This is a genomic window from Streptomyces noursei (genome assembly GCF_001646665.1).
In the GTDB taxonomy this organism is placed as follows: Bacteria; Actinomycetota; Actinomycetes; order Streptomycetales; family Streptomycetaceae; genus Streptomyces; species Streptomyces lavendulocolor.
The window spans coordinates 64,430-174,186 of record NZ_LWBU01000179.1; the positions used below are offsets into that span (position 1 = coordinate 64,430).

General features: G+C 71.1%; 119 protein-coding genes and 4 tRNA genes (2 of these 123 running past the window's edge). 28 read left to right on the plus strand and 95 right to left on the minus strand.

From position 1 onward, the window contains the following. On the minus strand, positions 1-302 hold the 5' portion of the coding sequence (locus A4V12_RS15335; RefSeq protein WP_064069910.1) for a sigma-70 family RNA polymerase sigma factor. 286 nt of this gene lie to the left of the window's left edge; the window shows 302 of its 588 coding nt (coding positions 1-302); it begins with the start codon at positions 300-302; its stop codon lies beyond the left edge, outside the window. Positions 303-535: 233 nt separating this feature from the next. Beyond that, the gene (locus A4V12_RS15340; protein ID WP_003948568.1) at positions 536-1,147 is read right to left on the minus strand and encodes a response regulator transcription factor; all 612 of its coding nucleotides are present in this window, start codon (positions 1,145-1,147) and stop codon (positions 536-538) included. 390 nt (positions 1,148-1,537) lie between these two features. On the opposite strand from A4V12_RS15340, the gene A4V12_RS15345 reads away from it, so the two are divergent. After that, positions 1,538-1,858, plus strand: a complete 321-nt coding sequence (locus A4V12_RS15345) for a WhiB family transcriptional regulator (protein ID WP_064069911.1) — start codon at positions 1,538-1,540, stop codon at positions 1,856-1,858. A gap of 235 nt (positions 1,859-2,093) precedes the next feature. Here A4V12_RS15345 and A4V12_RS15350 read toward each other — a convergent pair whose 3' ends face one another. Beyond that, a complete protein-coding gene (locus A4V12_RS15350) occupies positions 2,094-2,987 on the minus strand; it encodes a LysR family transcriptional regulator (protein ID WP_064069912.1) in 894 nt (297 codons plus the stop codon). Positions 2,988-3,068: 81 nt separating this feature from the next. Between A4V12_RS15350 and A4V12_RS15355 the strand changes: the two genes are divergently transcribed. The 3 genes from A4V12_RS15355 to A4V12_RS15365 all read left to right on the plus strand — a co-directional run bounded on the left by A4V12_RS15355 (position 3,069) and on the right by A4V12_RS15365 (position 6,074). Beyond that, positions 3,069-3,737, plus strand: coding sequence for an MOSC domain-containing protein (locus A4V12_RS15355; RefSeq protein WP_199831297.1), 669 nt, complete (start codon positions 3,069-3,071; stop codon positions 3,735-3,737). 178 nt (positions 3,738-3,915) lie between these two features. Further along, positions 3,916-4,689 carry an SDR family NAD(P)-dependent oxidoreductase gene (locus tag A4V12_RS15360; protein WP_064069913.1) on the plus strand — a complete coding sequence of 258 codons (774 nt, stop codon included), beginning with the start codon at positions 3,916-3,918 and terminating at the stop codon, positions 4,687-4,689. Between the two features lie 398 nt (positions 4,690-5,087). Continuing rightward, positions 5,088-6,074, plus strand: coding sequence for a hydroxyacid dehydrogenase (locus tag A4V12_RS15365; RefSeq protein WP_064070108.1), 987 nt, complete (start codon positions 5,088-5,090; stop codon positions 6,072-6,074). Between the two features lie 118 nt (positions 6,075-6,192). On the opposite strand, the gene groL is transcribed toward A4V12_RS15365, so the two are convergent. The 3 genes from groL to A4V12_RS15380 form a co-directional block, all read right to left on the minus strand. Further along, entirely contained in the window at positions 6,193-7,815 is a 1,623-nt protein-coding gene (gene groL / locus A4V12_RS15370; RefSeq protein WP_064069914.1) for a chaperonin GroEL, read from the minus strand. Positions 7,816-7,932: 117 nt separating this feature from the next. After that, positions 7,933-8,241 carry a co-chaperone GroES gene (groES, locus tag A4V12_RS15375; protein ID WP_010471835.1) on the minus strand — a complete coding sequence of 103 codons (309 nt, stop codon included), beginning with the start codon at positions 8,239-8,241 and terminating at the stop codon, positions 7,933-7,935. Between the two features lie 273 nt (positions 8,242-8,514). Further along, entirely contained in the window at positions 8,515-9,426 is a 912-nt protein-coding gene (locus tag A4V12_RS15380) for a polysaccharide deacetylase family protein (RefSeq protein ID WP_064069915.1), read from the minus strand. 109 nt (positions 9,427-9,535) lie between these two features. Here A4V12_RS15380 and A4V12_RS15385 point away from each other — a divergent pair, with 109 nt between their 5' ends. Beyond that, positions 9,536-10,720 (plus strand): class I SAM-dependent methyltransferase, encoded by a 1,185-nt coding sequence (locus A4V12_RS15385; RefSeq protein ID WP_064069916.1) that lies wholly within the window; start codon positions 9,536-9,538, stop codon positions 10,718-10,720. A gap of 99 nt (positions 10,721-10,819) precedes the next feature. On the opposite strand, the gene A4V12_RS15390 is transcribed toward A4V12_RS15385, so the two are convergent. The 7 genes from A4V12_RS15390 to tsaB all read right to left on the minus strand — a co-directional run bounded on the left by A4V12_RS15390 (position 10,820) and on the right by tsaB (position 16,038). Next, positions 10,820-11,467: a hypothetical protein gene (locus A4V12_RS15390; protein ID WP_064069917.1), complete on the minus strand. Its 648-nt coding sequence runs from the start codon at positions 11,465-11,467 to the stop codon at positions 10,820-10,822. A gap of 190 nt (positions 11,468-11,657) precedes the next feature. Further along, entirely contained in the window at positions 11,658-12,896 is a 1,239-nt protein-coding gene (locus A4V12_RS15395) for an RNA polymerase sigma factor (protein WP_064069918.1), read from the minus strand. A 68-nt stretch (positions 12,897-12,964) separates the two neighbouring features. Further along, positions 12,965-13,321 carry a YciI family protein gene (locus A4V12_RS15400; RefSeq protein WP_064069919.1) on the minus strand — a complete coding sequence of 119 codons (357 nt, stop codon included), beginning with the start codon at positions 13,319-13,321 and terminating at the stop codon, positions 12,965-12,967. Positions 13,322-13,447: 126 nt separating this feature from the next. Then, positions 13,448-13,705 carry a hypothetical protein gene (locus A4V12_RS15405; protein WP_064069920.1) on the minus strand — a complete coding sequence of 86 codons (258 nt, stop codon included), beginning with the start codon at positions 13,703-13,705 and terminating at the stop codon, positions 13,448-13,450. Next, positions 13,702-14,814 carry a tRNA (adenosine(37)-N6)-threonylcarbamoyltransferase complex transferase subunit TsaD gene (tsaD, locus tag A4V12_RS15410; RefSeq protein WP_064069921.1) on the minus strand — a complete coding sequence of 371 codons (1,113 nt, stop codon included), beginning with the start codon at positions 14,812-14,814 and terminating at the stop codon, positions 13,702-13,704. Before tsaD ends, A4V12_RS15405 begins: the two co-directional genes overlap by 4 nt. After that, on the minus strand, positions 14,807-15,355 hold the full coding sequence (gene rimI / locus A4V12_RS15415; protein WP_064070109.1) for a ribosomal protein S18-alanine N-acetyltransferase: 549 nt from the start codon (positions 15,353-15,355) through the stop codon (positions 14,807-14,809). The genes tsaD and rimI overlap by 8 nt, the downstream gene beginning before the upstream one ends. Before the next feature lie 26 nt (positions 15,356-15,381). Next, on the minus strand, positions 15,382-16,038 hold the full coding sequence (tsaB, locus tag A4V12_RS15420) for a tRNA (adenosine(37)-N6)-threonylcarbamoyltransferase complex dimerization subunit type 1 TsaB (RefSeq protein WP_064069922.1): 657 nt from the start codon (positions 16,036-16,038) through the stop codon (positions 15,382-15,384). A gap of 105 nt (positions 16,039-16,143) precedes the next feature. On the opposite strand from tsaB, the gene A4V12_RS15425 reads away from it, so the two are divergent. Then, positions 16,144-16,710, plus strand: a complete 567-nt coding sequence (locus A4V12_RS15425) for a hypothetical protein (protein ID WP_079137080.1) — start codon at positions 16,144-16,146, stop codon at positions 16,708-16,710. Positions 16,711-16,903: 193 nt separating this feature from the next. On the opposite strand, the gene A4V12_RS15430 is transcribed toward A4V12_RS15425, so the two are convergent. The 9 genes from A4V12_RS15430 to A4V12_RS15470 form a co-directional block, all read right to left on the minus strand. Beyond that, positions 16,904-17,137, minus strand: coding sequence for a hypothetical protein (locus tag A4V12_RS15430; protein ID WP_064069924.1), 234 nt, complete (start codon positions 17,135-17,137; stop codon positions 16,904-16,906). Between the two features lie 232 nt (positions 17,138-17,369). Beyond that, complete coding sequence (gene tsaE, locus A4V12_RS15435) at positions 17,370-17,885, minus strand: tRNA (adenosine(37)-N6)-threonylcarbamoyltransferase complex ATPase subunit type 1 TsaE (RefSeq protein WP_064069925.1); 516 nt, start codon at positions 17,883-17,885, stop codon at positions 17,370-17,372. Then, positions 17,857-19,080: an alpha/beta fold hydrolase gene (locus tag A4V12_RS15440; RefSeq protein WP_064069926.1), complete on the minus strand. Its 1,224-nt coding sequence runs from the start codon at positions 19,078-19,080 to the stop codon at positions 17,857-17,859. Before A4V12_RS15440 ends, tsaE begins: the two co-directional genes overlap by 29 nt. 23 nt (positions 19,081-19,103) lie before the next feature. Next, on the minus strand, positions 19,104-20,249 hold the full coding sequence (alr, locus tag A4V12_RS15445) for an alanine racemase (RefSeq protein WP_064069927.1): 1,146 nt from the start codon (positions 20,247-20,249) through the stop codon (positions 19,104-19,106). An 89-nt stretch (positions 20,250-20,338) separates the two neighbouring features. Next, entirely contained in the window at positions 20,339-21,763 is a 1,425-nt protein-coding gene (locus A4V12_RS15450; RefSeq protein WP_064069928.1) for a bifunctional ADP-dependent NAD(P)H-hydrate dehydratase/NAD(P)H-hydrate epimerase, read from the minus strand. A gap of 3 nt (positions 21,764-21,766) precedes the next feature. Further along, on the minus strand, positions 21,767-22,135 hold the full coding sequence (locus tag A4V12_RS15455) for a holo-ACP synthase (RefSeq protein ID WP_064069929.1): 369 nt from the start codon (positions 22,133-22,135) through the stop codon (positions 21,767-21,769). Next, complete coding sequence (glmS, locus tag A4V12_RS15460; protein WP_064069930.1) at positions 22,132-23,979, minus strand: glutamine--fructose-6-phosphate transaminase (isomerizing); 1,848 nt, start codon at positions 23,977-23,979, stop codon at positions 22,132-22,134. Before glmS ends, A4V12_RS15455 begins: the two co-directional genes overlap by 4 nt. A 50-nt stretch (positions 23,980-24,029) precedes the next feature. Continuing rightward, a complete protein-coding gene (locus tag A4V12_RS15465; RefSeq protein ID WP_064069931.1) occupies positions 24,030-24,842 on the minus strand; it encodes an ABC transporter permease in 813 nt (270 codons plus the stop codon). After that, entirely contained in the window at positions 24,839-25,855 is a 1,017-nt protein-coding gene (locus A4V12_RS15470; protein ID WP_064070110.1) for an ATP-binding cassette domain-containing protein, read from the minus strand. Before A4V12_RS15470 ends, A4V12_RS15465 begins: the two co-directional genes overlap by 4 nt. 156 nt (positions 25,856-26,011) lie before the next feature. On the opposite strand from A4V12_RS15470, the gene coaA reads away from it, so the two are divergent. Then, positions 26,012-26,989, plus strand: coding sequence for a type I pantothenate kinase (gene coaA, locus A4V12_RS15475; RefSeq protein WP_064069932.1), 978 nt, complete (start codon positions 26,012-26,014; stop codon positions 26,987-26,989). A gap of 46 nt (positions 26,990-27,035) precedes the next feature. Beyond that, positions 27,036-27,974 carry a DUF389 domain-containing protein gene (locus A4V12_RS15480; RefSeq protein ID WP_064069933.1) on the plus strand — a complete coding sequence of 313 codons (939 nt, stop codon included), beginning with the start codon at positions 27,036-27,038 and terminating at the stop codon, positions 27,972-27,974. Positions 27,975-28,060: 86 nt separating this feature from the next. On the opposite strand, the gene glmM is transcribed toward A4V12_RS15480, so the two are convergent. The 5 genes from glmM to A4V12_RS15505 form a co-directional block, all read right to left on the minus strand. Further along, positions 28,061-29,419, minus strand: coding sequence for a phosphoglucosamine mutase (gene glmM / locus A4V12_RS15485; protein ID WP_064069934.1), 1,359 nt, complete (start codon positions 29,417-29,419; stop codon positions 28,061-28,063). A 109-nt stretch (positions 29,420-29,528) separates the two neighbouring features. Continuing rightward, on the minus strand, positions 29,529-30,047 hold the full coding sequence (gene rpsI, locus A4V12_RS15490) for a 30S ribosomal protein S9 (protein ID WP_031076704.1): 519 nt from the start codon (positions 30,045-30,047) through the stop codon (positions 29,529-29,531). A 42-nt stretch (positions 30,048-30,089) separates the two neighbouring features. After that, positions 30,090-30,533, minus strand: coding sequence for a 50S ribosomal protein L13 (rplM, locus tag A4V12_RS15495; RefSeq protein ID WP_064069935.1), 444 nt, complete (start codon positions 30,531-30,533; stop codon positions 30,090-30,092). Between the two features lie 248 nt (positions 30,534-30,781). Then, positions 30,782-32,341 (minus strand): serine/threonine-protein kinase, encoded by a 1,560-nt coding sequence (locus A4V12_RS38695; protein WP_079137061.1) that lies wholly within the window; start codon positions 32,339-32,341, stop codon positions 30,782-30,784. A 52-nt stretch (positions 32,342-32,393) separates the two neighbouring features. Further along, complete coding sequence (locus A4V12_RS15505) at positions 32,394-34,013, minus strand: ABC-F family ATP-binding cassette domain-containing protein (protein WP_064069937.1); 1,620 nt, start codon at positions 34,011-34,013, stop codon at positions 32,394-32,396. Positions 34,014-34,067: 54 nt separating this feature from the next. Here A4V12_RS15505 and A4V12_RS15510 point away from each other — a divergent pair, with 54 nt between their 5' ends. Then, positions 34,068-34,985: a hypothetical protein gene (locus A4V12_RS15510; RefSeq protein WP_064069938.1), complete on the plus strand. Its 918-nt coding sequence runs from the start codon at positions 34,068-34,070 to the stop codon at positions 34,983-34,985. Here A4V12_RS15510 and truA read toward each other — a convergent pair. From truA to A4V12_RS15675, 33 genes are all read right to left on the minus strand, one after another. Beyond that, positions 34,950-35,813 (minus strand): tRNA pseudouridine(38-40) synthase TruA, encoded by an 864-nt coding sequence (gene truA / locus A4V12_RS15515; protein WP_064069939.1) that lies wholly within the window; start codon positions 35,811-35,813, stop codon positions 34,950-34,952. The two genes, A4V12_RS15510 and truA, sit on opposite strands and share 36 nt — an antisense overlap. A gap of 91 nt (positions 35,814-35,904) precedes the next feature. Further along, complete coding sequence (rplQ, locus tag A4V12_RS15520) at positions 35,905-36,393, minus strand: 50S ribosomal protein L17 (protein ID WP_064069940.1); 489 nt, start codon at positions 36,391-36,393, stop codon at positions 35,905-35,907. Positions 36,394-36,473: 80 nt separating this feature from the next. Beyond that, positions 36,474-37,496: a DNA-directed RNA polymerase subunit alpha gene (locus A4V12_RS15525; RefSeq protein ID WP_003956430.1), complete on the minus strand. Its 1,023-nt coding sequence runs from the start codon at positions 37,494-37,496 to the stop codon at positions 36,474-36,476. A gap of 121 nt (positions 37,497-37,617) precedes the next feature. Beyond that, entirely contained in the window at positions 37,618-38,022 is a 405-nt protein-coding gene (gene rpsK, locus A4V12_RS15530) for a 30S ribosomal protein S11 (RefSeq protein WP_003956432.1), read from the minus strand. Positions 38,023-38,087: 65 nt separating this feature from the next. Beyond that, the gene (gene rpsM, locus A4V12_RS15535; RefSeq protein ID WP_064069941.1) at positions 38,088-38,468 is read right to left on the minus strand and encodes a 30S ribosomal protein S13; all 381 of its coding nucleotides are present in this window, start codon (positions 38,466-38,468) and stop codon (positions 38,088-38,090) included. A 202-nt stretch (positions 38,469-38,670) separates the two neighbouring features. Beyond that, positions 38,671-38,784 carry a 50S ribosomal protein L36 gene (gene rpmJ / locus A4V12_RS15540; RefSeq protein WP_003956441.1) on the minus strand — a complete coding sequence of 38 codons (114 nt, stop codon included), beginning with the start codon at positions 38,782-38,784 and terminating at the stop codon, positions 38,671-38,673. Between the two features lie 57 nt (positions 38,785-38,841). Further along, positions 38,842-39,063 carry a translation initiation factor IF-1 gene (gene infA, locus A4V12_RS15545; RefSeq protein ID WP_003956442.1) on the minus strand — a complete coding sequence of 74 codons (222 nt, stop codon included), beginning with the start codon at positions 39,061-39,063 and terminating at the stop codon, positions 38,842-38,844. A 176-nt stretch (positions 39,064-39,239) separates the two neighbouring features. Then, a complete protein-coding gene (gene map, locus A4V12_RS15550) occupies positions 39,240-40,091 on the minus strand; it encodes a type I methionyl aminopeptidase (RefSeq protein ID WP_064069942.1) in 852 nt (283 codons plus the stop codon). Between the two features lie 118 nt (positions 40,092-40,209). Then, on the minus strand, positions 40,210-40,869 hold the full coding sequence (locus A4V12_RS15555) for an adenylate kinase (protein WP_064069943.1): 660 nt from the start codon (positions 40,867-40,869) through the stop codon (positions 40,210-40,212). Continuing rightward, positions 40,869-42,188, minus strand: a complete 1,320-nt coding sequence (gene secY, locus A4V12_RS15560) for a preprotein translocase subunit SecY (RefSeq protein ID WP_064069944.1) — start codon at positions 42,186-42,188, stop codon at positions 40,869-40,871. Before secY ends, A4V12_RS15555 begins: the two co-directional genes overlap by 1 nt. 399 nt (positions 42,189-42,587) lie before the next feature. Then, positions 42,588-43,043 (minus strand): 50S ribosomal protein L15, encoded by a 456-nt coding sequence (rplO, locus tag A4V12_RS15565; protein ID WP_064069945.1) that lies wholly within the window; start codon positions 43,041-43,043, stop codon positions 42,588-42,590. Position 43,044: 1 nt separating this feature from the next. Further along, entirely contained in the window at positions 43,045-43,227 is a 183-nt protein-coding gene (gene rpmD / locus A4V12_RS15570; RefSeq protein WP_041130781.1) for a 50S ribosomal protein L30, read from the minus strand. Beyond that, positions 43,227-43,832 (minus strand): 30S ribosomal protein S5, encoded by a 606-nt coding sequence (gene rpsE, locus A4V12_RS15575; protein ID WP_006376045.1) that lies wholly within the window; start codon positions 43,830-43,832, stop codon positions 43,227-43,229. Before rpsE ends, rpmD begins: the two co-directional genes overlap by 1 nt. Before the next feature lie 43 nt (positions 43,833-43,875). Next, the gene (gene rplR / locus A4V12_RS15580; RefSeq protein ID WP_031076680.1) at positions 43,876-44,259 is read right to left on the minus strand and encodes a 50S ribosomal protein L18; all 384 of its coding nucleotides are present in this window, start codon (positions 44,257-44,259) and stop codon (positions 43,876-43,878) included. Between the two features lie 3 nt (positions 44,260-44,262). Further along, positions 44,263-44,802 (minus strand): 50S ribosomal protein L6, encoded by a 540-nt coding sequence (gene rplF / locus A4V12_RS15585; RefSeq protein ID WP_064069946.1) that lies wholly within the window; start codon positions 44,800-44,802, stop codon positions 44,263-44,265. A gap of 21 nt (positions 44,803-44,823) precedes the next feature. Further along, positions 44,824-45,222 (minus strand): 30S ribosomal protein S8, encoded by a 399-nt coding sequence (gene rpsH, locus A4V12_RS15590; RefSeq protein ID WP_006347222.1) that lies wholly within the window; start codon positions 45,220-45,222, stop codon positions 44,824-44,826. A 208-nt stretch (positions 45,223-45,430) separates the two neighbouring features. Continuing rightward, positions 45,431-45,616, minus strand: coding sequence for a type Z 30S ribosomal protein S14 (locus tag A4V12_RS15595; protein WP_003956452.1), 186 nt, complete (start codon positions 45,614-45,616; stop codon positions 45,431-45,433). 5 nt (positions 45,617-45,621) lie between these two features. Next, positions 45,622-46,179 (minus strand): 50S ribosomal protein L5, encoded by a 558-nt coding sequence (rplE, locus tag A4V12_RS15600; protein ID WP_064069947.1) that lies wholly within the window; start codon positions 46,177-46,179, stop codon positions 45,622-45,624. Continuing rightward, a complete protein-coding gene (rplX, locus tag A4V12_RS15605) occupies positions 46,179-46,502 on the minus strand; it encodes a 50S ribosomal protein L24 (protein WP_019888758.1) in 324 nt (107 codons plus the stop codon). The genes rplE and rplX overlap by 1 nt, the downstream gene beginning before the upstream one ends. 2 nt (positions 46,503-46,504) lie before the next feature. Continuing rightward, positions 46,505-46,873: a 50S ribosomal protein L14 gene (rplN, locus tag A4V12_RS15610; RefSeq protein WP_003956455.1), complete on the minus strand. Its 369-nt coding sequence runs from the start codon at positions 46,871-46,873 to the stop codon at positions 46,505-46,507. A gap of 140 nt (positions 46,874-47,013) precedes the next feature. Beyond that, positions 47,014-47,301, minus strand: coding sequence for a 30S ribosomal protein S17 (rpsQ, locus tag A4V12_RS15615; protein WP_064069948.1), 288 nt, complete (start codon positions 47,299-47,301; stop codon positions 47,014-47,016). Then, positions 47,301-47,525 carry a 50S ribosomal protein L29 gene (rpmC, locus tag A4V12_RS15620; protein ID WP_031076670.1) on the minus strand — a complete coding sequence of 75 codons (225 nt, stop codon included), beginning with the start codon at positions 47,523-47,525 and terminating at the stop codon, positions 47,301-47,303. The genes rpsQ and rpmC overlap by 1 nt, the downstream gene beginning before the upstream one ends. Further along, a complete protein-coding gene (gene rplP / locus A4V12_RS15625; RefSeq protein ID WP_005313579.1) occupies positions 47,525-47,944 on the minus strand; it encodes a 50S ribosomal protein L16 in 420 nt (139 codons plus the stop codon). The genes rpmC and rplP overlap by 1 nt, the downstream gene beginning before the upstream one ends. A gap of 5 nt (positions 47,945-47,949) precedes the next feature. After that, a complete protein-coding gene (rpsC, locus tag A4V12_RS15630) occupies positions 47,950-48,780 on the minus strand; it encodes a 30S ribosomal protein S3 (protein WP_031076668.1) in 831 nt (276 codons plus the stop codon). Next, entirely contained in the window at positions 48,780-49,127 is a 348-nt protein-coding gene (rplV, locus tag A4V12_RS15635; protein WP_030685471.1) for a 50S ribosomal protein L22, read from the minus strand. Before rplV ends, rpsC begins: the two co-directional genes overlap by 1 nt. Before the next feature lie 49 nt (positions 49,128-49,176). Next, positions 49,177-49,458: a 30S ribosomal protein S19 gene (gene rpsS / locus A4V12_RS15640; RefSeq protein WP_003974263.1), complete on the minus strand. Its 282-nt coding sequence runs from the start codon at positions 49,456-49,458 to the stop codon at positions 49,177-49,179. Positions 49,459-49,470: 12 nt separating this feature from the next. Then, positions 49,471-50,307 carry a 50S ribosomal protein L2 gene (gene rplB / locus A4V12_RS15645; protein ID WP_064069949.1) on the minus strand — a complete coding sequence of 279 codons (837 nt, stop codon included), beginning with the start codon at positions 50,305-50,307 and terminating at the stop codon, positions 49,471-49,473. Between the two features lie 41 nt (positions 50,308-50,348). Further along, entirely contained in the window at positions 50,349-50,666 is a 318-nt protein-coding gene (gene rplW, locus A4V12_RS15650) for a 50S ribosomal protein L23 (protein ID WP_064069950.1), read from the minus strand. Then, the gene (gene rplD, locus A4V12_RS15655; protein WP_064069951.1) at positions 50,666-51,316 is read right to left on the minus strand and encodes a 50S ribosomal protein L4; all 651 of its coding nucleotides are present in this window, start codon (positions 51,314-51,316) and stop codon (positions 50,666-50,668) included. The genes rplW and rplD overlap by 1 nt, the downstream gene beginning before the upstream one ends. An 8-nt stretch (positions 51,317-51,324) precedes the next feature. Further along, entirely contained in the window at positions 51,325-51,969 is a 645-nt protein-coding gene (gene rplC / locus A4V12_RS15660) for a 50S ribosomal protein L3 (RefSeq protein ID WP_064070111.1), read from the minus strand. A 13-nt stretch (positions 51,970-51,982) separates the two neighbouring features. Further along, a complete protein-coding gene (gene rpsJ / locus A4V12_RS15665; RefSeq protein WP_003948644.1) occupies positions 51,983-52,291 on the minus strand; it encodes a 30S ribosomal protein S10 in 309 nt (102 codons plus the stop codon). A 578-nt stretch (positions 52,292-52,869) separates the two neighbouring features. After that, positions 52,870-54,000, minus strand: coding sequence for a hypothetical protein (locus tag A4V12_RS15670; protein WP_199831298.1), 1,131 nt, complete (start codon positions 53,998-54,000; stop codon positions 52,870-52,872). Between the two features lie 37 nt (positions 54,001-54,037). Continuing rightward, complete coding sequence (locus A4V12_RS15675; RefSeq protein ID WP_064069953.1) at positions 54,038-55,039, minus strand: TetR/AcrR family transcriptional regulator C-terminal domain-containing protein; 1,002 nt, start codon at positions 55,037-55,039, stop codon at positions 54,038-54,040. 201 nt (positions 55,040-55,240) lie between these two features. Between A4V12_RS15675 and A4V12_RS15680 the strand changes: the two genes are divergently transcribed. The 5 genes from A4V12_RS15680 to A4V12_RS15700 all read left to right on the plus strand — a co-directional run bounded on the left by A4V12_RS15680 (position 55,241) and on the right by A4V12_RS15700 (position 60,688). Next, the gene (locus A4V12_RS15680) at positions 55,241-56,344 is read left to right on the plus strand and encodes an FAD-dependent monooxygenase (protein ID WP_064069954.1); all 1,104 of its coding nucleotides are present in this window, start codon (positions 55,241-55,243) and stop codon (positions 56,342-56,344) included. 33 nt (positions 56,345-56,377) lie between these two features. Continuing rightward, a complete protein-coding gene (locus A4V12_RS15685; RefSeq protein ID WP_064069955.1) occupies positions 56,378-57,091 on the plus strand; it encodes a bleomycin resistance protein in 714 nt (237 codons plus the stop codon). A gap of 151 nt (positions 57,092-57,242) precedes the next feature. Continuing rightward, a complete protein-coding gene (locus A4V12_RS15690; protein ID WP_064069956.1) occupies positions 57,243-58,064 on the plus strand; it encodes a hypothetical protein in 822 nt (273 codons plus the stop codon). A gap of 163 nt (positions 58,065-58,227) precedes the next feature. Then, positions 58,228-58,473, plus strand: coding sequence for a hypothetical protein (locus A4V12_RS15695; protein WP_064069957.1), 246 nt, complete (start codon positions 58,228-58,230; stop codon positions 58,471-58,473). Between the two features lie 316 nt (positions 58,474-58,789). Beyond that, positions 58,790-60,688 carry a PIG-L family deacetylase gene (locus tag A4V12_RS15700; protein WP_234372193.1) on the plus strand — a complete coding sequence of 633 codons (1,899 nt, stop codon included), beginning with the start codon at positions 58,790-58,792 and terminating at the stop codon, positions 60,686-60,688. A gap of 98 nt (positions 60,689-60,786) precedes the next feature. On the opposite strand, the gene tuf is transcribed toward A4V12_RS15700, so the two are convergent. The 14 genes from tuf to A4V12_RS15770 all read right to left on the minus strand — a co-directional run bounded on the left by tuf (position 60,787) and on the right by A4V12_RS15770 (position 79,256). Continuing rightward, positions 60,787-61,980, minus strand: coding sequence for an elongation factor Tu (gene tuf / locus A4V12_RS15705; RefSeq protein WP_064069958.1), 1,194 nt, complete (start codon positions 61,978-61,980; stop codon positions 60,787-60,789). Positions 61,981-62,130: 150 nt separating this feature from the next. Beyond that, positions 62,131-64,257 carry an elongation factor G gene (fusA, locus tag A4V12_RS15710; protein WP_064069959.1) on the minus strand — a complete coding sequence of 709 codons (2,127 nt, stop codon included), beginning with the start codon at positions 64,255-64,257 and terminating at the stop codon, positions 62,131-62,133. Positions 64,258-64,295: 38 nt separating this feature from the next. Beyond that, positions 64,296-64,766, minus strand: a complete 471-nt coding sequence (gene rpsG, locus A4V12_RS15715) for a 30S ribosomal protein S7 (RefSeq protein WP_031076642.1) — start codon at positions 64,764-64,766, stop codon at positions 64,296-64,298. A gap of 2 nt (positions 64,767-64,768) precedes the next feature. Continuing rightward, complete coding sequence (gene rpsL, locus A4V12_RS15720; protein WP_003948652.1) at positions 64,769-65,140, minus strand: 30S ribosomal protein S12; 372 nt, start codon at positions 65,138-65,140, stop codon at positions 64,769-64,771. 609 nt (positions 65,141-65,749) lie between these two features. After that, on the minus strand, positions 65,750-69,649 hold the full coding sequence (locus A4V12_RS15725; RefSeq protein WP_064069960.1) for a DNA-directed RNA polymerase subunit beta': 3,900 nt from the start codon (positions 69,647-69,649) through the stop codon (positions 65,750-65,752). Between the two features lie 96 nt (positions 69,650-69,745). After that, complete coding sequence (rpoB, locus tag A4V12_RS15730) at positions 69,746-73,231, minus strand: DNA-directed RNA polymerase subunit beta (RefSeq protein WP_064069961.1); 3,486 nt, start codon at positions 73,229-73,231, stop codon at positions 69,746-69,748. Positions 73,232-73,768: 537 nt separating this feature from the next. After that, entirely contained in the window at positions 73,769-74,155 is a 387-nt protein-coding gene (gene rplL, locus A4V12_RS15735; RefSeq protein ID WP_064069962.1) for a 50S ribosomal protein L7/L12, read from the minus strand. A 114-nt stretch (positions 74,156-74,269) separates the two neighbouring features. Further along, a complete protein-coding gene (gene rplJ, locus A4V12_RS15740) occupies positions 74,270-74,800 on the minus strand; it encodes a 50S ribosomal protein L10 (RefSeq protein ID WP_064069963.1) in 531 nt (176 codons plus the stop codon). A gap of 512 nt (positions 74,801-75,312) precedes the next feature. Beyond that, positions 75,313-76,266: a hypothetical protein gene (locus A4V12_RS15745; protein WP_350498011.1), complete on the minus strand. Its 954-nt coding sequence runs from the start codon at positions 76,264-76,266 to the stop codon at positions 75,313-75,315. Positions 76,267-76,427: 161 nt separating this feature from the next. Continuing rightward, entirely contained in the window at positions 76,428-77,156 is a 729-nt protein-coding gene (rplA, locus tag A4V12_RS15750) for a 50S ribosomal protein L1 (protein WP_064069965.1), read from the minus strand. An 80-nt stretch (positions 77,157-77,236) separates the two neighbouring features. After that, the gene (rplK, locus tag A4V12_RS15755; RefSeq protein ID WP_064069966.1) at positions 77,237-77,671 is read right to left on the minus strand and encodes a 50S ribosomal protein L11; all 435 of its coding nucleotides are present in this window, start codon (positions 77,669-77,671) and stop codon (positions 77,237-77,239) included. Positions 77,672-77,831: 160 nt separating this feature from the next. Beyond that, positions 77,832-78,716: a transcription termination/antitermination protein NusG gene (gene nusG, locus A4V12_RS15760; protein ID WP_064069967.1), complete on the minus strand. Its 885-nt coding sequence runs from the start codon at positions 78,714-78,716 to the stop codon at positions 77,832-77,834. A gap of 77 nt (positions 78,717-78,793) precedes the next feature. After that, on the minus strand, positions 78,794-79,081 hold the full coding sequence (gene secE, locus A4V12_RS15765) for a preprotein translocase subunit SecE (protein ID WP_064069968.1): 288 nt from the start codon (positions 79,079-79,081) through the stop codon (positions 78,794-78,796). A 102-nt stretch (positions 79,082-79,183) separates the two neighbouring features. Further along, a tRNA-Trp gene (locus A4V12_RS15770) sits at positions 79,184-79,256 on the minus strand. 194 nt (positions 79,257-79,450) lie between these two features. Between A4V12_RS15770 and A4V12_RS15775 the strand changes: the two genes are divergently transcribed. After that, the gene (locus tag A4V12_RS15775) at positions 79,451-80,677 is read left to right on the plus strand and encodes a pyridoxal phosphate-dependent aminotransferase (RefSeq protein WP_064069969.1); all 1,227 of its coding nucleotides are present in this window, start codon (positions 79,451-79,453) and stop codon (positions 80,675-80,677) included. Positions 80,678-80,790: 113 nt separating this feature from the next. Next, a complete protein-coding gene (locus tag A4V12_RS15780) occupies positions 80,791-81,822 on the plus strand; it encodes an adenosine deaminase (RefSeq protein ID WP_079137065.1) in 1,032 nt (343 codons plus the stop codon). Positions 81,823-81,876: 54 nt separating this feature from the next. On the opposite strand, the gene A4V12_RS15785 is transcribed toward A4V12_RS15780, so the two are convergent. The 6 genes from A4V12_RS15785 to A4V12_RS15810 all read right to left on the minus strand — a co-directional run bounded on the left by A4V12_RS15785 (position 81,877) and on the right by A4V12_RS15810 (position 84,587). Next, positions 81,877-82,932 (minus strand): UDP-N-acetylmuramate dehydrogenase, encoded by a 1,056-nt coding sequence (locus A4V12_RS15785; protein ID WP_064069971.1) that lies wholly within the window; start codon positions 82,930-82,932, stop codon positions 81,877-81,879. Positions 82,933-83,172: 240 nt separating this feature from the next. Next, on the minus strand, positions 83,173-83,601 hold the full coding sequence (locus A4V12_RS15790; protein WP_064069972.1) for a MaoC family dehydratase: 429 nt from the start codon (positions 83,599-83,601) through the stop codon (positions 83,173-83,175). A 4-nt stretch (positions 83,602-83,605) separates the two neighbouring features. After that, the gene (locus A4V12_RS15795) at positions 83,606-84,061 is read right to left on the minus strand and encodes a MaoC family dehydratase N-terminal domain-containing protein (protein ID WP_064069973.1); all 456 of its coding nucleotides are present in this window, start codon (positions 84,059-84,061) and stop codon (positions 83,606-83,608) included. A gap of 83 nt (positions 84,062-84,144) precedes the next feature. Next, positions 84,145-84,309 (minus strand): 50S ribosomal protein L33, encoded by a 165-nt coding sequence (rpmG, locus tag A4V12_RS15800; protein ID WP_003948671.1) that lies wholly within the window; start codon positions 84,307-84,309, stop codon positions 84,145-84,147. Positions 84,310-84,397: 88 nt separating this feature from the next. Continuing rightward, positions 84,398-84,470, minus strand: a tRNA-Met gene (locus A4V12_RS15805). A gap of 44 nt (positions 84,471-84,514) precedes the next feature. After that, positions 84,515-84,587 (minus strand) — tRNA-Thr (locus A4V12_RS15810). A 405-nt stretch (positions 84,588-84,992) separates the two neighbouring features. Here A4V12_RS15810 and A4V12_RS15815 point away from each other — a divergent pair. From A4V12_RS15815 to A4V12_RS15830, 4 genes are all read left to right on the plus strand, one after another. Then, positions 84,993-86,225: an amidohydrolase family protein gene (locus A4V12_RS15815; protein WP_064069974.1), complete on the plus strand. Its 1,233-nt coding sequence runs from the start codon at positions 84,993-84,995 to the stop codon at positions 86,223-86,225. 34 nt (positions 86,226-86,259) lie between these two features. Then, complete coding sequence (locus A4V12_RS15820; RefSeq protein ID WP_064069975.1) at positions 86,260-86,916, plus strand: SDR family oxidoreductase; 657 nt, start codon at positions 86,260-86,262, stop codon at positions 86,914-86,916. After that, positions 86,913-87,419 carry a GyrI-like domain-containing protein gene (locus A4V12_RS15825; RefSeq protein WP_064069976.1) on the plus strand — a complete coding sequence of 169 codons (507 nt, stop codon included), beginning with the start codon at positions 86,913-86,915 and terminating at the stop codon, positions 87,417-87,419. The genes A4V12_RS15820 and A4V12_RS15825 overlap by 4 nt, the downstream gene beginning before the upstream one ends. 444 nt (positions 87,420-87,863) lie before the next feature. Continuing rightward, the gene (locus A4V12_RS15830; RefSeq protein WP_064069977.1) at positions 87,864-89,078 is read left to right on the plus strand and encodes a PP2C family protein-serine/threonine phosphatase; all 1,215 of its coding nucleotides are present in this window, start codon (positions 87,864-87,866) and stop codon (positions 89,076-89,078) included. A gap of 302 nt (positions 89,079-89,380) precedes the next feature. Here A4V12_RS15830 and A4V12_RS15835 read toward each other — a convergent pair. Next, positions 89,381-89,462: transfer RNA gene (locus tag A4V12_RS15835), tRNA-Tyr, on the minus strand. Between the two features lie 203 nt (positions 89,463-89,665). Between A4V12_RS15835 and A4V12_RS15840 the strand changes: the two genes are divergently transcribed. The 3 genes from A4V12_RS15840 to A4V12_RS15850 all read left to right on the plus strand — a co-directional run bounded on the left by A4V12_RS15840 (position 89,666) and on the right by A4V12_RS15850 (position 91,536). Next, positions 89,666-90,154: a YajQ family cyclic di-GMP-binding protein gene (locus A4V12_RS15840; RefSeq protein ID WP_064069978.1), complete on the plus strand. Its 489-nt coding sequence runs from the start codon at positions 89,666-89,668 to the stop codon at positions 90,152-90,154. Positions 90,155-90,370: 216 nt separating this feature from the next. Continuing rightward, a complete protein-coding gene (locus tag A4V12_RS15845; RefSeq protein WP_064069979.1) occupies positions 90,371-90,868 on the plus strand; it encodes a methylated-DNA--[protein]-cysteine S-methyltransferase in 498 nt (165 codons plus the stop codon). Further along, positions 90,865-91,536, plus strand: coding sequence for an alpha-ketoglutarate-dependent dioxygenase AlkB family protein (locus A4V12_RS15850; RefSeq protein ID WP_064069980.1), 672 nt, complete (start codon positions 90,865-90,867; stop codon positions 91,534-91,536). Before A4V12_RS15845 ends, A4V12_RS15850 begins: the two co-directional genes overlap by 4 nt. 51 nt (positions 91,537-91,587) lie before the next feature. Here the strand turns inward: A4V12_RS15850 and A4V12_RS15855 are convergent, their stop codons facing one another. Further along, positions 91,588-91,857 (minus strand): GlsB/YeaQ/YmgE family stress response membrane protein, encoded by a 270-nt coding sequence (locus tag A4V12_RS15855; protein WP_064069981.1) that lies wholly within the window; start codon positions 91,855-91,857, stop codon positions 91,588-91,590. A gap of 86 nt (positions 91,858-91,943) precedes the next feature. On the opposite strand from A4V12_RS15855, the gene A4V12_RS15860 reads away from it, so the two are divergent. After that, positions 91,944-93,158: an APC family permease gene (locus A4V12_RS15860; protein ID WP_064069982.1), complete on the plus strand. Its 1,215-nt coding sequence runs from the start codon at positions 91,944-91,946 to the stop codon at positions 93,156-93,158. A gap of 131 nt (positions 93,159-93,289) precedes the next feature. On the opposite strand, the gene A4V12_RS15865 is transcribed toward A4V12_RS15860, so the two are convergent. From A4V12_RS15865 to A4V12_RS15925, 13 genes are all read right to left on the minus strand, one after another. After that, complete coding sequence (locus A4V12_RS15865) at positions 93,290-93,682, minus strand: YccF domain-containing protein (protein WP_064069983.1); 393 nt, start codon at positions 93,680-93,682, stop codon at positions 93,290-93,292. Next, a complete protein-coding gene (htpX, locus tag A4V12_RS15870) occupies positions 93,679-94,542 on the minus strand; it encodes a zinc metalloprotease HtpX (protein ID WP_064069984.1) in 864 nt (287 codons plus the stop codon). Before htpX ends, A4V12_RS15865 begins: the two co-directional genes overlap by 4 nt. Positions 94,543-94,688: 146 nt before the next feature. Further along, positions 94,689-95,144 (minus strand): large conductance mechanosensitive channel protein MscL, encoded by a 456-nt coding sequence (mscL, locus tag A4V12_RS15875; RefSeq protein WP_064069985.1) that lies wholly within the window; start codon positions 95,142-95,144, stop codon positions 94,689-94,691. A 35-nt stretch (positions 95,145-95,179) separates the two neighbouring features. Then, entirely contained in the window at positions 95,180-96,727 is a 1,548-nt protein-coding gene (locus tag A4V12_RS15880; RefSeq protein WP_064069986.1) for an NADH-quinone oxidoreductase subunit N, read from the minus strand. Continuing rightward, a complete protein-coding gene (locus tag A4V12_RS15885) occupies positions 96,724-98,301 on the minus strand; it encodes an NADH-quinone oxidoreductase subunit M (RefSeq protein ID WP_079137066.1) in 1,578 nt (525 codons plus the stop codon). The genes A4V12_RS15880 and A4V12_RS15885 overlap by 4 nt, the downstream gene beginning before the upstream one ends. A gap of 3 nt (positions 98,302-98,304) precedes the next feature. Further along, a complete protein-coding gene (locus tag A4V12_RS15890) occupies positions 98,305-100,296 on the minus strand; it encodes an NADH-quinone oxidoreductase subunit 5 family protein (protein WP_064069988.1) in 1,992 nt (663 codons plus the stop codon). Further along, the gene (nuoK, locus tag A4V12_RS15895) at positions 100,293-100,688 is read right to left on the minus strand and encodes an NADH-quinone oxidoreductase subunit NuoK (RefSeq protein ID WP_064069989.1); all 396 of its coding nucleotides are present in this window, start codon (positions 100,686-100,688) and stop codon (positions 100,293-100,295) included. Before nuoK ends, A4V12_RS15890 begins: the two co-directional genes overlap by 4 nt. Continuing rightward, positions 100,688-101,239, minus strand: coding sequence for an NADH-quinone oxidoreductase subunit J family protein (locus A4V12_RS15900; RefSeq protein ID WP_064069990.1), 552 nt, complete (start codon positions 101,237-101,239; stop codon positions 100,688-100,690). Before A4V12_RS15900 ends, nuoK begins: the two co-directional genes overlap by 1 nt. Then, the gene (locus A4V12_RS15905) at positions 101,236-101,889 is read right to left on the minus strand and encodes a NuoI/complex I 23 kDa subunit family protein (protein WP_064069991.1); all 654 of its coding nucleotides are present in this window, start codon (positions 101,887-101,889) and stop codon (positions 101,236-101,238) included. Before A4V12_RS15905 ends, A4V12_RS15900 begins: the two co-directional genes overlap by 4 nt. Beyond that, entirely contained in the window at positions 101,889-102,857 is a 969-nt protein-coding gene (locus tag A4V12_RS15910) for a complex I subunit 1/NuoH family protein (RefSeq protein ID WP_064069992.1), read from the minus strand. Before A4V12_RS15910 ends, A4V12_RS15905 begins: the two co-directional genes overlap by 1 nt. Further along, entirely contained in the window at positions 102,854-104,218 is a 1,365-nt protein-coding gene (locus A4V12_RS15915; protein ID WP_079137067.1) for an NADH-quinone oxidoreductase subunit C, read from the minus strand. The genes A4V12_RS15910 and A4V12_RS15915 overlap by 4 nt, the downstream gene beginning before the upstream one ends. After that, the gene (locus A4V12_RS15920; RefSeq protein ID WP_064069993.1) at positions 104,215-104,796 is read right to left on the minus strand and encodes an NADH-quinone oxidoreductase subunit B; all 582 of its coding nucleotides are present in this window, start codon (positions 104,794-104,796) and stop codon (positions 104,215-104,217) included. The genes A4V12_RS15915 and A4V12_RS15920 overlap by 4 nt, the downstream gene beginning before the upstream one ends. Further along, complete coding sequence (locus A4V12_RS15925) at positions 104,787-105,197, minus strand: NADH-quinone oxidoreductase subunit A (protein WP_064069994.1); 411 nt, start codon at positions 105,195-105,197, stop codon at positions 104,787-104,789. Before A4V12_RS15925 ends, A4V12_RS15920 begins: the two co-directional genes overlap by 10 nt. Before the next feature lie 181 nt (positions 105,198-105,378). Between A4V12_RS15925 and A4V12_RS15930 the strand changes: the two genes are divergently transcribed. The 4 genes from A4V12_RS15930 to A4V12_RS15945 form a co-directional block, all read left to right on the plus strand. Next, the gene (locus tag A4V12_RS15930) at positions 105,379-106,500 is read left to right on the plus strand and encodes a sensor histidine kinase (protein ID WP_079137068.1); all 1,122 of its coding nucleotides are present in this window, start codon (positions 105,379-105,381) and stop codon (positions 106,498-106,500) included. A gap of 215 nt (positions 106,501-106,715) precedes the next feature. After that, on the plus strand, positions 106,716-107,399 hold the full coding sequence (locus A4V12_RS15935) for a response regulator transcription factor (protein WP_344426437.1): 684 nt from the start codon (positions 106,716-106,718) through the stop codon (positions 107,397-107,399). Between the two features lie 287 nt (positions 107,400-107,686). Further along, complete coding sequence (locus tag A4V12_RS15940) at positions 107,687-109,657, plus strand: 2-oxoacid:acceptor oxidoreductase subunit alpha (RefSeq protein WP_064069995.1); 1,971 nt, start codon at positions 107,687-107,689, stop codon at positions 109,655-109,657. After that, a protein-coding gene (locus A4V12_RS15945; protein WP_064069996.1) for a 2-oxoacid:ferredoxin oxidoreductase subunit beta crosses the window boundary here: on the plus strand, positions 109,650-109,757 show its beginning. It continues 942 nt past the right edge of the window; 108 of the gene's 1,050 nt are visible here — the first part of the coding sequence; its start codon is at positions 109,650-109,652; its stop codon lies off the right edge, out of view. Before A4V12_RS15940 ends, A4V12_RS15945 begins: the two co-directional genes overlap by 8 nt.

The window sequence follows — 109,757 nt, forward strand, 5'->3', positions numbered from 1 at the left end:
GCCCGCTGGAGGTCGGCGACCTTGTGGCCGGCGATGGCGAAGACGAACGCCTCGAAGGGCCGTCCGGTGTCCTTGTAGCGGGGCAGCGCCATGAGGACGGCGACGCAGACCTCCTGGGCGAGGTCCTCGACGAAGTGGCGCGCGTCGCCGGGCAGGCGGTTCAGGCGCGTACGGCAGTAGCGCAGCGCCAGTGGGTGGACGTGGGCCAGGAGGTCGTGCGTGGCCTGCTCGTCGCCATCCACCGCACGGTGTACGAGTGCACCGATGGCCCCGTGGGCATGGGCCGCCTCGTCGTCGCGCATCGGTCCATGGTGCCTTGGCGGTCGCTCGTCCGCGGCACCGCGTCCACTGTTGTGCACCGAAGCGTTATGAGCAGGTGCGCCGGACGTCATCTCCTGCGCCCTCCCCTCCCGCTCGATCGACTCGTCCCCGAGGAACTCCACGCCTTCAAGGATGCGGCATCGGGCCGGAAACGGATATCGGGCCTGCGCCGCCCCGTCCGCCGGGGGGCGGACGGGGATCGGTACGTCACGCGCTAGCGCACCAGGCCCCAGCGGAAACCGAGCGCGACCGCGTGCGCCCGGTCCGACGCGCCCAGCTTCTTGAAGAGCCTCCTGGCGTGCGTCTTGACCGTGTCCTCGGAGAGGAAGAGCTCACGGCCGATCTCCGCGTTGGAGCGGCCGTGGCTCATGCCCTCCAGCACCTGGATCTCGCGCGCGGTGAGGGTGGGGGCGGCGCCCATCTCGGCCGAGCGGAGCCGGCGCGGGGCGAGCCGCCAGGTCGGGTCGGCGAGGGCCTGGGTGACCGTGGCCCGCAGTTCGGCGCGCGAGGCGTCCTTGTGCAGGTAGCCACGGGCACCGGCGGCGACGGCGAGCGCCACGCCGTCCAGGTCCTCGGCGACGGTGAGCATGATGATGCGGGCGCCGGGGTCCGCGGAGAGCAGCCGGCGGACGGTCTCCACGCCGCCCAGTCCGGGCATGCGTACGTCCATCAGAATCAGGTCCGAGCGGTCCGCGCCCCAGCGGCGGAGGACTTCCTCGCCGTTGGCCGCGGTCGTCACACGCTCGACGCCGGGCACCGTCGCGACGGCGCGGCGGAGCGCTTCTCGGGCAAGCGGGGAGTCGTCGCAGACGAGGACGGATGTCATGGCCGTCCTCCGCAGCTGATGCGCGTCACCTTGAGCCTCCAGGCTGGTTACGAATCGTCACCTGTGCGGTTGACGCCCCCGGACATCTGCCCGAGCGCTTCTTCTTTCAACCGCCTCCGCACTCTCAACGACGGTCACTCGAAAGAGTTACGGGTACGCCCCACCCCTTCGGCACTCTACGTGAGGGAGCGCGTACGGAGCAGAGCGACGCAGGTCACCGTTGCTTCACTCAGAGCTATGCCCCATTTAGCGGCTTTTCCTTCACTTTGTCGGTGTCTGTAGCTAGATTCGCAATGAGTCATATTTACATCTACTTAGACAGTAGTTGTACGGTCGTGGCTGTATCAGCCCACTCACCCGCTCAGTACCGGAACCAAGGGGACATGCGCTATGGCAGATTTCTCCCGCCTTCCCGGACCTAACGCCGACCTGTGGGACTGGCAGCTGCTCGCGGCCTGCCGGGGGGTCGACAGTTCGCTCTTCTTCCACCCGGAGGGGGAGCGCGGCGCGGCGCGGAGTGCGCGCGAGAACTCGGCGAAAGAGGTCTGCATGAGGTGCCCGGTCCGCGCGGAGTGCGCGGCCCACGCACTGGCCGTGCGGGAGCCCTACGGCGTATGGGGCGGCCTCACCGAGGACGAGCGCGAAGAACTCATGGGACGAGCCCGCAACCGTCTCGTCACCGCATCGTCCGGAACTCCGGCCCGCGCCTGAAGGAACGTTTCTGCACCGGCCCTCGGCGGGACGGCTCCCGCACAGCCGTCGGGAAGGCCGTGGAGGGGCGGCCCTGCCCCGGCCGCCCCTCCGACACGGGTGAGGGGTAGTACCGGGCTGGGCGGGCGGCTGCGCGGTACGGGGCCGGGCGGGCGCGGTACGGGGCCGGGCGGGGTGTGGGCACGGGGCTCGGTGGGGTGTGCGGGTGCGCTCGGTGTGCCCGGCCGGGTTGCGCCTAGGTGAGGACCGCCGCGCGGGTCAGGTGGTCGAGGGTGGCGGCGACCGCGGGGACCTTGGCCAGGTCCGGGAGGGTGAGGGCGACGATCTCCCGCTCGACGGCCGGTTCCACCACCACCGTCCTGGCGCCCCGGGGCCGTACCGAGCGCAGGGCCAGTTCGGGCAGCACCGCGACCCCGAGACCGGCGCCGACGAGGCCGATCACCGCCGGGTAGTCGTCCGTCGCGAAGTCGATGCGCGGGGTGAAGCCGGCCCCCTCGCACACGTCCACGAGCTGGCGGCGGCAGCGCGGGCAGCCCGCGATCCAGGACTCCTCCGCCAGGTCGCCGATGGCCACCGCCTCGGCGTCCGCGAGGCGGTGGCCCTCCGGGACGAGGCCGACCAGGCGGTCGGCGAGGAGCGGGCGGACGACGAGGTCGTCCCACTCCGCGGCGGCCGGGCGGTAGCGGAAGGCGACCGCCACGTCGCAGTCGCCGTCGCGGAGCATCTCGACGGAGCGGGGCGGCTCGGCCTCGACGAGCGAGACCCGGGTGCCGGGGTGGGCGGCGCGCAGCGCGGCGAGGGCGGTGGGCACGAGGGTGGAGCTGCCGCTGGGGAACGACACCAGCCGGACGCGCCCGGCCCGCAGACCCGCGATGGCGGCGATCTCCTCCTCGGCGGCGGTGAGGCCCGCGAGGATGCCGGAGGCGTGGCGCACGAGCGCCTCCCCGGCCTGCGTCAGGCGCATCTCCCGGCCCGTGCGCACCAGCAGGGGTGTGCCCGTGGAGGATTCGAGCGCCTTCATCTGCTGGCTGACGGCGGGCTGCGTGCAGCCCAGTTCACGGGCGGCGGCGGAGAAGGAGCCGGTGGAGGCGACGGCGCGCAGGACGCGCAGATGGCGGGCTTCGATCACCCTTTGAATATAAGCCTCGCTTGGAGGTGAGCGCGAAATATCCGCTGGCCGCTTTGAGGAGGTGGCCGTTAGCGTGGCGCCATGCGAGTTCTCACCGTCAATCTGGGGCGGCCCAAGGCCGTGGACTACACCGACGCGCCGAGCGGCACGACGGGCATCGACAAGCGGCCGGCCGACGGGCCGGTGCGGGTGGCCGATCCGGGGCCCAAGGGCGAGGGGGCGAGCGGCGTCGCCGGGGACACCGTGTGCGACCTGCGCCACCACGGCGGTACGCACCAGGCGGTGTACGCGTTCGCCCGCGAGGACCTGGACCACTGGGAGGCCGAGCTGGGGCGGCCCCTGGCCAACGGGGCCTTCGGGGAGAACCTCACCACCCAGGGGCTGGACGTCAACGCCGCGCTGATCGGGGAGCGCTGGCGGATCGGCGGGTCGCTGGTGCTGGAGGTGGCGTCCGGGCGCGTGCCGTGCCGGACGTTCGCGAGCTGGCTGGGCGAGCGGGGATGGGTGAAACGTTTCACCCAGCGGGCCGCGCCGGGCCCGTACCTCCGGGTCGTGGAGCCGGGGGAGATCCGCGCGGGCGACCCGATCGAGATCGTGCACCGCCCCGACCACGACGTGACGGTCGAGCTGGCCTTCCGGGCGTACATGGGCGGGCGCGAGCTGCTGCCGCGCCTCCTGGCGGCGGGTGAGGCACTGGACCCGGAGCTGCGCGAGGCGGCGCTGGCCCACCTGGCGGCGCAGCGCTCCTAGCGCGCGGGGCGACGCGGGCCGGGCGGTCCCTCGCGGACCCGCCCCGGGGCGCCCACCGGTGGAAAGGGCCGCCCGCGCGGGCGGCGGATCCGCATACTCCGTACATGTACGGCGGTGTGCCGGCCGCCCCGCGGGACCGCGCGTCCCGCCGGTCGTGCGGGGCACTAACGTGCCGCTCATGACGACTGCACTGATTACGGGCGCGACGGCGGGAATCGGGGCCGCCTTCGCGCGGCGGCTGGCGGCGGACGGCCGGGACGTGGTGCTGGTGGCCCGGGACGGCAAGCGGCTCCGGGAACAGGCGACCGAGCTGCACGACCGGCACGGGATCGAGGCCGAGGTCCTGGTGGCCGACCTCGCCGAGGAGGACGGGATCGCGGCCGTGGAGGCCCGGCTGTCGGACCGGAAGCGGCCGGTGGATTTGCTGGTCAACAACGCCGGGTTCGGCAACAAGGGGCGCTTCCTGGAGGTGTCCATGGCCGACGAGCTGAGGATGCTGAAGGTGCACTGCGAGGCGGTGCTGCGGCTGACCTCGGCGGCGACGGCGTCGATGCGGGACCGGGGCCGGGGCGGCGTGGTGAACGTCGCGTCGGTGGCGGCCTTCGTGCCGCGAGGGACGTACGGGGCGTCGAAGGCCTGGGTCGTGCAGTTCACCCAGGGCGCCGCGCGCGACCTGGCGGGCAGCGGGGTGCGGCTGATGGCGCTGTGCCCGGGGTTCGTGCGGACGGAGTTCCACGAGCGGGCCGGGATGGGCACGGACAACATCCCCGGCTGGATGTGGCTCGACGCCGACAAGCTGGTGGCCTCGGCGCTGGCGGACCTGGCGCGGGGCAGGACGCTGTCCGTCCCCGACCCCCGCTACAAGGCGCTGATGGGCGTCGTGAAGCTGGCGCCGCGCAACCTGCTCGGGGGCGTCAGCTCCCGGGCCGGCCGCAAGTACGGGCCACAGTAGGGCCCGTCCCCGGCCGCTGACCCTGCCGCTGCCGCTGCCGCCGCGAGGGCACGCGGCGTTCCGGGAGCACCGGTTGCGGGAAGGATCGGGCGTCGACACTCCGCCGGGCTCCGACGACCGGGCCCAATGTCGAGGGGATCTCCGCCGTGCGCGACAGTGCCGCCGAACGCCACGACCGACCGCCGGAGCGGGTCCATGTGCATGTCTCGTGCGCCGCGGGCGGGGACGGCGGCACCCGGCGCCCGGCCGGCGGGGCGCCGGGCGGCACGCCGGGCAGCGGGGCCGCGCCGGGCGGCACGCCGGAGCCCGCCGGCGCCCCGGTGAGCGCCGGCGCTCCGGAACCCGGCCCGCTCGCGCCCTCCGCGCCCTCCGCCGAGCGTCCCGCCCTTCTCCTCGCCATGGGGCCGGGCATCGCCGACCGGCTGCTCACCGACGCCCACCGCGCCCGCCTCACCGCGCTGACCCACACCGATCCGCACCTGGTCGCCCACGACCTGGCCGCGCCCACGCCCATCGTGGCGTCCGCGCTCGCGCGGGCCGAGGTGCTCCTCACCTGCTGGGGGGCGACACCGCTCACCGCGGCCGTGCTGGACCGGGCCCCGCACCTGCGGGCCGTCGTCCACGCCGCCGGATCGGTGAAGCACCACGTCACCGGTGCCTGCTGGGAGCGCGGCATCACCGTGACCTCGGCGGCCGCGGCGAACGCGCTGCCCGTGGCCGAGTTCACGCTCGCCGCCGTCCTGATGGCGGGCAAGCGCGTGCTGCGTGCCGCGCGGCGGTACGCCGAGGTGCGCGCCGAGCACGACTGGCTGCGGGAGCTGGCCGACAGCGGCAACCACGGCCGCACGGTCGGCATCGTGGGCGCGTCCCGCATCGGCCGCCGGGTGATCGGGCTGCTGCGCCCCTTCGACGTACACGTGCTGCTGTACGACCCGTACGTCACGCCGGAGGAGGCCGCCGCGCTCGGTGCCGTCGCGGTTCCCCTGGACGAGCTGTGCGCCCGCGCGGACATCGTCTCGGTGCACGCACCGGAGGTGCCGGCCACCCGTCACATGATCGGCGCCGCGCAGCTCGCCCTGATGCCGGACGGCGCCACGCTCATCAACACCTCGCGAGGCTCCCTGGTCGATGGGGCCGCCCTGCTCCCGCACCTCACCGCCGGCCGCCTGAGCGCGGTGCTCGACGTCACCGACCCCGAGCCCCCGCCCCCCGACTCCCCGCTGTGGACCCTCCCCAACGTGCTGCTCACCCCGCACGTGGCGGGCTCGCTCGGCAACGAGCTGCACCGCATGGCCGACCGGGCCCTGGACGAGCTGGAACGGTACGTACGGGGGATGCCGTTCGAGGACCCGGTGCTGCCCTCGGGGCTGGACCACTCGGCCTGACCCCGCCCGGCGCGGCGGCCCGGGGCACCGGCGGCCGAAGGACCGCCCGGCGGTGGAAAGGCCGAGGCCCGGTGCCCCCGCGACGGGGGCACCGGGCCTCGGAACGCTCGAACAGGCGTCAGTGGGAGTGGCCGTGGCCGTGGCCCGCGTCCGCCGGCTCCTCTTCCTTCTTCTCGACGACCAGGGTCTCGGTCGTGAGCAGCAGGGAGGCGATGGAGGCGGCGTTCTCCAGGGCCGAGCGGGTGACCTTGACCGGGTCGATGACGCCGGCCTTGATCAGGTCGCCGTACTCGCCGGTGGCCGCGTTGAAGCCCTGGCCCTTGTCGAGCTCGGAGACCTTCGAGGTGATGACGTAGCCCTCGAGGCCCGCGTTCTCGGCGATCCAGCGCAGCGGCTCGACCGCGGCGCGGCGGACGACCGCGACACCGGTGGCCTCGTCGCCGTCCTTGCCCAGGTTGCCGTCCAGCACCTTGACGGCGTGGACCAGCGCGGAGCCACCACCGGAGACGATGCCCTCCTCGACCGCGGCGCGGGTCGCGGAGATGGCGTCCTCCAGACGGTGCTTCTTCTCCTTCAGCTCCACCTCGGTGGCGGCGCCGACCTTGATCACGCACACGCCGCCGGCGAGCTTCGCGAGGCGCTCCTGGAGCTTCTCGCGGTCCCAGTCGGAGTCCGTGGTCTCGATCTCGGCCTTGATCTGGTTGACCCGGCCGAGCACGTCGTCGCTGTTGCCACCGCCGTCGACGATCGTGGTGTCGTCCTTGGTGACGGTGACGCGGCGGGCGGTGCCCAGCACGTCCAGACCGGCCTGGTCGAGCTTGAGGCCGACCTCCTCGGCGATGACGGTGGCGCCGGTGAGGGCGGCCATGTCGCCGAGCATCGCCTTGCGGCGGTCGCCGAAGCCGGGGGCCTTGACCGCGACGGCGTTGAACGTGCCGCGGATCTTGTTGACGACCAGGGTCGAAAGGGCCTCGCCCTCGACGTCCTCGGCGATGATCAGGAGCGGCTTGGAGGAGCCGGCCTGGATGACCTTCTCCAGCAGCGGGAGCAGGTCGGTGATCGCGGAGATCTTGCCCTGGTGGATCAGGATGTACGGGTCGTCGAGGACGGCCTCCATACGCTCCTGGTCGGTGACCATGTACGGGGACAGGTAGCCCTTGTCGAAGGCCATGCCCTCGGTGAAGTCCAGCTCCAGGCCGAAGGTGTTGGACTCCTCGACGGTGATGACACCGTCCTTGCCGACCTTGTCCATCGCCTCGGCGATGAGCTCGCCGACCTGCTGGTCCTGCGCGGAGAGCGCGGCGACGGCGGCGATGTCGGCCTTGTCGTCGATCGGGCGGGCCGACGCGAGCAGCTCGTCGGAGACGGCCTTGACCGCGGCGTCGATGCCCTTCTTGAGGGCGGCCGGGGAGGCGCCCGCGGCGACGTTGCGCAGACCCTCGCGGACCAGGGCCTGGGCCAGGACGGTGGCGGTGGTGGTGCCGTCACCCGCGATGTCGTTGGTCTTGGTCGCCACCTCCTTCACCAGCTGGGCGCCGAGGTTCTCGTACGGGTCCTCGATCTCGACCTCGCGGGCGATCGTGACACCGTCGTTGGTGATGGTCGGCGCGCCGAACTTCTTGTCGATGACGACGTTGCGACCCTTGGGGCCGATCGTCACCTTGACCGTGTCGGCAAGCTTGTTGACGCCGCGCTCAAGGGCGCGACGGGCGTCCTCGTCGAACTTCAGGATCTTCGCCATGGGAGCGATTCAGCCCTCTCGAAAACTCTGGTTGACGAACCGCGCCCCTCGCCGCCCGGCAATGTGTCATCAGCGGGGGCCAGGGGCGCAGCTCAAAAGCAATCTTGCTCGGGTGACTTACTTCTCGACGATCGCGAGCACGTCGCGAGCCGAGAGGACGAGGTACTCCTCGCCGCTGTACTTCACCTCGGTGCCGCCGTACTTGCTGTACAGCACGATGTCGCCGGTCTTGACGTCGAGCGGCAGGCGCTCGCCGTTCTCGAAGCGGCCCGGGCCAACGGCCAGGACGACGCCCTCCTGGGGCTTCTCCTTGGCGGTGTCCGGGATGACCAGGCCAGAGGCGGTGGTCTGCTCGGCGTCGAGCGGCTGGACCACGATGCGGTCCTCGAGCGGCTTGATGGCAACCTTGGAGCTGGTGGTCGTCACGATCCGACCTCCCCCTTCGGAGATCTCACGGGGTTAACTGTCTGAGGTGGCGACCAGGTGGATCCGTCGTCGCGGGTGCCGGACCTGCCCGTCGCTGTGTTGGCACTCTCCAGTGGGGAGTGCCAGGGCCGAGACTATGACCGCGATTAGCACTCGGTCAAGCGGAGTGCCAATTCACCGCCCGGTCGTGGCGTCCCGGGCCCCTGCGGACCCCTCGCGGACGCGCCCCGCGCACAACCCTCGAACGCGCCCGCGGGCACCTCTCGGCGCGGCTCAGACGTAGTCCTCCAGCCTCGCCACGGCGTAGCCCTTGGCCGTGACGACGTCCATCACCTGCCTGATCATGTCCGGCATGGTGCCGTTCCAGTCCTCCCGGCCGCGGAAGTGCGTCAGGATGATGTCGCCGGGGTGCAGGTCCCGGTCCCACTCCCGCCACTCCATGTGGTCGGGGAACGCCTCGGCCGCCCACAGGGGTACGGCCCGGACGCCGCAGGACCGGGCGGCGCGCAGGGTGTCGGCGTTGTAGTTGCCGTAGGGCGGACGGAAGAGCGGGGGCCGCTTGCCGTACCGCTTCTCGATGACGTCCTGCTGCCCGCAGATCTCCCGCTTCTGCTCCGCGTAGGAGAGGGCGGGCATGTAGCGGTGGTTGAGGGTGTGGTTGTGCAGGGCGACGCCCCGGTCCCGCATCCGCGCGAAGTAGCCGTAGTCCTCCTTGACCAGGTAGTCGCTGAGGAAGGCGCTGTAGGGGACGTCCAGCTCGTCCATCATCTCCAGCAGGCGCGGGTCCTTCTCGGCGCCGTCGTCGATCGTCAGGAAGACGATCCGCTCCTTGGTCGGGACGGTGGTGAAGACGGGCGGGAGGGCCGGGTCGCCGACGCCGAAGCCCTTGCGGAAGGTGATGTGCGGCTTCTCGGCCGCCGCCGGGGGCGGTGGCGCGGCCAGGGGCGTGGCCCGCAGGCCCCACTTGCGGGCGGCGAGGGCGCGGGCGGCCTGGGCCTTCTGGACCCGCTCCACGTACGCGGTGAGGGCGTCGGCCGCGCCGGGGGGCCGCTGGGGCTGCCGGCCCGCCGCGGGTCCGGCCCGACCGGCGGCCGCCCCGCCGGCCCCGGTCTCCGCCGCGCAGGCGGATCCGAGCGCCGCGACCAGCAGCGCGGCGAGCAGGGCCCGCGACCGCTTACTTACCATTCGACCTTTTTGTCGTACTAGCTGCATGGCGCCGCATCCTGTCAGCGCGCCGCCCGGGCCACCGGCCGACACCGCCGCCCGGCGCGCACCATCCCCCGCCTGGCCCACAATGGGCCGGGTGACCGATCTCGCCGCCTTCTCCGCGCTCCTCACCGATGAGGGCCAGACCCTGCTCGCCGCCCTGCGCGACTACAGCCCCGCCCAGGAGCTGGCGGTCGCCTCCCGGCTGCGCCGCGAGCACCCGGCCGAGCTGGTCACGGCGGCGCTCGGGCAGGCGCGGCTGCGGCAGCGGGCGGTGGCCAAGTTCGGGGAGCAGGACGCGCACCGCATGTACTTCACGCCCGGCGGCGTCGAGCAGTCCACGCGCAGGACGGTCGCCGAGCACCGCGCCGCCGTATTCGCCCGGCTCGGCGTGCGCAGCGTCGCGGACCTGTGCAGCGGCGTCGGCGGCGACGCGATCGCGCTGGCCCGCGCCGGCATCCGGGTCCTCGCGGTCGACCGCGACCCGCTGACCGCCGAGGCCGCCCGTGCCAACGCCGCCGCGCTGGGGCTCGCCGACCTGATCGAGGTGCGCTGCGCGGACGTGACCGGGGTGGACACCTCCGGGTACGACGCCGTCTTCGTCGACCCGGCACGGCGCGGCGGCCGGGGCCGGATCTTCGACCCGGAGGCGTACTCCCCGCCCCTGTCCTGGGCCGTCGACGCGGCCCGCCGGGCGCCGCACGCGGCACTGAAGATCGCCCCGGGAATCCCGCACGAGACGGTGCCGCCGGAGGCCGCGGCCGAGTGGGTCTCGGACGGCGGCGACGTGAAGGAGGCCGTGCTGTGGTTCGGCACCCGCCCCGGGACGGTCACCGCGACCCTCCTGCCCGGCGGGCACGCCCTCACCGGCCGGGGGCTGCCGGACCCGGAGGTCCGCCCCGTCGGGCGCTGGCTGTACGAGCCGGACGGCGCCGTGATCCGCGCGCACCTGGTCGCGGAGGTCGCCGAGGACCTGGGCGGCGGCCTGATCGACGGGACGATCGCGTACATCACGGCGGACGAGCTGCGCCCCACCCCGTACGCCACCGCCTACGAGATCACCGACGTGCTGCCCTTCAACCTCAAGAAGCTGAAGGCCCTGCTGCGCGAGCGCGAGGTGGGCACCCTGACGGTGAAGAAGCGCGGCTCGGCGGTAGAGCCGGAGGAGCTGCGCCGCAAGCTCAAGCCGAAGGGCCCGCACGCGGCCACGGTGTTCCTGACCCGCGTGGCGGGCGCCCCGGTCATGCTGCTCGGCCGGCCCGCCGCCGCCTGACCGCCGGTCGCCTCACGACCGCCTGCCCCGGCACGGGCCCGGTCCCGGGCACGGGCCCGTCGGCGCCGGGAGCCGGCGTACGGCCCCGTGGGCGGCCGGTCAGCCCCGTGGCGGGGCCGCCAGGCGCAGGACCAGGCGGCGGTGGCCGAACGCCTTGGCCGCGGCGATCAGGCCGTGCACCCACAGGAGCAGGCCGGCGCCCATGGCGAGAGCGACCTCCGCGTAGGTGGTGGCACCGGGGCGCGCCGAGGCGGGGACCACCAGCGAGAGCCCCAGCCCGGCCGCGCACAGCGCGAACGACAGCAGCAGCCACGTCACGCTCGCCCCCGGCATCCGCACGTCCGCGCCCCGGACGGGGGCGGGGTCGAGGGCCGCCCACGCGAGCAGCCGCGCCCGCAGCGCGCGGTCCCGGCGGAGCCCCGCGACGACCAGGACGGCGAGGGGCACGACGACGGCCAGGCCCAGGCAGGCCGCGAGGGCGGCCAGCAGGCCCGTCAACGGGTCCGACGGCCCGCCGAGCGAGACGATCGCCGCGCCGGTGAAGCCCCAGCCGCACTCCAGCCCCAGCAGCGTCAGGAGGAAGAGCGCGAGCCGCCTGCCGCCCAGCAGCCGCCGGTTCAGCCCGCCGATCGCCGCCGCGCGGTCGGCGAGCAGCGCGGCGCGGTCGGGCCAGGTGCGCAGATGCGCGGGCGGCGGAGGCGGCGGCACGTCCGCCGCCCCGGGCGCCGCGGCCGGGAACGGGGTCACGGGCGGAGCGAACGCGGCCGACGGGAAGGCCGGTGACGGGACGTCTGGTGACGGGGACGCCGGTGACGGGAAGTCCGGTGACGGGAAGCCGGGTGACGGGGAGTCCGGTGACGGGGACGCCTGTGACGGAGACGCCTGTGACGGGAAGTCCGATGACGGGAAATCTGGTGACGGGGACGCGGGCAGTGGTTCAGGACCGGGCACCGTCCGAGGCTAGCTCCCCCGCCCTGGCGAGCAGCAGGGCCCTCTCCCGGGCGTTGCGCGCCAGCGAGGCGGCCCGCTCCAGCTCCGCCCGTGCCTCGTCGTCACGCCCCAGCCGGGCCAGCAGGTCACCCCGTACGCTCGGCAGCAAGTGGTAGTCCTTCAGGGCCGGTTCAGCGGCCAGGGCGTCCACGATCACCAGCCCCGCCGCCGGACCGTCGGCCATCGAGACGGCCACCGCGCGGTTGAGCTCCACCACCGGGGAGGGGGCGACGGCGGCCAGCCGCCCGTACAGGACGGCGATGGTCGCCCAGTCGGTCTCCTCGTACCGCGGTGCCCGGGCGTGGCAGGCCGCGATCGCCGCCTGGAGGGCGTACGGTCCCGTCCCCGCCCGCTCCAGCGACGCGAAGCCCCGCCGGATCAGCCGCCGGTCCCAGCGCCTCCGGTTCTGGTCGGCCAGCAGCACCGGCTCGCCGTCCGGCCCGGTGCGCGCCGCCGTCCGCGAGGCCTGGAGCTCCAACAGCGCGGCGAGCCCGTGCACCTCCGGTTCGCCGGGCATCAGTCCGGCCAGCACGCGGGCCAGCCGCAGCGCGTCCTCGCACAGGCCCGGGCGCAGCCAGTGGTCGCCGGCGGTCGCCGCGTACCCCTCGTTGAAGATCAGGTAGATGACCTCCAGCACGGAGGCCAGGCGCGCCGCCCGGTCCCGGCCGCCGGGCACCTCGAAGGGCACGCCCGCCCGGGCGAGGGACCGTTTCGCCCGGACGATCCGCTGCGCGACCGTCGCCTCGGGCACCAGGAAGGCCCGGGCGATCTCCTCCGTGGTCAGGCCGCCCAGCAGCCGCAGCGTGAGCGCCACGCGCCCGTCGGCGGAGAGCACCGGGTGGCAGGCGGTGAAGACCAGCCTCAGCAGGTCGTCGTCGATGTCGTCCGGCTCGGCCGGCTCCGGTTCGTACGCGGTCTCCAGGTCGCGCCCGACCTCGGCGAGCTTGCGCGCGTATGTCTCCCGGCGGCGTACGAGGTCGACGGCGCGGTTCCTGGCCGTGGCCATGAGCCAGGCTCCCGGCCTGTCCGGGACGCCCGACTCCGGCCACTGCTCCAGGGCGGCGACCAGGGCGTCCTGCGCCAGCTCCTCCGCGATGCCCACGTCGCGGACGATCCTGGCGACGGCCGCGATGATCCGCGCCGACTCGATCCTGAACACCGTCTCCACGGCGTGGGGTGCGCTCACGCCTCCCCATGGTGCCGTACCGGCCGGTGCCCCACCGGCCGGTCCGCGCCGGTGCCCGCGCGCGTGCGTCAGCCCTCGGCGATCTCCCGCACCTCGGCGGTGATGGTCCAGTGGTCCTCGTGGGTCGCGAGGAACCGCCTGGCCCACTCGACGGCCTCGGCCTTGTCCTTGCACTGGGAGATCGAGTAGCCGCCGACGACCTCCTTCGTCTCGGTGAAGGGCCCGTCGGTGACCGACATCCGCCCGCCGGACCAGGTGACGCGGGTGCCTTCGGAGCTGGGCAGCAGCCCGGCGGTCTCCAGCATGACCCCGGCCTTGGTGATCTCCTCCAGGAGCTTGCCCATCCGCTCCTGGAGCTCGGGGCTCGGGCCCTCGGCGGGGGCGTTGTTCTCGTCGATGCGGATCATGGTCAGGAAGCGCGGCACGGCCGTCTCCTCGGGTGCGTGGGGCGGGGCCGTTCCCCGCCTCTCACCCTTACGTCGAACGGGCGGCGGCCGGATCGACACCCGGCGCGAAAAAGATTCCGGGACTTCTCCGCGGGGCCGGCCGGCTCACGTCCCGTGCGACTCGAAGCGCCAGCGGTGCACCGGGCGGGTCACCAGGTCGGCTGCCGGTTCCGGGAGTTCGGGGAGGTCCGCGTCGAGGGCGGCGTCCCACCAGGTGAGGACGAGCACCCGGTCGCCGGGGGCCGTGAAGGTCTCGCGGCGCACCGGGTGACCGGGCAGCTCCCGCGCGCGGGCCCACTCCAGGAGCTCCGCGCCGCGGCCGTCCGCCGCGCGGGCCTCCCACATCAGGGTCACCACGGTCATGAGTACAGGTTGTCCTTGCTGATCTCGTGGACGTGGTCGTGGTCGTGGCCGTGGCCGTGGCCGTGGTTCCCCGGCACGTGCGGGTCGGTGACCGGGAGGGACGAGTCCGCCGACAGCTCCAGGTCCGAGGCCGGCCGGTTGCGGGCCACCATCTCGGCGCCGAGGGCCGCGACCATCGCGCCGTTGTCGGTGCACAGCCCCGGCCGGGGCACCCGCAGCCGGATGCCGGCGCGCTCGCACCGCTCCTCGGCCAGGGCCCGCAGCCGCGAGTTGGCGGCCACGCCGCCGCCGATCATCAGGTGGTCGACGCCCTCGTCCTTGCAGGCACGCACCGCCTTGCGGGTCAGCACGTCGACGACCGCCTCCTGGAAGGACGCCGCCACGTCCCGTACCGGCACGTCCTCGCCGGCCGCGCGCTTCGCCTCGATCCAGCGGGCCACGGCCGTCTTCAGGCCCGAGAAGGAGAAGTCGTACGCGGGGTCCCGGGGGCCGCTCAGGCCGCGCGGGAACGCGATCGCGGACGGGTCGCCCTCCTTCGCCAGCCGGTCGATCACCGGCCCGCCCGGGAAGCCCAGGTCCAGCACGCGGGCGATCTTGTCGAACGCCTCGCCCGCCGCGTCGTCGATCGTCGCGCCCATGGGCCGGACGTCCGACGTGATGTCGGGGGCCAGCAGCAGCGACGAGTGGCCGCCGGAGACCAGCAGCGCCATCGTCGGCTCGGGCAGCGGACCGTGCTCCAGCTGGTCGACGCAAATGTGCGAGGCCAGGTGGTTCACGCCGTACAGGGGCTTGTCGAGCGCGAACGCGTACGCCTTGGCCGCCGACACGCCCACCAGGAGCGCGCCCGCCAGGCCGGGGCCGGCGGTGACCGCGACGCCGTCCAGGTCGCGGGCGGAGACGCCGGCCTGCTTCAGAGCGCGTTCGATGGTCGGAACCATCGCCTCCAGGTGCGCGCGGGAGGCGATCTCGGGGACGACGCCGCCGTACCGGGCGTGCGTGTCCACGCTCGACGCGACCGCGTCCGCGAGCAGGGTCGTACCGCGGACGATGCCGACGCCGGTCTCGTCGCAGGAGGTCTCGATGCCGAGGACGAGGGGTTCGTCAGCCATGACTCTCAGTTCCTTGTACGTCAGGTGCGTCGGGGGCGTCTCGCGCGTCAGGGGCGTCCTGCGCGTCGAGTGCGTGGGGCGTGCGGGGGGCGTCGGGTGCGTCCTGCGCGCGCAGGCGCATGACGAGCGCGTCGATGTTGCCGGGCTGGTAGTAGCCGCGCCGGAAGCCGATCGGCTCGAAGCCGAAGCGCTCGTACAGCTTCTGGGCACGGGTGTTGTCCACCCGCACCTCCAGCAGGACCTCGTCGCACTCGAAGGCGGTGGCGTGCTGGAGCAGGTCGGTCAGCAGCCTGGCGCCGAGTCCGGTGCCCCACTGGTCCCGGGCGACGGCGATCGTCTGAACGTCGCCGAGCCCGCCGGCCGCGGCGAGCCCGGCGTACCCCACCAGACGGTCGCCGGCCTCGGCCACGACGTAGCGCCGGGTGGCGCGCGGGCCGCGCGCGTGGGCCAGCTCGGACCAGAACATGCCCTCCGACCAGGCGTCGTCGGGGAACAGCTCCCGTTCCAGCTCCAGCACCGGCGCGATGTCCCACCAGCGCATCTCGCGCAGGACCGCGCTCACTCCGGTCACTTCGGGGTGACCACCTTGTAGTTCTTCGGCACCTGGGCGTCGGGGCGCCGCAGGTACAGCGGGCGGGGCTCCAGGAACGGCTCGCCGGCCTTCAGCAGCTCGGCCGCCAGGCCCGCGAGCGCGGCCGCCGACTGGTGCTCGGGGTCCCGCGCGTCCGGGAACACCTCGCCGTACAGCCGCGCGCCCGCGCCGACCGCCGGGAGGCCGGCGACCCGCTCGGCGACGTCGGCGGGCCGGTCGACGGCGGGCTCGGTCACGCGGGTGCGGCTGTCGTCGTAGCGCGCCCAGTAGACCTCCTTGCGGCGGGCGTCGGTCGCGACGACGAAGGGCTCCTCCAGGCCGGAGGCGTAGGCGAGCCCGTCCAGCGTGCACAGCCCGTGCACCGGGACGCCGCCCAGCGCCGAGGCGAAGGTCGCGGCGGTCACGAGGCCCACCCGCAGCCCGGTGTACGGGCCGGGGCCGACGCCGACGACGATGCCGGTCACGGCGTCGAGCCTCAGCCCGGCGTCCCGGAGCACCCGGTGGACGGCGGGCAGCAGCAGTTCCCCGTGGCGGCGCGCGTCGACCTGCGTGGACGTGGCGACGACGGAGTCGCCGTCGTGGAGGGCGACGGTGACGGCGGGGGTGGCGGTATCCATGGCGAGCAAGAGCACGCAAACAGCCTACGGCTCCGTGGCGGCGGCCATGGAGCCCCGGGTCGCGGGCCCGATCCTGCTACGGTCACACCGCATACGTACGTGGGAGAGGTGGGCAGCAACGTGGCAAGGAGCAGCTCGGGATTCGTGGCCGGGCTCACCGCGGCGGCTCTGGCCGCGGTCGGCTTCCTCGCCTACCAGGCGTCGGCCAACGTCCCCGCCGACCTGTCGGCCGCGTCTCCCGCGCCGGCCGCCTCGCCGTCGGCCCCCGCGCCGGGCGCCGGCCCGAAGAAGCCGGCCGACCCCGCGCAGGCGCTGCCGAAGCAGTCGGGCTCGGGCGTGCGGGTGGTGTACTCGCTCGGTGAGCGCCGGGTGTGGCTGGTGGGCGCGAAGGACACGGTGACGCGGACGTTCGCGGTGGTGCCGAGCACGGTCGGCCCGGCTCCCGGGACGTACGCGGTGACCTCCAGGTCGGGCAGCGTGGCCGGCTCCGACGGTGTGCGGATCGAGCACGTCGTGCGGTTCGCGACGGTCGACGGCGTGACCGTCGGCTTCAGCGCGGCCGTGGACGGCTCGCTGCCCACCCCGGACCCGTCGCGCCGGACGGGCGGCATCCGGATGAAGCGGGCCGACGGCGACGCCATGTGGACGTTCGCGACGGTCAGCTCCAAGGTCGTCGTCGTTCCCTGACGACGACGGGGCGGTGCCGCCGGCACCACCGGCCCGGTCCTGGTCCGGCTCCTGTTCCGCGGAACCGGCGTCCGACGACGGCGCGGTCGCGGTCCGTCAGCCACTTCGCGCGGCGCGCACGGCGCGTACGGCATCGCACGGTTTCCGCCGCACGCCCCCGCGTCCCCGCCGCGCCCCACGGCTCGACGGCGGTTCAGGCGGCCCTGCGGCGCTCCTCGGCGGCATGAGCCGCATCGTCCGGGGCGGTGGCGCCGGCGTGCGGGACGTCGTGGACGCGGGCGCCGGGGCCGGACGCCGGGGTCGTGCCCTCGTCCGTGCCGGTCCGGTCGCCGGCCGCGGTCGCCCGGGGCGGCGTGGAGACGGCGTTCGCCGCCGCGCACGACGCCAGCAGATCGCGCATCGACACATCCTGCTTCGACGTCGGCATGGTCGCCTCCTCGGGCTGCTGGGCAGGCGCGGTTAGGTAGACCTAACCAGGTCCTGGTACCCATGTGACCACGCCTCGGAGGTACGGCGCAACATCATGCCGACGTCTTGTCGGAAAGTACGGCCCCCGGACCGGCCCCGGACCGCTCCTCGACCGTGCCCGGACCGCCCCGGACCGCGCCCGGGACCGCGCCGGCCGGGCTACGGACCCGCCCGGCACGGCCCCGGCCGCGTCATCCCAGCGCCAGGTCCACGCCGGCCCAGCGCGTCCCGTACCCCGTCAGCGTCACGACCCGCCGCTCGTCGTCCGTGGAGCCGACGACCCGGTGGATCACGACGTGCAGCCGGTCCTCGGTGAGGTCCTCGACCTTGCCCTCGCCCCACTCCACGACCACCACCGACTCGGGCAGCGAGACGTCGAGGTCGAGGTCCTCCATCTCGTCGAGACCGCCGCCCAGGCGGTAGGCGTCGACGTGGACGAGCGCGGGGCCGCCCACCAGGGAGGGGTGGACGCGCGCGATGACGAACGTCGGGGACGTCACCGCGCCGCGCACCCCCAGCCCCTCGCCGAGGCCGCGCGTCAGGGTCGTCTTGCCGGCGCCGAGTTCGCCGGTCAGCATCACGAGGTCGCCGGGGCGCAGCAGCTTGGCGAGCGTACGGCCCAGTTCCTGCGTCTGCTCGGGGGCGTGGAGGGTGAGTCGGGCGGTGGCCGTGGCCCCCTCAGGGGCCGGGCTGTGCGGTGCTTCCATACGTGCCAACGTTAGTCGCTGCCGACACGGCCCCGACCCGTACCAGCAGGTCCGCGAGCCGGTCGGTGACCGCCTCGGGGTGCTCCAGCATCACCAGGTGCCCGCCGTCGGGGACGATGACCAGCTCGGCGTCGGGGAGCAGGTCGGCGATGGCCTCGGTGTGCGAACTGGGCGTCACCAGGTCCTGGTCGCCGGCGAGCGCCAGCGCCGGCACCTCGGCGAAGACGGTCAGCGCCTCGGCCTTGTCGTGCTCGGTGAACGCCGGGTAGAACTCGGCGACCACGTCGATGGGCGTCCCCTCGATCATCCGCTCCGCGAACCGGGCGACCGCGGGGTCGACGTCCCTCGACGAGAAGGAGTAGCGCTTGATGAGCCCGGCGAACAGATCGGCGGTCGCCTGCCGGCCACGCTCCACCAGCTCCGCCTGCGAGCCCAGCGCGCGCAGCACGCTCGGGAGCACCCGGCGCACGGCGTTGACGCCCGCGACCGGCAGCCCGTAGTTGACCTCGCCGAGGTTGCCGCAGGACGTGCCGACGAAGGCGACGCCCACGACCCGCTCCCGGATCAGCTCGGGGTACTGCTCGGCCAGCGCCATCACCGTCATCCCGCCCATCGAGTGCCCCACCAGCACCAGGGGCCCCTCGGGGGCGGCGGCGTCGATGACCGCCTTCAGGTCGCGGCCGAGCTGGTCGATGGAGACCGGCACCCGGTTCGGGCCCTGCTGCGCCGCGCCCCGCCCGGAACGGCCGTGGCTGCGCTGGTCCCAGTGGACCGTCCGGACCAGCCCGCGCAGGGCGGCGCGCTGGAAGTGCCAGGAGTCCTGGTTGAGGCAGTAGCCGTGGCTGAACACGACGGTGACGGGGCCGGGGGTCCGGCGACCGAAGAGCCGGCGGCGGCGCGGCGGCGCGGCGGCGTCCGCCTCCACCTCGTCGACCTCGTAGTACAGCTCGGTGCCGTCGTCGGCCGCGGCCCTGCCGGGCGTGCCGCGCAGCGCGCCGTACGGACCCGCGGCGTCCAGCGCGAGGCGCGCCTTGCGGCGCATGCCGCGCCCGACGGTGAGCCGCTCGATGGCGACACCGGCCGCCGCGCCCGCCGCGACCACCCCTATCGCCGCACCGGCGAACCCGGCCCGGCGCCAATTGCCGGCCGCGGCGGACAGCGCTTCCGCCGCCTCCACCGAACTGGTCTCACTCACTACGGCGCTCCTCCAGGCTCCCGCTACTCGTTCAGGTAGACGCGTGGTACCCGCGAACCGATGCGCGTCACGATCTCGTACGCGATCGTGTCCGCGGCCCGCGCCCAGTCCTCGGCGGTCGGCTCACCGTGATCGCCTGCCCCGAACAGCACCGCTTGTGCACCCGGTTCGACGACGTCTCCCCCGAGGTCGACGACGAACTGGTCCATGGCGACCCGTCCGGCGACCGTCCGCACCTTGCCGCCGACGAGGACCGGGCCGCGGCCGGACGCGTGGCGCGGGACGCCGTCGGCGTACCCCAGGGGGACCAGACCGAGGGTGGTGGGCCCCTCGGTGACGTAGTGGTGGCCGTAGCTGACGCCGTGCCCGGGCGGTACGTCCTTGACGAGCGCGACGCTCCCGACCAGCCGCATCACGGGCCGCAGGCCGAAGTCGGCCGGGCTGCCGACCTCGGGGCCCGGCGAGACGCCGTACATGGCGATCCCCGGCCGTACGAGGTCGAAGTACGTCTCCGGGAGGGTGAGCGTGGCCGGGGAGTTGGCCATGTGGCGCACCTCGGGGTCGACGCCCTCCTTCTCGGCGTACGTCAGCATTTCGTGGAAGGTCTCCAGCTGGGCGCCGATCGAGGGGTGCCCGGGCTCGTCGGCGCACGCGAAGTGCGACCACACGCCGGTGACCTTCACCAGGCCCCGGGCCTGCGCGGCGAGGGCCTCGCCGACGAGCCGCGGCCAGTCGGCGGGCTGGCAGCCGTTGCGGCCGAGGCCGGTGTCCGCCTTGAGCTGCACGCGCGCGGGCCGTGCGGTCCGGCGCGCCGCCTCGGTGACCTCCCGCAGGGCCCACATGCCGCTGACGCCCATGTCCAGGTCAGCCAGGATGCCCTCGTCCCAGGGGCCGCCGGGCGTCCACAGCCAGCACAGCAGGGGCGCGTCGATGCCGGCCGCCCGCAGCGCGAGGGCCTCGTGCGGTGTGGCGGTGCCGAGCCAGGTGGCCCCGGCCTCCAGCGCCGCCCTCGCGCACGGCACGGCGCCGTGCCCGTACGCGTCGGCCTTCACGACGCCCATGACCTGAACGTCCGTCCCCACGCGCCCGCGCAGGGCACGCACGTTGGCGCGCAGCGCGCCGAGGTCGATCTCGGCGCGGGCGCGAAGGGTCTGTGCTGTCTCACTCATCGCGCCCAGTCTCTCAGGTGCGTGCCCCGCTCCCCCCGTGTCCCCGCCCACGCGGCGGGGACCAGGCGCGACGCGGCGGAACCGGGAGGTCAGCCGCGGACGTCCCGCACGTCCCGCCAGGCTCCCGGGAGCGCGTCCGCCACGTCATGGGCCGCGACCGGGGCGTCCCGCGAGGCGCGGCGGGCCGCGAGGCCGTGCAGGTAGGCGCCGACCGACGCGGCGTCGCGCGGCGCGAGGCCGGCCGCGAGCAGGGAGCCGGCCAGGCCCGACAGGACGTCACCGCTGCCGGCCGTGGCCAGCCAGGGCGTACCGGTCGGGTTGACGCGCACCGGACCGCCGGCCGAGGCGACCAGCGTCGTCGAGCCCTTCAGCAGCACCGTCGCGCCGTACCGCCCGGCCAGTTCCCGCACCGCCTCCAGACGCCGGGACTCCACGTCCTCGCGGGCGGTGCCCAGCAGCGCGGCGGCCTCGCCCGCGTGCGGGGTGAGGACCGTGGGCGCCGGGCGGGCGCGCACCGCCGCGGGGTCCAGGTGCCGCAGCCCGTCGGCGTCCACCAGGACGGGGACGTCCGAGCCGAGGACGTCGTCCACGCCCGGCGTGTCGCCCAGGCCCGGGCCGATCACCCACGCCTGGACGCGCCCCGCCTTGGCGGGCGGCCCGGCGTGCACCAGGGTCTCCGGGTGGCGGGCCAGCACCGCGTCGCCGGCCGGCCCCACGTACCGCACGGCCCCGGCGCCGCCGCGCAGCGCCCCGGTGACCGCCAGGACGGCCGCGCCGGGGTAGCGCGCCGAGCCGGCGACGATGCCGACGACGCCCCGCCGGTACTTGTCGCTCTCCCCCACCGGGACGGGCAGCAGCCGCGCCACGTCCGCGTGCTGAAGGGCCTCGACGTCCGGCTCCGGCGGCAGGGAGAGCCCGATGCCGACGAGCCGCAGCGCCCCCGCGCGCTCCCTGCCCGGATCGATCAGCAGGCCCGGCTTGTACGCCCCGAACGTCACCGTGACGTCGGCGTGCACCGCCTCCCCGGTGACCTCCCCCGTGTCGGCGTCCACGCCGCTCGGCAGGTCGACGGCGACCAGCACGGCACCGCTGTCGCGCGCCGCCCGCACCACCCGCGCCGCCTCCGGCCGCAGCCCGCCGCGCCCGCCGATCCCGGTGATGCCGTCCACCACCAGGTCGGCGCGCTCCGGCGCCGCCGACGGGTCCTCCACCACGCGGCCCCCGGCGGCCCGCAGCGCCGTCAGCCCGCCCTCGTGGGCGCGCGGGCCCAGCAGCACCGCCGACACGCCCGCGCCCCGGCGCGCCAGCCGGGCGCCCGCGTACAGCGCGTCACCGCCGTTGTCGCCGCTGCCGACGAGCAGCACCACCCGGGCGCCGTAGACGCGGCCGAGGAGCCCGGCGCACGCGGCCGCCAGCCCCGCGGCCGCCCGCTGCATCAGCGCGCCGTCCGGCAGCCTCGCCATCAACTCGGCCTCGGCGGCCCGTACTGTCTCCACGCGGTAAGCGGTACGCATGGCTCAACCCTCCGCGATCACCACCGCCGACGCCACCCCCGCGTCATGGCTGAGCGACACGTGCCACTTCCGTACGCCGAGCTGCGCGGCGCGCGCCGCGACCGTGCCGCGCACCCGCAGCCGGGGCTGCCCGGTGTCCTCGACGTACACCTCGGCGTCCGTCCACTGGAGCCCGGCCGGTGCGCCGAGGGCCTTGGCGAGCGCCTCCTTCGCCGCGAACCGCGCCGCGAGCGAGGCCGTCCCGCGCCGCTCCCCGCTCGGCAGCAGCAGCTCCCGCTCCACGAACAGCCGCTCCGCCATGTGCGGCGTACGCTCCAGCGCCGCGGCGAACCGGTCGATCTCCGCCACGTCGATCCCCACCCCGATGATCATTCGACGGTGACCGACTTCGCCAGGTTGCGCGGCTGGTCCACCTCGTTGCCCCGGGCCGTCGCCAGCTCGCAGGCGAACACCTGGAGCGGCACGGTCGACACCATCGGCTGGAGCAGCACCGGCGTGGCCGGGATGCGGATCAGGTGGTCGGCGTAGGGCGTCACCGCCTCGTCGCCCTCCTCCGCGATCACGATGGTGCGGGCGCCGCGCGCCCGGATCTCCTGGATGTTCGACACGATCTTGTCGTGCAGGACCGACCGCCCGCGCGGCGAGGGGACCACCACGACGACCGGCAGGTCCTCCTCGATCAGCGCGATCGGCCCGTGCTTCAGCTCACCGGCGGCGAAGCCCTCGGCGTGCATGTACGCCAGCTCCTTGAGCTTGAGCGCGCCCTCCAGGGCGACCGGGTAGCCCACGTGCCGGCCCAGGAACAGCACGGTGTCCTTGTCCGCCAGCGACCGCGCCAGTTCCCGCACCGGCTCCATGGTCTCCAGGACCCGGTCGACGTCGTCCGCGATCCTGGCCAGGTCCCGGACGACCGACCGGATCTCGTCGCCCCACTTCGTCCCGCGCACCTGCCCCAGGTAGAGGGCCAGCAGGTACACGGCCACGAGCTGCGTCAGGAACGCCTTGGTGGACGCGACCGCCACCTCCGGCCCGGCGTGCGTGTAGAGCACCCCGTCCGACTCGCGCGGGATGGTCGAGCCGTTGGTGTTGCAGACGGCCAGCACCCGGGCCCCCTGGGCGCGGGCGTGGCGCAGCGCCATCAGGGTGTCCATGGTCTCGCCCGACTGCGAGATGGCGATCACCAGCGTCCGCTGGTCCAGGATCGGGTCCCGGTAGCGGAACTCGCTCGCCAGCTCCACCTCGCACGGGACGCGGGTCCAGTGCTCGATGGCGTACTTGGCGATCAGCCCGGCGTGGAAGGCCGTGCCGCACGCCACGATCACCACCTTGTGCGCCTCGCGCAGGACGGCGTCGGGGATCCGCAGCTCGTCCAGCCGCAGCGAGCCGCCGCCGTCGATCCGGCCCAGCAGGGTGTCGGCGACCGCCTTGGGCTGCTCGGCGATCTCCTTGAGCATGAAGTAGTCGTAGCCCCCCTTCTCGGCGGCCGAGGCGTCCCAGTCGACGTGGTACGAGCGCACGTCGGCGGGCGCCCCGTCGAAGTCGGTGACCGTCACCCCGTCCCGGCGCAGCTCCACCACCTGGTCCTGCCCGAGTTCGATCGCCGAGCGGGTGTGGGCGATGAACGCGGCCACGTCGGAGGCGAGGAACGCCTCCCCCTCGCCGACCCCCACCACCAGCGGCGAGTTGCGCCGGGCGCCCACGACCACGTCCGGCTGGTCGGCGTGCACCGCGACGAGGGTGAAGGCCCCCTCCAGCCGGCGGCACACCAGCCGCATGGCCTCCGCCAGGTCGCCGCAGGAGGAGAACTCCTCGGCCAGCAGGTGGGACACGACCTCGGTGTCCGTCTCGGACTCCAGCGTGTGTCCCCGCTCGGCCAGTTCGGCGCGCAGCGGGGCGAAGTTCTCGATGATGCCGTTGTGGACGACGGCGACCCGCCCCGCGTTGTCGAGGTGCGGGTGGGCGTTGGCGTCGGTCGGCCCGCCGTGCGTCGCCCACCGGGTGTGCCCGATCCCCGCGCTCCCGGTCGGCAGCGGCCGGCCGTCCAGCTCCTTCTCCAGGTTGACGAGCTTGCCCGCCTTCTTGGCCGCGGCCATCGAGCCGTCGGAGAGCACCGCGACGCCGGCCGAGTCGTAGCCCCGGTACTCGAGCCGCCTGAGGCCCGCGATCACCACATCAAGCGCCGACTGCCCGCCGACGTAACCCACGATTCCGCACATGCCGAGCAGCCTACGACCGACGCCCCGTCACGGCACCGTGCCGCCCCGCGTCAGGTCTTCGCCCGGTACGCCCGCATGGCCAGCGGGTAGAACACGGCGGCTATGCCCACCGCCCAGACCAGCGACCACATCACCGGCCGGCCGACCTCGCCGCCCAGGAGCAGGCCGCGGAAGGCGTCCGACAGGTGCGTCACCGGGTTGACGTTCACCCAGGCCTGGAGCCAGCCGGGCATCGTGTCGACCACCACGAACGCGCTGCTGGTGAACGTGATCGGGAAGATCAGCGTGAACCCGAACGCCTGCACCTTCTCCGCGTCGCCCGCCAGCATCCCGATGAGCACCGCGCACCACGAGACGGCCGCCGCGAACAGGATGACCAGCAGCACCCCGAACAGGAAACCGCCCAGGCCACCGGTGATCCGGAAGCCCAGCGCCAGCCCGAGCGCGATCATCAGGACGATCGCCCACACGTGCTTGACCAGGTCGGCGGCGATCCGCCCGAACAGCGGCGCCGACCGGGCTATCGGCAGGCTCCTCAGCCGGTCGAAGACGCCCTTCGTCAGGTCGGTGTTGAGGGCCATCGCCGTGTAGATCGTCATGAAGAGGGTGTTCTGGACGATGATCCCCGGCAGCGCGTACTTCAGGTACGCGTCGGGCGACCCGGCCATCTGCCCGCCCATCACGTACGTGAAGAGGAGCACGAACATGATCGGCGTGATGCTGTAGTCGACGAGCTCCAGCGGGTTGTGCTTGACGGCCACCAGGCTGCGCCAGGCCATCGTGGCGGTCTGCCGCAGGCCCGCGCCGGACCGCACCCGGCCGCCCGCGGTCAGGGGCGCGCCGGCCGTCGTCGTGGCGGTCATGCCGAACTCACCACCTTGTCGATGTCGCTGTCGTCGGGCTCCGTGTCGCCGCCCCCGCGCCCGTCCCCGTCACCGTCGCCCGGTTCCGCGCGGTGCCCGGTGAGGGCCAGGAACACCTCGTCCAGCGACGAGCGGCGCAGCGTCAGCTCGCCCACCGCGATGCCGGCCCCGTCCAGCCGCCGCACGACGGCGGGCATCAGCTCCGGGCCGTTCACCGGAGCGGTGATCACGTCGCCCTCGATCTGCGTCTGGTGCCCGGCGGCCTCGGCGACCAGCGCGTGGGCGCCCGCCAGGTCGTCCGCGCGCACCGGGCGCACCTGGAGGACCTGCCCGCCGACCTGCGACTTCAGCTCGTCGGGAGTGCCCTCGGCGATGACCCGGCCCCGGTCGATCACCACGATGTCGTCGGCGAGCATGTCCGCCTCGTTCAGGTACTGCGTGGTCAGCAGGGCGGTCACCCCCTCGGCCACCAGGCCGCGCAGCATGTCCCACAGCTCGCCCCGGCTGCGCGGGTCCAGGCCGGTGGTCGGCTCGTCGAGGAACAGGATCCGCGGCCGCCCCACCAGGCTGGCCGCCAGGTCCAGCCGGCGCCGCATACCGCCCGAGTACGTCTTCACCGCGCGGCCCGCCGCGTCGGCCAGGTGGAACCGGTCCAGCAGCTCCGCCGCCCGGGCCCTGGCCTCCCGCCGCGGCATTCCCAGCAGGCGTCCGATCAGCAGCAGGTTCTCCGTGCCCGTCAGGTTCTCGTCGACCGCCGCGTACTGCCCGGTGAGGCCGACCAGCGAGCGCACGACCCCGGCCTCCCGGACCACGTCGTGCCCCGCGACCACGGCCCGGCCCGCGTCCGGCGCCAGCAGGGTGGCGAAGATCCGGACGGCCGTGGTCTTCCCCGCCCCGTTCGGCCCCAGCAGCCCCAGCACCGTCCCGGTGCGGGCGGCGAGGTCCACACCGGCCAGCGCCTGCGTCTCCTTGAACCGTTTGGCCAGGCCTTCCGCCTGGATCGCGTACGTCATGGGACCGTCCCCTCGGCTCGGGTCGTACCACGCGAACGCCGGAGCGCCGACGCCCACCTACCCCACAACTGTGACGCACGCCACTGACATTCCGCCCGGTGGCAGGGTGACCGAGCACACGGCCCACAACACCGCCGCAAGCACGACAATGGCCGTGTGATCACTTCGCCGCCACGAAGCGCCGCCCACCGCCGTGCGGACACTCCGTACGTCGACCTCACCCGCGACGAGTGGAGCGCGCTGCGCGACAAGACGCCGCTGCCCCTCACCGCGGAGGAGGTCGAGCGGCTGCGCGGCCTCGGCGACGTCATCGACCTCGACGAGGTCCGCGACATCTACCTGCCGCTCTCCCGCCTGCTGAACTTGTACGTCGGCGCCACCGCGAACCTGCGCGGCGCGCTGAACACGTTCCTCGGCGAGAAGAGCGCCCAGCGCGGCACCCCCTTCGTCATAGGGGTCGCCGGTTCCGTCGCGGTCGGCAAGTCCACCGTCGCCCGGCTCCTCCAGGCGCTGCTCGCCCGCTGGCCCGAGCACCCCCGGGTGGAGCTGGTGACCACCGACGGGTTCCTGCTGCCCATGAAGGAGCTCCAGGCGCGCGGCCTGATGTCCCGGAAGGGTTTCCCCGAGTCGTACGACCGGCGCGCCCTGACCCGGTTCGTGGCCGACATCAAGGCGGGCAAGGACGAGGTCACCGCGCCCGTCTACTCCCACCTGATCTACGACATCGTCCCCGGCCAGCGCCTCACCGTCCGGCGGCCGGACATCCTGATCGTCGAGGGCCTCAACGTCCTGCAGCCCGCGCTGCCCGGTCAGGACGGCCGCACGCGCGTCGGCCTCGCCGACTACTTCGACTTCTCGGTGTACGTCGACGCGCGCCCCGAGGACATCGAGGCCTGGTACCTGAATCGTTTCCGCAAGCTGCGGGCCACCGCGTTCCAGAACCCCTCCTCGTACTTCCAGAAGTACACCCAGGTCAGCGAGGAGGAGGCGCTCGACTACGCCCGTACCATGTGGCGGACCATCAACAAGGTGAACCTGCTGGAGAACGTGGCACCGACCCGGGGCCGTGCCACGCTCGTCGTGCGCAAGGGCCCGGACCACAAGGTCCAGCGGCTCTCCCTGCGCAAGCTCTGACGCTCCGGACATCCGGAGCCCGGACACCGGAAGGATCCCCGCGGCCGTGCTGCACCTGCGCCTGATCGTCCCCGCCGACCGTACCGACGAGGTGGTCGGCACCATCGAGCGGACGGTCGGCACCGCCCACCTCGTCGTCGTGCCGGGCGCCGCCCGCGACCCGGTGGGCGACCTGGTCCTGTGCGACGTGGCGCGCGAGGCGGGCGACGGCCTGATCTCCGACCTGTGCGCCCTGGGCATCGACAAGTCGGGGTCGATCGCCCTGGAGGACATCGGCCTGTCGCTGTCGGAGCGCGCCGAGAAGGCGGAGGCGGACGCGCCCGGCGAGGGCGCCGACGCCGTCCTGTGGGAGCAGCTCCAGGACGCCACGCACGAGGAGTCCACGCTCAGCGTCACGTACGTGGCGTTCCTGACGCTCGCCACGATGATCGCGGCCTGCGGCGTGGTCCTGGACAACGCCATCCTGATCGTGGGGGCCATGGCGGTGGGCCCGGAGTTCGGCCCGCTCGCCGGGATCTGCACGGCGCTGGTGCAGCGCCGGCCGCGCCTGGCCGTACGGTCGCTGGTGGCCCTGCTGGTGGGATTCGCGGCGGCCATGGCGCTGACGGTCCTGTTCAGCCTGGCCATGGACGCGCTGGGGCTGTTCTCCGAGAGCATGCTGCACGGCGACCGCCCCAACACCGGCTTCATCTACGCGCCGGACCGGTTCTCGTTCGTCGTCGGCCTCCTCGCGGGTGCCGCCGGCACCCTCTCGCTGACCTCCGCGAAGTCCGGGGCGCTGGTCGGGGTGGCCATCTCGGTCACCACCGTGCCCGCGGCGGCCAACGCGGCGGTGGCGCTCGGCTACGGCGACCTCGCCCAGACCAAGGGCTCCGTCGAGCAGCTGCTGCTGAACCTGCTGGCGATCGTGCTCGCCGGGACGCTGACGCTCCTGGCGCAGAAGTTCTTCTGGGCCCGCCGGCGGCGCCGTACCCGGCAGGCCTGACGGCCCGCGGGCCGTATCGGGGCCCGGTACGCCGAAGGGGCGCCCCCGCCGTCACCGGCGGGGGCGCCCCTTCGGCGTGACGGGTGTCAGCCCAGCGCGGACTTCACCACGTCGGCGAGCTCCCCGGCGACCGAGCGGGCCTGCTCGATGTCGGCGGCCTCGACCATGACGCGGACCAGCGGCTCGGTGCCCGACGGGCGGAGCAGGACGCGGCCGGTGCTGCCGAGGCGGCGCTCGGCGTCCGCGACCGCGCTGCCCAGCTCGGCGGAGGTCTTCACGCGCGTCTTGTCGACGTCCTTGACGTTGATCAGGACCTGCGGCAGGCGCTCCATGACCCCGGCCAGGTCGGCCAGCGGCCGCCCGGTGGCCGCGACCCGCGCGGCGAGCATCAGGCCGGTCAGGGTGCCGTCGCCGGTGGTGGCGTGGTCCAGCACGATGACGTGACCGGACTGCTCACCGCCCAGGGCGTAGCCGTGCTCCTTCATCGACTCCAGCACGTAGCGGTCGCCGACCGCCGTCTGCACGAGCTGCAGGCCCTCGCGCTCCATGGCGAGCTTGAAGCCCAGGTTCGACATGACCGTCGCGACCACGGTGTCGCCGCGCAGGGTCCCGGCCTCGCGCATGGCGAGGGCGAGCACGGCGAGGATCTGGTCGCCGTCCACCTCGGTGCCCGTGTGGTCGACGGCCAGGCAGCGGTCGGCGTCCCCGTCGTGGGCGATGCCGAGGTCCGCGCCGTGCTCGACGACGGCGGCCTTCAGCATCTCCAGGTGCGTGGAGCCGCAGCCGTCGTTGATGTTGAGCCCGTCCGGGGTGGCACCGATCGTGATGACCTCGGCCCCCGCCTGCTGGAACGCGGCGGGCGACACGCCGGACGCCGCGCCGTGCGCCTCGTCGAGCACGATCTTCAGCCCGTCGAGCCGGTTCGGCAGGACGCTCAGCAGGTGGGCGACGTACTGGTCGAAGCCCTCGTGGTAGTCGGCGATCCGGCCGACACCGGCGCCGGTCGGCCGGTCCCACGGCTCACCGGTGCGGTGCTGGTCGTACACGGCCTCGATGCGGTCCTCCAGCTCGTCGGCCAGCTTGTGGCCGCCGCGCGCGAAGAACTTGATGCCGTTGTCCGGCATGGCGTTGTGGCTGGCGGAGAGCATCACGCCCAGGTCGGCGCCGAGCGCGCCCGTCAGGTACGCCACGGCCGGCGTCGGCAGCACGCCGACCCGCATGACGTCCACACCGGCGCTCGCGAGGCCCGCCACGACGGCGGCCTCCAGGAACTCTCCCGACGCACGGGGGTCACGCCCGACCACGGCGGTCGGCCGATGTCCTGCAAAGGTCCCCGCCTCGGCGAGCACGTGCGCCGCCGCGACCGACAGACCGAGCGCCAGCTCCGCCGTCAGATCCGCGTTGGCGACACCGCGCACACCATCCGTGCCGAAGAGTCGTCCCACAGCTGTCCTCCGAGTTACTCCGAAAAAGCAAGGTGAAGCGTATAGACGTACGCCCCGGCAGCACGGAGGTGCCGCCGGGGCGTACGTTGAGCAGACCGAGCAGGCGTGATTAACGCTTGCTGTACTGCGGGGCCTTACGGGCCTTCTTGAGACCGGCCTTCTTGCGCTCGACGGCACGGTCGTCGCGGCTCAGGAAGCCGGCCTTCTTCAGCGGGCCGCGGTTGTTGTCCACGTCCGCCTCGTTCAGGGCGCGGGCCACGCCGAGGCGCAGGGCGCCGGCCTGGCCGGAGACGCCGCCACCCGAGATGCGGGCGATGACGTCGTAGCGGTTGTCCAGCTCGAGCACCTTGAAGGGCTCGTTGACTTCCTGCTGGTGGACCTTGTTCGGGAAGTAGTCCTCGAGCGTACGCCCGTTGATCTTCCACTTGCCGGTGCCCGGGACGATCCGGACGCGGGCGATGGCGTTCTTGCGGCGGCCCAGGCCGGCGGCCGGCTGCGGCTCGCCGAAGCGGGACGCGAGCGACTCGGAGGTGTACTCGCCCTCGACGGGCACCTCGGACTCGAAGGTGGTGACCTCGGCGTAGGTCTCCTCGCCCTCGATGGGGTTCTCAACAGTGGTCTCGGCCACGATGCTCCTCAGATTTCTTTCGTTCTTAGGGGGTGGCCGGAACTACTGCGCGACCTGGGTGATCTCGAACGGGACCGGCTGCTGGGCAGCGTGCGGGTGGTTCTCGCCCGCGTACACCTTCAGCTTCGAGAGCATCTGACGGCCGAGGGAGTTCTTGGGGATCATGCCCTTGATGGCCTTCTCGACGGCCTTCTCGGGGTTCTTGTCCAGCAGCTCGTCGTAACGGACGGAGCGCAGACCACCCGGGTAGCCGGAGTGGCGGTAGGCCATCTTCTGGGTCTTCTTGTTGCCGGACAGGTGGACCTTGTCAGCGTTGATGATGATGACGAAGTCGCCCATGTCCATGTGCGGCGCGTAGACGGGCTTGTGCTTGCCTCGCAGGAGGTTCGCAGCCGTCGTCGCCAGACGGCCCAGGACAACGTCCCGCGCGTCGATGATGTGCCACTGGCGAGTCACGTCGCCGGGCTTGGGGCTGTACGTACGCACTTCGTAGCCTTCGCTTCTTCAGTGGATGGAGTCCAGACACACCTGAAGCGATCATGCAGCTGGGGCCCACACTGCCGGGAACACCGCCCGTATGCGAGCCACTGGTAACTGCTCCAGGGAACTTGCGTAAGGGCTCTTCGCGTAAGAACGACGAAGCCAATACGCATAACAAACGGCAACAGTACCCGCGCCGCCCCCGACGGGTCAAAACCGGTCCGCCACGCACGGCACGGACCGGCCGGAACCGGTCAGGGCGCGCCCAGGGCACGGGCGAGGGCCAGCGCCTGGTTGCGGGTGAACTTCCCGGTGATCTCGGCGTTCCCGCCGGTCAGCGGACTCATGATGAGGAAGCTGCTGACCAGCCGGTCCTCGCCGAGCACGAAGGCCAGCTGGTTCTCCGGCTCCGGCTGCGCGGCGACCTTCCCGGTCAGCTTCGCGAAAGCGGCCCGGTCGGCGTCCCGGAAGGTGACGGCCACCTTCCAGCCGCCCCCTCCCTCGGCCTCCACGACCCGCACGTCCTGGAAACGCGCGACGGACATGCCGCCCGATTCCTTGGCCACGACGCACTCGTCCCGGTTGTCGGAGGTGAAGGACCGTCCCTCCGGGGGCGGAGACTCACCGACGGGCAGCTGCGCCCACTCCTTGTCCGGGTAGCACAGTCCCTGCCGGACGCTCTCCACCTCCAGGATCCGCAGCGGCTCGACCGGCGCGCCGATCGCCCCGTCCGCCTCCCAGGGCCGTACGACCGCGAGCAGCGCCCCCGTCACGACCACCACCGCCGCCGCCACCGCCCACGGCAGCCGGGGGCGCCGCGCCCACGGGCCGGGAAGGGCCCCCCGGCCCGTGGGCGCGGCCGCGGCCGTGGCCAGCGCGGCCGTCCGCCCGGGTGCCGGCACCGGGCCGGTCGGCGCCTCCGGGTCCACCTGGCGCCGGGCCTCCTCCACCGCCCGGAGCCGCTCCCGCCGGTGGCGCTCGATCTCGGCCGTCCACGCGGGGCTCAGCCACTCGCGGCGCGCGTCCGACCCGCCCTCCAGCCGGGCCGAGCAGTACGCCAGGACGTCGGCCGGGGCGGGCCGGTCCGCCGGGTCGAGGGCCAGGCAGGGCAGCACCAGGGGCTCCAGCTCGCCCGGCAGCCCCGACACGTCCAGGTCGCCGGTGGCGGCCCGCACCAGCTGCTCCAGCGCCGGGCCGGCGCCGCCGTCGCGGTAGGGCGCCCGGCCGACGGCCAGGTGGAAGAGCGTGGCGCCCAGCGAGAAGACGTCCGAGGCGGCGGTCGTCGGCTCGCCGCGCGCCTGCTCGGGCGCCGCGTAGGCGACCGTGCCGAGGGCGACCTCGGTCCGGGTCACGTCGTGGGCCTGCGAGATGCCGAAGTCGATCACCCGGGGGCCGTCGAGCGGCAGCAGGACGTTGGACGGCTTGACGTCCCGGTGCACCAGACCCGCCGTGTGCAGGGACACCAGCGCCTCGGCCATGCCCGCCGCGACCCAGTACAGGGCTCGCGGGGCGAGCGGGCCGCACCGTTCGACGAGGTCCTTCAGCGAGGGCGCGGGGACGTACTCGGTGGCCATCCACGGCACCTCGGCCGTGGCGTCCGCCTCCACCACGCTCGCGGTGTAGACGCCCCGCACCCGCTGGGCCAGACCCACCTCCCGGGCGAACCGCCGCCGGTCGTCCTCGCCCACGTTGAGCAGCGTCTTGACCGCCACCAGCCGCCCGCCCGGAGAGCGGGCGAGATAGATCCGCCCCATCCCGCCACTGGCGAGCTCCGCGAGCACGGTGAACGGCCCGAATCCATACCCCGGACGCATCGGCCCCACCCCCCGGGCGGCACCCTACCCGCGCGGGCCCGGCCGCACGCCGTTATCGCACCCGCTCCACCCGGCGCTCGTCCCACACCGGCTCCGGCGTCTCGCGCACGGCACCGTCCGACCCGAAGACCAGGTACCGGTCGAAGGAGCGCGCGAACCAGCGGTCGTGCGTGACCGCCAGCACCGTCCCCTCGTACGCCTCCAGCCCCACCTGGAGCGCCTCCGCCGACTCCAGGTCCAGGTTGTCCGTGGGCTCGTCCAGCAGCAGCGCGGTGGTCCCCGCCAGCTCCAGCAGCAGGATCTGGAACCGCGCCTGCTGCCCGCCCGACAGCCGGTCGAAGACCTGGTCGCCCTGGCGTTCCAGCTCGTAGCGCCGCAGCGCGGACATCGCGCCGCCCCGGTCCTTGGCGTGCTCGGTCCACAGGATGTCGACCAGGGTGCGGCCCATCAGCTCCGGGTGGGCGTGCGTCTGGGCGAAGTGCCCGGGCACCACCCGCGCGCCCAGCTTCCACGACCCGCTGTGGGCGACGTCCTCACCGGCCAGCAGCCGCAGGAAGTGCGACTTGCCCGAGCCGTTCGAGCCCAGGACGGCGACCCGCTCCCCGTAGAAGACCTCCAGGTCGAACGGCTTCATCAGCCCGACCAGTTCCAGCCCCGCGCACGTCACGGCCCGCACCCCGGTGCGCCCGCCGCGCAGCCGCATCCGGATGTCCTGCTCGCGCGGCGGCTCCGGCGGCGGGCCGGCCTCCTCGAACTTCCGCAGCCGGGTCTGGGCGGCCTGGTAGCGGGAGGCCAGCCCGTCGTTGTACGCGGCCTTGTTCTTCAGGGTGTGGACCAGCTGCTTGAGCTGCGCGTGCTTCTCCTCCCAGCGCCGCTGGAGCTCCTCGAACCGGGCGAACCGCTCCCGCCGCGCCTCGTGGAACGTCCCGAAGCCCCCGCCGTGCACCCACACGTCCGACCCCGCCGGCCCCGGCTCCACGGCCACGATCTTCTCGGCGGCCCGGGCCAGCAGCTCCCGGTCGTGCGACACGAACAGCACCGTCTTGCGGGTCTCCGCGAGCCGCTCCTCCAGCCACCGCTTGCCGGGCACGTCGAGGTAGTTGTCCGGCTCGTCGAGGAGCAGCACCTCCTCGGGGCCGCGCAGCAGCGCCTCCAGCACCAGCCGCTTCTGCTCCCCGCCGCTGAGCGTGCGCACCTCACGGAACTGCGCCTTGTCGTACGGCACGCCCAGCGCGGCCATGGTGCACATGTCCCAGACGGTCTCGGCCTCGTACCCCCGCGCCTCCGCCCAGTCGCTCAGCGCCTGCGCGTACGCCATCTGCGCGGCCTCGTCGTCGACCGTCAGGATCAGGTGCTCGGCGGCGTCCACCGCGGCCGCCGCCTCCCGGATCCGCGCCGGGGAGACCGACACCAGCAGGTCCCGTACGCTCCGCTCGTCGCGCACCGAGCCGACGAACTGCGGCATCACGCCCAGCCCGCCCGAGACGGTCACCGTCCCGCCGTGCGGTTCGAGGTCCCCCGCGATCAGCCGCAGCAGCGTGGTCTTGCCGGCCCCGTTGGCGCCCACGAGCGCGACCACCGCGCCCTCGCCGACCCGGAACGACACATCACCGAGCAGCACCCGCCCGTCCGGCAGGTAGTACTCCAGATGCGCGACCTCTACATGTCCCATGGCCGCATTCTCCCCGGGGGCCGCCCCGGCCCCAACCGGTTTAGGATGCGCGGCATGAGCTTTGGGGGGCCTCAGTGGCCGCAGCAGCCGCAGGATCCGTACCAGCAGGACCCGTTCCAGCGCCGGCAGGAGCCGTACCGGCAGGACCAGCCGTACACGGCGCAGACGCCGGACTGGAGCGCGCTGGCCGAGGCGTCCGCCGCCCGCACGCGCCGTAAGCGCCTGCTGCTCGTCGGCGGTGCCGCGCTCGCCACCGCGCTCGTGGGCACCGTGATCGCGGCGGCCATCGTCTCCACCAACAAGAAGGACGACGACGGCGCCAACCTCGCCGACACCACCAGCGCGGCCCCCGAGCTGCCCACCGACACGGCCAAGCCCCAGCCGTCGTTCTCCTCGGTCGCTCCCCCGCCCCCGCCGGACCCGATGGACTTCATCTCCAGCGCCGCCAAGGACAAGGCGCCGCTCAGCGCCGAGTCCCTCTTCCCCGGCAAGAAGCTCACGGTGGGCGACCGCGTCCACAAGAAGGGCGCCACCGCCTCCACCACCGCCTGCGCGGCGGCGGCGGAGGACGGCCTCGGCGCGGTCCTGGAGCGGAACGGCTGCCGGCGCGTCGTCCGGGCCACGTACGAGAAGGACGGCGTCGCCGTGACGGTCGGCGTCGCGGTCTTCGACACGCAGGCGGCCGCGCTCAAGGCCAAGGAGCAGGCGGCCGGCGGTATCGCCCCGCTCGCGGGCTCCGGTGTCGGCGGGTTCTGCCAGTCGCAGACGGTGTGCCTGCGCCGCGCCAACGCGCTGGGCCGGTACGCCTACTTCACGCAGGCGGGCTTCACCAACGGCAAGAAGGTCACCACGGGCGACCGGGCCGTCTTCAAGATCAGCGACGACCTCGGGACGTTCACCTTCAACCAGATCTACGCCCGGGGCCGCGCCCAGGCCTCAGCAGCAGCCACCGCTCCCGCCGCCGGCCAGTGACCGCTTGTTGCGGGCCTCCAGGTTCCGGGCGGCCAGCAGCCCGTCGGCCGGGTAACCGACCTCCTCCAGCGTGAGGCCGTGCGGCCGCACCACGTGGACGGCCGAGTCCCGCACCCCGGCGGCCAGCACCTTGCCCGGCCAGTCCACCGGCCGGTGCCCGTCGCCGACGAACAGCAGCGCGCCGACCAGCGAGCGGACCATGTTGTGGCAGAAGGCGTCCGCCTTGACGGTGGCCTCCAGGACACCGGACGGCAGCCGCTCCCACCGCAGTTCCTGGAGGGTGCGGATCGTCGTGGCCCCCTCCCGCCTCTTGCAGTAGGCGGCGAAGTCGTGCTCCCCCAGCAGCGGCTCGGCGGCGGCGTTCATGGCGTCGACGTCCAGCGGCCAGTCGTGCCACAGGATGTGCCCGCGCAGCAGCGGGTCGACCCCGCCGGGGGTGTCCGTCACCCGGTACGCGTACCGCCGCCAGATCGCCGAGAACCGCGCGTTGAACCCGGCCGGCGCCTCCTCGACCCGCCACACCCGCACGTCGTGCCCCAGCCGCCCGGCCAGCCGCCGCAGCAGCTTCTCCCGGTGCTCGGCCCACACCGCCTCCGGCAGGTCGACGTGGGCGACCTGCCCGCGCGCGTGCACCCCGGCGTCCGTCCGCCCGGCGACGGTCAGCTCGTACGTCTCGGAGGACCGCGTCACCGTGCGCAGCGCGTCCTCGATCTCGCCCTGCACGGTCCGCTGCCCGCCGGCCTGCTTGGCCCAGCCGTGGAAGTCCTTGCCGTCGTAGGACAGGTCCAGCCGCACCCGTACGCGCCCGGGCTTCACCTCATCGCTCACGCGATCCATCCTCTCAAGTGGCCTGATCACGCCGGACGGGCCCGCCCCCCGTGAGGGGGACGGGCCCGTCGCCGTGCCTTCAGAACGCGGTTCAGGCGTCCTTGGACTCTTCGGCCGGAGCCTCGTCGGCCTTGGTGTCCTCGGCCTTGGCGGCCTCGTCGGACTCCTTGACGGCGCGCTTGGTGGCGGCCTCGGCCTCGGCGACGGTCGCCTTCTTGGCGATCTCACCCTCGACCAGCTCGATCACGGCCATCGGGGCGTTGTCGCCACGACGGTTGCCGATCTTGGTGATGCGGGTGTAGCCACCCGGGCGCTCGGCGTAGCGCGGAGCGATCTCGGTGAAGAGCGTGTGGACGATGCCCTTGTCCGTGATCGTCTGCAACACCAGGCGACGGTTGTGGATGTCGCCCTTCTTCGCCTTGGTGATCAGGCGCTCGGCGACCGGACGCAGGCGGCGGGCCTTGGCCTCGGTCGTGGTGATGCGGCCGTGCTCGAAGAGCGACTTCGCGAGGTTCGCGAGGAGCAGCTTCTCGTGCGCGGCGCTGCCGCCCAGACGGGCACCCTTGGCGGGCTTCGGCATGGTGTTTCTCCTTGTGATCTGCCCCGGCCGTATCAGGTACCGGGGTCAGGGCCCCGCAGGCGGTCGCCTGCGGGCAGTGATCAGTACTGCTCGGTCTCGACGAAGCCCGCGTCCGCGTCGTCGTCGGCGCCGAAGGCGTCGGCGGCGGCGGTCGGGTCGAATCCGGGCGGGCTGTCCTTGAGGGCCAGGCCCATGCCGGCCAGCTTCGCCTTGACCTCGTCGATCGACTTCGCACCGAAGTTGCGGATGTCGAGCAGGTCGGCCTCGGAACGCGCCACGAGCTCACCCACGGAGTGGATGCCCTCGCGCTTGAGGCAGTTGTACGAACGAACGGTGAGCTCGAGCTCCTCGATCGGCAGCGCGAGGTCGGCGGCGAGGGCGGCGTCCGTGGGGGACGGGCCCATGTCGATGCCCTCGGCGTCGATGTTGAGCTCACGGGCCAGACCGAACAGCTCGACCAGGGTCTTGCCGGCCGACGCCATGGCGTCGCGCGGACGCATGGCCTGCTTGGTCTCGACGTCCACGATCAGCTTGTCGAAGTCGGTGCGCTGCTCGACACGCGTCGCCTCGACCTTGTACGTGACCTTCAGGACCGGCGAGTAGATCGAGTCGACCGGGATGCGGCCGATCTCCTGGCCCACCTGCTTGTTCTGGACGGCGGAGACGTAGCCGCGACCGCGCTCGACGGTCAGCTCCATCTCCAGCTTGCCCTTGCCGTTCAGCGTGGCGAGCACCAGGTCGGGGTTGTGCACCTCGACACCGGCCGGCGGGGCGATGTCGGCCGCGGTCACGAGGCCCGGGCCCTGCTTGCGCAGGTACATCACGACCGGCTCGTCGTGCTCGCTGGACACGACCAGCTGCTTGATGTTCAGGATGAGGTCGGTGACGTCCTCCTTGACACCCGGCACGGTGGTGAACTCGTGCAGGACGCCGTCGATGCGGATGGACGTGACGGCCGCACCCGGGATCGAGGAGAGGAGCGTACGGCGGAGCGAGTTGCCGAGCGTGTAGCCGAAGCCCGGCTCCAGCGGCTCGATGACGAACCGCGAGCGGTACTCGTCGACGACCTCTTCGGTCAGCGAGGGACGCTGAGCGATAAGCATGGTGTGTTTCCTTCAGTCGTGGACGCCCGCTATTTGACGTCCTCGGATAGTGCAAGGGTACGGGCGGCACGCCCCCGAAGAGCCGTACCGCCCGAGAATCCCTGCGCCAAGCAGCCGTGCGTCAGACGCGGCGGCGCTTCGGCGGGCGGCAGCCGTTGTGCGGGGTGGGGGTGACGTCCTGGATCGAACCCACCTCGAGGCCGGTGGCCTGGAGGGAGCGGATCGCGGTCTCACGGCCGGAGCCGGGACCCTTGACGAAGACGTCGACCTTGCGCATGCCGTGCTCCTGCGCGCGGCGGGCGGCCGACTCGGCGGCCATCTGCGCGGCGAAGGGGGTGGACTTGCGCGAGCCCTTGAAGCCGACGTGGCCGGCGGAGGCCCAGGAGATCACGTTGCCCGAGGGGTCGGTGATCGAGACGATGGTGTTGTTGAACGTGCTCTTGATGTGGGCGTGCCCGTGAGCGACGTTCTTCTTTTCCTTGCGGCGCACCTTCTTGGCAGCGCCCTGACGACCCTTGGGGGGCATGTCTTAACTCCTACGGGAGGTGGTCGGTCCTACAGCGAAGACCGTGGACAGTCGTCCGCTGCGGACTACTTCTTGCCCGGCTTCTTCTTGCCGGCGATGGCGCGACGCGGGCCCTTGCGGGTACGAGCGTTCGTGCTGGTGCGCTGGCCGTGGACCGGCAGACCGCGACGGTGGCGCAGACCCTGGTAGCAGCCGATCTCGACCTTGCGGCGGATGTCGGCCTGGATCTCGCGACGGAGGTCACCCTCGGTCTTGAGGTTGGCGTCCACGTACTCGCGGATCTTGACCAGGTCCTCTTCGGACAGGTCACGAACGCGGGTGTTCGGGTTCACACCGGTGGAGGCGAGGGTCTCCTTCGCCAGGGTGCGGCCGATACCGAAGACGTAGGTGAGTGCGACCTCCACACGCTTGTCGCGCGGGATGTCAACACCGGAAACGCGTGCCATTCAATGGCTCCTGTGTGTTCGGGGGTCTTCCGCAGTGCCGCTCCGTGGCCGCCGACTCCTTTTGATCAAAAGAAGTGGTACGTCCAGGTCCCCGGCCCCCACCGGAGGTGTCGTCAGCCCTGTCGGGGCTTGGACGGGCACTGCGTATGTACGAATTTGCTCGCGTCGCGCGAAGAACTGCGGAGGTGCAGGTCGGCGTGCGTCAGCCCTGGCGCTGCTTGTGGCGCAGGTTGTCGCAGATGACCATGACCCGGCCGTGACGGCGGATCACCTTGCACTTGTCGCAGATCTTCTTGACGCTCGGCTTGACCTTCATGGGATGTGAGGTTCTCCGGGTCAGTGCCACCGCCCCACAGGTGGGGCGCGACAAGATCTACTTGTATCGGTAGACGATCCGCCCACGCGTCAGGTCGTACGGAGACAGCTCCACGACGACCCGGTCGTCCGGGAGGATACGGATGTAGTGCATCCGCATCTTGCCGGAGATGTGCGCGAGGACCTTGTGACCGTTCTGGAGCTCCACCTTGAACATGGCGTTCGGCAGGGACTCGATCACGGTGCCCTCAATTTCGATGGCACCTTGCTTCTTGGCCACGCTTCGCCCTTCGAATCGGCTACCTTGATCGACTCTCGTCGCCGTGTGCGGACACACGGGTACACGAGAGCCGACGCATCAGTCTACGTCAGGCCCCTGGAAAAGACGAATCCTCAGAGCTTGCCCACCGCCGGAGATCGTTACCCCATCCCGGCGGCCCGGGCCGGACGCGGCCGTCAGGCCAGCGGATCCGGGGCCGCCGTGACGCCCAGCTCCGCCAGCTTGGCCCGGCCGCCGTCCGGGGCCGTCAGCACGAGCGGACCCTCCTCCGTGAGGGCCACGGAGTGCTCCCAGTGGGAGGACCAGGTGCCGTCCGTCGTGATGACGGTCCAGTCGTCCTCCAGGACCTCCGTGCGGGGCGTGCCGAGCGACACCATGGGCTCGATCGCCAGGCAGAAGCCGGGCACCAGCTTGGGGCCCTTGCCGCGCTTGCGCGAGACGTAGTTCAGCAGGTGCGGGTCCATGTGCATCTCGGTGCCGATGCCGTGGCCGCCGTAGTCCTCGATGATCCCGAACTTGCCCAGGCTGTGCTCACCCGTGGCCGGGCGCGGCTGGCGCCGGATGTAGGACTCGATCGCCTTGGAGATGTCCATCAGCCGGTTGCCGTTCCTCATGGCGGCGATGCCGGCCCACATCGACTCCTCGGTCACCCGGGACAGCTCGATCAGCTCCGGGGCGTGGCCCGACCCGACGAAGGCGGTGTAGGCCGCGTCACCGTGCCAGCCGTCGACGATCGCGCCGCAGTCGACGGAGATGACGTCGCCGTCCTTGAGGACCACGTCGTCGCTCGGGATGCCGTGGACGACGACCTCGTTCACCGAGGTGCAGATCGTCGCGGGGAAGCCCCCGTACCCCAGGAAGTTCGACTTCGCCCCGTGGTCGGCGATCACCTTCCGCGCGACCTCGTCCAGGTCCTTCGTCGTCGCCCCCGGCACCGCAGCCTCACGGGTCGCCGCGTGGATGGCGGCGACGACAAGCCCCGCCTCGCGCATCTTCGCGATCTGCTCGGGAGTCTTGATCTGCACCATGACGGCTGACGCCTTTCCAAACGGAGAACGGGGTGACCTCACCACGATACGGCGGTACGACACCGGCCGCGGCGCCCGAAGGGGCACCGCGGCCGGTGTACGTCACGTGCAGGAGCGGCTACGCGGCCTTCTCGCCCCGCAGCGCCTCCATCGCGCGCCCGGTGACCTCTTCGACCTTGCCGAGCGCGGAGATGGTGACCAGCAGGCCCTGGGCCCGGTAGTAGTCGATGATCGGCTCGGTCTGCGTGTGGTAGACCTCCAGCCGCTTGCGGACGGTCTCCTCGGAGTCGTCGTCGCGCTGGTACAGCTCGCCGCCGCAGACGTCGCAGACGCCCTCGGTCTTCGGCTTGGCGTACTCCACGTGGAAGACGTGCGCGCTGTCCTTGCGGCAGATGCGGCGGCCGGCGATGCGCTTCACGACCTCGTCCTCCTCGACCTCCAGGTCGAGGACGGCGTCCAGCTTCATGCCCTCGCCGTCGAGCATGGCGTCCAGCGCCTCGGCCTGGGCCACGTTCCGCGGGAAGCCGTCCAGCAGGAAGCCGCCCACGGCGTCCGGCTGCTCCATGCGGTCCTTGGCCATGCCGATGGTGACCTCGTCGGGTACGAGGTTGCCGGCGTCCATGTACGCCTTGGCCTGCTTGCCCAGCTCCGTGCCCTGACTGATGTTGGCGCGGAACAGGTCGCCCGTGGAGATGTGCGGGATCGACAGGTTCTTGGCCAGGAACGCGGCCTGCGTTCCCTTGCCCGCACCGGGCGGTCCGACGAGGACGATACGCATCAGCGGAGGAACCCTTCGTAATTGCGCTGCTGGAGCTGGCTCTCGATCTGCTTCACGGTCTCCAGCCCCACACCCACGATGATGAGGATGCTCGTCCCGCCGAACGGGAAGTTGGCATTGGCGCCACCGAAGCCTGCCAACGCCATCGTCGGCACAAGAGCGATCAGACCCAGATACAGCGAGCCCGGCCAGGTGATCCGGTTGAGCACGTAGCTCAGGTACTCGGCAGTAGGTCGACCAGCCCGGATACCCGGGATGAAGCCACCATACTTCTTCATGTTGTCCGCGACTTCCTCGGGGTTGAACGAGATCGCCACGTAGAAGAAGGCGAAGAACACGATCAACAGGAAGTAGACGGTGATGTAGTACGGGTGGTCACCCTTGACGAAGTGGGCTTCGATCCAGGTCTTCCAGCCGGAGGTCCCCGTCGAGAACTGCGCGATCAGGGCCGGGATGTACAGCAGCGACGAGGCGAAGATGACAGGAATCACACCTGCCTGGTTCACCTTGAGCGGGATGTAAGTGGACGTACCGCCGTAGGACCTGCGGCCGATCATGCGCTTCGCGTACTGCACCGGGATGCGGCGCTGGGCCTGCTCGACGAAGACGACCAGGGCCACCATCACGAAGCCGATGAGGATGACGGTGCCGAACTCGATCCAGCCCTGGGCGAGCTTGCCGCTGACCTTGATGGCCCACAGGGCACCCGGGAAGCCGGCGGCGATCGAGATGAACATCAGGATCGACATGCCGTTGCCGATGCCGCGGTCGGTGACGAGCTCACCGAGCCACATCACGACGGCGGTGCCCGCGGTCATGGTGATGACCATCAGGATGGTCACGAAGATCGACCGGTCCGGGACGACCTGACCGGCCACCGTGCAGCCGCTGAAGAGGGCGCCGGTACGGGCGGTGGCCACCAGGCCGGTGCCCTGGAGGATCGCGAGGGCGATCGTCAGGTACCGCGTGTACTGCGTGATCTTGGCCGTGCCCGCCTGTCCCTCCTTCTTGAGGGCCTCGAGGCGCGGGATGACGACGGTCAGCAGCTGCAGGATGATGCTCGCCGTGATGTACGGCATGATGCCGAGCGCGAAGATGGTGATCTGCAGAAGCGCCCCGCCGCTGAACAGGTTCACCAGGCCGAGCAGGCTGTTGCCGCCCTTGCTGGCCTCGTCCACGCACTGCTGGACGGACTGGTAGTCGACACCGGGTACGGGGATGTGGGCCCCGAGCCGGTAGATCACGATGATGCCCAGCGTGAAGAGCAGCTTCTTGCGCAGGTCGGGCGTCTTGAACGCCCGGGCGAACGCGGTGAGCACGGTGCCTCCTGCGACCCCCGCGTTACGCGCGTGAGGGTGACGGTTTTAGTAAGTGAGTAGATACAAACACGGCAGCCTTACGCCACGGGGGCAGACTGCCGGGACACTAACAGCGGCTACCATACCCGGCCGCCACGCCCGCGTGAAACGTCGCTGAGGCACGTCAACCGCGGGTGGGGCGAAACCCTTCGGGCAACCGGTCGACCGGCCGCTGAACGGCCAACGAACGAGCGCCCCGGATCGACACCCGCCGCACCACACCCCCGGCCAACATGTCCGAAACCCGACCCTGCGGGCCGGACGGCCGGCGGGAGACACGGCACGGAAAAGAGCCTGGCCGACACCCCGTGAGGGGCGCCGGCCAGGCTCTTGTTCCGTCGGTGTCCGTCAGGACGAAGCTCAGACGAGCTCGGTGACGGTACCGCCAGCGGCGGTGATCTTCTCCTTGGCGGAGCCGGAGACGGCGTCAACCGAAACCTGCAGCGCCACGGAGACCTCGCCCTGGCCCAGGACCTTGACGAGGCTGTTCTTGCGCACCGCGCCCTTGGCGACCAGGTCGGCCACCGTGACCTCGCCACCCTCGGGGTAGAGGGCCGCGAGCTTGTCCAGGTTCACGACCTGGTACTCGGTGCGGAACGGGTTCTTGAAGCCCTTCAGCTTCGGGAGGCGCATGTGGAGGGGCATCTGCCCACCCTCGAAGCGCTCCGGAACCTGGTAACGGGCCTTGGTGCCCTTGGTACCACGACCGGCCGTCTTACCCTTCGACGCCTCACCACGACCGACACGGGTCTTCGCGGTCTTGGCACCGGGGGCGGGACGGAGGTTGTGGACCTTCAGCGGGTTCTGCTCCGCCATGTCAGTCGACCTCCTCGACCGTCACGAGGTGGCGGACGGTGTGCACCATTCCGCGGAACTCGGGGCGGTCCTCCTTGACAACCACGTCACCCAGGCGCTTGAGGCCCAGGGAACGCAGGGTGTCGCGGTGGTTCTGCTTGCTGCCGATGTACGACTTCGTCTGCGTGACCTTGAGGCGAGCCATTACGCACCCGCCCCTGCACGCGCACGGAGGAGAGCCGCGGGGGCGACGTCCTCGAGGGGCAGACCACGGCGAGCCGCGATCTCCTCGGGACGCTGCAGGCCCTTGAGGGCCGCCACGGTCGCGTGCACGATGTTGATCGCGTTGGACGAGCCGAGCGACTTCGACAGGATGTCGTGAACGCCGGCGCACTCGAGCACGGCACGCACCGGGCCACCGGCGATAACACCGGTACCGGGGGAAGCAGGCTTGAGCAGGACGACGCCCGCGGCCTTCTCGCCCGTGATCGGGTGCGGGATGGTGCCCTGGATACGGGGGACCTTGAAGAAGTGCTTCTTGGCCTCCTCAACACCCTTGGCGATGGCGGCCGGCACCTCCTTGGCCTTGCCGTAACCGACACCCACGGTGCCGTCACCGTCGCCCACCACGACCAGCGCGGTGAAGCTGAAGCGACGACCACCCTTCACAACCTTGGCGACGCGGTTGATCGCGACGACGCGCTCAACGTACGCGGTCTTCTCGGCGGCAGCAGCGCCGCCGTCACGGCCCTTCCGGTCCCGCCGCTCGCCGCCACCGGCACCGCTTCCGCGGCGCTGGGGTCCAGCCATTGGAATTACCTCTCTTCGTTTTCCGCTGAGCTACGGAACCGGCTCAGAACTTGAGCCCGGCTTCGCGGGCGGCGTCCGCCAGGGCGGCGATGCGCCCGGCGTACTGGTTGCCGCCACGGTCGAACACGACAGCCTCGATGCCGGCGGCCTTGGCACGCTCGGCCACGAGCTGGCCGACCTGCTTCGCCTTCGCCGACTTGTCGCCTTCGCCGCCGCGGATGGACGCGTCCAGGGTGGACGCCGACGCGAGGGTGTGACCCGCGATGTCGTCGATGACCTGAGCGGTGATCCCGCGGTTGGAGCGCGTGACGACCAGGCGCGGACGCTCGGTCGTACCCGCGATCTTCTTGCGGATGCGGATGTGGCGACGCTTCAGAGCAGCGCCCTTGTAGGCCTTGCCCTTGGCAATCTTTACGCCGTATGCCATGGCTTACTTACCAGCCTTTCCGACCTTGCGGCGGATGACCTCACCCGCGTACTTCACGCCCTTGGCCTTGTAGGGGTCGGGCTTGCGAAGCTTGCGGATGTTCGCGGCGACCTCGCCGACCTTCTGCTTGTCGATGCCCTCGACCGAGAACTTGGTCGGCGACTCGACCTTGAAGGAGATGCCCTCGGGGGCCTCCACCAGGATCGGGTGGCTGTAGCCGAGCTGGAACTCCAGGTTGGAGCCCTTCGCGGCCACGCGGTAACCGACACCGCTGATCTCGAGCGCCTTCGTGTACCCCTGGGTCACACCGGTGATCATGTTGGCCACCAGCGTGCGGGACAGGCCGTGGAGGGCCTTGTTCTGACGCTCGTCGTTCGGACGGGTGACGTTGAGAACGCCGTCCTCGCCCTTAACGATCTCGATCGGCGCGGCGACGGTGTGGCTCAGGGTGCCCTTGGAACCCTTCACCGTGACCGTGCGGCCCTCGATGGTGACGTCCACGCCGGCGGGAACCGTGATGGGGAGCTTGCCAATACGCGACATTAGCTTTTCCTCCGTTCCCGACTACCAGACGTAGGCGAGGACTTCCCCACCCACGCCCTTCTTCTGCGCCTGCTGGCCGGTCAGGAGGCCGTGGGACGTGGAGATGATCGCCACGCCCAGACCGCCGAGGACCTTCGGCAGGTTGGTGGACTTCGCGTAAACCCGCAGACCGGGCTTCGAGATCCGCTTGATGCCCGCGATGGAGCGCTCGCGGTTCGGACCGAACTTCAGCTCGAGGACGAGGTTCTTGCCGACCTCGGCGTCCTCGACCTTCCAGCCCGTGATGAAGCCCTCCTGCTGGAGGATTTCCGCGATGTGAGACTTGATCTTGCTGTGCGGCATCGTCACGGAGTCGTGGTACGCCGAGTTCGCGTTCCGCAGACGCGTAAGCATGTCTGCGATCGGATCAGTCATGGTCATGAATTGGCCTTCGGCCTCTCTCGCCGGGGTTTCCTGTATGCGCCATCCCTCTCCCCACTCATGGGCGGGACGGGTGCGGTGCGGGGACCTACGGCGTAGTAAGTCGTACGGGCGGCAGGCGCCCAACCCCACAAGCCTACGACATGTGGAGAAGGGCTCCTGCCGACCAGATGCTTACCGAGAGCCCTGGATCAACCCGAAAGGGCTGTTACCAGGAGCTCTTGGTCACGCCCGGCAGCTCGCCACGGTGAGCCATCTCACGGAGGCACACGCGGCACAGGCCGAACTTGCGGTAGACGGAGTGCGGACGACCGCAGCGCTGGCAACGGGTGTACGCACGCACGCCGAACTTGGGCTTGCGGGCAGCCTTCGCGATGAGAGCCTTCTTCGCCATCTCGCTTACGCCTCCTTGAACGGGAAGCCGAGGTGACGGAGGAGCGCACGGCCCTCTTCGTCGTTGGTCGCCGTGGTCACCACGGTGATGTCCATACCCCGGACACGGTCGATCTTGTCCTGGTCGATCTCGTGGAACATGACCTGCTCCGTGAGACCGAAGGTGTAGTTGCCACGGCCGTCGAACTGCTTGGGGGACAGGCCGCGGAAGTCGCGGATGCGCGGGAGCGCGAGCGACAGGGTGCGGTCCAGGAACTCCCACATGCGGTCGCCACGGAGCGTGACGTGGGCACCGATGGGCTGGCCCTCACGCAGCTTGAACTGCGCGATGGACTTGCGGGCCTTGGTGACGGCCGGCTTCTGGCCCGTGATCGTGGTGAGGTCCTTGATGGCCCCGTCGATCAGCTTGGAGTCGCGGGCGGCGTCGCCCACACCCATGTTGACCACGATCTTCACGAGGCCGGGAACCTGCATGACGTTCTCGTACGAGAACTCCTCACGCAGCTTGCCCGCGATCTCCTCGCGGTACTTCGTCTTGAGACGCGGAGTGGTGGTGGTAGCCATCAGATGTCCTCACCCGTCCGCTTGGCAACGCGGATCTTGTTGCCCTCGTCGTCGAAGCGGTAACCGACGCGCGTGACGACCTTGTTGCCGTCCTTCTCCACGACGAGCTGAACGTTGCTCACGTGGATCGGGGCCTCGGTCGTGACGATGCCACCGGTCTGCGAACCGCGAGCGGTCTGACCGGCCTTGGTGTGCTTCTTGACCCGGTTGACACCCTCGACCAGGACGCGGTCCTCGCGGGGGAAGGCCGCGATGACCTTGCCCTGCTTGCCCTTGTCCTTACCGGTGATGACCTGGACCAGGTCGCCCTTCTTGATCTTCATGCTTACAGCACCTCCGGCGCGAGCGAGATGATCTTCATGAACTTCTTCTCGCGCAGCTCACGGCCCACGGGGCCGAAGATACGGGTGCCGCGAGGGTCGCCGTCGTTCTTCAGAATGACGGCGGCGTTCTCGTCGAAGCGGATGTACGAGCCGTCCTGGCGGCGGCGCTCCTTGACGGTGCGAACGATGACCGCCTTGACGACGTCACCCTTCTTCACGTTGCCACCGGGGATCGCGTCCTTGACGGTGGCGACGATGACGTCACCGATGCCCGCGTAGCGGCGACCGGAACCACCGAGAACACGGATGCAAAGGATCTCCTTGGCACCAGTGTTGTCGGCGACACGCAGTCGCGACTCCTGCTGGATCACGTCTATCTCCTGATCGTCTGCCGGTTCCCGGCAGGGCCTGCGAAGGCCCTGCCGAGCCTGGCGGAACTAAGTGCTGGGGCAGTGACGCCTCAGCGGGGGGCATGCGGGACCCCTCCCGTCAGGGAGGGGACCCCGCAAAATTACTTGGCCTTCTCGAGGATCTCGACGACGCGCCAGCGCTTGGTCGCGGACAGCGGCCGGGTCTCCATGAGGAGGACACGGTCGCCGACACCCGCGGCGTTCTGCTCGTCGTGCGCCTTGAGCTTGCTCGTACGGCGGATGACCTTGCCGTACAGCGCGTGCTTGACGCGGTCCTCGACGGCGACGACGACGGTCTTGTCCATCTTGTCGCTGACGACCAGACCCTCGCGGGTCTTGCGGAAACCGCGCTCGGTCTTTGCAGTCTCAGTCACGTTGTTCTCGCTCATCAGGCGCTCTCCACCGTCTCGATGCCCAGCTCGCGCTCACGCATCAGGGTGTAGATCCGGGCGATGTCCTTACGGACGGACTTGAGCCGACCGTGGTTCTCGAGCTGCCCGGTCGCCGCCTGGAAACGGAGGTTGAACAGCTCTTCCTTGGCCTCGCGGAGCTTGGCAACAAGCTCCTCGTTGCCCAGCTCGCGCAGCTCGGACGCCTTGGTACCGGCCGACATCACGCTTCACCTGCCTCGCGCTTGACGATCCGGCACTTCATCGGCAGCTTGTGGGCCGCGCGAGTCAGAGCCTCACGTGCGATCTTCTCGTTCGGGTAGGACAGCTCGAACATGACCCGGCCCGGGTGCACGTTCGCGACCCACCACTCCGGCGAACCCTTACCGGAACCCATGCGGGTCTCGGCCGGCTTCTTGGTCAGCGGGCGGTCCGGGTAGATGTTGATCCAGACCTTGCCGCCACGCTTGATGTGGCGGGTCATCGCGATACGAGCCGCCTCGATCTGGCGGTTGGTCACGTACGCCGGAGTCATGGCCTGGATGCCGTACTCGCCGAACGCAACCGTCGTACCACCCTTGGCCATACCGCGGCGCTTGGGGTGGTGCTGCTTGCGGTGCTTGACCCTACGGGGGATCAGCATGTCGGTCAGGCCTCCGTTCCGGTGCTCTCAGCCGGAGCGGCGGCAGCGGCCTCGGCCTTGGGGGCCTCGGCAGCGGAACCAGCCTGCTGCGGCTTGCGACCGCGACCGCCACGCTCGCCACCGCGGCCACCACGGGCCGGGCGGTCAGCGCCACCACGGGCCGGGCGGTTGCCGGCGCGGGCAGCAGCGTTCTCGGCGCGGACCTCGGCGATGTTCTTGACGTCGCCCTTGTAGATCCAGACCTTCACGCCGATGCGGCCGAAGGTCGTCTTGGCCTCGAAGAAGCCGTACTCGACGTTCGCGCGGAGCGTGTGCAGCGGCACACGGCCCTCGCGGTAGAACTCCGAGCGGGACATCTCGGCGCCGCCGAGACGGCCGCCACACTGGATCTTGATGCCCTTGGCGCCGGCCTTCATGGCGGACTGCATGCTCTTGCGCATGGCCCGACGGAAGGAGACGCGGGAGGACAGCTGCTCGGCAACGGCCTGGGCCACGAGCTGAGCGTCGACCTCGGGGTTCTTGACCTCGAGGATGTTCAGCTGGACCTGCTTGCCCGTGAGCTTCTCGAGGTCGCCGCGGATGCGGTCGGCCTCGGCGCCACGGCGGCCGATGACGATGCCGGGACGCGCGGTGTGGATGTCCACCCGCACGCGGTCACGGGTGCGCTCGATCTCAACCTTCGAGATGCCGGCGCGCTCCATGCCGGACGTCATCATCCGACGGATGGCGACGTCTTCCTTGACGTAGTCCTTGTACAGCTTGTCGGCGTACCAACGCGACTTGAAGTCGGTGGTGATGCCGAGCCGGAACCCGTGCGGGTTTACCTTCTGGCCCATTACCGGGTTCCTTCCTTGCTGCTGACGACCACGGTGATGTGGCTGGTCCGCTTGCGGATCCGGTAGGCACGGCCCTGAGCACGCGGACGGAACCGCTTCAGGGTCGGGCCCTCGTCGACGTACGCCTCGCTGATGTACAGCGAAGAGGCGTCCGTGTGGTCGTAGTTGTGCGCGGCGTTGGCAATGGCGCTGTCCAGCACCTTGCCCACCGGCACGCTCGCGGCCTGCGGGGCGAAACGCAGGACCGCCTGAGCCTCCGTGGCGTCCATGCCACGGATGAGGTCCACCACGCGGCGGGCCTTCATGGGCGTGACGCGGATGTACCGCGCCTGGGCCCTGGCTTCCATGGTTGTCCCTTCAGTGTCTGACACGTTCGTCATGGTCTGTCACCCCGCGTTAGCGGCGCTTCGACTTCCGGTCGTCCTTGACGTGGCCGCGGAAGGTGCGAGTCGGCGAGAACTCGCCGAGCTTGTGGCCGACCATCGACTCGGTGACGAACACCGGGATGTGGGTCTTGCCGTTGTGCACCGCGATCGTGTGGCCGAGCATGGCCGGGACGATCATCGAGCGACGGGACCAGGTCTTGATGACGTTCTTGGTGCCGGCTTCGTTCTGAGTGTCCACCTTCTTGATCAGGTGGTCGTCGACGAAGGGCCCCTTCTTGAGACTACGCGGCATCTAAACCCGCTCCTAGCGCTTCTTGTTCGTCTTGCGGCGGCGGACGATGTACTTGTTGCTCGCCTTCTTGGGAGAACGAGTACGACCCTCCTTCTGACCCCAGGGGGAGACCGGGTGGCGACCACCGGAGGTCTTGCCCTCACCACCACCGTGCGGGTGGTCGACCGGGTTCATGGCGACACCACGGACGGTCGGGCGAACGCCCAGCCAGCGCTTGCGGCCGGCCTTGCCCCAGTTGATGTTCGACTGCTCGGCGTTGCCGACCTCGCCGATGGTGGCGCGGCAGCGGACGTCGACCAGGCGGATCTCACCGGACGGCATGCGCAGGTGGGCCATCTGGCCCTCCTTCGCGAGCAGCTGCACGGAGGCACCCGCGGAGCGGGCGAACTTGGCGCCGCCGCCGGGACGGAGCTCGATCGCGTGGATCGTGGTACCGACCGGGATGTTGCGGAGGGCCAGGTTGTTGCCGGGCTTGATGTCGGCGCCGGGGCCGTTCTCGATCCGGTCGCCCTGGGAGAGGCCACGCGGAGCGATGATGTAGCGCTTCTCGCCGTCCACGTAGTGGAGGAGCGCGATGCGCGCGGTGCGGTTGGGGTCGTACTCGATGTGAGCGACCTTGGCCGGCACGCCGTCCTTGTCGTGACGACGGAAGTCGATCACGCGGTAGGCGCGCTTGTGGCCACCGCCCTGGTGACGGACGGTCACACGACCGGTGTTGTTACGGCCGCCCTTGCTGTGCAGGGGGCGGACCAGCGACTTCTCCGGCGTGGACCGCGTGATCTCGACAAAGTCGGCGACGCTGGAGCCACGACGGCCCGGAGTCGTCGGCTTGTACTTGCGGATACCCATTTCTCAGTCCTCGTCCGATATTCGGACGATCCAGACCGCCGTTAGGCGGTCGGACCGCCGAAGATGTCGATACGGTTGCCCTCAGCAAGGGTCACGATGGCGCGCTTGGTGTTGGCGCGCTTACCGAAACCGGTGCGGGTGCGCTTGCGCTTGCCCTGACGGTTGATCGTGTTCACCGACGTGACCTTGACCGAGAAGACCGCCTCGACGGCCTGCTTGATCTGGGTCTTGTTCGCGGTCGGCGCCACGATGAACGTGTACTTGTTCTCGTCGAGCAGCGCGTAGCTCTTCTCGGAGACAACCGGCTTGACGAGAACGTCGCGCGGGTCGGAGAAGGTCTTGCTGGTGATCTCGGCCATCAGGCCTCGCTCCCCTCGTTGTCATCGGCCTTGGGGCCAGACACGAAGGACTCGAAGGCGGCCTTGGTGAAGACCACGTCGTCGGAGACGATCACGTCGTACGTGTTCAGCTGGCCCGGCTCCAGGATGTGAACCTGGGGCAGGTTGCGGGCGGAGAGCCACGCGGCCTCGTCGGCGCGCTCGACGACCAGGAGCAGGTTCTTGCGCTCCGAGATCTTGCCGAACAGCGTCTTGGCGGCCTTGGTGGAGACCTCGCCCTCGACCACGCCGGTGACGACGTGGATGCGGGAGTGACGCGCCCGGTCCGAGAGGGCACCGCGCAGGGCGGCGGCCTTCATCTTCTTCGGGGTGCGCTGCGAGTAGTCACGCGGCACGGGGCCGTGGACGACGCCACCGCCGGCGAACTGCGGAGCACGGGTCGAACCCTGACGGGCGCGGCCGGTGCCCTTCTGGCGGTACGGCTTCTTGCCGCCACCGCGGACTTCGCCACGGGTCTTGGTCTTGTGCGTGCCCTGGCGGGCAGCGGCCAGCTGGGCGACGACGACCTGGTGGATCAGCGGAACGCTGGTCTTCGCGTCGAAGATCTCCGCGGGGAGCTCGACGGTCCCGGCCTTGTCGCCTGCCGGCGAAAGGATGTCAATGGTGCTCATCGGTTACCTCAGGCCCCCTTGGCCGCGGTACGGACCAGGACGAGGCCGCCGTTCGGACCAGGAACCGCACCCTTGATCAGGAGCAGGCCCTTCTCCGCGTCAACGGCGTGGACGGTCAGGTTCTGGGTGGTGACCCGCTCGTTGCCCATGCGGCCCGCCATGCGGAGGCCCTTGAACACACGGCCCGGGGTGGCGCAGCCACCGATGGAACCGGGCGAGCGGTGCTTGCGCTGGGTACCGTGTCCGGCGCCCAGGCCACGGAAGTTGTGGCGCTTCATGACACCGGCGAAGCCCTTGCCCTTGCTCTTGCCGGTGACGTCGACCTTGACGCCCGCCTCGAAGACCTCAGCGGTGATCTCCTGGCCGAGCGTGTACTCGGAGGCGTCGGCGGTGCGGATCTCCACCAGGTGGCGGCGCGGGGTGACGTCGGCCTTGGCGAAGTGACCCTTGAGGGGCTTGTTCACCTTGCGCGGGTCGATCTCGCCGAAGGCGATCTGGACCGACTCGTAGCCGTCGGTGTCGTTGCTGCGGACCTGGGTGACGACGCAGGGCCCGGCCTTGACGACGGTCACCGGGACGACCCGGTTGTTCTCGTCCCAGACCTGGGTCATGCCGAGCTTCTCGCCCAGGACGCCCTTAATGTTCTTAGCCATCTCGCGCGTCACCTCAGAGCTTGATCTCGATGTCGACGCCGGCCGGCAGGTCGAGACGCATCAGCGAGTCAACCGTCTTCGGCGTGGGGTCGAGGATGTCGATGAGGCGCTTGTGCGTGCGCATCTCGAAGTGCTCGCGCGAGTCCTTGTACTTGTGCGGCGACTTGATGACGCAGTACACGTTCTTCTCAGTGGGCAGCGGCACCGGGCCCGCGACCGACGCACCAGTGCGCGTCACCGTCTCGACGATCTTCTTCGCCGACGAGTCGATGACCTCGTGGTCGTAGGCCTTGAGCCGGATGCGGATCTTCTGTCCCGCCATGGCTACTCAGTAGTCCTGTCTCTCGTAACGCTCTGGAACCTGGTGGGCCGCTTCGCCGTGGCGTCTCCGCCCTGGAACCGCAGCCCCTCCTCCGACCCACGCGGTCGGGCGTGTCGCAACCCCTCCACGCAGATCTCCCGAAGGATTTCCCAACCGAGGGGGTGCGGGCCCGAGGACCGCGCTGTGCTCAATGAAGAGCGTCGGGGGTGGAACACCCACCGGGTGCCTGGTCGGCGCCCCGCTGACGCTTCCCGGAAGATTCCCGTACGTCCGCCCCTGATCAGGGGCGACGAGTACTGTGGGACTCGCTTCCGGTCCTCCCGGCGGGAGGCGCGCAGCATCGGCACTCAACCGAGCAACCCCGACAGTCTGCCATACGGGTCGTGGCCGACGCCAATCGAGCCGAAGAGATTACCCCGAGGGATGTGCCTGTCAAACCGCGGCACACCCCGCCGGTGACGGAACGTCCCGTTCCGTACGTACTGCTCCGCACCCGCGCCCGTCAGGTGCGGAGTCCCGTTCCGTACGTACCGCCCGAGTCCCGTTCCGTACGTACCGCCCCCCCCAACCCGCGCCCGTCAGGTGCGGGTCACGGTGCCGCACTCCTGGGACAGCTGCTCCAGGGGCTTGTCGCGGTCGTAGGGGTCGACCAGGTCGCCGCTGCCCCCGCCGCCCTCCCCCGCCACCAGGTCCGAGCGGAACTCGGGGTGCAGGAAGCCCTCGCCGTCGCGCGAGCAGTCGTCGTTGCCCGCGCTCTCGTACATGCGCACGACGGTCAGCCTGCCGGGCGTCGAACGGACCTTCTCGGGGTCGTACAGGGCCAGCGTCATCTCGCGGCGCACGACGGTGCGGGCCACCTCGGTGGCGCCGCCCGGGTCCGCCTTCACCACCGGGTACACGAACGTGTAGTCGGCGTGCACCAGCACCTGGCCGTCCCGCTCGCCCCGCTCGTAGGTCATCCGGCCCCGCACCTTCACCACGTCCCCGGCGGGGCGGACCTCGGCCGGGTCGAAGCGGCTGAACACCCAGAGCGGATCGCGGTCCGGGGCGGGGTCGGCGAGGGCCTTCTCCAGCAGGACGCGGCCGTCGTCCTGGAGCGGGTCCAGCAGGTCCAGCGCGGCCCGGGGCCGCTCGCCCCTCAGGGTGGCGGGGTCCAGGTTGGCGGCCACGAGCAGCGCCTTGGTGCTCTCCAGGGCGTGCTGGACGTCCTTGCGGCTCATCCCGCCCACGGGCTTCGCCGCGGGCACCCGGATGCCGGCGGCGCCGTCGTCCCAGGCGGCCGCGGGCGAGCCCCGGAAGGGCTCCTTGAGCGTGGGCAGGTCCTCGGCCGGCGTCCCGGGCGCGGCGTGCGTGCGCCCGCCCCCGGTCCCGCCCCCCGGGGTGTCCTGCGCGAACCGGTCGGTGACCAGCCCGGGGCGTACGGCGACGACCACGAGGCCCGCGGCCAGCAGCACCCCGAGCACCCCGCCCAGGCGCCGCCGCCGGCGGGCACGTCCGTCGATCTCCCGCCAGGCAGGTCCGGTGCGCCATCCCTCGGGCCGTGCGGCCCCGGCCACCCGCGCCGCGCGCGCCGCGCGTTCGTCGGCCGACGGCTCCCTGGGGGCGCCTCCGGCGCCGTCCCGTTCCGCCGCGCGGAGGAACCGCGCCCACTCCTCGTCGGGTACGGACGACCCGTCCCCCGGCCGTCCTTCCGGTGTGCTCTTCCCCATGGTCCCCACCCCTGTCATACCGGTCGGCACCATTGGATCACGCCGGGCGGGTGAGCCTGTCGACCAGACGTTCGATCCCGTCGAGAAGGGGTTCCAGGCCGAAGTGGAACAGCGCGTCGAGGTCCAGGTCGTAACCGTCCTCGAAGGCGGTGAGCGTGCGCGTGAGGGCGGGGTGGCGCCCGGAGGTGAGGAGGTCGCGCATGGCGGCTTCCTGGCCCTCCATCCACTCGTCCTCCGTGAGGCCGGTGGTGGCCTGGGCCTGCACCTCGCGTTCCAGGTTGACGGCGAGGCCCTGGACGTAGCTGTAGATCAGCAGGTGGATGTCGAAGCGGGTCCGCGCGTCCGCCCCGCTGCCCTCCAGCGCGGCGAGCATCCCCTCGCCGTGCGCCATGAGGTGCGGCAGCACGAGCGGCCGGCTGATCGGGCCGAGCTGGGCGACCCACGGGTGCCGGCGGCACACCTCCCATAGGGCGCGGGCACCCGCCTCCACGCGTGACCGCCAGTGCCCGGGCGCGGCCTCGGGGGGCGCGACCTCGCCGTACGCGGCGTCGGCCATCAGGGCGACCAGCTCGTCCTTGCTGCCGACGTGGCGGTACGGGGACATGGCCGCGACCCCGAGGCGGGCGGCGACGCCGCGCATGGACAGGGCGGCCAGCCCCTCGGCGTCGGCGATCTCGATGGCGGCGCGGACGATCCGGGCCCGGGTGAGGTCGGGCTCGGCGGTGTGGCGGGGCGCGGGCGGCCCGTGGGGCGCCCGGAGCGGTGCGCTCCCGGGGGTCGCCGGCGGGGCGCCGGGGGTCGCGGGCGGCGCGTCCGGTGTCCTGGGCCCTGCGACGACGGTGCCCACGCGGGGCAGGGCCTCCACCACGCCCTCCAGGCGGAGCGCGGTGAGCGCCTTCGTGGCCGTGGCGAGGGCCACCCCCCACTGGCGGGCGATCTGCCGGGTGGAGGGCACGCGGTCGCCGGGGCGGAGGTCGCCGTCGGTGACGCGCTGCCGGATGTCGGCGGCGATACGGAGGTAGGGGGACCGGTCGGCCATGCGGTACCGCCTCGATTCTTTTTCCGGCCGGGAGAGCCCTGTACTAGGGCAGACCCTAGCAGCGGTCTTGCCGCCGCGTCCGTCTCTGACCTAGTACAGGTGGCGCTTTTGCCTGTTTGCCCAGGGTGCGCGTACGCCGTACATTCAGCGGCGTACAGCGTACCGCCACACTCGGCGGACGCCTTTCGGAGGGAGCTCCCCATGCGGTCCGTCCTCATATCCGGTGCAGGCATCGCCGGATCGGCCCTGGCCTACCTGCTGCGCGCCCGCGGCTTCGCGCCCACCGTCGTCGAGCGCGCCCCGGACCTGCGCGCCGGCGGCCAGGCGATCGACGTCCGCGGCGTCGCCCTGGACGTGCTCGACCGCATCGGCGTCCTCGAACAGGCCCGCGAGGTGCGCACCCGGATACGCGGGATGTCGGTCCTGGACGCGGACGGCGCGGAGATCGACCGGTCGACCACGCACGCGCTGAGCAGCGGACGGCTGGACGGCGACGACATCGAGCTGCTCCGCGACGACCTCGCGCGGCTGCTCTACGACCGGGCGAGCGGGGCCGGAGGCGTGGAGTACGTGTTCGGCGACGGCGTCACCGGGCTGAGCGAGGACGCCGACGGGGTGGTCGCGGCCTTCGCGCACGGGCCGTCGCGCCGCTTCGACCTGGTGGTCGGCGCGGACGGCCTGCACTCGACCGTCCGGCGGCTCGCGTTCGGCCCCGAGGAGGCCTTCGCCCGGCACCTGGGCAGCTACCTGTCGGTGTTCGGCGCGGACAACTTCCTGGGCCTGGACAACTGGCAGGTGTGGCTGCGCGACGGGGACGCGGGCTTCGGCATCATGCCTGTACGGGACAACCGCGAGCTGAGGATCGCGTTCGGGTTCGAGTCGGGCCCGCTGGAGCGCACCGCCGACCTGAAGTCCCTGATCGTCGACCGGCTCGCCGCCCTGCGCTGGGAGGGCGACCGGCTGGCGAAGGCCGCGCTGGAGGCGCCGGACTTCTACTGCGACGCGATGGCGCAGATCCACATGGACACCTGGTGCCGGGGCCGCACGGTCCTGCTCGGGGACGCCGGGTACTGCCCCTCCCCGCTCTCCGGCCAGGGCACGAGCCTCGCACTGGTGGGTGCCTGCGTCCTGGCGGACGAGCTGGCGCGGGCGGACGGCCGCCACGGGCCGGCCTTCGCCGCGTACGAGTCGCGCATGCGGCCCTTCGTCGCCGCGAACCAGGCCCTGGCCACCGAGAACCCCGGCGGCCCGCCGTCGGAGGAGTCCGCCGAGCGCGCGAAGAACGCCATCACGCTGGAGGGGTGACCACGGTAGTCAAACTTGACTAGAGTGGTTCGGGTGAGCGAGAAGACGATCCCGATCCTGCCCTGCCGGACCCTCCAGCCCGTCCTCGACTTCTACACGGCCCTCGGTTTCGAGGTGACCTTCCAGCAGAAGAGCCCCAACCCCTACGCGGTCGTCGAACGCGGCGGCCTCCAGCTCCAGTTCTTCGGCATGAAGCAGTACGAGCCCACGGCGTCGTACAGCACCTGCTACGTCCTCACCGACGACGTAGACGGACTCCACGAGGCCTTCCGGGCCGGACTGAAGGCCGCGTACGGGAAGGTCCCGACCCGGGGGCTGCCCCGCATCGGGGCGGTGTCCGACACGTCCCACGGCATGCGCCAGTTCCTCCTGACCGACCCGGGCGGCAACTGCCTGCGCGTCGGCCGCCCCACGGGCGCCGAGCAGCACCACCGCCCGGCGCCCCGGGAGACCTTCGCCCGTGCGCTCCACTTCGCCGCGCTGTTCGCCGACTCCCGGGACGACCCGGCCGGCGCCGCCAAGGTCCTCGACCGGGCCCTGGACCTCGAGGACGAGCACCCCACCCCGGTCCAGCTGGTGCGCCTGCTCGCCCTCCGCGCCGACGTCGCGAGCCGGCTCGGTGACGACGCCACGGCGGCGTCCGCCCTCGAACGCGCCGAGGCGGTCGGTCTGACCGAGGAGCAGCGGCGGTCGCTCCGCGACGACCTGCGGCGCCTGGCGGACCTGCGGAGGCAGGTGCCGCGATAGGCGGGGGGACACGGGCGAATGGGCGCCTTTCGGCCGTGCACGTCGACCGGATCATGCCTGCCGGAGGGTCACAGCGGCACATATGATCATTTGATCCATTGATCCACGGGGCGCACCCCAGAGATCCACCATCACCCGGAGTGTCCGCCCCATGCGTCGTGCATTGCCCTTCTCCTGTGCCACCGCCTGCCTGGCCCTGACGATCGCCGGATGCGGCGCCGGCGAGGGCTCCGGCCCGGCCGGCGCAAAGACCACGCCGTCCACGCCGTCCGCGCCGTCCGCGACGTCCCAGCACGGAGCCACGGTGAGGGCCGCCGTCGCGGCCACCAGCCGCACCAGTGCCCGTATGACGCAGAAGCACCGGCTCGACGGCAGCGCGTCACAGGGCACCATCGACATCACGGGCAGCGGAGACTTCGATTTCGCGAAGGACCGGGGCAGCATCACCGTCGCCCTCGGCGGGACGGCGACCTTCCAGGAGGTCTTCGCCGACGGCAAGGTCTACATACGGGGCGGCGCCACCGGCGTCGAGGAGCGCGACTGGTACATCTCCGACCGCGACCGGTCCCCCGCCCGCCACCTGCTGCGAGCGCCCGCGAACGACCCCGAGTACACCCTGCGCCAGGCCGGCATGGCCGAGGACTTCGTACGGGCCGGCGAGGAGGAACTGGGCGGCGCACCCGTCGTCCGCTACCGGGGCGCCCTCCCCCACGAAGCCCTCACCCTGCGCATGGAGAAGGAGACCAAGGACAAGCTCGAAGAGATGCGCCAGGGCCTGGGCGGTCGCATACCCGTGGACGTCGACGTGTGGGTGGACGCCCGGGGCCGCGCCGTGCAGACGCGACTCGCCTTCGACGTGGCGGGGGTCAAGTCGGTGAACACCGTGACCTTCACCGAGCTGGGCAAGGCCGTGAAGGTCGACGTCCCGCAAGGGGAGGTCGTCGACGCCCCCGCGCCGCCGGAGGCCGGCTGACCCGCCGGCGACCCGGCGGCCCCGGGGCCCGCGCACGGGTCACCTCCCCAGCATCATCCGATCAGGTGGCGCATACACGACCGGCATATGCCGAACCCGCTCGCTCCCTACCGTCCGAGGCATTGCGGGCGTGCGCCCGGCCGCACAACTGTGGAGGCAACTCATGGCCGTCGACCTGTCGTTCTACAAGTCCCCCATCTCCGAGGAGATCCGGGACGAGGGCCGTGCCGAAGGCCGTGCCGAGGGGCGGGCGGACGCGCTTCTGATCGTCCCGGAGCAGCGCGGCGTCGCCGTCCCCGACGAGGCCCGCGACCGCATCACTCGGTGCGGGGACCCGGAGCAGCTGCGCCGATGGCTCGCCCGGGCCGTCACCGCCGCGTCCGTCGAGGACGTCTTCGTCGAGCCGTAGTGCCTCCTGTGCGCGTCGCCCGCGTGGCCGGCCGCTGAACGGCGTGCGGCGTCAGGGCAACCCGATGACCCGATTCTCCGTCTGACCGACCGCAGGACGCGGGCGGTCGCACACACGGGGGAATCGGGACGTGGACCACATACGGGGGGCAGGGCCGCGCCCTGCCGTGTTTCGGCGGCGGGGCCTCCTGGCCTCCGCCGCGGCCGTGGCACTGGCGGCCGGTACCGGGTGCTCGGTGCCGGCGCCCCGGCGCGGCGGGCCCACCGCGGACCCCGCGCCGGGGATTCCGATCAGCAGCTCCGGGCGCGCGCAGCTGATGCAGATCGCGGCGCACCCGGACGACGACCTGTACTTCATGAACCCGGACAGCCAGCGCATGGTCGACGCCGGGGTGCCGCTCGTCTCCCTGTACGTCACGGCCGGCGAGCACGACGGCCGGAACCACATACCCGGGCGCAAGGACACCCCCGCCGACAAGGCGGCCTACTCCTCCGCCCGCCACCAGGGCCTCCGCCAGGCGTACGCCACCATGCTCGGCCTCGACAAGTTCGCCGCCTGGGAGACGGGTGTCATCACCCTCCGCGGTGATCGCCGCGCCGAGATCAACACCCTCACCAACGGCGGCCGCCGCGTCGAGCTGATCTTCCTCAACCTCTCCATGCACGCCCCGCGCCGCTGGATGGCCCTCCCGAGCCTGTGGAAGGACCGGGCGCTGGGGCTGCGCACCGTGGTGGCCGACGACTCCCCCGTACGCAGAGCCGACACGTACGACTACGACGCCCTCGTCGACGTCCTCGTCGGGCTCATGGAGCGCTACCGCCCGACCGTCATCCACACCCTGGACCCGGACCCCGACATCCAGCACAGCGACGAGCGGACCCGCAGGAAGGACTCGGAGCAGCCGGGGTACTCCGATCACGCCGACCACACCGCCGTCGCGTCCTTCTCCTGGGCCGCCATGGTCCGCTGGGTGGCCGACGCGACGAAGGACGGCGGCGCGGTGCCCGCCTTCGTGGCGACGTCGTTCCGGGGGTACTACAACCGGCACTGGCCCAAGAACCTCCCGGGGCCGGTGCTCAAGGAGAAGGCCGCGCACCTCGTGCCGTACGGCGGCGACCCGTCATGGAGCTGCGGCAACAGCGGGGGGTGCGGCGACTACAACGTCGGCGGCACCCGGCCGCTCACCAACAAGAAGGGGTGGGTACGGGCCACCCACCACCGCTATCCGGGCGCCGGCCCGGTCGTGGCCACCGAGCCCGACGGGCGGCTGGCCGTCTTCGGTGTGCTGGGCCTGCGCGCCGTCCGCTGGCGCGAGACGGAGCCCGGCAGCGGACAGTGGGGCGAGCCGGACGACCTGGGCGGCGGACCGCTGGCACCGGGGCTCGGCGGGGTGACCCTGCCGGACGGCCGGCAGCTGCTGTTCGGGCTCCGGTTCGCGGCGCTCGGCGGGCACGGCGGGCCGAACAAGCGGGAGGTCGTGCTGCTGGAGCAGCGGGAGGCGGGCGGGCCGTTCCGCGCCTGGACCGGGCTGGGCAATCCGGAGCGCGGCGACGACCGGGGGCGCCGGCTGGGCGTCCCGGTGGCGGTGGCCGACCGCGAGGGCCGCGTCCACCTCTTCGTACGCAACGCGGACAAGGGCGTCAGCGGCCGGGTCCGGCAGGCCGGCGGCGCGTGGGGGCCCTGGCGGGACCTGGGCGGGGCCGAGGTGCAGGACGGGCTGTCCGCGGCGGTGGACGGCACCGGCCGGGTGCATCTGTTCGCGGCGGGCCGCGAGGGCGTCCACCACTGGGCGCAGGACGCGCCCGGCGCCCCGGTCGCCTTCCGCGCCGGTACGTCCCTGCCCGTCGCCGGCGGCCCGCCGGCGGTCAGCGCCGCGCCCGACGGCGGCCTGGTGCTCCACTACCGCGCGCCCACCCGCAAGGAGCTGACGGCGGTACGCCCCGACGGCACCCCCCTGCCCGGGGCCGCCCTCGACGGGTACGGCCCCGTCACCGCGGCGGCCACCCCCCGGGGCCCCGTGCTCCTCGGCAGGGACCTGCGGGGCCGGATCCAGGTCCGCACCGCGGAGGGCCGCCTGGCGACCCGTACGCAAGGCGCCGTCGCGCTGGGGTCGGCCACGCTCCACAGGAGCGGGACGCTCGGGGTCATCGCCGTCGGCGTGGGCGCGGACGCCCGGCCGTGGACCTGGACCCCGGAGCCCCGCACCCGGAGCTGAGCGCGCGCCCCCGCTGCCGCGACGCGAAGGGCCCCGCACCGTGACGGTGCGGGGCCCTTCTTGCAGCTCGGTGACGAGCCACCAGGTCGGATCAGGAATTACTTCGTGATCTTGGTGACCTGGCCGGCGCCGACGGTCCGGCCACCCTCACGGATGGCGAACTTGAGGCCCTCCTCCATGGCGACCGGCTGGATCAGCTGGACGGACATGGTGGTGTTGTCGCCCGGCATGACCATCTCGGTGCCCTCGGGGAGGGTCACGACGCCGGTCACGTCCGTGGTACGGAAGTAGAACTGCGGGCGGTAGTTGTTGAAGAACGGCGTGTGACGGCCGCCCTCGTCCTTGGACAGGATGTACGCCTGCGCCTCGAACTCGGTGTGCGGGGTGACCGAACCCGGCTTGATGATGCACTGGCCGCGCTCGACGTCCTCGCGCTTGATGCCACGGAGGAGCAGACCGACGTTCTCACCGGCCTGGCCCTCGTCGAGCAGCTTGCGGAACATCTCGATGCCGGTGACCGTGGTGGTGGTCTTCTCGGTCTTGATGCCGATGATGTCGACGGTCTCGTTGACCTTGAGGACACCACGCTCGATACGGCCGGTGACGACCGTACCGCGACCGGTGATCGTGAAGACGTCCTCGATCGGCATCAGGAACGGCTTGTCGACGTCGCGCTCGGGCTGCGGGATCGACTCGTCGACGGCGGCCATCAGGTTCAGGACCGACTGGCCCCACTCCTTGTCGCCCTCGAGCGCCTTGAGCGCCGAGACCTTGACGACCGGAACGTCGTCGCCCGGGAACTCGTACTCGGTGAGCAGCTCACGAACCTCGAGCTCGACGAGCTCCAGGATCTCCTCGTCGTCCACCATGTCGGCCTTGTTCAGGGCGACGACGATGTACGGAACGCCGACCTGGCGGGCCAGGAGCACGTGCTCCTTGGTCTGCGGCATCGGGCCGTCGGTGGCGGCGACCACGAGGATGGCGCCGTCCATCTGGGCAGCACCGGTGATCATGTTCTTGATGTAGTCCGCGTGACCGGGGCAGTCGACGTGGGCGTAGTGACGCGACTCGGTCTGGTACTCGACGTGCGCGATGGAGATGGTGATACCGCGCTGGCGCTCCTCAGGAGCCTTGTCGATCTGGTCGAACGCCGAGGCCTCGTTCAGGTCCGGGAACGCGTCGTGCAGCACCTTGGTAATGGCGGCCGTGAGGGTCGTCTTACCGTGGTCGATGTGACCGATGGTGCCGATGTTGACGTGCGGCTTAGTCCGCTCGAACTTCGCCTTCGCCACTGGGGTCCTCCTGAGAGTGGTTCTGGTACGCCTTACTCATCGGCGCCAGGTGATCTTTGCTGGGTGGCCACCCGCCGGGGCACCTGCCTCGGGTTGCGGGGCCGAAGCCCCGGCGGATGGTGTCAAGCCTAAAGCGTGAAACCGGGAGAGTTACTCGCCCTTGGCCTTCGCGATGATCTCCTCGGCGACGTTCCGCGGAACCTCGGCGTAGGAGTCGAACTGCATCGAGTAGCTTGCGCGACCCGAGGTCTTGCTGCGGAGGTCGCCGACGTAGCCGAACATCTCCGAGAGCGGCACCAGGCCCTTGACGACCCGGGCACCGGCCCTCTCCTCCATGGCCTGGATCTGGCCACGGCGGGAGTTGATGTCACCGATGACATCGCCCATGTAGTCCTCGGGCGTGGTGACCTCGACGGCCATCATCGGCTCAAGGAGCACGGGGGACGCCTTGCGCGCGGCCTCCTTGAAGGCCTGCGAACCGGCGATCTTGAAGGCGAGCTCGGAGGAGTCGACCTCATGGTAGGCACCGTCGAGAAGCGTGACGCGAACGCCCGTCATCTCGTAGCCCGCGAGGATGCCGAACTGCATGGCCTCCTGGCAGCCGGCGTCCACCGAAGGGATGTATTCCTTCGGGATACGGCCACCGGTGACCTTGTTGACGAACTCGTACGAGGCGTCGCCGCCCTCGATCGGCTCGACCGCGATCTGCACCTTGGCGAACTGACCGGTACCACCGGTCTGCTTCTTGTGGGTGTAGTCCACGCGCTCGACGGCCTTGCGGATCGTCTCACGGTACGCGACCTGAGGCTTACCGACGTTGGCCTCGACCTTGAACTCGCGCTTCATGCGGTCGACGAGCACCTCGAGGTGAAGCTCGCCCATACCGCCGATGACGGTCTGGCCGGTCTCCTCGTTGGTGTGCACCTGGAAGGAGGGGTCCTCCTCCGCGAGACGCTGGATGGCGACACCCAGCTTCTCCTGGTCACCCTTGGACTTGGGCTCGATGGCGACCTCGATGACCGGCGCCGGGAAGTCCATGGACTCCAGGATCACCGGGTTCTTCTCGTCGCACAGCGTCTCACCGGTCGTGGTCTGCTTCAGACCCATGACGGCGATGATGTCGCCGGCGCCCACCGACTCGATCTCCTCACGCTTGTTCGCGTGCATGCGGTAGATCTTGCCGATGCGCTCCTTCTTGCCCTTGACCGAGTTCAGCACCGAGGTGCCGGACTCCAGGCGACCGGAGTAGATCCGGACGAAGGTGAGCTTGCCGAGGTGCGGGTCGCTCATGATCTTGAACGCCAGCGCCGACAGCGGCTCGTCGTCGGACGGCTTGCGCTTGACGACCGTCTCCGCGTCCTTGACGTCGTGGCCCTCGATGGCCTCGATGTCGACGGGCGACGGGAGGTAGCGCACGACCGCGTCGAGCAGGGGCTGGACGCCCTTGTTCTTGAACGCGGTGCCGCAGAACACCGGGGTCACCGTGGTGCCGGTGCCCTTGCCGGAGGCGATGGTGATACGACGGATCGCGGCGTACAGCTGCTCCTCGGACGGCTCCTGGCCCTCCAGGTACAGCTCCATGATCTCTTCGTCGTTCTCGGCCACGGCCTCGAGCAGCTTGCCGCGGTACTCCTCGGCAGCCTCGGTGTGCGTGTCCGGGATGTCGACGATGTCGTACATCTCGCCCTTGGCCGCCTCGGCGGACCAGACCAGGGCCTTCATCCGAACGAGGTCGATGACGCCCTTGAAGTCGGCCTCGGCACCGATCGGGAGCTGCATGACGATCGGCTGCGCGCCCAGGCGGTCGCTGATCATGTCGACGCAGCGGTGGAACTCGGCGCCGGTGCGGTCGAGCTTGTTGACGAAGCAGATACGCGGAACGCCGTAGCGGTCCGCCTGACGCCACACGGTCTCGGACTGCGGCTCAACGCCGGCGACGCCGTCGAACACCGTCACGGCACCGTCGAGCACGCGGAGCGAACGCTCCACCTCGACGGTGAAGTCGACGTGGCCCGGGGTGTCGATGATGTTGATGGTGTGGTCAACGTCTTCCAGCGGCCAGTGGCAGGTCGTCGCGGCAGACGTGATCGTGATGCCGCGCTCCTGCTCCTGCTCCATCCAGTCCATCGTGGCAGCGCCGTCGTGGACTTCACCGATCTTGTAGGAGACACCGGTGTAGAACAGGATCCGCTCGGTGGTGGTCGTCTTGCCCGCGTCGATGTGGGCCATGATCCCGATGTTGCGGACCTTGGCCAGGTCAAGCGAAGTGGTAGCCATAAGGCTTCAGTCTTCTCTCGGTCTCGATGTGGGTGCGACTACCAGCGGTAGTGCGCGAAGGCCTTGTTGGACTCGGCCATCTTGTGCGTGTCCTCACGCTTCTTGACCGAAGCACCGAGGCCGTTGGAGGCGTCGAGGAGCTCGTTCATGAGGCGCTCGGTCATGGTCTTCTCGCGACGGGCGCGGGAGTAACCCACGAGCCAGCGGAGCGCGAGCGTGGAGGCGCGACCGGGCTTGACCTCGATCGGCACCTGGTAGGTGGCGCCACCGACACGGCGGGACTTGACCTCGAGGGACGGCTTGACGTTCTCGAGAGCGCGCTTCAGCGTGATGACCGGGTCGTTGCCGGTCTTCTCGCGGAGGCCTTCCATGGCGCCGTACACGATCCGCTCGGCGGTGGAGCGCTTGCCGTTCAGCAGGATCTTGTTGATGAGCGAGGTCACCAGAGGAGAGCCGTAGACCGGGTCGATGATGACCGGGCGCTTCGGGGCGGGGCCCTTACGAGGCATTCTTACTTCTCCTTCTTGGCGCCGTAGCGGCTGCGGGCCTGCTTGCGGTTCTTGACACCCTGGGTGTCGAGCGAGCCGCGGATGATCTTGTAGCGAACACCCGGCAGGTCCTTCACACGGCCACCACGCACGAGCACGATGGAGTGCTCCTGCAGGTTGTGTCCCTCACCCGGGATGTAAGCGGTGACCTCGATCCCGCTGGTCAGACGCACACGCGCGACCTTACGCAGGGCCGAGTTCGGCTTCTTCGGGGTGGTCGTGAACACACGCGTGCAGACGCCGCGGCGCTGAGGGGAACCCTCGAGTGCGGGCGTCTTGTTCTTCTCGACCTTGTCCTGCCGGCCCTTCCGGACCAGCTGCTGGATCGTAGGCACTACTTCTCCGGTTTCTGTGTGCCGTGTAGTAAAGCTAACCTGGAACGTCGCCGACCCACGCGGTCGGGTGTGTCGAATACCGCGAACGCCCACTGCCACGTGGAAACGAGCGCGGATTGCGGTGGCCGATGCTCGACTCGCCATGCGGTTGAGGACACGCACACGAGCCCAGGCACACCCCAGGCACAAGGTCTGAGCGTACCTACCGCATGGACTTCGGTCAAAACAAATGCGGACGGCAGCGACACGCCGGGCGCGCCCGAGCAGGCGCCGGGAGCCCCGTGGACGGTCGGACACGGGGATACCGCCTGATCAGCCGGATGCCTCCGTGATCTTTCCCCGCTCGGTGGCGGCGCCCGGGCCGGCGCCCCCGCGGCACGTACCGGCCCGGCCCCGCTCCGGGGCCGCCCCGCCGTCAGGACCGGCCAGGACGCCGCCAGGACCGGCCAGGAGAACGCCGGAGGGGGCCCGGGGTGGGCCGGAGGGTGTCCGCGGCCCGGCCGCCCCGCCGCCGGCCCGGAGGAGGCCCTCCCGCCGCTCACGCACGCCGAAGGGCGGCCACCCCGTACGCAACGGGGTGACCGCCCTCCGGTCGATCAAGCGACTCGCTTACTGGTTGTACGGACCGTAGTCGTAGTCCTCCAGCGGAACGGCCTGGCCGGAGCCGGTGCCGAACGGCGAGTAGTCGATGTCGTCGTAGCCGACGGCCGAGTACATCGCGGCCTTGGCCTCCTCGGTCGGCTCGACCCGGATGTTGCGGTAGCGGGACAGGCCCGTACCGGCCGGGATGAGCTTACCGATGATGACGTTCTCCTTGAGGCCGATCAGGGAGTCGGACTTGGCGTTGATCGCCGCGTCCGTCAGGACCCTGGTCGTCTCCTGGAAGGAGGCCGCGGACAGCCACGACTCCGTCGCCAGCGACGCCTTGGTGATACCCATCAGCTGCGGACGGCCGGAGGCGGGGTGGCCGCCCTCGGTGACCACACGACGGTTCTCCGACTCGAACTTCGACCGCTCGACCAGCTCGCCCGGCAGGAGCTCCGCGTCGCCGGACTCGATGATCGTCACGCGGCGCAGCATCTGCCGGATGATGATCTCGATGTGCTTGTCGTGGATCGACACGCCCTGCGAGTTGTAGACCTTCTGGACCTCGCCGACCAGGTGGACCTGGACGGCACGCTGGCCGAGGATGCGCAGCACGTCGTGCGGGTTGGTGGCACCCGCGGTGAGCTTCTGGCCCACCTCGACGTGGTCGCCCTCGTGCACCAGGACCTTGGCGCGCTTCGAGATCGGGTAGGCCGTCTCGTCGCTGCCGTCGTCCGGGGTGACGACGATCTTCTTGGTCTTCTCGGTCTCCTCGATCCGCACGCGGCCGGAGGCCTCGGAGATCGGGGCGACACCCTTCGGCGTACGGGCCTCGAAGAGCTCGACGACACGGGGCAGACCCTGGGTGATGTCGTCACCGGCCACACCACCGGTGTGGAAGGTACGCATCGTCAGCTGGGTACCGGGCTCACCGATGGACTGGGCGGCGATGATGCCGACCGCCTCACCGATGTCGACCAGCTTGCCGGTGGCGAGCGAGCGGCCGTAGCAGAAGGCACAGGTGCCGACCGCGGACTCACAGGTCAGGACCGAGCGGGTCTTGACCTCCTCGACACCCGCGTTGACCAGGGCGTCGATGAGCACGTCACCCAGGTCGACGTTGGCCGGCGCGATGACCTTGCCGTCCACGACGACGTCCTCGGCGAGCATCCGCGCGTACACGGACGTCTCGACGTCGTCCGCCTTGCGGAGGACGCCGTCGGCGCCGCGCTCGGCGATCCGCAGCTTCAGACCGCGCTCGGTGCCGCAGTCCTCCTCGCGGATGATCACGTCCTGCGAGACGTCCACCAGACGACGGGTCAGGTAACCCGAGTCGGCGGTACGCAGGGCGGTGTCGGCGAGACCCTTACGGGCACCGTGCGTGGAGATGAAGTACTCCAGCACCGACAGGCCCTCACGGAAGGACGCCTTGATCGGACGCGGGATGGTCTCGTTCTTCGCGTTCGACACCAGACCACGCATACCGGCAATCTGACGCATCTGCATCATGTTGCCTCGTGCACCCGAGTTCACCATCATGAAGATCGGGTTGGTCTTCGGGAAGTTGTCGTTCATCGCCTCGGCGACCTCGTTGGTCGCCTTGGTCCAGATCGCGATGAGCTCCTGCGTGCGCTCGTCCTTGGTGATCAGACCGCGCTCGTACTGCTTCTGGACCTTCTCGTCCTGAGCCTCGTACGACTTGACGATCTCCTTCTTCGCCTCGGGAACGACGACGTCGGAGATGGCGACGGTGACACCGGAGCGGGTCGCCCAGTAGAAGCCGGCCGCCTTCAGGTTGTCGAGCGTCGCCGCCACGATGACCTTGGGGTAGCGCTCGGCGAGGTCGTTGACGATCTCGGAGAGCTGCTTCTTGCCGACCGAGTAGTCGACGAACGGGTAGTCCTCGGGCAGCAGCTCGTTGAAGAGCGCACGGCCCAGGGTCGTCCGCAGACGGAACGAGTCACCCTGCTGCCACTCCGGCTCGCCCTCTTCGGCGACCGGCGGGGTCCAGCCACGCGGCGGGACGGTGCCGATCGGGAAGCGGATGTCGACCTTCGCCTGGAGCGAGAGCTCGCCCATGTCGAACGCCATGATCGCTTCGGCGCTGGAGTTGAAGGCGCGGCCCTCACCCTTGACCTCGCGCTCCTCCTCGTCCGTGGTGAGGAAGAAGAGGCCCAGCACCATGTCCTGGGTCGGCATGGTGACGGGACGGCCGTCGGCCGGCTTGAGGATGTTGTTCGAGGACAGCATCAGGATGCGGGCCTCGGCCTGCGCCTCCGCGGAGAGCGGCAGGTGGACGGCCATCTGGTCACCGTCGAAGTCCGCGTTGAACGCGGTGCAGACGAGCGGGTGGATCTGGATGGCCTTGCCCTCGACCAGCTGCGGCTCGAAGGCCTGGATGCCGAGGCGGTGCAGCGTGGGCGCACGGTTCAGCAGCACCGGGTGCTCGGCGATGACCTCTTCGAGGACGTCGTAGACCACGGTGCGGCCGCGCTCGACCATGCGCTTGGCCGACTTGATGTTCTGCGCGTGGTTCAGGTCGACCAGGCGCTTCATCACGAACGGCTTGAAGAGCTCCAGCGCCATGGCCTTGGGCAGACCGCACTGGTGCAGCTTCAGCTGCGGGCCGACGACGATGACGGAACGCGCCGAGTAGTCGACTCGCTTGCCGAGCAGGTTCTGACGGAAGCGGCCCTGCTTGCCCTTCAGCATGTCGCTGAGGGACTTCAGCGGGCGGTTGCCGGGACCGGTGACCGGGCGACCGCGGCGGCCGTTGTCGAACAGCGCGTCGACGGCCTCCTGCAGCATCCGCTTCTCGTTGTTCACGATGATCTCGGGGGCACCGAGGTCAAGGAGACGCTTGAGACGGTTGTTGCGGTTGATCACGCGGCGGTACAGGTCGTTCAGGTCGGAGGTCGCGAAGCGGCCACCGTCCAGCTGCACCATCGGACGCAGGTCCGGCGGGATGACCGGGACGCAGTCCAGCACCATGCCCTTGGGGCTGTTGCTGGTCTGCAGGAACGCGGAGACGACCTTGAGGCGCTTCAGCGCACGGGTCTTCTTCTGGCCCTTGCCGGTCCGGATGATCTCGCGGAGCTTCTCGGCCTCCTCGTCGAGGTCGAAGGACTCCAGGCGCTTCTGCAGCGCCGCGGCACCCATCGACCCGTCGAAGTACGTGCCGAAGCGGTCGCGCAGCTCGCGGTAGAGCAGCTCGTCGCCCTCGAGGTCCTGGACCTTGAGGTTCTTGAAGCGGTTCCACACCTCGTCGAGACGGTCGATCTCGCGCTGGGCGCGGTCGCGCAGCTGCTTCATCTCGCGCTCGGCGCCCTCGCGCACCTTGCGGCGCACGTCGGCCTTCGCGCCCTCGGCCTCGAGCTCGGCCAGGTCGGTCTCGAGCTTCTTGGCGCGGGCCTCGAGGTCGGCGTCGCGGCGGTTCTCGATCTGCTGGCGCTCGACGGAGACGTGGGCCTCCAGCGAGGGCAGGTCGCGAGTGCGGCGCTCCTCGTCGACGTACGTGATCATGTACGCCGCGAAGTAGATGACCTTCTCCAGGTCCTTCGGGGCGAGGTCCAGCAGGTAGCCCAGCCGGGACGGGACGCCCTTGAAGTACCAGATGTGGGTGACGGGAGCGGCCAGCTCGATGTGGCCCATCCGCTCACGGCGCACCTTGGCACGGGTGACCTCGACGCCACACCGCTCACAGATGATGCCCTTGAAGCGGACACGCTTGTACTTGCCGCAGTAGCACTCCCAGTCCCGGGTCGGACCGAAGATCTTCTCGCAGAAGAGTCCGTCCTTCTCGGGCTTCAGGGTGCGGTAGTTGATGGTCTCCGGCTTCTTGACCTCGCCGTGGGACCACTGACGGATGTCGTCCGCGGTGGCCAGGCCGATCCGCAGCTCGTCGAAGAAGTTGACGTCGAGCACTATGCGTCAATCCCTCTCAGGGTTTGAGTCTCAATCATGGTCTGTACGGGTCCGGGGCAGGGCCGGGGCCTCACGAGGAGGCCCCGGCCAGACCCGTCAGACCTCTTCGACGCTGCTCGGCTCGCGCCGGGACAGGTCGATACCGAGCTCTTCCGCAGCGCGGAAGACGTCCTCGTCGGTGTCGCGCATCTCGATGGACATGCCGTCCGAGGACAGCACCTCCACGTTGAGGCACAGGGACTGCATCTCCTTGATGAGCACCTTGAAGGACTCGGGGATGCCGGGCTCGGGGATGTTCTCGCCCTTGACGATGGCCTCGTAGACCTTCACGCGGCCGGTGACGTCGTCGGACTTGATGGTCAGCAGCTCCTGGAGGGCGTACGCGGCGCCGTAAGCCTCCAGCGCCCACACCTCCATCTCACCGAAGCGCTGGCCACCGAACTGAGCCTTACCACCCAGCGGCTGCTGGGTGATCATCGAGTACGGACCGGTCGACCGCGCGTGCAGCTTGTCGTCGACCAGGTGGTGCAGCTTGAGGATGTACATGTACCCGACCGAGATCGGGTCCGGGAACGGCTCGCCGGAGCGGCCGTCGAACAGGCGCGCCTTACCGGTCGGGAGGACCATGCGGTCGCCGTCGCGGTTCGGGATGGTGTGCTGGAGCAGGCCGGCCAGCTCGTCCTCACGCGCACCGTCGAAGACGGGGGTGGCGACGTTGGTACCGGGCTCCACCTTGTCGGCGCCGATGGCCTGGAGGCGCTGCGCCCACTCCTCCGCGAGGCCCGAGACGTCCCAGCCGCGGCTGGCGAGCCAGCCGAGGTGGATCTCCAGGACCTGTCCCGGGTTCATTCGGGACGGGACACCCAGCGGGTTGAGGATGATGTCGACCGGGGTGCCGTCCTCCAGGAACGGCATGTCCTCGATCGGCAGGATCTTGGAGATGACGCCCTTGTTGCCGTGACGGCCGGCGAGCTTGTCACCGTCGGTGATCTTGCGCTTCTGCGCGACGTAGACGCGCACCAGCTGGTTCACACCGGGGGGAAGCTCGTCGCCCTCCTCGCGGTCGAAGACGCGCACGCCGATGACCTTGCCGGTCTCGCCGTGCGGCACCTTCAGCGAGGTGTCGCGGACCTCACGGGCCTTCTCGCCGAAGATCGCGCGGAGCAGGCGCTCCTCCGGGGTCAGCTCGGTCTCGCCCTTGGGCGTGACCTTGCCGACGAGGATGTCGCCGGCGACGACCTCGGCACCGATACGGATGATGCCGCGCTCGTCGAGGTCGGCGAGGACCTCCTCGGAGACGTTCGGGATGTCCCGGGTGATCTCCTCCGGGCCGAGCTTGGTGTCACGGGCGTCGACCTCGTGCTCCTCGATGTGGATCGAGGAGAGGACGTCGTCCTGCACGAGGCGCTGCGACAGGATGATCGCGTCCTCGTAGTTGTGACCCTCCCACGGCATGAACGCGACCAGCAGGTTCTTGCCGAGCGCCATCTCACCGTTCTCGGTGGCGGGGCCGTCGGCGAGGACCTGGCCCTCGATCACGCGGTCGCCCTCGGAGACGACGACCTTCTGGTTGACCGAGGTGCCCTGGTTGGAGCGGGAGAACTTGGCGACGCGGTACGTGGTGTACGTGCCGTCGTCGTTGGCGACGGTGACGTAGTCGGCCGAGACCTCCTGGATGACACCGTCCTTCTCGGCCTTGATGACGTCGCCGGCGTCGGTGGCACAGCGGTACTCCATGCCGGTGCCGACCAGCGGCGCCTCCGCCTTGATGAGCGGAACGGCCTGGCGCATCATGTTCGCGCCCATGAGGGCACGGTTGGCGTCGTCGTGCTCGAGGAACGGGATCATGGCGGTCGCGACCGACACCATCTGGCGCGGCGAGACGTCCATGTAGTCCACGTCGTCGGGCGCGACGTAGTCGACCTCGCCGCCACGGCGGCGGACCAGCACGCGGGCCTCGGCGAACCGGAGCTCGTCGGTCAGCGGCGCGTTGGCCTGGGCGATGACGAAGCGGTCCTCCTCGTCGGCGGTCAGGTAGTCCACCTCGTCGGTGACCTGGCCCTCGACGACCTTGCGGTACGGGGTCTCCACGAAGCCGAACGCGTTGACGCGGCCGTACGAGGCCAGCGAACCGATCAGACCGATGTTCGGGCCTTCGGGCGTCTCGATCGGGCACATGCGGCCGTAGTGGGACGGGTGCACGTCACGGACCTCGAAGCCGGCCCGCTCACGGGAGAGACCACCCGGGCCAAGGGCCGACAGGCGGCGCTTGTGGGTGAGACCCGACAGCGGGTTGTTCTGGTCCATGAACTGCGACAGCTGGCTGGTGCCGAAGAACTCCTTGATGGAGGCGACGACCGGCCGGATGTTGATCAGGGTCTGCGGCGTGATCGCCTCGACGTCCTGGGTCGTCATGCGCTCGCGCACGACGCGCTCCATACGAGCCAGACCCGTGCGGACCTGGTTCTGGATGAGCTCGCCGACGTTGCGCAGACGACGGTTGCCGAAGTGGTCGATGTCGTCGGTCTCGACGACGATCTGCGTGCCGTTCTCGCCGATCGTCTCGGTCTCGCCGGCGTGGAGCTTCACCAGGTACTTGATCGTGGCGATGATGTCGTCGGTGGTGAGGACACCGGCGTCCAGCGGCTCGTCGGCGCCGAGCTTCTTGTTCACCTTGTAGCGGCCGACCTTGGCGAGGTCGTAGCGCTTGGGGTTGAAGTAGAGGTTCTCGAGCAGCGTCTGAGCGGCCTCGCGCGTCGGCGGCTCGCCCGGGCGCAGCTTGCGGTAGATGTCGAGCAGCGCGTCGTCCTGGCCCTGGGTGTGGTCCTTCTCCAGGGTGGCGCGCATGGACTCGTACTCGCCGAACTCCTGAAGGATCTGCTCGGTGGTCCAGCCGAGCGCCTTGAGGAGGACGGTGACGGACTGCTTGCGCTTGCGGTCGATGCGGACACCGACCATGTCGCGCTTGTCGATCTCCATCTCCAGCCAGGCACCCCGGGACGGGATGATCTTGGCGGAGAAGATGTCCTTGTCGGACGTCTTGTCGATGGAGGAGTCGAAGTAGACACCCGGCGAGCGGACGAGCTGCGACACCACGACACGCTCGGTGCCGTTGATGACGAAGGTGCCCTTGTTGGTCATGAGCGGGAAGTCGCCCATGAAGACCGTCTGGGACTTGATCTCGCCGGTCTCGTTGTTGGTGAACTCGGCCGTGACGAAGAGCGGCGCGGCGTACGTGAAGTCGCGCTCCTTGCACTCGTCGATCGAGTTCTTGGGGGGCTCGAAGCGGTGGTCGCGGAAAGTCAGCGACATCGACCCGGAGAAGTCCTCGATCGGCGAGATCTCCTCGAAGATCTCCTCCAGACCGGACTTGGTGGGAACGTCCTGTCCGGACTCCAGAGCCGCCTCGACACGAGCCTTCCACGCGGCGTTGCCGAGCAGCCAGTCAAAGCTCTCGGTCTGCAGCGCGAGGAGGTTCGGAACCTCGAGGGGCTCCTTGATCTTTGCAAAGGAGATGCGCAGCGGGGCGGTGCTTGCGCCGTTGTTCGTATTCGCGGTCGAGGCGTTGCGCGAGGCGGCCAAGAGGGGGTCCTTCCGAGGGCTCGGACTCACTACGCGCGTACCGGTCCCACGCCGGACACGGAGACAGACTTCCTGATGTCAGCCAAAAGGCCAGGTCAGGAGGCTCGGTCAACTGTGCTCTTGCGAGGGTATGCCCCTGGTGACGGGCAGGGGGCAGCTAACAGGCAGCGCAAAGGGTCAGTGTAGCCACTTGGCCCACTGATGTCCAGGGCGAGTAAATCGCGACCCTCGTTGTTCTCAACTCCGCGGCACCTCGCGCCGTTGGCGCACATCGATCCTGCCCGTTCGGCCGTCGATCCATGCCTCGGATCCGGATCGTTGACGGCGCGTCCTGAGAATTGCGCGCGGCGTGCGGTTCGTCAAGGCCCCCAGCCGAGTGGGGCCCTGTGAGGCGCACGGCGAAGATCACCATACTCCGCGACCGGCTCAGCGCAAGGCAGGCGTTCCGGCAACGCCGAAGGGCGACCACCCGGATGGGTGATCGCCCTTCGAGGCGCCCTGTACGGGCGCTGAGCGAGTCAGGAGACTCGCGAGGTGTTACTTGACCTCGACGGAGGCGCCGGCGGCCTTGAGGGACTCGGCGGCCTTCTCGGCGGCGTCCTTGGCGACCTTCTCGAGGACGGGCTTCGGGGTGCCGTCGACGAGGTCCTTGGCCTCCTTCAGGCCCAGGGAGGTCAGCTCACGCACGACCTTGATGACCTGGATCTTCTTGTCACCGGCGCCGGTGAGGATGACGTCGAACTCGTCCTTCTCCTCGACGGCCTCGGCGGCACCGGCACCGGCGCCACCGGCGGCGGCAACGGCGACCGGGGCGGCGGCGGTGACGTCGAACTTCTCCTCGAACGCCGAAACGAACGCGGCGAGCTCGATGAGGGTCATCTCCTCGAACTGCGCGAGCAGGTCTTCCTGAGACAGCTTCGCCATGATGGCGGTCCTTCCACTAATTCGGCTGGTGCCGGGTGTACATGTGAGGCGGGCGTACGTTGGGCCCGCTGCGACCGTCGCCCCTAGGAGGCCACGATCAATGCGCGAGCCGAATTACTCGGCACCGCCCTGCTCGGCCTGCTTGGCACGGAGCGCGTCCACGGTGCGGACGAGCTTCGAGGGAAGCGCCTGGAAGAGCGCGGCAGCCTGGGACTGCTTGCCCTTCATGGCGCCCGCCAGCTTGGCGAGCAGAACCTCGCGGGACTCGAGGTCCGCAAGCTTCTTGATCTCATCGGCGGACAGCGCCTTGCCGTCAAGGACACCGCCCTTGATGATCAGGTTGGGGTTCTCCTTGGCGAAGTCACGAAGACCCTTCGCCGACGTCACCGGGTCACCGGTGATGAAGGCAACCGCCGTCGGACCAGCGAACTGGTCGTCGAGCGAGGTGATCCCGGCCTCGTTGGCCGCAATCTTGGTCAGCGTGTTCTTCACCACGGCGTACTGGGCGTTCTCACCGAGCGAACGGCGCAGCTGCTTGAGCTGTGCCACGGTGAGACCGCGGTACTCGGTCAGCACGGCGGCGTTCGAGCTGCGGAACTTGTCCGTCAGCTCGGCAACCGCAGCAGACTTGTCGGGCCTCGCCATGAGCCTCGGCCTCCTTCCGGGTGATTCGGACCGCGTGGGCTGAAGGAAGGAGACTGGGCAAAACGAAACGCCCCGGCGCAGGCGCACGGGGCGTGACTCGACCGAAAACGCTCGGTGAAGAGCGACATCCGGGAGTTACATCCACAGTCACCTGCGCGGGTCGTCCGCAGCTAGCGGATCCTTCGGCCGCCGCGACTCTGACGAGCGCAGCAACGACCAGCGGTCTTTGGCTTCTGTGGAAGAGTACGGGACCGGACCGACGTCAAGCAAATCGGCCCACTCGGGTGATCCGGACAGCGCCCCGGGCATGGGGCGCAGGCCCGGAATGCGCGGCCCGTCAGCCCCCGCCGGGGGCGGCGGCGGCACCCGGCGCACGCCCACGGCTCCGCTCCCCCCGGGGAACCTCGCAGGCCGGCGCCCCTCCGGCCGGACGCCGCCGGCCGCCGCCCTCCCGGTGGTCCGGGTCGGGCGGCGGCCGGTGGCGGGTGCCGCGGGCTACGGGGTCACGGCCCTCAGATGCCGCTCTCCGCGCCGCCGGTTCCCTGGCCGGCTCCGGCCGCGCCGAGGTCCTCCATCAGCTTCATGAAGTCGAAGGTCTCCGCCGCCGGCGGCGCCACCACGGCGGCCTTGACGCCGTAGTCGGAGTAGTTGGCGGTGATCTTCACGGTGCCCTGCGGCATCGTCATACCGAGGTCCATCTTCACGGGGAAGCCGTCCCCGTCGACCCAGACCTCGGTGTCGTAGCCCTTGATGCCCGACTTCTCGGCCTGGGCCACCAGCTCCTTGCGCTCCTTCTCGGTGAGCACGTCGAGCGACTTGTTGGACTTCACCATCTCCTGGAACGTCAGGGTGCCCTTGTAGTGCTGGGCCTCCACGCCGTCGACCTTCTCGCTGCCGACGTGCTTGAGGTTCGGCGAGTCGAGCAGGAGGGCGAGCTGCTGGGCCGGGGACTGGTTCATGTCCTCCAGGCCGCGGGTCATCTGCTTCTGGAGCTGCTTGTCGCCGGACGCCGCGGCCATCGCGCCGAGGTCCATCTTCATCCAGCGCTTGCCGTCCATCTCCTTGGCGGCCTTGGCGCCCAGATCCATGTACATGGCTTCGTCGAGCCACTTCATACGGATCTGCTCGGGCATGTCGGCGTCCGCCCCGGCGCCCGCCATCTCCTTGGGCATCTTCATGGTCATGTCCATGAGCGTGGGGTCCCACCCCATGACGCCGGACATCTGCATGGTGCCGGCGGCCTCGGCCGATCCGGACATGGTCACCGTCATACGGACCTTGGCGGTCTTGGCCTCCGCCGTCTTCTTGTACGCCGCCTGGACGACCTTGGTCACGGCGTCCCGGGACTGCAGCTCGGGCGTGCCCGTCGCCTTCTTGGTCCCCTTGTCGGTGTCCTGACAGCCGACGACGCCGACGAGCACCGCCGCCGCGACCGCCGCGATCCCCGCGCGCTTACGAACGGACATGGACATACGTACGTCCCCCACCCCTGTGTTCTCCCCTGTGCATACGGAAACGACCCTAACGCACCCCTCTGACACCGGCGGGGGAAATAAGTCGGCCCCCGCAGTTCCGGAGAACTGCGGGGGCCGGCTTCAGCACACGAGACCCGCGGCTGCCGTCAGTGTCAGACGGCGGCCGGGTCCTCCTCGACGAGGAGGTTGCGGGTGCGGTTGGCGTCCAGCGGGATGCCGGGGCCCATCGTGGTGGTGAGGGTCGCCTTCTTGATGTAGCGGCCCTTGGCGGCGGACGGCTTCAGACGGAGGATCTCCTCCAGCGCCGCCGCGTAGTTCTCGACCAGCTTCGTCTCGTCGAAGGAAACCTTGCCGATGATGAAGTGCAGGTTCGAGTGCTTGTCGACGCGGAACTCGATCTTGCCGCCCTTGATGTCGTTGACAGCCTTCGCGACATCCATGGTGACGGTGCCGGTCTTCGGGTTCGGCATCAGACCACGCGGGCCGAGGACACGGCCCAGGCGGCCGACCTTGCCCATGAGGTCCGGGGTGGCGACGACCGCGTCGAACTCGTTCAGGCGGTTGCCCTTGGAGATCTCGTCGATCAGTTCGTCGGAGCCGACGATGTCGGCGCCCGCGGCTTCCGCGGCCGCAGCACGGTCACCGGTCGCGAAGACCAGGACCCGGGCGGTCTTACCGGTGCCGTGCGGAAGGTTCACGGTGCCACGGACCATCTGGTCGGCCTTGCGCGGGTCAACGCCCAGGCGGAAGGCGACCTCGACGGTGCCGTCGAACTTGGTGGCGGCGGTGTCCTTGGCGAGACGGACGGCCTCGAGGGGAGCGTAGTTGCGCTCCCGGTCGATCTTGGCGTCCGCGCCGCGGAGTGCCTTGCTGCGCTTCACTGCTTCTCCTGGTGTGGTTCAGGTGTGGAGTTGTGGTCCGGGCCAGCGCGTGGCCCTCCCACAGGTCGTACGGGGGCTGCTCAGCCCTCGACCGTGATGCCCATCGAACGGGCGGTGCCGGCGATGATCTTCTCGGCGGCGTCCAGGTCGTTGGCGTTCAGGTCGGGCAGCTTGACCGAGGCGATCTCGCGGACCTGGGCGCTCGTGAGCTTGGCGACCTTGGTCTTGTGCGGCTCGCCGGAGCCCTTGTCCACACCAGCGGCCTTGAGGATCAGCTTGGCGGCCGGCGGAGTCTTGGTGATGAAGGTGAAGGAACGGTCCTCGTAGACCGTGATCTCCACCGGCACGACCATGCCACGCTGCGACTCGGTCGCGGCGTTGTAGGCCTTGCAGAACTCCATGATGTTGACGCCGTGCTGACCCAGGGCGGGGCCGACCGGCGGAGCCGGGTTGGCCGCACCGGCCTGGATCTGGAGCTTGATGAGCCCCGTGACCTTCTTCTTCTTGGGAGGCATTGCTCTCTCCGGGTCCTAGTGAGAGTTTCCAGCCACCAACCGATGTCATTCGGATGGAGGCATACCGCACAACGATAACGGGTATCCATGCGCGGCCAAAAACCGAGCAGGTCAGAACGGGCGCGAGACCCGGTCTGACCTGTTCGGAAACCTGTGTTGGTTAGTTCTTCTGGATCTGGTCGAAGCTGAGCTCGACCGGGGTCTCGCGACCGAAGATCTCGACGAGGCCCTTGACCTTCTTCGAGTCGGCGTTGATCTCGTTGATCGTCGCCTGCAGCGTCGCGAACGGACCGTCGGTGACGGTGACCGAGTCGCCCACCTCGAAGTCCAGCACCTGGACCTCGACCTTGCGGGCCGGAGCCGGCTTGCCCTCGGCCTCGGCGGCCTCGCGGGCGGCCTTCTCCTCGGCCTCGGGGGCGAGCATCTTGACGATCTCGTCCAGGGTCAGCGGGTACGGGTCGTAGGCGTTGCCGACGAAGCCGGTGACACCGGGGGTGTTGCGGACGACGCCCCAGGACTCGTTCGTCAGGTCCATGCGGACCAGGACGTAACCGGGCAGCTTGTTCTGCCGGACGTTCTTCCGCTCGCCGTTCTTGATCTGGACGATCTCTTCCTCGGGGACCTCGGCCTGGTAGATGAAGTCCTCGACGTTGAGCGAGACGGCGCGCTGCTCCAGGTTGGCCTTCACGCGCTTCTCGTAGCCCGCGTAGGTGTGGATGACGTACCACTCGCCGGGCAGGCCGCGCAGCTCGTCGCGGAGCGCGGCGATCGGGTCGACCGGAGCCGCGGGCTCCTCCTCGGCCTCGGCGTCGGCGGTCTCCTCGCCGGCCTCGACGGTCTCGTCCTCGTCGTCCGTCTCGTCGGCCTCGGCGGTCTCGTCCGCCTCGGCGAGCTCCTCGTCCGCGTCCTCGTCCTCGACGTGGAGCGCGGCCTCCTCGGCGGCCTCGCCTACAGCGGCGTCCGCAGCTTCCGCCTGGTCCTCGTCGGCCGCCTCGACGACGTCGAGCTCGTCCTGGGCGGACTCGTTCAGGTTCGGGTCAGACACGGTGGCTGCTTCTTCCTGGATACAGATGGGGTGGAACATGCGAAAAGGGGCGCCGGGGTGGGCGCCCTCCGCGGGAATCAGCCGAAGACGTACTTGACTGCTTCCTGGAAGCCGAGGTCAATCACGGTCACCAGACCGATCATGATGACGACGAAGACGATGACGACCGTGGTGTACGTCGTCAGCTGGCTGCGAGTCGGCCAGACGACCTTGCGCAGCTCGGCGACAATCTGGCGGTAGAAGAGCGCGAGACGGCCCAGCGGGCCCTTCTTACCGCGCTTGCCGCCCTTGCGGCCCTTCTTCTTCGACTCCTGTGCTTCGTCCTCGGCATCAGGCATGTCGATGGAGCCTACGGCATCCGTCACGTCTCTCACCTGATTCCGGGTCGGCCGTGCCGCGCCCGGGTGGAGCCGCACGGCGGTGCAATGAAGTACATACCTGCGCACACAACCTGGCGGTGTGTGTAGCAGGGCCGGAGGGACTTGAACCCCCAACCGCCGGTTTTGGAGACCGGTGCTCTACCAATTGAGCTACGACCCTTTGTCGTTCTCCCCCAACCTACCGCATCCGAGGATGTGGTCGGTGAGGGCCAACGAGCAGAGAGTGTACGTGGTCAGCGGCGCCGCGTCGAACAGATAGCTCCTGACACGGTCCGCGCACCCGCCGTGCCCCCCGGTGTCCGGTCGGTGAAACCTGTGTGCCGCGCTCTTTCGGGGTCTGGGACGATGGGCCGCATGAGCGCTGCAACCCCTCCCTCCGAGCGCCGGGTCTCCGCCCGAATCGGCGCGATCTCCGAGTCCGCGACCCTCGCCGTCGACGCCAAGGCCAAGGCCCTCAAGGCCGCCGGGCGGCCGGTGATCGGCTTCGGCGCGGGTGAGCCCGACTTCCCGACGCCCGAATACATCGTCGAGGCCGCGATCGAGGCCTGCCGCAACCCGAAGTACCACCGCTACACCCCGGCAGGCGGTCTGCCGGAGCTGAAGACCGCCATCGCGGCGAAGACGCTGCGGGACTCGGGATACGAGGTCGACGCCTCCCAGGTCCTGGTGACCAACGGCGGCAAGCAGGCGATCTACGAGGCGTTCGCCGCCATCCTGGACCCGGGCGACGAGGTCATCGTCCCGGCCCCCTACTGGACGACGTACCCCGAGTCCATCCGGCTGGCGGGCGGTGTCCCGGTGGAGGTCGTCGCCGACGAGACCACCGGCTACCGGGTGTCCGTGGAGCAGCTGGAGGCGGCCCGCACGGAGCGGACCAAGGTCGTCCTCTTCGTCTCCCCGTCCAACCCGACCGGCGCCGTCTACAGCGAGGGCGACGCCGAGGCGATCGGCCGCTGGGCCGTCGAGCACGGCCTGTGGGTGCTCACCGACGAGATCTACGAGCACCTGGTGTACGGCGACGCGAAGTTCACCTCGCTGCCGGCGCTCCTGCCCGAGCTGCGCGACAAGTGCATCGTCGTCAACGGCGTGGCCAAGACGTACGCCATGACGGGCTGGCGCGTGGGGTGGATCGTCGGCCCGAAGGACGTGGTGAAGGCCGCCACGAACCTGCAGTCGCACGCCACGTCCAACGTGTCGAACGTCGCTCAGGTCGCCGCCCTGGCCGCGGTCTCGGGCAGCCTGGACGCGGTGGCGGAGATGCGGACCGCGTTCGACCGGCGCCGCCGGACCATGGTGCGGATGCTCAACGAGATCGAGGGCGTCTACTGCCCGACGCCGGAGGGCGCGTTCTACGCGTACCCCTCGGTGAAGGGGCTGCTGGGCAAGGAGATCCGGGGCAAGCGCCCGCAGACCTCCGTCGAGCTGGCGGCACTGATCCTGGACGAGGCCGAGGTGGCGGTCGTCCCGGGCGAGGCGTTCGGCACCCCCGGCTACCTGCGGCTGTCGTACGCGCTGGGCGACGAGGACCTGGTCGAGGGCGTCTCGCGGATGCAGAAGCTGCTGGCGGAAGCGCGCGACTGAGGCGTACGGACATGAGGGCGGGCTCCCGATGGGGGCCCGCTTTTCCGTTCCCCGGGGCACCCGATCGGGGAAAGGGGCTCCCGCGCGGGCGGGTGTTTTGGCAAGATCCCTGAATGGAGCACGTACGAGATCTGCGGCTGTTGCCCAAGGCCCATCTGCACCTGCACTTCACCGGGTCGATGCGGCCCGCGACACTGCTGGAGCTCGCCGACAAGTACGGCGTCCATCTCCCCGAGGCGCTGACCGGCGGTGAGCCGCCGCAGCTGCGGGCCACCGACGAGCGCGGCTGGTTCCGCTTCCAGCGGTTGTACGACCTCGCCCGGTCCTGTCTGCGCGAGCCGGAGGACATCGTGCGGCTGGTGCGCGAGGCGGCCGAGGAGGACGTCAGGGACGGGTCCGGGTGGCTGGAGATCCAGGTGGACCCGACCTCCTACGCGCCGCGCCTGGGCGGGCTCATCCCGGCGCTGGAGATCATCCTGGACGCGGTCGAGAGCGCCTCGCGGGACACCGGTCTGGGCATGCGGGTGCTGGTGGCGGCGAACCGCATGAAGCACCCGCTGGACGCCCGCACGCTGGCCCGCCTCGCCGTGCGGTACGCCGACCGGGGCGTGGTCGGGTTCGGGCTCTCCAACGACGAGCGGCGCGGGATGGCGCGCGAGTTCGACCGCGCCTTCGCCATCGCCCGCGAGGGCGGCCTGCTGGCGGCGCCGCACGGCGGTGAGCTGACCGGGCCGGCGTCCGTGCGGGACTGCCTGGACGACCTGCGGGCGGCCCGCATCGGGCACGGGGTGCGGGCGGCGGAGGACCCGCGGCTGCTGCGCAGGCTCGCCGAGAAGGGGGTGACGTGCGAGGTGTGCCCGGCGTCGAACGTGGCGCTGGGGGTGTACGAGAAGCCCGAGGACGTGCCGCTGCGCACGCTGTTCGAGGCGGGTGTGCCGATGGCGCTGGGTGCGGACGACCCGCTGCTCTTCGGGTCGCGGCTGGCGGCGCAGTACGAGATCGCGCGCACGCACCACGGCTTCACCGACGAGGAGCTGGCGGAGCTGGCCCGCCAGTCGGTGCGCGGTTCGGCGGCCCCGGAGGACGTCAGGGCGAAGCTGCTGGCGGGCGTCGACGACTGGCTGGCGGTCGCCCCGGTCGCGTGACGCGCGGCCCGGGGCGCGGCCGTCCCGGGGCGCCCGGGACGGCCTGCGGAGGGCTCAGAGGGAGACGCCGACCGTCACCGGCTCGTTGACCAGCGTCACGCCGAAGGCGTCCCGTACGCCCGCGACCACCTCGCGGGCCAGCGCCAGCAGGTCCTCGGTGGTGGCCCCGCCGCGGTTGGTGAGGGCGAGGGTGTGCTTGGTGGAGATACGGGCGGGCCCGGTGCCATAGCCCTTGGTGAAGCCCGCCTTGTCGATGAGCCAGGCCGCCGAGGTCTTCACGCGGCCGTCCCCGGCCGGGAAGGCGGGCGGGGTGACGTCCGGGCCGAGCCGGTCGCGGACGCGGCCGAGGAACGCCTCGTACTGCTCCTGCTCCAGGATCGGGTTGGTGAAGAAGGATCCGGCCGACCAGGTGTCGTGGTCCTCCGGGTCCAGGACCATGCCCTTGCCCGCGCGCAGCCGGAGCACCGTCTCGCGCGCGGTGGCGACCGGGACGCGGTCACCCGCCTCGACGCCGAGGGTGCGGGCGGTCTCTGCGTACTTGATGGGCGCGCTCAGGCCCTGCGCGTCCTCCAGCTCGAACCGGACCCGCAGCACGACGAACCGGTCGGGGTCGGCCTTGAAGCGGCTGTGGCGGTACGAGAAGTCGCACGCGGCGTTCGGGACGGTGACCGTCTCGTCGGCGCGCCGGTCGTACGCGACGACCTCCGTGATGGTGGCCGAGACCTCCTGGCCGTACGCCCCCACGTTCTGGATGGGCGTGGCACCCGCGGAGCCGGGGATGCCGGCCAGGCACTCGATGCCGGCCAGCCCCGCCTCCACCGTGCGGGCCACGGCGTCCGTCCACACCTCGCCGGCGGCGAGCTCCAGCCGGGTGCCGTCGAGGGTGAAGCCCCGGGTCGCGATGCGCAGGGCGGTGCCGTCGAAGCCCTTGTCGCCGATCACCAGGTTCGAGCCGCCGCCGATGACCAGCAGCGGCGTCCCGGCCCGGTCGGCCTCGCGCACGGCGGCCACGACCTCGTCGTCGGTCGTGGCCGTGACGAGACGGCCGGCGGGGCCGCCGAGCCGGAAGGTGGTCAGCGGGGCGAGGGGAGCGTCATGGAGTTCCTGCACGCGCCAAGCCTACGGTGCGCCCCGGACACCGCCCGGGCCCGGCCGCGGCGCCCCGGCCGCGGACCGCGTGGCGAAGGTCACGTACCGGGGGGCGGGCGTACCGGGGAGGGCGGGCGTGGCCGGCGGGGGCGACGCGCGGGTGCCCGAGGGCGGGCGTGGCCGGCGGGGGCTCCCGGTCCGCCGCCCGGGGCCGGGCACCGCGGGGCCGGGTGGCGGCCGCGGTGCCCGGTGTGGCGGGCGTCAGGCGAGCCGGACGACCGCGCGGGACATGCCCAGCACCTTCTGGCCGGCGCTCGTGGCGGTCAGGTCCACGCGCACCCGGTTGTCGTCCAGCTTGGCGGCGACCTTGCCGCTGACCTCGATCAGGGCGCCCGTCCCGTCGTTCGGCACGACGACCGGCTTGGTGAACCGCACGCCGTACTCCACGACCGCTCCCGGGTCGCCCGCCCAGTCGGTCACCACGCGGATCGCCTCGGCCATGGTGAACATGCCGTGCGCGATGACGTCCGGCAGCCCGACCTCCTTGGCGAACTTCTCGTTCCAGTGGATCGGGTTGAAGTCCCCCGAGGCACCCGCGTACTGCACCAGCGTGGCGCGCGTCACGGGGAAGCTCTGCGCCGGCAGCTCGGTGCCGACCTCGACCTCGTCGAACGTGATCTTCGCGGTCATCGCCTCACGCCTCCTCTGCCGCCGCGCGGGCGACCAGCTTCGTCCACGCGGTCACCACGTGCTCACCGGCCTCGTCGTGGACCTCGCCGCGGATGTCGACGATGTCGTTCCCGGCGAGCGACTTGATCGCCTCGATGGTCGAGGTGACCGTCAGCCGGTCCCCCGCCCGTACGGGGCGGGTGTAGGCGAACTTCTGGTCGCCGTGCACCACGCGGCTGTAGTCCAGGCCCAGCTGCGGGTCCTGGATCACCTCGCCCGCGGCCTTGAACGTGATGGCGAACACGAAGGTGGGGGGCGCGATCACCTCGGAGTGGCCGAGGGCCTTGGCGGCCTCCGGGTCGGTGTACGCCGGATTCGCGTCACCGACGGCCTCCGCGAATTCGCGGATCTTTTCCCGGCCTACCTCGTACGGCGCGGTGGGCGGGTAGGTCCGCCCCACGAAGGACTGATCGAGCGCCATGAACTCGCTACCTCCTGATGTGTCTTCGAACAAACGACACGAGGCCGCCCCCTGACGGGGACGGCCTCGTGTACGAGCCTGATTCAGCGCGTTTCGCGGTGCGCGGTGTGCGCGTTGCAGCGCGGGCAGTGCTTCTTCATCTCAAGACGGTCCGGGTTGTTACGCCGGTTCTTCTTGGTGATGTAGTTCCGCTCCTTGCACTCCACGCAGGCCAGCGTGATCTTCGGGCGGACGTCGGTGGCAGCCACGTGAGTGCTCCTTGGACGGACGTTGGACGGATGAACGCATAAAAGAGTAGCCGATCGAAGGACCGACCCCACAATCGGCTACTGTGTGTAGCGGTGACCGGACTTGAACCGGTGACACAGCGATTATGAGCCGCTTGCTCTACCGACTGAGCTACACCGCTTTGATACGGAGTCCCTCACCCGAAGGTGAGGGCTACCGCACCAGAGCCCCAATACGGAATCGAACCGTAGACCTTCTCCTTACCATGGAGACGCTCTGCCGACTGAGCTATTGGGGCGAGCGATGAAGACATTACACGGTCGGCCGCCGTTCGCCCAAATCCGATTCGGGCGGCTACCCCGCCGCCGTCCGGTCACACCTCCGGACCGTCCCCGCAGCCCGCTCCGGGCACCCGCCGGACACCCGCTCCGGCGCGTTCTCCGACCCCCGGCGGCGGCACGTGCGCGCCGGAGTGCGCACCCCGAAGCCGCCGGCGCCCCGCCGCCCCGCCCGCCACTCGCGCCCCACGCCGGTACGACTATTGCGCTCCTCCTCGATGCCCGGTCGGAGGCCCCCTAGGCTCGCCTCACGCTGCGTGATCGCGCCAGTACACCGCCAGTACATCCCCTACGGCCGCGGAACCGGCAGCCCCCGCCAGGGGCCACGCCCGAGCCACCGAGCCCCCGAGCCCGCCAGGAGCCCGATGTCCTCCGACAGCCAGCAGCCGCAGCCGCCCGAGGGCGCCACCGCCGACGCCACCGCGCTGCTGCTGTGCGGCGCCCGCCTGACCGACGGCCGGACGGTCGACGTACGGATCGGCGGCGGGCGCATCGAAGCCGTGGGCACCGCCGGCAGCCTGCCCACCCACGGCGCGCGCGTGGACCTCGCCGGCTACCTGCTGCTGCCCGCCCCGGCCGAGCCCCACGGCCACGCCGACACCGCGCTCAGCGCCGACTGCCCGGGCCCCGTCTCGTACGCCACCGAGGACGTCCAGCGCCGCGCCACCGAGGCCGCGCTGCTCCAGCTCGGGCACGGGGCGACCGCCGTGCGGGCCCACGTCCGCATCGGCGACGTCCAGGGGCTCGGGCCGCTGGAGGCGGTCCTCCAGGCCCGGCGCTCGCTGCGCGGGCTGGCAGACCTGACCGCGGTCGCCGTGCCGCGGCTGCTGACCGGCGTGGCGGGCGCGGACGGGCTCGCGATGCTGCGGGACGCGGTGAAGATGGGCGCCGGGGTGGTCGGCGGGTGCCCGGACCTGGACCCCGACCCTGCCGGGTACGCGGAGGCGGTCCTGGAGGTGGCGGCCGAGCACGGCTGCCCGGTGGACCTGCACACCGACGGCGACGACCCGGCGCGCCTCGCACGGCTGGCGGCCATGGCGGGCGGGCTGCGGCCGGGGGTCGCCATCGGGCCGTGCGGGGCCCTGGGGCGGCTCCCTGAGGACGTGGCGGGCCGGGCGGCGGACCAGCTGGCGGCGGCCGGTGTGACGGTCGTGTGCCTGCCCCAGGGCGGCTGCGGCGGTACCGGGGTGCGGGGCGTCGCGCCCGTACGGCTGCTGCGGGCGGCGGGGGTGCGGGTCGCGGCCGGCAGCGGGGCGCTGCGGGACGTGGCCAATCCGGTGGGGCGGGGCGATCCGCTGGAGGCGGCGTACCTGCTGGCCTCCCAGGGCGGGTTGCGGGTGACCGAGGCGTACGGGGCGGTGAGCGGTGCCGCTCGGGCGGCGATGGGGCTGCCCGCCGTACGGGTGGAGGCGGGGTTCCCGGCGGAGCTGCTGGCGGTGCGCGGGGAGCGGCTGTCGGGCGTGCTCTCCCTGGCGTACAGCAGGATCGTGGTGCACCGGGGGCGGGTGGTGGCGCGGACGAGCGCGGTGCGGGAGTACTGCGACTCCGCGGCGGCCCTCGAACTGCCGCGCCAGGGGCGGCCGGACGCCCGTCCGTGAGCACTTCGGGCCGTGACGTCGTACGGTCGGGAGCATGCGCATTGTCATCGCTGGTGGACACGGTCAGATCGCCCTGCGGCTGGAGCGGCTGCTCTCGGCGGGCGGGCACGAGGTCGCGGGCATCATCCGCAATCCCGAACAGGCGGACGCCCTGCGCGAAGCGGGCGCCGAACCGGTGGTGCTGGACCTGGAGTCGGCGACCGTGGACATGGTCGCGGAGGCGCTGACCGGCGCCGACGCGGTGGTGTTCGCGGCGGGCGCCGGGCCGGGCAGCGGCGTCGAGCGCAAGGCGACCGTGGACCGGGGCGCCGCGGTGCTCTGCGCGGACGCGGCCGAGCGGGCGGGGGTACGGCGCTACGTCGTCGTGTCGTCGATGGGCGCCGACGCGGACCGCCCCGGGGACGAGGTCTTCGACGCGTACCTGCGCGCGAAGGGCGCGGCGGACGACTCCGTACGGGCCAGGCGCGGGCTGGACTGGACGATCCTCAAGCCCGGCATGCTGACCAACGACGCCGGGACCGGCCTGGTGCGGCTGGAGGCGTCGACCGGGCGCGGGCCGGTGCCGCGCGACGACGTGGCGGCGGTGCTGGCCGAGCTGGTGGAGACGCCCGCCACGGCCGGGCTGACGCTGGAGCTGGTGAGCGGCTCGGTGCCGGTGACGGTCGCGGTGAAGGCGGTCGCGGGCGAATGACGTTTCCCGAACCGGTCCTGGTGGACCGCGCCGAGCAGCCGTACGTCTTCATGCGCCGGTCCGTGACGATGGACGGCTTCGCCGAGGTCGCCGACCGGCTGCCGGAGCTGGTGGGGTGGCTGACGGGGCGGGGCGTCGCGATCGCCGGCGCCCCGTTCTTCCGCTACAACTCCCTCGACATGGCGGGCGAGTCGGAGGTGGAGGCGGGTGTTCCGGTCGCCGGGGGCCCGTCGCTCCCGGAACCGGAGGGGGACGTCGGCGTGGCGGTGCTGCCGGCCGGCCGCTATGCGACGCTCACCCACGTCGGCCACCCCGACCGGCTCCTCGAGGCGGCGGCCGCGCTGCGTGCGTGGGCCGACGAGCGGGGCCTTGAGTGGGACATGCGGGAGGTGGACGGCGTGGAGCGCTGGGGCTGCCGCATCGAGTCCTACCGCACGGACCCGCGCGTGGAGCCGGACCCGTCCCGGTGGGAGACGGAACTGGCGTTCCGCCTGGCCGGCTGACCCCCGCCGACCCCTCCCTTCGCCGTCCGTTCGCCCGTCACGCACGCGTGGACCGGCCTGGGCGAGCGGGCGCCTACCGTAGTCGGCCGGCCCGGCTTCGCCGTACCGGTCCTCCGGGCTCGTCATGGTGCTGCCCGTGCTACGGGTCCGATCAGGTGAGCTGCGGCTGTCGCCTGCACGGCTGTCGTCAGCAGTCGTCACCGGTCGCCGCTGAGCGGTTTCGGACGGCCCAGAGGCGGCCCGGCGGAGATCACCCGTCGGCTGCCGGCCACTCATCAAGCCGGACCTTGTCCTGACGGTTGTGGGTGGTGCGCAGAGGGCCTCCCCATCGACCAGGGCCTTGGCCTCCTGACCAGGTTTGCCGCCGGCAGAGGGAGGGCCCGGGTCTTCATCAGGAGGATGCCGGCAAGGAGGAATCGCACCATTCGTCCATATCCTGAATTCATGACTACCGACTACGCGGCGGTGTTCCAAGCGCTGCCGGGCGCGGTCGCTCTGCTGACTCCCGATCTGGTCTTCGCCGACGCCAACCACGCGTGGCTGCGCCAGGCCGGACGCAACCGCGACCAGGTGGTGGGCCGCTATCTCTTCGACGCCTTCCCCGGCAGCCCGCGGGACCCGGCAGCCTCCGACGCCCGCCACCTGGAGGCATCCCTGCGCGCGGTCCTGGCCGACCGCAAGATCGACATGGACCTGCAGCGCTACGACGTGGAGTCCGCGCAGCGCCCCGGCCATTGGGAGGAACGCTACTGGAGCGTGGTCAACGCGCCCGTCTTCGCGTCCGACGGCCAGATCGCCCTGGTGATCCACCGCGTCGAGGAAGTCACTGAACTGCTGCGCGCCACCAGCCGGCCGGACGGCTCACTCCAGCTCGAGGCCGAGCTCTTCAGCCGGATGCGGCAGCTGCACGAGATCAACGAGCGTCTGCGTCATGCCCACGCCCGCGAGCGTGAGGTCGCCCTCGCCCTGCAGCGCGCCATGCTGCCCGTTCCGCCCCCGATCGCCCATCACCGGTACGCCGTCCGCTATCGGCCCGCCGTCGGCTCCCTCAATGTCTGTGGCGACTGGTACGACCTGGTCCAGCTCCAGGACGGCGACAAGATCGCCGTGGCCGTGGGCGACGTCGTCGGCCACGGCCTGGAGGCCGCAGGCACCATGGGCCAGCTCCGCAGCGCCCTGTCCGCCGCCTCCCTGGTCGCCACCGGCCCCGCACAGGCTCTCGAGGTCCTCGGCCGGTACGCGCATTGCGTCACCGGCGCCGAATCGACCACCGCGGTGACCGCTTTCATCGACTTCGGCCGCCGCCTCATCACCTACTCCAGCGCCGGCCATCCCCCTCCGGTCCTCCTTCACGGCGACGGCACCGTGGAGTTGCTGGACCGGGCGACCGATCCGCCGCTGGATGCCGTCCTGGAGTCCAGCCCTCGGCCGGAAGCCACCACCGCCTTCACCGACGGCGGCACCCTCCTGCTCTACACCGACGGCCTGATCGAACGCCGCCACCAGGACATCGACACCGGACTCAGCCAACTCGCCAACGCCCTGATCCGCCACAAGGAACTCACCACCCCCGAAGCACTCGCCGATGCCGTGATGAACGACCTGATCCCCGCCGAAGGCGTCACAGACGACACCGCCCTGGTCGTCGTCAGCCTGTGAGGCGTCTCAGGGCTCGCACTGCAGGTGGATGAAGTGGGACCACTCCCCCGCCTCCACCTGCCGGAACACCGCGGAGGCCATGGCGGCCGTGACGCCGGCCAAGATCTCCGCCCGGCTGACCGAGCACCGCGCCAGCACCCACCCGGGGGCTGAGCCCCCGGACGGCCGTCCACGGCCCGTCCACACACGCTGGTGGAGGGTGGGATCAGGCGGCACACAGTGAGACAGTGCGCCGCATTGGTCCGAACTCAACAAGACGGCCCCTGATCGCGATTCCGCAGATCAGGGGCCGTCTCATCACGTGGCGGCGCCAGGATTCGAACCTGGGTAGGCTAAGCCGACGGATTTACAGTCCGCTCCCATTGGCCACTCGGGCACACCGCCATGGGATGTCGCCAGGAGGATGGCCGCTTTCGGCGGTGCTCCCCGGCAACGACGTAAACGATACCTGATGTGCGGGGGTGCTTCGCCACCGGATTGATCAGCACTCGCGGTGTGCGGGATGGCTAGGCTTTGCGGTGGCGGTCCGGGGAGCCCGGCCGCCCTGCAGGCAACCTCTACGCACGCGACTCAAGGAGCCACAGGACATGGCCGACTCCAGTTTCGACATCGTCTCGAAGGTCGAGCGGCAGGAGGTCGACAACGCCCTCAACCAGGCGGCGAAGGAGATCTCGCAGCGCTACGACTTCAAGAACGTCGGGGCCTCCATCGCCTGGTCCGGCGAGAAGATCCTGATGCAGGCGAACTCCGAGGAGCGGGTGAAGGCCATCCTCGACGTGTTCGAGTCCAAGCTGATCAAGCGCGGGATCTCGCTGAAGTCGCTGGACGCCGGCGAGCCGCAGCTGTCCGGCAAGGAGTACAAGATCTTCGCCTCCATCGAGGAGGGCATCTCCCAGGAGAACGCCAAGAAGGTGGCGAAGATCATCCGTGACGAGGGCCCCAAGGGCGTCAAGGCCCAGGTGCAGGGCGACGAGCTGCGTGTCAGCTCCAAGAGCCGCGACGACCTCCAGGCCGTGATCGCGCTGTTGAAGGGGCAGGACTTCGACTTCGCCCTGCAGTTCGTGAACTACCGGTAGGTCCCGCGCACCGGCGGGCCGGGCTCGGGCGGATCGGGGGCGGACACGGCTGCGGCCGGCCCGCCCCCGCCCCTTGTCGGCCGGACGCTTCGTGCCGGCCGGACGCCGCTGCCCGGCTCTGGGTCGTCGGCCGGCGGTGACCGTCGTGTCCGAAAACCGCCGGATCGGGACGGGCCGCGGACGGAGACTGGAGGGGACCGGGGAAGGGAACGGATCATGACGCTGTACGCGTACGTCGACGGCCCTCTGGGCGAGATGCTGCTGGCCGGCGAGGAGGCCGCGGACGGACGGACCGCGCTCGCCTCGCTCTCCCTGCCCGGGCAGAAGGGCGGTGCGGTCGTCCGGGACGGGTGGCGGCACGCCCCCGGCGCGTTCACCGGTATCGCGGCCCAGCTGCGGGCGTACTTCACGGGCGGACTGACCCGTTTCGACCTGGTGTACGCAGATTCCGGCACCGACTTCCAGCGGCGGGTGTGGCGCGCCCTGGAGGACGTCCCCTACGGCACGACCGTGACCTACGGGGAGATCGCGGCGCGGGTCGGCGCGCCGGGTGTGGGCGTGCGGGCGGTGGGTACCGCGATCGGGCGCAATCCGCTGCTGGTGGTGCGGCCCTGCCATCGGGTGATCGGCGCGGACGGGGCGCTGCGGGGGTACGCGGGCGGGCTGGAGCGCAAGGAGCGGCTGCTGGGGCTGGAAGGCGCGCTCGTCCGGTGAGCGGCGGGCTCTTCGCGCTGCCTCGCGAGCCGGTGGAGGTCGCTCCCGGTGCGGTGCACGTGCCGGGGTGGCTGACGGTGGAGCGGCAGCGGGAACTGGTCGCGGCGTGCCGGGAGTGGGCGCAGGGGCCCGTGCCGATGCGGCGGACGGCGCTGCCGGGCGGCGGCGTGATGTCCGTGCGGACGGTGTGCCTCGGCTGGCACTGGCAGCCGTACCGGTACACCCGGACGGCCGGGGACGTGAACGGTGCCCGGGTGGCCCCGTTCCCGGAGTGGCTGGCGGACCTGGGACGGGCGGCGCTGGCGGCGGCGTACGGGGAGGACGACGAGCGTGCCGGTGGATACGCCCCGGACGCGGCTCTGGTGAACTTCTACGACGGTGCGGCCCGCATGGGCATGCACCAGGACAAGGAGGAGCGCTCGGCCGCCCCGGTGGTGTCGCTGAGCATCGGGGACAGCTGCGTCTTCCGGTTCGGGAACACCGAGACGCGCAACCGCCCGTACACGGACGTGGAGTTGCTGTCGGGAGACCTGTTCGTCTTCGGCGGTCCGTCGCGCTTCGCCTTCCACGGGGTGCCGAGGGTCCGGCCGGGCACGGCCGATCCGGCCGTGGGGCTGCGGTCCGGCCGGCTGAACATCACGCTGAGGGAGACGGGGCTGCCGGGATGACCCGGAGGCCCTGACGCCCGGCCTCCCCGGTCCCGGCCGGGGCCCTGCCGCTCAGCGTGAGCGGGAGTGGCCGAAGAGGATGCGGTACGCGATCAGCAGCACGAGCGAACCGCCGATGGCCGCGAGCCAGGTGGGGCCGTCGTAGAACTGGTTGCTGATCGTCCGGTCCAGGAAGCGGGCCGATATCCAGCCCCCGACGAAGGCGCCCGCGACGCCGATGAGGGTCGTGCCGATCAGGCCGCCGGGGTCGCGTCCGGGCAGGAGCACCTTGGCGATGACGCCGGCCAGCAGCCCCAGGATGATCCAGCTGAGGATGTCCATGCCGTGAACCTGCCTTTCGTGCGGTGTTGTCCGGGAGGACGCCCGGGGTGCGGAGGGTGGTTGCGCGGATCAGTAGGGTGCGGCACATGACACAGGAGCTGCGGCGGTCGCTGGGCGTCTTCGACGCGGTCGTCATCGGGCTGGGCTCGATGATCGGCGCCGGTGTCTTCGTGGCACTCGGTCCGGCGGCCGGTGCGGCCGGCAGCGGGCTGCTGCTGGGGCTCGCGCTCGCCGGGGCCGTCGCGTACTGCAACGCGATGGCGTCGGCCCGGCTGGCCGCCCGGTATCCGGCTTCCGGCGGGACCTATGTGTACGGGCGTGAACGTCTCGGTCCGTTCTGGGGGTACCTCGCGGGATGGGCCTTCGTGGTCGGCAAGACCGCCTCGTGCGCGGCGATGGCCCTGGCGGTCGGCTCGTACGTGTGGCCCGAGCACGCCCACGCGGTGGCGGTCGCGGCGGTGGTGGCGCTGACCGCCCTGAACTACGGGGGTGTGCAGAAGTCGGCCCTCCTGACGCGCGTGATCGTCGCGGTGGTGCTGGCGGTGCTGGTCGCGGTGGTGGTCACCTCCCTCGGGTCGGGGGCGGCGGACGCGGGGCGCCTGGGGCTCGCCGACGACGTGTCGGCGGGCGGGGTGCTCCAGGCGGCGGGGCTGCTGTTCTTCGCCTTCGCGGGGTACGCGCGGATCGCCACGCTCGGCGAGGAGGTGAAGGACCCCGCGCGGACCATCCCCCGGGCGGTGCCGCTGGCGCTGGGCATCGCGCTGGTGGTGTACGCGGCCGTGGCGGTGTCCGTCCTCTCGGTGCTGGGGGCCGCGGAGTTGGCCGGCTCGGTGGCTCCGCTCGCGGACGCGGCGCGGGCGGCGGGCGCGGACTGGCTGGTTCCCGTGGTGCGGGTCGGGGCGGCGGCGGCCGCGCTGGGTTCCTTGCTGGCACTGGTCCTCGGGGTGTCCCGTACGACGCTGGCGATGGCGCGCGACGGTCACCTGCCCCGCACGCTCGCCGCCGTGCACCCGCGGTTCCAGGTGCCGCACCACGCGGAACTGGCGGTGGGGCTGGTCGTCGCGGTGGTGGCGGCGACGGCGGACGTGCGCGGGGCGATCGGCTTCTCGTCGTTCGGGGTGCTGGTGTACTACGCGGTCGCCAACGCCTCGGCGTGGACGCTCGGTTCGGGGCGGGTCCTCGCGGTGGCCGGGCTGGCGGGCTGCCTGGCGCTGGCGTTCGCGCTGCCCCTGTCGTCGGTCCTGGCCGGTACGGCAGTCCTGGCCGCGGGCGCGGTGATGTACGCGGTGCGGCGGGGCTGACGCCTCGCGCCCGTCATATTCGGGCGCGGTGCGTGGCCTCGCCGCCGGGCGGCAACTGCTCGCGTTCGGTCATGTGTTTATGGTGCACCACGGCACTGACAATCGCGGGCGGGCGGCGTCGGCGCCTTCGCTCACCGGGTGGCGAAGGGGCGGTCGCTGGGCACGATCTCCTTGCCCAGCGGCAGCAGGGAGACCGGGATGAGCTTGAAGTTCGCGATGCCGAGCGGGATGCCGATGATCGTGACGCACAGGACGATGCCCGTGACGACGTGACCCAGCGCCAGCCACCAGCCCGCCAGCACCAGCCACAGCACGTTGCCGACGCAGGACGCGGCGCCCGCGTCGCGGCGGTCGACCACCGTCTGGCCGAAGGGCCACAGCGCGTACAGGCCGATGCGGAAGGCGGCCAGGCCGAAGGGGATGCCGATGACGGTGATGCAGAGCAGCAGGCCCGCCGCCAGGTATCCCAGGAACATCCAGAAGCCGCACAGGACCAGCCAAATGACGTTCAGGATTGCGTTCATGGGCGACGACCTGCCATCTGTTCGAGTCGGGCGATGCGTTCCGCCATCGGCGGGTGGGTCGAGAACATCCTGGCGAACCCCTGACCGGGGCGGAACGGGTTCGCGATCATCATGTGGCTCGCGGTCTCGATCCTCGGTTCCGGCGGGAGCGGGAGCTGCTTGGTGCCGGCCTCCAGCTTGCGCAGCGCACTCGCCAGGGCGAGCGGGTCGCCGGTGAGCTGGGCGCCGGAGGCGTCCGCCTCGTACTCGCGGGAACGGCTGATGGCCAGCTGGATCACCGACGCGGCGAGCGGGCCCAGAATCATGATCAGCAGCATGCCGAGCAGTCCGGGGCCGTCGTCGTCGTCGGAGCGGCCCACCGGGATGAGCCAGGCGAAGTTCACCAGGAACATGATCACGGAGGCGAGCGCGCCGGCGACCGAGGAGATCAGGATGTCCCGGTTGTAGACGTGGCTCAGCTCGTGGCCGATGACGCCCCGCAGCTCGCGCTCGTCGAGGATCTGGAGGATCCCCTCGGTGCAGCACACCGCGGCGTTGCGCGGGTTGCGGCCGGTCGCGAAGGCGTTGGGCGCCTGGGTCGGGGAGATGTAGAGGCGGGGCATCGGCTGGCGGGCCTGCGTGGAGAGCTCGCGGACCATCCGGTACAGCTCGGGGGCCTGGAACTCGCTGACGGGGCGGGCCCGCATGGCGCGCAGGGCGAGCCGGTCGCTGTTCCAGTACGCGTACGCGTTGGTCCCGAGCGCCACGAAGAGCGCGACGACGAGGCCCGTACGGCCGAAGAAGCTGCCGATCAGGATGATGAGTGCGGACAGTCCCCCGAGGAGTACGGCGGTCTTCAGCCCGTTGTGCCGGCGGTGCACGGTACGCCCTCCAAGTGGTGCGGCAGGGGGACCCTTTGCTGGTGCTGGTCCACTGTTCAGTGGACCCTCCCGTACTGGTCAACGCCAGGCGGGCATGGCGGGTTCCCTTGCGGCGCCGGGGGCGGGGCGTGGGCCGTTCGGGTGACTCAGCGCTGTGCGGGCAGCCCGGCCTTCTCCAGGGCCTCCGGGACCGGCTCCACGTCGCTGGTGCAGTGGCCGCAGCGGCTGGCGACGGCCGGGATCTCGCTGAAGCAGCGCGGGCAGTCGCGCAGGGCCGTCTTGACGTCGAAGGGCTCGTCGCGGGTGAACCGCGTCTGGATCTTCATCATCGGCACGACGACGCAGAAGTACAGCACGGCCGCGGTGATCACGAAGGCCAGCGCGGCACTGATGAACAGGCCGTAGGGGAACTTGGCGTCCCGCACCGTGAAGTAGGAGTGGCTGAAGTCACCCACCGTGCCCGTGGCGAGACCGATGAGCGGGGTGATGAAGGCGTTGCTGAAGGCGGTGACGACCGCCGTGAAGGCCGCGCCGACGGCAAGGCCGATCGCCAGGGAGATGACGTTTCCCCGGAGGATGAAGTCCTTGAAACCGTTCAGCACGGCCGTGCTCCTCGATGGTGCGTGGATCGACAGGATCAGAAGAGGGTGTCCGCGGCGAAGCGCAGGACGAACTGGGGGTACCCCGACAGGACCACACCGGCGGCGGCCGTCACGACGATGGCCAGAGTGACGGCCACGGGCACGGGCTGCTTCACGGGGACGGGCCGGTCCGCGGGCGTGCCCTCGCCGGGCGCGCCCTCGGGCGCGCGGAACAGCACCGCCGTCCACTGCAGGTAGTAGTAGAGGGCGATGACGACGTTGACGCCCATGACGACGGCGAGCCAGCCGAGGCCCGCGTCGACCGCCGCCGAGAAGACGGTGACCTTGGCGAAGAGGCCGATGATGCCCGGCGGCAGGCCGGCCAGGCACAGCAGGAAGAAGCCCATGGCCAGGGCAGCGCCGGGGCGGGTCGCGTACAGGCCGCGGTAGTCGGAGATCCGGTTCGACGGGTGCGTACGGGCGACCAGGGCGGCCACCGCGAAGGCGCCGAGGTTCACGACGGCGTACATCAGGGCGTAGGCGACGGTGGCGCCGATCTGGTCGTCGCCGGAGTAGGCCGCTGCGGCGATCGGCACCAGGAGGTAACCCGCCTGCCCCACCGAGGACCAGGCGAGCAGCCGTACCGCGCTCCACGCGCGCGTGGGGACCTGCCGGAGGGCGGCGACGTTGCCGACGGTCATGGTGAGCGCGGCGAGCACGGCGAGCGCCGGGCCCCACACGTCCGCGTACGTCGGGAAGGCGATGACGGTCACCAGGATGAGGCCGGTGAAACCGACCGCCTTGCCGACGACCGAGAGGTACGCGGCGATGGGCAGCGGCGCCCCGACATAGGTGTCGGGCACCCAGAAGTGGAACGGTACGACGGCCGTCTTGAACGCGAACCCGACGAGGGTGAGCGCCACGCCCGCCTCGGCGAGCATCTCCAGCCGTGCCGGGACGTCGTCCAGGTTCTGGGCGATCTCGGTGAGGTGGAGGGTGCCGGTCGCGGCGTACACGAAGCTGACGCCGAGCAGCATGACGGCCGTGGCGGTCACGGAGGACAGGAAGAACTTCAGCGCCGCCTCGCCCGACATGCGGTCGCCGCGCTTGAGGCCGACGAGGGCGAAGGCCGGCAGCGAGGCCACCTCCAGGGCGACGACCAGCGTGGCCAGGTCGCGGGAGGCGGGCAGCAGCGCCGCGCCGGCGGCCGAGGAGAGCAGCAGGAACCAGAACTCCCCGGCCGGCAGGTCCTCCTCGGTGTCGTGCAGCGACAGGAGCGCCGTCACGAGCGCCCCGCCCAGCACCAGGAACTGGATGACCAGCGTGAAGTGGTCCGCGGTGTAGCTGCACGCTCCGGAGCCCGTGGTGAGGCAGAAGGTGCTCCGGTCCCCCTCGCGCAGCGGGACGAGGGCGGCGACGGCGACGACGAGCCCGGCGATCGCGCCCCAGCCCAGGAGCTTGACCCGCCGCTTCGGTACGAAGAGGTCGGCGACGAGCACGACCAGGGCGGCCACGGCGGCGATCGTCGGCGGGGCGATGGCGGCCCAGTCGACGGACTGGACCAGGTCGCCCGCGGCTGGGGCGCTCGGGGCGGCGACGGTCACGACTTGCCTCCTGCGAGGAGCTTCTGCACGGCCGGGTCGGTCAGGCCGAGGAGGACCGCGGGCCAGAGGCCGGCGACGACGGTGAGGACGGCCAGCGGCGACCAGGCGGCGAACTCGTAGCGCTGGACGTCGGGCAGTACCGGCTGGTCGGGGGCGGGTTTCGCGCCCATGCAGACGCGCCGCACGACGACCAGGAGGTACGCGGCGGTCAGCAGCGTGCCGAACGCGCCGACGGCCATGAAGGTGAGGAAGGCGGGACGGCTCAGGCCCTCGGCGGGACGGAACGCCCCGAACAGGGCGAGCATCTCGCCCCAGAACCCGGCCAGCCCGGGCAGCCCCAGGGAGGCCACGGCGGCGAAGGCGAGGAGGCCGCCGAGGCGGGGCGCGCGGCCGTAGAGCGCCGCGCCGGTGGCTCCGGCCAGGGTGTCGAGGTCGGCCGTGCCGTACCGGTCCTTGATCGCGCCGACCAGGAAGAACAGCAGGCCGGTGATGAGGCCGTGGGCGATGTTGGCGAAGAGGGCGCCGTTGACGCCGGTGGGGGTCATGGTCGCGATGCCCAGGAGCACGAAGCCCATGTGGCCCACGGAGGAGTACGCGATCAGGCGCTTGAGGTCCCCCCTGGCGCCGGTGCGGGCCAGGGAGAGGCAGGCGAGGGATCCGTAGATGATGCCGGCGGTCGCGAAGGCGGCGAGGTAGGGCGCGAGGGTGTGCATGCCGTCGGGGGTGATCGGCAGGGCGATCCGGACGAATCCGTACGTACCCATCTTCAGCAGGACACCGGCGAGGAGCACGGAGCCGACGGTCGGCGCGGCGGTGTGGGCGTCGGGCAGCCAGCTGTGCAGCGGCCACATCGGGGTCTTCACCGCTAGGCCGATCCCGATCGCGAGAACGGCGATGACCTGCACGGACGTGGTGATGTCACGGCCGTTGTCAGTGGCGAGTGCCACCATGTCGAAGGTGCCGGCCTTGAGCCCGATGAGGAGCAGGCCGAGCAGCATGACGACCGAACCGAGCAGCGTGTAGAGGATGAACCGCCAGGCGGCCGGCCGGCGGCCCTCGCCGCCCCAGCGGGCGATGAGGAAGTACATCGGGATGAGCACCATCTCGAACGCCAGGAAGAACAGCAGCAGGTCGAGGACGGCGAAGGTCGCCAGCGTGCCGGACTCGAGGACGAGCAGCAGGGCGACGAAGGCCTTCGGGGACGGGCCCGCGGGCATGTTGAAGTAGCTGTACAGCGCGCAGAGGAAGGTCAGCAGCGCGGTGAGCACCAGGAGGGGGAGGGAGATGCCGTCGACACCGAGGTGGATCCGCACGTCGAGTGCGGGGATCCAGCCGATGTCCGTCGTGGCCTGCATCCTGGACGGCCGGTCGTGGTCGAAGCCGAGCGTGAGGACGATCGCGGCGGCGAGGACGGCGCCGGTGACGGTCACGCCGTGGCGCAGGACGGCCTGGTCCGGGGACGTGCCCCTCAGTCCGGGCGGGGCGGGCAGCAGGGCCGCCGCGGCGCCGGCGAGCGGGGCGACGACGAGGAACGCGAGAAGGAACTGCATCACGGATTCGCTGATATCGATCACGGCTCACGCTCCGGCGGCTACGAGGACGGCGGCGATCGCCAGGACGACGGAGCCGGCGAGCAGGGCGCTGAGGTAGGTCTGCACGTTGCCGGTCTGGGCGCGCCGGACGGCCCGGCCCAGCAGGTTGGTGCCGCTGCCCGCTCCGCGGACGTACGTCTCGACGACCTCGCGGTCGAGGAAGGCGACCAGTGAGGCCGCCGCCCTGACGGGGCGCACGAACAGGGCGGAGTAGACGGCGTCGAGGTGGAAGCCGGCGGCGGCGTGCCGGTGCAGCGGGCCGAGCAGCAGGCGGCCGGGGTCGGCGGGGTCGGGGGCCGCCGCGATGTCGCCGTAGGCCGGGGTGTGCGTCGCGATCGCCTCCGCCTCGGACACGGCGGGTTCGGCCTCGGGGTGGGCGGCGACGGCTCCGATCGGGTGCCGGGCGGCCATCGCGGTGGTGTGCCGCCAGGTGGCGTAGGTGACCAGGCCGCCGACGAGGGCGATGCCGGTGCCCAGCACGGCGGTGGTGACGGTCGGGGTGAGGGCGTGGCCGTCGAACCAGTCGTCGAGCACGCCCACGGCCAGGCCGAAGGCCAGGGAGGGGATGGCGAGCACCCACAGCACGGCGTTCATCACGAGCGGCTGCCTGCCGTGTTCCGGAGCCTGGGCGCCCCGGCCGCGGAAGGCCAGCAGCCACAGGCGGGTCGCGTAGGCGGCGGTGAGCAGGGCGGTGACAAGGCCGGACACCAGGACGATCCAGCCCGCCCCGGCCGGGGCGACGGTCCGGTCGCCGAGGGCGGTGTGCTCGGCGGCCACGAGGACGGCTTCCTTGGAGAAGAAGCCGGCGAATGGCGGGATCGCGGCCAGTGCGAGCAGCGCGACCGTCATCGTCCAGTACGCGTCGGGGATGCGGCCGGCCAGGCCCCGCATGCGGGACATGGCCGCCAGCGAGTTCGTGCCGGCGGCGTGGATGATCACGCCCGCGGCGAGGAACAGCAGCGCCTTGAAGGCGCCGTGCGACAGGAGGTGGAAGACGGCCGCGCCCCGGTCGCCGACGGCCAGGGCGCCGGACATGTAGCCGAGCTGGCCGATGGTCGAGTAGGCGAGGACCCGCTTGATGTCGTCCTGCGCGAGGGCGGCGAGTCCCGAGCCGACCATCGTGACCGCGGCCATCACGGCGAGCACGGTCATGGCGGCCGCGGAGGCGGCGAAGACCGGGAGGAGGCGGGCCACGAAGTACACACCGGCGGCGACCATCGTGGCGGCGTGGATCAGCGCGGAGACGGGCGTCGGGCCGGCCATGGCGTCCGGGAGCCAGGTGTGCAGCGGGAACTGCGCGGACTTGCCGGCGACACCCGCGAGCAGGAGGAGCGCCACCAGGGTGGGGTGGTCGAGGCCGCCGGTGGCGACCGTGCCGAGGATCCCGGTGATCCGGAACGTGCCGGCGTCGGCCGCCAGCGCGAAGAGGCCGATCAGGAAGGGGACGTCGCCGAGCTTGGTGACCAGGAAGGCCTTCAGGGAGGCCGCCCGTGCCTCGGGAGTCTCCCAGTAGTGGCCGACGAGGAAGTACGAGCAGATGCCCATGATCTCCCAGCCGACCAGGAGCACCATCAGGTCGCCGGAGTAGACGACCAGCAGCATCGCGGAGGTGAACAGGGAGACGAGCGCCGCGTACGACGGGTAGCGCGGGTCGTCGCGCAGGTAACCGGTGGAGTACAGCTGCACGCACGAGGCGACGAGGCCCACCAGCACGGCGGTCAGGGCGGCGAAGCCGTCCAGGTGGAGGGCGAGGTCGATCGGCACCGAGCCGGTCGGGGTGAGCTGGGTCGCCGCGTCGATCGCCTTGCCGCCGCCCTGGCGTACGGCGACGAGGACGGCGAGGACGAGGGCGGCGAGCGTCGGCAGGACGGCCAGCGGCCGCACGAACCCGGGGGCGGTGCGGCCGAGCAGCAGGCCGCCCGCGGCGCCGAGGAACGGGAGGAGGGGAACGAGGACGGCGAGGGTCGTGGTGGTCACGCGGCGGCCTCGGCCTTCTCGTCGGGGCCCGCCGTCTCGTCGGTGCCCGCGGTCTCGTCGGTGCCCCGGGCGCCGTCCGCACCGGGGGCCTCGGCGTTGTCACGGAGCTTGTCGATGTCCGAGGTGCCGCGGTTGCGGTAGACCATCAGGACGATCGCCAGGCCGATGCCGATCTCGGCGGCGGCGATGGCGATGGTGAAGAGGGTGAGCGCCTGGCCGGCGTGCAGGGTGTCGCGCAGCCACACGTCGAAGGCGACCAGGTTGAGGTTGACGGCGTTGAGCATCAGCTCGACGGACATCAGGACCAGGATCGCGTTGCGGCGGGCGAGCACGCCGTACAGACCGGTGCAGAACAGCAGGACGGCGAGGACCGCCGGGTAGGCGAGGTGCATCAGTTGCCGTCCTCCCGCTCGCGGTCCTTGCGGGACAGGACGATCGCCCCGACGAGCGCGGCCAGGAGGAGGACGGAGAGCGCCTCGAAGGGCAGCACCCAGTGCCGGAACAGGATGGAGCCCGACACCTTGGTGGAGCCCTGGGCGGGCCCGTCCAGGTCGATCCAGGTGGCGCGGAACGCGTCGACGACGACCCAGACCAGGGCGGCCGCGGCGGCGACGGCCACCGCCAGGGCGGCGGGGCGGTTGCCCGAGTCGGCGTCGGGCGAGCGGCCGATGGGTGCCTTGGTGAGCATCAGACCGAAGAGGAGGAGGACGACGACGGAACCGACGTAGATCAGCACCTGCACCCAGGCGATGAACTCCGCGGTGAGGAGGAGGTACTCGACGGCGAGTCCGCCGAGCGCCACGACCAGCCAGAGCGCGGCGTGCACCAGCTGCCGGGTGGTCACGGTGACGACGGCGGCGCCGAGGGTGACGATCCCGACGAGGAGGAAGGCGATCTCGACGCCGGTGGGCGACAGGAAGCCGTGGGTGGCGGCGAGCGTCACGCGGTTCCTCCCTCGGTGGGCGGCTGCGGCTCGCCGGTGCCGGGGGCGGCGGGTCGCGTGCCGGACCCGGCGGCCCGGTCGGCTTCGGCGGCCCGGCCCCGGTCGGCTTCGGCGGCTTCGGCGGCCTGGGTGGCGGCGAGCTTCTCCGCCGCCTTGCGGGCGGCGGCGATCTCCTTGGGTTCCTCCGCGCCCGGGTCGAGGGCGGGCGGTTCGGGGACCGTCCACATCCACTCGCGGAGCTTGTCCCGCTCGTGGGTCAGTTCGTGGATGTCCGTCTCCGCGTACTCGAACTCCGGGGACCAGAACAGCGCGTCGAAAGGACAGACCTCGATGCAGATGCCGCAGTACATGCACAGCGCGAAGTCGATGGCGAACCGGTCGAGGACGTTGCGGCTGCGCTCGCGGCCGCCCGGGGCGGCGGCGGGGATCGTCTCCTTGTGGGAGTCGATGTAGATGCACCAGTCGGGACACTCGCGGGCGCAGAGCATGCAGACCGTGCAGTTCTCCTCGAACAGGCCGATCACGCCGCGGGTGCGCGGCGGCAGGTCGGGCTGGGCGTCGGGGTACTGCGCGGTGTGGCTCTTCTTCGTCATCGTGCGCAGGGTGACGGCCAGGCCCTTCGCGAGGCCGGATCCGGGGATCGGGGCCATTACTGGATCACCACCTTGACGATGCCGGTGAGGGCGATCTGGGCGAGGGCGAGCGGGACGAGGGTGGTCCAGGCGAGCTTCTGCAGCTGGTCCTCGCGCAGCCGCGGGTAGCTCACGCGCAGCCAGATCACGATGAAGGCGAGTACCGCGGTCTTGAGCAGGGTCCACACCCAGCCCAGGCCCTCGGCCCCGAACGGTCCGTGCCAGCCGCCGAGGAAGAGGACGGTGGTCAGCCCGCACAGGACGACGATGCCGGCGTACTCGGCCAGCAGGAACAGCGCGAAGCGCAGACCGGTGTACTCGGTGTAGGCGCCGAAGATGATCTCGGAGTCGGCGACCGGCATGTCGAAGGGCGGGCGCTGGAGCTCGGCGAGGCCGGCGACGAAGAAGACGAGTGCGCCGACGATCTGCCAGGGCAGCCACCACCACTCGAAGGCGTCGACGATGCCGGGGAGGGACACCGTGCCCGCCGCCATGGCGACGGACGCGGCGGCGAGCAGCATGGGCAGCTCGTAGGCGAGGAGCTGGGCGGCGGTACGCAGACCGCCGAGGAGGGAGAACTTGTTGGCGGACGCCCAGCCGGCCATGAGCGAGCCGAGCACGCCGACGCCCATGACGGCCAGGACGAAGAAGATGCCCGCGTCGACGACCTCGCCGACCGCCCCCTCGCCGGGGCCGATCGGGATGGCGACCAGGACCAGGAGGTAGGGCAGCAGGGCGACGGCCGGGGCGAGCTGGAAGATGCGGCGGTCGGCGTTGGCCGGAACCACGTCCTCCTTCTGCGCGAACTTCACACCGTCGGCGACGAGCTGGGCCCAGCCGTGGAAGCCTCCGGCGTACATGGGCCCGAGGCGTCCCTGCATATGGGCCATGACCTTGTGCTCGGTCTGGCCGATCACCAGGGGCAGGACCATGAACACGCCGAAGACGACGAGCAGCCGGAGGGCGACGTCGAGTACGTCGTTCACGCGTCTCCTCCGGTGTTCGTGCGTCGGTTGTCCGTGGGTCCGGGGTCCGCGGGTCCGGGGTCCGTGTCCGTGGACCCGGTCTCCGCGGGCTCGGTGTCCGTGGTTCCGGTGTCCGCGGGCTCGGTGTCCGTGGTTCCGGTGTCCGTGGTTCCGGTGTCCGTGGTTCCGGTGTCCGTGGTTCCGGTGTCCGTGGACCGGTCGGCCGGTCGCGGTCCGGAGCCCTCCGGCTCCGGGGCGGCCGCGGCGTCCCGCCCCTCGCCGGCGCGGTCGCCGGCCGTGGGCTGCGATCCGTCAGCGGGACGGTCGTCGGTGTCCTCAGGTCCGGGCGGGCCGGGTTGGGGTGCGGGGGCAGCGGGCGGCGCGGTCGCGGGCGCCGGCTCCACGCGCTCGGCGGGCTCGGTGGGCTCCGCGCGTTCGGCGGGCTCCGGCGCGGTCGCGGGCTCGGCCGGCGCGGGGGCCGGCGGCTCGGGCGCGGGGGCCGGGGCGTCGTCGAAGGCGGGACGCGGGTTGTTCCAGGGGGCGTCCGCGCTGCGGGGGCGGCGCGGGGGCGTCGGAGGCGTGTCCGGTGCCGGTTCGGCGGGCCGGCCGGCCGGGGTCGCCCGGGCGGCGGCCTGGCTCGCCGAGCCCTCCGAGGCGCTGCGGGCGCGGCGCGGTCCGGCCGCCTGCGGTGCGGTCGCCTCGGGCGCCTGCTGGCTCGCCGAGCCCTCGCCCGCCGTGCGCGCGCGGCGGACCGGGCGGTCGCCGGCGGCCCGCGCGGCACGGGCCGGCCGCGCGGGGGCGGGCGGGAGCTGACCCTTCAGCGGGCCCCAGTCGTTGGGGTCGGGGACGCCCGGCGGCAGCATCTGGCGCCGCTTGGGTCCGCCGTGCTCGGACTCCCCCGGCTCCTTGGCACCCGGCCACGCCTTGGCCACGCGGGCGGCCAGCACGAAGTCCTTGCGCAGCGGGTGGCCCTCGAAGCCCTCCGGCAGCAGCAGCGGCACCAGGTGCGGGTGGCCGGTGAACGTGACGCCGAACATCTCGTACGTCTCGCGCTCATGCCAGGCCGCGCCGGCGTAGACGCCCACGGCGCTCGGCAGGGCGGGCGCGTCGTGCGGGACCGTCGTCCGCAGGAGGAGCCGCCGCACCCGGCCGCCCTCGAGGGCGGCCACGTGGGCGCAGACGAGGAAGCCGGTGGCGGGCTCGTCGACCGCGCTCAGCCAGTCGAAGTAGGTGCAGCGCAGCTCGTCCCGGGCGGTCTCCAGCGCGCTGGTCCAGGAGGCGGCGGGGACGTCGACCGTCAGCAGGTCGTACGTCCGCTCGGCCGTGGCCCCGTCGCCGAAGAGCTCGCCGGCGGCGTCCGGAAGACGGTCGTAGGCGTTCACGCCGTACCTCCCGGCGGGGGGAGCAGTCCGCTGCGCAGCTGGCCGACGGACGACGACGGGCGTCCGTGGCCGTACCGCTCGCCCAGCGACTCGCGGGCGATCTTCTCCTGCAGTTTGAGGATGCCCTGGAGCAGTGCCTCCGGCCGCGGCGGGCAGCCCGGCACGTACACGTCGACCGGGATGATCTGGTCGACGCCCTTGGTGACGGAGTACGAGTCCCAGTAGGGGCCGCCGCAGTTGGAGCAGGCGCCGAAGGAGATGACGTACTTGGGCTCGGGCATCTGCTCGTACAGCCGCTTCACCGCGGGCGCCATCTTGTCGGTGACCGTCCCGGACACGACCATCAGGTCGGCCTGGCGCGGGCCCGGGGCGAAGGGGATCACGCCCAGGCGGATGAAGTCGTGCCGCGCCATGGACGCCGCGATGAACTCGATCGCGCAGCAGGCGAGCCCGAAGTTGAAGACCCACAGGCTGTAGCGGCGGCCCCAGTTCAGGACCACCTTCATCGGCTCCGGAGCGAGCCGCGCGAGGGCTCCGAGCCTCTTCGGCTCGGGAAGATCGACAGGGGTCACGTCCATGTCAGGACGCCCTTCTTGTACGCGTAGAGCAGCCCCACGGTCAGGAAGCCGAGGAAGATGAACATCTCGACCAGCGTCGTGGCGCCGTAACCGGGTGCGGCGAAGACGGTCGCCCACGGGAAGAGGAAGATCGAGTCCACCGCGAAGATGACGTACAGAAAAGCGTAGACGTAGTAGCGGACCTGGGTGTGGGCCCAGCCCTCGCCGACGGGGTCGACGCCGCATTCGTACGTCAGCAGCTTCTCCGGCGTCGGCACGACCGGCCGCAGCAGCCGTCCGGCCGCGAAGGCGACCGCGACGAACAGCACGCCGATCACGGCGAGCAGGCCGACGACCGAATAGCTCTGGAAATAGTCGGCGGCGAGTGCGGTCGGTACGGTCCGCACGGTCGGCTCCGGCACGTCCGTCTCCCTCGCTCCCTGCCCTCGCGGCGATGTTTATGCGATCTGTACGCACGGGAGTCTAGGCCCTGGCCCAGCGCCGGTAATCAGCCGTGCCGCACTTCAGGTGGGGTTATCCCTACTTCCCCTCCCCCCACGGACCCCATGGCGTCGGCCCGCCCCGACCGGCAGGCTGGTCCGCATGACCGCACGCATCGCATACGACCGGTATGTCTGGAAGGAAGTGGCCCACCTTCTGGCCAACCTTCCGATCGCCCTGATCGGCTTTGTCTACGTGGTGTTGATCGTCGCCGTCGGGGCGGGGCTGTCGGTGACCGTCGTCGGGCTCCCGCTGCTCGCGGCCGGGCTGGTCGGCGCGCGCCGGCTGGGCCGGGCGGAGCGGGCCCGGGCGCGGGTGCTGCTGGGCATACGCGTGGACGAGCCCAGCCCGCTGCCGCACCGGCCCGGCGGCGGCTTCTTCGCCTGGCTGTGGACGGTGCTGAAGGACTCGGTGGCCTGGCGGACGGTGCTGTACGAGTTCATACGGCTCCCGTGGGGCGTCCTGACGTTCACCGTGACCCTGGTGGGTCTCGTCGTCCTGTGGCCGGTGCTGCCGTATCTCGCCCGGGCGTTGAGCAACGTGGACCGGGCGATGGTGCGCGGCCTGCTCTCGCCGTCCGACGAACTGGAGCGCCGGATCTCCGAGCTGGAGTCGGACCGGGGTGTGGTGGTCGACACCGCCGCCGCCGACCTGCGCCGCATCGAGCGCGACCTGCACGACGGCGCCCAGGCCCGCCTCGTCGCCCTCGCCATGGATCTGGGGCTGGCCAAGGAGAAACTGCTGGAGGACCCCAAGACCGCCGCCGCCATGGTCGACGAGGCACACGGCGAGGTGAAGCTCGCCCTCCAGGAACTGCGCGACCTCGCCCGGGGCATCCACCCCGCCGTCCTCACCGACCGGGGCCTCGACGCCGCCCTCTCCTCCGTCGCCTCCCGCTGCACCGTCCCGGTCACCGTGGAGGTGGACCTGCCCGAGCGGCCGGCGGAGGCGATCGAGGGCATCGCCTACTTCACCGTCTCGGAGCTGCTCCAGAACATCTCGAAGCACTCACGAGCCAGCCGTGCGACGGTCGACGTATGGCGAGTGGACGACAGGCTGATGCTCCAGGTGACGGACGACGGTCGTGGCGGCGCGGACGTGACCAAGGGCGGGGGCCTCGCGGGGCTGACGGAGCGGCTGGACGCGGTGGACGGCATCTTCGCCGTGCACTCCCCGGCGGGCGGCCCGACGACGATCACCGCCGAGCTGCCCTGGCGGGGATGAACCCGCCGTCCTCCTGCCGTCCTCGACGGCACCCCGGCCCGATCACCCCCACGCGTCCCTCGGTGCGCCTCCGTGCCCGGCTCCGTGTCCGGTCCCTCGGCGGCCCGGCGGCCGGATGCCGGCGAGTTGTCCACAGGCCGACCCGCCGGCGTCCGGCTGCTGGGATGCTGGAGCCCGGACGCGGACTTCGCGTGGTGCACGTCGATTCATGGGGGATGCGGGTCGTGGTGGAGGACAGGGTGCGAGTGGTCATCGCGGAGGATTCGGTACTGCTCCGGGAGGGCCTGACCCGGCTGCTGACCGACCGGGGCCACGACGTCGTCGCCGGGGTGGGCGACGGCGACGCGCTGGTGAAGACGGTGGGCGAGCTGGCCGACGGCGGCGAGCTGCCGGACGTGGTGGTGGCCGATGTGCGGATGCCGCCGACCCACACCGACGAGGGGGTGCGGGCGGCGGTGCGGCTGCGGGCGGAGCACCCCGGCCTCGGGGTGCTGGTGCTGTCGCAGTACGTGGAGGAGCGGTACGCCACCGAGCTGCTGGCCGGCAACAGCCGCGGGGTGGGCTACCTGCTGAAGGACCGGGTGGCCGAGGTCCGGGAGTTCGTGGACGCCGTGGTGAGGGTGGCCCGTGGCGGCACCGCGCTGGACCCGGAAGTGGTGGCCCAGCTGCTCGGCCGCAGCCGTAAGCAGGACGTGCTGGCGGCGCTGACGCCGCGCGAGCGCGAGGTACTCGGCCTGATGGCGGAAGGCCGGACGAACTCGGCGATCGCCCGTCAGCTGAACGTGAGCGAGGGCGCGGTGGAGAAGCACGTGAGCAACATCTTCCTGAAGCTCGGTCTGTCGCCGAGCGACGGTGACCACCGGCGGGTGCTCGCGGTGCTGACCTACCTGAACGGCTGACGTGGCGCGCCCGCCGGACCTGCGCCGCCGGCCGCGGCACCTGCCGCACGGCCCGGAACCCAAGGATGAGTCGGGAGCGTCGTTACCGAACGGCGCGGGGGGAGACAAAGCATGATGATCGAGGGCGTAAGGACGTCTCCGAGAGGCGTCCATCATGTGAGCGGTCCAGGGAGGGCGCCCCTTACGGACGTAGGGTGGGCCTTGGGACGGCCGGTGGGCCGGCTGTCTCCCGAGCGTTCCCCCGCCGACGGCGGGGAGGCCCCTTGTCTCGAGGGAGGTCCAGTTCAGTGACCAGCCAGGTCAGTAGCCCAGCCGATCGGGCCGACGGGTCCGATGGGACCCGGACGGCCGGAGAGACCGTCGTCGGGGAACAGCGTGGCGGCCCCGGCCAGCACGGTGCGGAGAAGGAAGTACGCCGTCTGGACCGAGTGATCATCCGCTTCGCGGGTGACTCGGGCGACGGTATGCAGCTGACGGGTGACCGTTTCACGTCGGAGACCGCGTCCTTCGGGAACGACCTGTCCACCCTGCCGAACTTCCCCGCCGAGATCCGGGCACCCGCCGGCACCCTGCCGGGTGTCTCGTCGTTCCAGCTGCACTTCGCCGACCACGACATCCTCACTCCCGGTGACGCGCCGAACGTCCTGGTCGCGATGAACCCCGCCGCGCTGAAGGCGAACATCGCGGACGTCCCGCGCGGCAGCGAGATCATCATCAACACCGACGAGTTCGCCAAGCGGGCCATGGCGAAGGTCGGGTACGAGACCTCGCCCCTGGAGGACGGCTCGCTGGACGGCTACCGGGTCCACCCGGTGCCGCTGACGACGCTGACGGTCGAGGCGCTCAAGGACTTCGGCCTGTCCCGCAAGGAGGCCGAGCGTTCCAAGAACATGTTCGCGCTCGGACTGCTCAGCTGGATGTACCACCGGCCGACGGAGGGCACGGAGAAGTTCCTGCGGCAGAAGTTCGCCAGGAAGCCGGAGATCGCCGAAGCCAATGTGGCGGCGTTCCGGGCGGGGTGGAACTTCGGCGAGACGACCGAGGACTTCGCCGTCTCCTACGAGGTGGCCCCGGCCACCAAGGCGTTCCCGGCCGGCACCTACCGCAACATCTCCGGGAACCTGGCCCTCTCCTACGGGCTGATCGCCGCGTCCCGGCAGGCGGACCTGCCGCTGTACCTGGGCTCCTACCCGATCACCCCGGCGTCCGACATCCTGCACGAGCTGTCCAAGCACAAGAACTTCGGTGTGCGGACCTTCCAGGCCGAGGACGAGATCGCCGGGATCGGCGCCGCCCTGGGGGCCGCCTTCGGCGGATCGCTGGCGGTCACCACCACGTCCGGCCCCGGTGTGGCGCTGAAGTCCGAGACGATCGGGCTCGCGGTCTCGCTGGAGCTGCCGCTGCTGATCGTCGACATCCAGCGCGGCGGCCCGTCCACCGGCCTGCCGACGAAGACGGAGCAGGCGGACCTGCTCCAGGCGATGTACGGGCGCAACGGCGAGGCGCCGGTGCCGGTGGTGGCGCCGAGGACCCCGGCCGACTGCTTCGACGCGGCGCTGGAGGCGGCGCGGATCGCGCTGACCTACCGCACCCCGGTGTTCCTGCTCTCCGACGGCTACCTGGCCAACGGTTCCGAGCCGTGGCGCATCCCGGACCTGGAGGAGTTGCCCGACCTGGGTGTCCGGTTCGCCACCGGCCCCAACCACACCCTGGAGGACGGCACCGAGGTCTTCTGGCCGTACAAGCGCGACCCGGAGACCCTGGCCCGCCCCTGGGCCCTGCCGGGCACGCCGGGGCTGGAGCACCGCATCGGCGGCATCGAGAAGCAGGACGGCACGGGCAACATCTCGTACGACCCGGCCAACCACGACTTCATGGTCCGCACCCGTCAGGCCAAGATCGACGGCATCGACGTGCCCGACCTGGAGATCGACGACCCGGGTTCCGCCGCCCGCACCCTGGTGCTGGGGTGGGGCTCGACGTACGGACCGATCACGGCCGCCGTGCGGCGGCTGCGCTCGGCGGGAGAGTCCATCGCCCAGGCCCATCTGCGCCACCTCAACCCCTTCCCGAAGAACCTGGGGATCGTGCTGAAGCGGTACGACAGGGTCGTCGTGCCGGAGATGAACCTCGGCCAGCTCGCCACGCTCATCCGGGCGAAATATCTGGTCGACGCGCACAGCTATACCCAGGTGAACGGCATGCCGTTCAAGGCCGAGCAGCTCGCGACGGCTCTCAAGGAGGCCATCCATGACTGAGGCGCTGAAGCTGGTGCCCAAGGCCGAGGCCAAGCAGTCCATGAAGGACTTCAAGTCCGATCAGGAAGTGCGCTGGTGCCCCGGTTGCGGCGACTACGCC

Excerpts from the sequence above, each read along its gene's own strand:
- A4V12_RS15510 (WP_064069938.1), top strand. The coding sequence starts at position 34,068 with ATGAGCTTTGGGGGGCCTCAGTGGCCGCAGCAGCCGCAGGATCCGTAC.
- A4V12_RS15830 (WP_064069977.1), top strand. The coding sequence starts at position 87,864 with ATGACTACCGACTACGCGGCGGTGTTCCAAGCGCTGCCGGGCGCGGTC.
- rplK (WP_064069966.1), bottom strand. The coding sequence starts at position 77,671 with ATGCCTCCCAAGAAGAAGAAGGTCACGGGGCTCATCAAGCTCCAGATC.
- rplW (WP_064069950.1), bottom strand. The coding sequence starts at position 50,666 with ATGGCCGAGATCACCAGCAAGACCTTCTCCGACCCGCGCGACGTTCTC.
- rpsH (WP_006347222.1), bottom strand. The coding sequence starts at position 45,222 with ATGACCATGACTGATCCGATCGCAGACATGCTTACGCGTCTGCGGAAC.
- nuoK (WP_064069989.1), bottom strand. The coding sequence starts at position 100,688 with ATGCACCTCGCCTACCCGGCGGTCCTCGCCGTCCTGCTGTTCTGCACC.
- fusA (WP_064069959.1), bottom strand. The coding sequence starts at position 64,257 with ATGGCTACCACTTCGCTTGACCTGGCCAAGGTCCGCAACATCGGGATC.
- rpsC (WP_031076668.1), bottom strand. The coding sequence starts at position 48,780 with ATGGGCCAGAAGGTAAACCCGCACGGGTTCCGGCTCGGCATCACCACC.
- A4V12_RS15690 (WP_064069956.1), top strand. The coding sequence starts at position 57,243 with ATGCGTCGTGCATTGCCCTTCTCCTGTGCCACCGCCTGCCTGGCCCTG.
- A4V12_RS15455 (WP_064069929.1), bottom strand. The coding sequence starts at position 22,135 with ATGATCATCGGGGTGGGGATCGACGTGGCGGAGATCGACCGGTTCGCC.
- tsaE (WP_064069925.1), bottom strand. The coding sequence starts at position 17,885 with ATGGAAGCACCGCACAGCCCGGCCCCTGAGGGGGCCACGGCCACCGCC.
- rplV (WP_030685471.1), bottom strand. The coding sequence starts at position 49,127 with ATGGAAGCCAGGGCCCAGGCGCGGTACATCCGCGTCACGCCCATGAAG.
- A4V12_RS15355 (WP_199831297.1), top strand. The coding sequence starts at position 3,069 with ATGCGAGTTCTCACCGTCAATCTGGGGCGGCCCAAGGCCGTGGACTAC.
- rplD (WP_064069951.1), bottom strand. The coding sequence starts at position 51,316 with ATGAGCACCATTGACATCCTTTCGCCGGCAGGCGACAAGGCCGGGACC.
- rplE (WP_064069947.1), bottom strand. The coding sequence starts at position 46,179 with ATGGCTACCACCACCACTCCGCGTCTCAAGACGAAGTACCGCGAGGAG.
- A4V12_RS15695 (WP_064069957.1), top strand. The coding sequence starts at position 58,228 with ATGGCCGTCGACCTGTCGTTCTACAAGTCCCCCATCTCCGAGGAGATC.
- A4V12_RS15595 (WP_003956452.1), bottom strand. The coding sequence starts at position 45,616 with ATGGCGAAGAAGGCTCTCATCGCGAAGGCTGCCCGCAAGCCCAAGTTC.
- A4V12_RS15670 (WP_199831298.1), bottom strand. The coding sequence starts at position 54,000 with ATGGGGAAGAGCACACCGGAAGGACGGCCGGGGGACGGGTCGTCCGTA.
- rpsQ (WP_064069948.1), bottom strand. The coding sequence starts at position 47,301 with ATGAGCGAGAACAACGTGACTGAGACTGCAAAGACCGAGCGCGGTTTC.
- rpmD (WP_041130781.1), bottom strand. The coding sequence starts at position 43,227 with ATGGCTCGCCTCAAGGTCACGCAGACGAAGTCGTACATCGGCAGCAAG.
- A4V12_RS15450 (WP_064069928.1), bottom strand. The coding sequence starts at position 21,763 with ATGCGTACCGCTTACCGCGTGGAGACAGTACGGGCCGCCGAGGCCGAG.
- alr (WP_064069927.1), bottom strand. The coding sequence starts at position 20,249 with ATGAGTGAGACAGCACAGACCCTTCGCGCCCGCGCCGAGATCGACCTC.
- rplJ (WP_064069963.1), bottom strand. The coding sequence starts at position 74,800 with ATGGCGAGGCCCGACAAGTCTGCTGCGGTTGCCGAGCTGACGGACAAG.
- rpsE (WP_006376045.1), bottom strand. The coding sequence starts at position 43,832 with ATGGCTGGACCCCAGCGCCGCGGAAGCGGTGCCGGTGGCGGCGAGCGG.
- A4V12_RS15780 (WP_079137065.1), top strand. The coding sequence starts at position 80,791 with ATGGAGCACGTACGAGATCTGCGGCTGTTGCCCAAGGCCCATCTGCAC.
- A4V12_RS15385 (WP_064069916.1), top strand. The coding sequence starts at position 9,536 with ATGGGCCGGGTGACCGATCTCGCCGCCTTCTCCGCGCTCCTCACCGAT.
- tsaD (WP_064069921.1), bottom strand. The coding sequence starts at position 14,814 with ATGGCTGACGAACCCCTCGTCCTCGGCATCGAGACCTCCTGCGACGAG.
- rplP (WP_005313579.1), bottom strand. The coding sequence starts at position 47,944 with ATGCTGATCCCCCGTAGGGTCAAGCACCGCAAGCAGCACCACCCCAAG.
- A4V12_RS15345 (WP_064069911.1), top strand. The coding sequence starts at position 1,538 with ATGGCAGATTTCTCCCGCCTTCCCGGACCTAACGCCGACCTGTGGGAC.
- rplQ (WP_064069940.1), bottom strand. The coding sequence starts at position 36,393 with ATGCCGAAGCCCGCCAAGGGTGCCCGTCTGGGCGGCAGCGCCGCGCAC.
- rplO (WP_064069945.1), bottom strand. The coding sequence starts at position 43,043 with ATGGCGGAGCAGAACCCGCTGAAGGTCCACAACCTCCGTCCCGCCCCC.
- rpsK (WP_003956432.1), bottom strand. The coding sequence starts at position 38,022 with ATGCCCCCCAAGGGTCGTCAGGGCGCTGCCAAGAAGGTGCGCCGCAAG.
- A4V12_RS15505 (WP_064069937.1), bottom strand. The coding sequence starts at position 34,013 with ATGGGACATGTAGAGGTCGCGCATCTGGAGTACTACCTGCCGGACGGG.
- rplF (WP_064069946.1), bottom strand. The coding sequence starts at position 44,802 with ATGTCGCGTATTGGCAAGCTCCCCATCACGGTTCCCGCCGGCGTGGAC.
- A4V12_RS38695 (WP_079137061.1), bottom strand. The coding sequence starts at position 32,341 with ATGCGTCCGGGGTATGGATTCGGGCCGTTCACCGTGCTCGCGGAGCTC.
- A4V12_RS15855 (WP_064069981.1), bottom strand. The coding sequence starts at position 91,857 with ATGGACATCCTCAGCTGGATCATCCTGGGGCTGCTGGCCGGCGTCATC.
- rplB (WP_064069949.1), bottom strand. The coding sequence starts at position 50,307 with ATGGGTATCCGCAAGTACAAGCCGACGACTCCGGGCCGTCGTGGCTCC.
- groL (WP_064069914.1), bottom strand. The coding sequence starts at position 7,815 with ATGGCGAAGATCCTGAAGTTCGACGAGGACGCCCGTCGCGCCCTTGAG.
- glmS (WP_064069930.1), bottom strand. The coding sequence starts at position 23,979 with ATGTGCGGAATCGTGGGTTACGTCGGCGGGCAGTCGGCGCTTGATGTG.
- A4V12_RS15380 (WP_064069915.1), bottom strand. The coding sequence starts at position 9,426 with ATGGTAAGTAAGCGGTCGCGGGCCCTGCTCGCCGCGCTGCTGGTCGCG.
- A4V12_RS15775 (WP_064069969.1), top strand. The coding sequence starts at position 79,451 with ATGAGCGCTGCAACCCCTCCCTCCGAGCGCCGGGTCTCCGCCCGAATC.
- A4V12_RS15680 (WP_064069954.1), top strand. The coding sequence starts at position 55,241 with ATGCGGTCCGTCCTCATATCCGGTGCAGGCATCGCCGGATCGGCCCTG.
- rimI (WP_064070109.1), bottom strand. The coding sequence starts at position 15,355 with ATGCGCTGGTGGGACATCGCGCCGGTGCTGGAGCTGGAACGGGAGCTG.
- A4V12_RS15935 (WP_344426437.1), top strand. The coding sequence starts at position 106,716 with ATGCGGGTCGTGGTGGAGGACAGGGTGCGAGTGGTCATCGCGGAGGAT.
- A4V12_RS15470 (WP_064070110.1), bottom strand. The coding sequence starts at position 25,855 with ATGACGTACGCGATCCAGGCGGAAGGCCTGGCCAAACGGTTCAAGGAG.
- A4V12_RS15815 (WP_064069974.1), top strand. The coding sequence starts at position 84,993 with ATGTCCTCCGACAGCCAGCAGCCGCAGCCGCCCGAGGGCGCCACCGCC.
- rplX (WP_019888758.1), bottom strand. The coding sequence starts at position 46,502 with ATGAAGATCAAGAAGGGCGACCTGGTCCAGGTCATCACCGGTAAGGAC.
- A4V12_RS15845 (WP_064069979.1), top strand. The coding sequence starts at position 90,371 with ATGACGCTGTACGCGTACGTCGACGGCCCTCTGGGCGAGATGCTGCTG.
- A4V12_RS15865 (WP_064069983.1), bottom strand. The coding sequence starts at position 93,682 with ATGAACGCAATCCTGAACGTCATTTGGCTGGTCCTGTGCGGCTTCTGG.
- A4V12_RS15700 (WP_234372193.1), top strand. The coding sequence starts at position 58,790 with ATGCAGATCGCGGCGCACCCGGACGACGACCTGTACTTCATGAACCCG.
- rpmJ (WP_003956441.1), bottom strand. The coding sequence starts at position 38,784 with ATGAAGGTCAAGCCGAGCGTCAAGAAGATCTGCGACAAGTGCAAGGTG.
- A4V12_RS15860 (WP_064069982.1), top strand. The coding sequence starts at position 91,944 with ATGACACAGGAGCTGCGGCGGTCGCTGGGCGTCTTCGACGCGGTCGTC.
- A4V12_RS15790 (WP_064069972.1), bottom strand. The coding sequence starts at position 83,601 with ATGACCGCGAAGATCACGTTCGACGAGGTCGAGGTCGGCACCGAGCTG.
- map (WP_064069942.1), bottom strand. The coding sequence starts at position 40,091 with ATGGTGCAGATCAAGACTCCCGAGCAGATCGCGAAGATGCGCGAGGCG.
- A4V12_RS15360 (WP_064069913.1), top strand. The coding sequence starts at position 3,916 with ATGACGACTGCACTGATTACGGGCGCGACGGCGGGAATCGGGGCCGCC.
- rpsM (WP_064069941.1), bottom strand. The coding sequence starts at position 38,468 with ATGGCACGCGTTTCCGGTGTTGACATCCCGCGCGACAAGCGTGTGGAG.
- A4V12_RS15745 (WP_350498011.1), bottom strand. The coding sequence starts at position 76,266 with ATGTCCGTTCGTAAGCGCGCGGGGATCGCGGCGGTCGCGGCGGCGGTG.
- A4V12_RS15905 (WP_064069991.1), bottom strand. The coding sequence starts at position 101,889 with ATGGCCCCGATCCCCGGATCCGGCCTCGCGAAGGGCCTGGCCGTCACC.
- A4V12_RS15430 (WP_064069924.1), bottom strand. The coding sequence starts at position 17,137 with ATGCCGACGTCGAAGCAGGATGTGTCGATGCGCGATCTGCTGGCGTCG.
- A4V12_RS15405 (WP_064069920.1), bottom strand. The coding sequence starts at position 13,705 with ATGACCGTGGTGACCCTGATGTGGGAGGCCCGCGCGGCGGACGGCCGC.
- A4V12_RS15930 (WP_079137068.1), top strand. The coding sequence starts at position 105,379 with ATGACCGCACGCATCGCATACGACCGGTATGTCTGGAAGGAAGTGGCC.
- rplC (WP_064070111.1), bottom strand. The coding sequence starts at position 51,969 with ATGGCTAAGAACATTAAGGGCGTCCTGGGCGAGAAGCTCGGCATGACC.
- A4V12_RS15825 (WP_064069976.1), top strand. The coding sequence starts at position 86,913 with ATGACGTTTCCCGAACCGGTCCTGGTGGACCGCGCCGAGCAGCCGTAC.
- A4V12_RS15820 (WP_064069975.1), top strand. The coding sequence starts at position 86,260 with ATGCGCATTGTCATCGCTGGTGGACACGGTCAGATCGCCCTGCGGCTG.
- rpsJ (WP_003948644.1), bottom strand. The coding sequence starts at position 52,291 with ATGGCGGGACAGAAGATCCGCATCCGGCTCAAGGCCTACGACCACGAG.
- A4V12_RS15675 (WP_064069953.1), bottom strand. The coding sequence starts at position 55,039 with ATGGCCGACCGGTCCCCCTACCTCCGTATCGCCGCCGACATCCGGCAG.
- A4V12_RS15555 (WP_064069943.1), bottom strand. The coding sequence starts at position 40,869 with ATGCGTATCGTCCTCGTCGGACCGCCCGGTGCGGGCAAGGGAACGCAG.
- rplL (WP_064069962.1), bottom strand. The coding sequence starts at position 74,155 with ATGGCGAAGCTGTCTCAGGAAGACCTGCTCGCGCAGTTCGAGGAGATG.
- rpmC (WP_031076670.1), bottom strand. The coding sequence starts at position 47,525 with ATGTCGGCCGGTACCAAGGCGTCCGAGCTGCGCGAGCTGGGCAACGAG.
- A4V12_RS15795 (WP_064069973.1), bottom strand. The coding sequence starts at position 84,061 with ATGGCGCTCGATCAGTCCTTCGTGGGGCGGACCTACCCGCCCACCGCG.
- rpsS (WP_003974263.1), bottom strand. The coding sequence starts at position 49,458 with ATGCCGCGTAGTCTCAAGAAGGGGCCCTTCGTCGACGACCACCTGATC.
- rpsG (WP_031076642.1), bottom strand. The coding sequence starts at position 64,766 with ATGCCTCGTAAGGGCCCCGCCCCGAAGCGCCCGGTCATCATCGACCCG.
- rplR (WP_031076680.1), bottom strand. The coding sequence starts at position 44,259 with ATGGCATACGGCGTAAAGATTGCCAAGGGCAAGGCCTACAAGGGCGCT.
- A4V12_RS15465 (WP_064069931.1), bottom strand. The coding sequence starts at position 24,842 with ATGACCGCCACGACGACGGCCGGCGCGCCCCTGACCGCGGGCGGCCGG.
- A4V12_RS15340 (WP_003948568.1), bottom strand. The coding sequence starts at position 1,147 with ATGACATCCGTCCTCGTCTGCGACGACTCCCCGCTTGCCCGAGAAGCG.
- A4V12_RS15920 (WP_064069993.1), bottom strand. The coding sequence starts at position 104,796 with ATGGACGTGACCCCTGTCGATCTTCCCGAGCCGAAGAGGCTCGGAGCC.
- A4V12_RS15365 (WP_064070108.1), top strand. The coding sequence starts at position 5,088 with ATGGGGCCGGGCATCGCCGACCGGCTGCTCACCGACGCCCACCGCGCC.
- A4V12_RS15840 (WP_064069978.1), top strand. The coding sequence starts at position 89,666 with ATGGCCGACTCCAGTTTCGACATCGTCTCGAAGGTCGAGCGGCAGGAG.
- A4V12_RS15525 (WP_003956430.1), bottom strand. The coding sequence starts at position 37,496 with ATGCTTATCGCTCAGCGTCCCTCGCTGACCGAAGAGGTCGTCGACGAG.